This window comes from Ornithinimicrobium jinqii (assembly GCF_045032595.1).
GTDB lineage: Bacteria > Actinomycetota > Actinomycetes > Actinomycetales > Dermatophilaceae > Ornithinicoccus.
This window is the reverse complement of the sequence record NZ_JBJFZS010000007.1, coordinates 1-113,594: the sequence shown is the minus strand read 5'-3', so window position 1 is coordinate 113,594 and position 113,594 is coordinate 1. Positions and strand designations below refer to the sequence as shown.

General features: G+C 72.5%; 101 protein-coding genes, 4 tRNA genes and 1 pseudogene (1 of these 106 running past the window's edge). 35 read left to right on the top strand and 71 right to left on the bottom strand.

Annotation, left to right across the window (positions count from 1 at the left end):
* Positions 1-908 carry the 5' portion of a ferritin family protein gene (locus ACI3ET_RS02910; protein WP_405031452.1) on the bottom strand. It extends 1 nt beyond the left edge of the window, so 908 of the gene's 909 nt are visible here — the first part of the coding sequence; its start codon is at positions 906-908; only part of the stop codon is in view: it crosses the left edge, with 2 bases visible at positions 1-2.
* A gap of 252 nt (positions 909-1,160) precedes the next feature.
* Here ACI3ET_RS02910 and ACI3ET_RS02905 point away from each other — a divergent pair, with 252 nt between their 5' ends.
* The 7 genes from ACI3ET_RS02905 to ACI3ET_RS02875 all read left to right on the top strand — a co-directional run bounded on the left by ACI3ET_RS02905 (position 1,161) and on the right by ACI3ET_RS02875 (position 10,501).
* The gene (locus ACI3ET_RS02905; RefSeq protein ID WP_405031451.1) at positions 1,161-2,594 is read left to right on the top strand and encodes an aldehyde dehydrogenase family protein; all 1,434 of its coding nucleotides are present in this window, start codon (positions 1,161-1,163) and stop codon (positions 2,592-2,594) included.
* Positions 2,595-2,694: 100 nt separating this feature from the next.
* Positions 2,695-3,657 (top strand): ABC transporter ATP-binding protein, encoded by a 963-nt coding sequence (locus ACI3ET_RS02900; protein ID WP_405031450.1) that lies wholly within the window; start codon positions 2,695-2,697, stop codon positions 3,655-3,657.
* Positions 3,654-4,481, top strand: coding sequence for an ABC transporter permease (locus ACI3ET_RS02895; protein WP_405031449.1), 828 nt, complete (start codon positions 3,654-3,656; stop codon positions 4,479-4,481). Before ACI3ET_RS02900 ends, ACI3ET_RS02895 begins: the two co-directional genes overlap by 4 nt.
* Positions 4,482-4,591: 110 nt before the next feature.
* Positions 4,592-8,485 carry a multifunctional oxoglutarate decarboxylase/oxoglutarate dehydrogenase thiamine pyrophosphate-binding subunit/dihydrolipoyllysine-residue succinyltransferase subunit gene (locus ACI3ET_RS02890; RefSeq protein WP_405031448.1) on the top strand — a complete coding sequence of 1,298 codons (3,894 nt, stop codon included), beginning with the start codon at positions 4,592-4,594 and terminating at the stop codon, positions 8,483-8,485.
* Between the two features lie 92 nt (positions 8,486-8,577).
* A complete protein-coding gene (locus ACI3ET_RS02885; RefSeq protein ID WP_405031447.1) occupies positions 8,578-9,633 on the top strand; it encodes a GNAT family N-acetyltransferase in 1,056 nt (351 codons plus the stop codon).
* 9 nt (positions 9,634-9,642) lie between these two features.
* Entirely contained in the window at positions 9,643-9,819 is a 177-nt protein-coding gene (locus tag ACI3ET_RS02880; RefSeq protein ID WP_405031446.1) for a DUF6104 family protein, read from the top strand.
* Positions 9,806-10,501 (top strand): GDSL-type esterase/lipase family protein, encoded by a 696-nt coding sequence (locus tag ACI3ET_RS02875; RefSeq protein WP_405031445.1) that lies wholly within the window; start codon positions 9,806-9,808, stop codon positions 10,499-10,501. Before ACI3ET_RS02880 ends, ACI3ET_RS02875 begins: the two co-directional genes overlap by 14 nt.
* On the opposite strand, the gene pheA is transcribed toward ACI3ET_RS02875, so the two are convergent.
* From pheA to ACI3ET_RS02845, 6 genes are all read right to left on the bottom strand, one after another.
* Positions 10,461-11,408, bottom strand: a complete 948-nt coding sequence (gene pheA, locus ACI3ET_RS02870) for a prephenate dehydratase (protein WP_405031444.1) — start codon at positions 11,406-11,408, stop codon at positions 10,461-10,463. The genes ACI3ET_RS02875 and pheA overlap by 41 nt on opposite strands.
* Positions 11,409-11,477: 69 nt before the next feature.
* Entirely contained in the window at positions 11,478-12,998 is a 1,521-nt protein-coding gene (locus ACI3ET_RS02865) for a sugar transferase (protein ID WP_405031443.1), read from the bottom strand.
* Positions 12,999-13,152: 154 nt separating this feature from the next.
* The gene (locus ACI3ET_RS02860; protein WP_405031442.1) at positions 13,153-13,746 is read right to left on the bottom strand and encodes an arsenate reductase/protein-tyrosine-phosphatase family protein; all 594 of its coding nucleotides are present in this window, start codon (positions 13,744-13,746) and stop codon (positions 13,153-13,155) included.
* 4 nt (positions 13,747-13,750) lie between these two features.
* Complete coding sequence (tsaE, locus tag ACI3ET_RS02855) at positions 13,751-14,242, bottom strand: tRNA (adenosine(37)-N6)-threonylcarbamoyltransferase complex ATPase subunit type 1 TsaE (protein ID WP_405031441.1); 492 nt, start codon at positions 14,240-14,242, stop codon at positions 13,751-13,753.
* Positions 14,239-15,384: an alanine racemase gene (alr, locus tag ACI3ET_RS02850; RefSeq protein WP_405031509.1), complete on the bottom strand. Its 1,146-nt coding sequence runs from the start codon at positions 15,382-15,384 to the stop codon at positions 14,239-14,241. Before alr ends, tsaE begins: the two co-directional genes overlap by 4 nt.
* A gap of 77 nt (positions 15,385-15,461) precedes the next feature.
* Positions 15,462-16,595 carry a 3-isopropylmalate dehydrogenase gene (locus tag ACI3ET_RS02845; protein WP_405031440.1) on the bottom strand — a complete coding sequence of 378 codons (1,134 nt, stop codon included), beginning with the start codon at positions 16,593-16,595 and terminating at the stop codon, positions 15,462-15,464.
* A 92-nt stretch (positions 16,596-16,687) separates the two neighbouring features.
* On the opposite strand from ACI3ET_RS02845, the gene leuC reads away from it, so the two are divergent.
* Together leuC and leuD are read left to right on the top strand one after the other, a co-directional pair.
* Entirely contained in the window at positions 16,688-18,112 is a 1,425-nt protein-coding gene (gene leuC / locus ACI3ET_RS02840; RefSeq protein ID WP_405031439.1) for a 3-isopropylmalate dehydratase large subunit, read from the top strand.
* Positions 18,112-18,711 (top strand): 3-isopropylmalate dehydratase small subunit, encoded by a 600-nt coding sequence (leuD, locus tag ACI3ET_RS02835; protein ID WP_405031438.1) that lies wholly within the window; start codon positions 18,112-18,114, stop codon positions 18,709-18,711. Before leuC ends, leuD begins: the two co-directional genes overlap by 1 nt.
* Before the next feature lie 103 nt (positions 18,712-18,814).
* On the opposite strand, the gene ACI3ET_RS02830 is transcribed toward leuD, so the two are convergent.
* Positions 18,815-19,759 (bottom strand): hypothetical protein, encoded by a 945-nt coding sequence (locus tag ACI3ET_RS02830; protein WP_405031437.1) that lies wholly within the window; start codon positions 19,757-19,759, stop codon positions 18,815-18,817.
* Between the two features lie 338 nt (positions 19,760-20,097).
* On the opposite strand from ACI3ET_RS02830, the gene leuA reads away from it, so the two are divergent.
* Positions 20,098-21,849 (top strand): 2-isopropylmalate synthase, encoded by a 1,752-nt coding sequence (gene leuA, locus ACI3ET_RS02825; protein WP_405031436.1) that lies wholly within the window; start codon positions 20,098-20,100, stop codon positions 21,847-21,849.
* A gap of 88 nt (positions 21,850-21,937) precedes the next feature.
* On the opposite strand, the gene ACI3ET_RS02820 is transcribed toward leuA, so the two are convergent.
* From ACI3ET_RS02820 to glmS, 4 genes are read right to left on the bottom strand one after another with little or no spacing between them, the layout of a single operon-like run.
* The gene (locus ACI3ET_RS02820; protein ID WP_405031435.1) at positions 21,938-22,396 is read right to left on the bottom strand and encodes a VOC family protein; all 459 of its coding nucleotides are present in this window, start codon (positions 22,394-22,396) and stop codon (positions 21,938-21,940) included.
* 9 nt (positions 22,397-22,405) lie between these two features.
* Positions 22,406-23,917, bottom strand: coding sequence for an NAD(P)H-hydrate epimerase (locus ACI3ET_RS02815; RefSeq protein WP_405031434.1), 1,512 nt, complete (start codon positions 23,915-23,917; stop codon positions 22,406-22,408).
* Positions 23,914-24,267: a holo-ACP synthase gene (locus ACI3ET_RS02810; RefSeq protein WP_405031508.1), complete on the bottom strand. Its 354-nt coding sequence runs from the start codon at positions 24,265-24,267 to the stop codon at positions 23,914-23,916. Before ACI3ET_RS02810 ends, ACI3ET_RS02815 begins: the two co-directional genes overlap by 4 nt.
* Positions 24,268-24,306: 39 nt before the next feature.
* Complete coding sequence (glmS, locus tag ACI3ET_RS02805; protein ID WP_405031433.1) at positions 24,307-26,166, bottom strand: glutamine--fructose-6-phosphate transaminase (isomerizing); 1,860 nt, start codon at positions 26,164-26,166, stop codon at positions 24,307-24,309.
* 85 nt (positions 26,167-26,251) lie between these two features.
* Here glmS and coaA point away from each other — a divergent pair, with 85 nt between their 5' ends.
* A complete protein-coding gene (gene coaA, locus ACI3ET_RS02800) occupies positions 26,252-27,214 on the top strand; it encodes a type I pantothenate kinase (protein WP_405031432.1) in 963 nt (320 codons plus the stop codon).
* 68 nt (positions 27,215-27,282) lie between these two features.
* On the opposite strand, the gene ACI3ET_RS02795 is transcribed toward coaA, so the two are convergent.
* From ACI3ET_RS02795 to ACI3ET_RS02765, 7 genes are all read right to left on the bottom strand, one after another.
* Positions 27,283-28,101, bottom strand: a complete 819-nt coding sequence (locus tag ACI3ET_RS02795; protein ID WP_405031431.1) for a DUF1206 domain-containing protein — start codon at positions 28,099-28,101, stop codon at positions 27,283-27,285.
* Positions 28,102-28,146: 45 nt separating this feature from the next.
* Entirely contained in the window at positions 28,147-29,100 is a 954-nt protein-coding gene (locus ACI3ET_RS02790; RefSeq protein ID WP_405031430.1) for an aggregation-promoting factor C-terminal-like domain-containing protein, read from the bottom strand.
* 252 nt (positions 29,101-29,352) lie between these two features.
* Positions 29,353-30,741 carry a PhoH family protein gene (locus ACI3ET_RS02785; protein ID WP_405031429.1) on the bottom strand — a complete coding sequence of 463 codons (1,389 nt, stop codon included), beginning with the start codon at positions 30,739-30,741 and terminating at the stop codon, positions 29,353-29,355.
* Positions 30,742-31,059: 318 nt separating this feature from the next.
* Positions 31,060-31,833, bottom strand: coding sequence for an amino acid ABC transporter ATP-binding protein (locus tag ACI3ET_RS02780; protein WP_405031428.1), 774 nt, complete (start codon positions 31,831-31,833; stop codon positions 31,060-31,062).
* On the bottom strand, positions 31,833-32,627 hold the full coding sequence (locus ACI3ET_RS02775) for an amino acid ABC transporter permease (RefSeq protein WP_405031427.1): 795 nt from the start codon (positions 32,625-32,627) through the stop codon (positions 31,833-31,835). Before ACI3ET_RS02775 ends, ACI3ET_RS02780 begins: the two co-directional genes overlap by 1 nt.
* Positions 32,628-32,655: 28 nt before the next feature.
* Complete coding sequence (locus tag ACI3ET_RS02770; RefSeq protein WP_405031426.1) at positions 32,656-33,447, bottom strand: transporter substrate-binding domain-containing protein; 792 nt, start codon at positions 33,445-33,447, stop codon at positions 32,656-32,658.
* A gap of 59 nt (positions 33,448-33,506) precedes the next feature.
* Positions 33,507-34,271: an isoprenyl transferase gene (locus ACI3ET_RS02765; protein ID WP_405031425.1), complete on the bottom strand. Its 765-nt coding sequence runs from the start codon at positions 34,269-34,271 to the stop codon at positions 33,507-33,509.
* Positions 34,272-34,376: 105 nt separating this feature from the next.
* Here ACI3ET_RS02765 and trhA point away from each other — a divergent pair, with 105 nt between their 5' ends.
* The gene (gene trhA, locus ACI3ET_RS02760; RefSeq protein WP_405031424.1) at positions 34,377-35,108 is read left to right on the top strand and encodes a PAQR family membrane homeostasis protein TrhA; all 732 of its coding nucleotides are present in this window, start codon (positions 34,377-34,379) and stop codon (positions 35,106-35,108) included.
* Between the two features lie 21 nt (positions 35,109-35,129).
* Here trhA and ACI3ET_RS02755 read toward each other — a convergent pair whose 3' ends face one another.
* Both ACI3ET_RS02755 and mca read right to left on the bottom strand, forming a co-directional pair.
* Complete coding sequence (locus tag ACI3ET_RS02755; RefSeq protein ID WP_405031423.1) at positions 35,130-35,327, bottom strand: hypothetical protein; 198 nt, start codon at positions 35,325-35,327, stop codon at positions 35,130-35,132.
* On the bottom strand, positions 35,324-36,367 hold the full coding sequence (gene mca / locus ACI3ET_RS02750; RefSeq protein WP_405031422.1) for a mycothiol conjugate amidase Mca: 1,044 nt from the start codon (positions 36,365-36,367) through the stop codon (positions 35,324-35,326). Before mca ends, ACI3ET_RS02755 begins: the two co-directional genes overlap by 4 nt.
* 148 nt (positions 36,368-36,515) lie before the next feature.
* Between mca and ACI3ET_RS02745 the strand changes: the two genes are divergently transcribed.
* The gene (locus ACI3ET_RS02745; protein ID WP_405031421.1) at positions 36,516-37,025 is read left to right on the top strand and encodes a DUF4307 domain-containing protein; all 510 of its coding nucleotides are present in this window, start codon (positions 36,516-36,518) and stop codon (positions 37,023-37,025) included.
* 72 nt (positions 37,026-37,097) lie between these two features.
* On the opposite strand, the gene greA is transcribed toward ACI3ET_RS02745, so the two are convergent.
* The 4 genes from greA to ACI3ET_RS02725 all read right to left on the bottom strand — a co-directional run bounded on the left by greA (position 37,098) and on the right by ACI3ET_RS02725 (position 40,723).
* Complete coding sequence (greA, locus tag ACI3ET_RS02740; RefSeq protein ID WP_405031420.1) at positions 37,098-37,592, bottom strand: transcription elongation factor GreA; 495 nt, start codon at positions 37,590-37,592, stop codon at positions 37,098-37,100.
* Between the two features lie 156 nt (positions 37,593-37,748).
* The gene (gene ilvA, locus ACI3ET_RS02735) at positions 37,749-38,975 is read right to left on the bottom strand and encodes a threonine ammonia-lyase (protein ID WP_405031419.1); all 1,227 of its coding nucleotides are present in this window, start codon (positions 38,973-38,975) and stop codon (positions 37,749-37,751) included.
* Between the two features lie 9 nt (positions 38,976-38,984).
* Positions 38,985-40,352: a glutamate mutase L gene (locus tag ACI3ET_RS02730; protein ID WP_405031418.1), complete on the bottom strand. Its 1,368-nt coding sequence runs from the start codon at positions 40,350-40,352 to the stop codon at positions 38,985-38,987.
* On the bottom strand, positions 40,349-40,723 hold the full coding sequence (locus ACI3ET_RS02725) for a hypothetical protein (RefSeq protein ID WP_405031417.1): 375 nt from the start codon (positions 40,721-40,723) through the stop codon (positions 40,349-40,351). Before ACI3ET_RS02725 ends, ACI3ET_RS02730 begins: the two co-directional genes overlap by 4 nt.
* 74 nt (positions 40,724-40,797) lie before the next feature.
* Between ACI3ET_RS02725 and msrA the strand changes: the two genes are divergently transcribed.
* A complete protein-coding gene (msrA, locus tag ACI3ET_RS02720; RefSeq protein ID WP_405031416.1) occupies positions 40,798-41,472 on the top strand; it encodes a peptide-methionine (S)-S-oxide reductase MsrA in 675 nt (224 codons plus the stop codon).
* A 13-nt stretch (positions 41,473-41,485) separates the two neighbouring features.
* Here msrA and ACI3ET_RS02715 read toward each other — a convergent pair whose 3' ends face one another.
* Entirely contained in the window at positions 41,486-42,370 is an 885-nt protein-coding gene (locus ACI3ET_RS02715; RefSeq protein WP_405031415.1) for a hypothetical protein, read from the bottom strand.
* Between the two features lie 210 nt (positions 42,371-42,580).
* Here ACI3ET_RS02715 and ACI3ET_RS02710 point away from each other — a divergent pair, with 210 nt between their 5' ends.
* From ACI3ET_RS02710 to ACI3ET_RS02690, 5 genes are all read left to right on the top strand, one after another.
* Positions 42,581-43,648, top strand: a complete 1,068-nt coding sequence (locus ACI3ET_RS02710) for a 3-oxoacyl-ACP synthase III (RefSeq protein WP_405031414.1) — start codon at positions 42,581-42,583, stop codon at positions 43,646-43,648.
* Between the two features lie 13 nt (positions 43,649-43,661).
* A complete protein-coding gene (locus tag ACI3ET_RS02705) occupies positions 43,662-46,421 on the top strand; it encodes an alpha/beta fold hydrolase (RefSeq protein ID WP_405031413.1) in 2,760 nt (919 codons plus the stop codon).
* Entirely contained in the window at positions 46,421-47,413 is a 993-nt protein-coding gene (locus tag ACI3ET_RS02700; protein WP_405031412.1) for an NAD-dependent epimerase/dehydratase family protein, read from the top strand. Before ACI3ET_RS02705 ends, ACI3ET_RS02700 begins: the two co-directional genes overlap by 1 nt.
* An 80-nt stretch (positions 47,414-47,493) precedes the next feature.
* Positions 47,494-48,717, top strand: coding sequence for an acetyl-CoA C-acetyltransferase (locus tag ACI3ET_RS02695; protein ID WP_405031411.1), 1,224 nt, complete (start codon positions 47,494-47,496; stop codon positions 48,715-48,717).
* Positions 48,718-48,805: 88 nt separating this feature from the next.
* Positions 48,806-49,786: a DUF808 domain-containing protein gene (locus tag ACI3ET_RS02690; RefSeq protein WP_405031410.1), complete on the top strand. Its 981-nt coding sequence runs from the start codon at positions 48,806-48,808 to the stop codon at positions 49,784-49,786.
* A 41-nt stretch (positions 49,787-49,827) separates the two neighbouring features.
* Here ACI3ET_RS02690 and ACI3ET_RS02685 read toward each other — a convergent pair whose 3' ends face one another.
* Both ACI3ET_RS02685 and ACI3ET_RS02680 read right to left on the bottom strand, forming a co-directional pair.
* The gene (locus ACI3ET_RS02685) at positions 49,828-50,151 is read right to left on the bottom strand and encodes a hypothetical protein (protein WP_405031409.1); all 324 of its coding nucleotides are present in this window, start codon (positions 50,149-50,151) and stop codon (positions 49,828-49,830) included.
* Positions 50,151-51,032: a Bax inhibitor-1/YccA family protein gene (locus ACI3ET_RS02680; RefSeq protein WP_405031408.1), complete on the bottom strand. Its 882-nt coding sequence runs from the start codon at positions 51,030-51,032 to the stop codon at positions 50,151-50,153. Before ACI3ET_RS02680 ends, ACI3ET_RS02685 begins: the two co-directional genes overlap by 1 nt.
* 181 nt (positions 51,033-51,213) lie before the next feature.
* Here ACI3ET_RS02680 and ACI3ET_RS02675 point away from each other — a divergent pair, with 181 nt between their 5' ends.
* The 3 genes from ACI3ET_RS02675 to ACI3ET_RS02665 all read left to right on the top strand — a co-directional run bounded on the left by ACI3ET_RS02675 (position 51,214) and on the right by ACI3ET_RS02665 (position 55,339).
* Positions 51,214-53,715, top strand: coding sequence for a M14 family zinc carboxypeptidase (locus ACI3ET_RS02675; protein WP_405031407.1), 2,502 nt, complete (start codon positions 51,214-51,216; stop codon positions 53,713-53,715).
* A gap of 167 nt (positions 53,716-53,882) precedes the next feature.
* The gene (locus ACI3ET_RS02670) at positions 53,883-54,491 is read left to right on the top strand and encodes a DUF6318 family protein (RefSeq protein WP_405031406.1); all 609 of its coding nucleotides are present in this window, start codon (positions 53,883-53,885) and stop codon (positions 54,489-54,491) included.
* Between the two features lie 68 nt (positions 54,492-54,559).
* On the top strand, positions 54,560-55,339 hold the full coding sequence (locus tag ACI3ET_RS02665) for a hypothetical protein (protein WP_405031405.1): 780 nt from the start codon (positions 54,560-54,562) through the stop codon (positions 55,337-55,339).
* A gap of 74 nt (positions 55,340-55,413) precedes the next feature.
* On the opposite strand, the gene ACI3ET_RS02660 is transcribed toward ACI3ET_RS02665, so the two are convergent.
* The 9 genes from ACI3ET_RS02660 to ACI3ET_RS02620 all read right to left on the bottom strand — a co-directional run bounded on the left by ACI3ET_RS02660 (position 55,414) and on the right by ACI3ET_RS02620 (position 62,171).
* A tRNA-Leu gene (locus tag ACI3ET_RS02660) sits at positions 55,414-55,490 on the bottom strand.
* Positions 55,491-55,555: 65 nt separating this feature from the next.
* Entirely contained in the window at positions 55,556-56,332 is a 777-nt protein-coding gene (locus tag ACI3ET_RS02655) for a uracil-DNA glycosylase (protein WP_405031404.1), read from the bottom strand.
* 85 nt (positions 56,333-56,417) lie between these two features.
* Entirely contained in the window at positions 56,418-57,377 is a 960-nt protein-coding gene (locus ACI3ET_RS02650; RefSeq protein WP_405031403.1) for a Ppx/GppA phosphatase family protein, read from the bottom strand.
* Positions 57,374-57,991, bottom strand: a complete 618-nt coding sequence (locus tag ACI3ET_RS02645; protein ID WP_405031402.1) for a DUF501 domain-containing protein — start codon at positions 57,989-57,991, stop codon at positions 57,374-57,376. Before ACI3ET_RS02645 ends, ACI3ET_RS02650 begins: the two co-directional genes overlap by 4 nt.
* Complete coding sequence (locus ACI3ET_RS02640) at positions 57,988-58,590, bottom strand: FtsB family cell division protein (RefSeq protein ID WP_405031401.1); 603 nt, start codon at positions 58,588-58,590, stop codon at positions 57,988-57,990. Before ACI3ET_RS02640 ends, ACI3ET_RS02645 begins: the two co-directional genes overlap by 4 nt.
* Positions 58,591-58,804: 214 nt before the next feature.
* Complete coding sequence (gene eno, locus ACI3ET_RS02635; RefSeq protein WP_405031400.1) at positions 58,805-60,091, bottom strand: phosphopyruvate hydratase; 1,287 nt, start codon at positions 60,089-60,091, stop codon at positions 58,805-58,807.
* Between the two features lie 51 nt (positions 60,092-60,142).
* Positions 60,143-61,177, bottom strand: a complete 1,035-nt coding sequence (locus ACI3ET_RS02630; protein WP_405031399.1) for a nucleoside triphosphate pyrophosphohydrolase — start codon at positions 61,175-61,177, stop codon at positions 60,143-60,145.
* Positions 61,150-61,704: a hypothetical protein gene (locus ACI3ET_RS02625; RefSeq protein WP_405031398.1), complete on the bottom strand. Its 555-nt coding sequence runs from the start codon at positions 61,702-61,704 to the stop codon at positions 61,150-61,152. Before ACI3ET_RS02625 ends, ACI3ET_RS02630 begins: the two co-directional genes overlap by 28 nt.
* 26 nt (positions 61,705-61,730) lie before the next feature.
* Positions 61,731-62,171: a DUF6918 family protein gene (locus ACI3ET_RS02620; RefSeq protein ID WP_405031397.1), complete on the bottom strand. Its 441-nt coding sequence runs from the start codon at positions 62,169-62,171 to the stop codon at positions 61,731-61,733.
* 103 nt (positions 62,172-62,274) lie between these two features.
* On the opposite strand from ACI3ET_RS02620, the gene ACI3ET_RS02615 reads away from it, so the two are divergent.
* Together ACI3ET_RS02615 and ACI3ET_RS02610 are read left to right on the top strand one after the other, a co-directional pair.
* The gene (locus ACI3ET_RS02615) at positions 62,275-62,937 is read left to right on the top strand and encodes an SDR family oxidoreductase (RefSeq protein ID WP_405031396.1); all 663 of its coding nucleotides are present in this window, start codon (positions 62,275-62,277) and stop codon (positions 62,935-62,937) included.
* 8 nt (positions 62,938-62,945) lie between these two features.
* On the top strand, positions 62,946-63,329 hold the full coding sequence (locus ACI3ET_RS02610) for a TraR/DksA family transcriptional regulator (protein ID WP_405031395.1): 384 nt from the start codon (positions 62,946-62,948) through the stop codon (positions 63,327-63,329).
* A 33-nt stretch (positions 63,330-63,362) separates the two neighbouring features.
* Here ACI3ET_RS02610 and mfd read toward each other — a convergent pair whose 3' ends face one another.
* Positions 63,363-66,983: a transcription-repair coupling factor gene (mfd, locus tag ACI3ET_RS02605; protein ID WP_405031394.1), complete on the bottom strand. Its 3,621-nt coding sequence runs from the start codon at positions 66,981-66,983 to the stop codon at positions 63,363-63,365.
* A gap of 200 nt (positions 66,984-67,183) precedes the next feature.
* On the opposite strand from mfd, the gene ACI3ET_RS02600 reads away from it, so the two are divergent.
* Together ACI3ET_RS02600 and ACI3ET_RS02595 are read left to right on the top strand one after the other, a co-directional pair.
* A complete protein-coding gene (locus ACI3ET_RS02600) occupies positions 67,184-69,277 on the top strand; it encodes a TPM domain-containing protein (RefSeq protein WP_405031393.1) in 2,094 nt (697 codons plus the stop codon).
* Positions 69,278-69,385: 108 nt separating this feature from the next.
* On the top strand, positions 69,386-70,102 hold the full coding sequence (locus ACI3ET_RS02595) for a PspA/IM30 family protein (RefSeq protein ID WP_405031392.1): 717 nt from the start codon (positions 69,386-69,388) through the stop codon (positions 70,100-70,102).
* A gap of 71 nt (positions 70,103-70,173) precedes the next feature.
* Here ACI3ET_RS02595 and pth read toward each other — a convergent pair whose 3' ends face one another.
* From pth to glmU, 4 genes are all read right to left on the bottom strand, one after another.
* Positions 70,174-70,803: an aminoacyl-tRNA hydrolase gene (gene pth, locus ACI3ET_RS02590; RefSeq protein WP_405031391.1), complete on the bottom strand. Its 630-nt coding sequence runs from the start codon at positions 70,801-70,803 to the stop codon at positions 70,174-70,176.
* Between the two features lie 68 nt (positions 70,804-70,871).
* Positions 70,872-71,546 carry a 50S ribosomal protein L25/general stress protein Ctc gene (locus ACI3ET_RS02585; RefSeq protein WP_405031390.1) on the bottom strand — a complete coding sequence of 225 codons (675 nt, stop codon included), beginning with the start codon at positions 71,544-71,546 and terminating at the stop codon, positions 70,872-70,874.
* 237 nt (positions 71,547-71,783) lie between these two features.
* Positions 71,784-72,767, bottom strand: a complete 984-nt coding sequence (locus ACI3ET_RS02580; protein ID WP_405031389.1) for a ribose-phosphate diphosphokinase — start codon at positions 72,765-72,767, stop codon at positions 71,784-71,786.
* Entirely contained in the window at positions 72,768-74,291 is a 1,524-nt protein-coding gene (gene glmU, locus ACI3ET_RS02575) for a bifunctional UDP-N-acetylglucosamine diphosphorylase/glucosamine-1-phosphate N-acetyltransferase GlmU (RefSeq protein WP_405031388.1), read from the bottom strand.
* Between the two features lie 100 nt (positions 74,292-74,391).
* On the opposite strand from glmU, the gene ACI3ET_RS02570 reads away from it, so the two are divergent.
* Both ACI3ET_RS02570 and ACI3ET_RS02565 read left to right on the top strand, forming a co-directional pair.
* Positions 74,392-74,997, top strand: a complete 606-nt coding sequence (locus ACI3ET_RS02570; protein ID WP_405031507.1) for a TetR family transcriptional regulator — start codon at positions 74,392-74,394, stop codon at positions 74,995-74,997.
* 52 nt (positions 74,998-75,049) lie between these two features.
* A tRNA-Gln gene (locus ACI3ET_RS02565) sits at positions 75,050-75,128 on the top strand.
* Between the two features lie 125 nt (positions 75,129-75,253).
* Here the strand turns inward: ACI3ET_RS02565 and ACI3ET_RS02560 are convergent.
* Genes ACI3ET_RS02560 through metG form a run of 7 tightly spaced genes read right to left on the bottom strand, consistent with a single transcriptional unit; the run spans position 75,254 to position 83,677 of the window.
* The gene (locus ACI3ET_RS02560) at positions 75,254-75,760 is read right to left on the bottom strand and encodes a MarR family winged helix-turn-helix transcriptional regulator (protein ID WP_405031387.1); all 507 of its coding nucleotides are present in this window, start codon (positions 75,758-75,760) and stop codon (positions 75,254-75,256) included.
* Positions 75,761-75,815: 55 nt separating this feature from the next.
* Positions 75,816-77,732, bottom strand: coding sequence for an ABC-F family ATP-binding cassette domain-containing protein (locus tag ACI3ET_RS02555; RefSeq protein WP_405031386.1), 1,917 nt, complete (start codon positions 77,730-77,732; stop codon positions 75,816-75,818).
* Positions 77,732-78,736 (bottom strand): 4-(cytidine 5'-diphospho)-2-C-methyl-D-erythritol kinase, encoded by a 1,005-nt coding sequence (locus ACI3ET_RS02550; RefSeq protein WP_405031385.1) that lies wholly within the window; start codon positions 78,734-78,736, stop codon positions 77,732-77,734. The genes ACI3ET_RS02555 and ACI3ET_RS02550 overlap by 1 nt, the downstream gene beginning before the upstream one ends.
* 9 nt (positions 78,737-78,745) lie before the next feature.
* Positions 78,746-79,648 (bottom strand): 16S rRNA (adenine(1518)-N(6)/adenine(1519)-N(6))-dimethyltransferase RsmA, encoded by a 903-nt coding sequence (gene rsmA, locus ACI3ET_RS02545; RefSeq protein WP_405031384.1) that lies wholly within the window; start codon positions 79,646-79,648, stop codon positions 78,746-78,748.
* A gap of 25 nt (positions 79,649-79,673) precedes the next feature.
* On the bottom strand, positions 79,674-80,951 hold the full coding sequence (locus tag ACI3ET_RS02540) for a GNAT family N-acetyltransferase (RefSeq protein WP_405031383.1): 1,278 nt from the start codon (positions 80,949-80,951) through the stop codon (positions 79,674-79,676).
* Positions 80,952-81,008: 57 nt separating this feature from the next.
* Positions 81,009-81,854 (bottom strand): TatD family hydrolase, encoded by an 846-nt coding sequence (locus tag ACI3ET_RS02535; RefSeq protein WP_405031382.1) that lies wholly within the window; start codon positions 81,852-81,854, stop codon positions 81,009-81,011.
* Positions 81,851-83,677, bottom strand: coding sequence for a methionine--tRNA ligase (gene metG / locus ACI3ET_RS02530; protein ID WP_405031381.1), 1,827 nt, complete (start codon positions 83,675-83,677; stop codon positions 81,851-81,853). The genes ACI3ET_RS02535 and metG overlap by 4 nt, the downstream gene beginning before the upstream one ends.
* A 194-nt stretch (positions 83,678-83,871) precedes the next feature.
* Between metG and ACI3ET_RS02525 the strand changes: the two genes are divergently transcribed.
* Positions 83,872-84,483, top strand: coding sequence for a DUF4126 domain-containing protein (locus ACI3ET_RS02525; protein ID WP_405031380.1), 612 nt, complete (start codon positions 83,872-83,874; stop codon positions 84,481-84,483).
* 88 nt (positions 84,484-84,571) lie between these two features.
* On the opposite strand, the gene ACI3ET_RS02520 is transcribed toward ACI3ET_RS02525, so the two are convergent.
* The 5 genes from ACI3ET_RS02520 to ACI3ET_RS02500 form a co-directional block, all read right to left on the bottom strand.
* The gene (locus ACI3ET_RS02520; RefSeq protein WP_405031379.1) at positions 84,572-86,647 is read right to left on the bottom strand and encodes a cell wall-binding repeat-containing protein; all 2,076 of its coding nucleotides are present in this window, start codon (positions 86,645-86,647) and stop codon (positions 84,572-84,574) included.
* Positions 86,648-86,878: 231 nt separating this feature from the next.
* The gene (rsmI, locus tag ACI3ET_RS02515; RefSeq protein ID WP_405031378.1) at positions 86,879-87,718 is read right to left on the bottom strand and encodes a 16S rRNA (cytidine(1402)-2'-O)-methyltransferase; all 840 of its coding nucleotides are present in this window, start codon (positions 87,716-87,718) and stop codon (positions 86,879-86,881) included.
* A 108-nt stretch (positions 87,719-87,826) separates the two neighbouring features.
* Positions 87,827-88,567: a succinate dehydrogenase/fumarate reductase iron-sulfur subunit gene (locus ACI3ET_RS02510; RefSeq protein WP_405031377.1), complete on the bottom strand. Its 741-nt coding sequence runs from the start codon at positions 88,565-88,567 to the stop codon at positions 87,827-87,829.
* Positions 88,564-90,534, bottom strand: a complete 1,971-nt coding sequence (locus tag ACI3ET_RS02505; RefSeq protein WP_405031376.1) for a fumarate reductase/succinate dehydrogenase flavoprotein subunit — start codon at positions 90,532-90,534, stop codon at positions 88,564-88,566. The genes ACI3ET_RS02510 and ACI3ET_RS02505 overlap by 4 nt, the downstream gene beginning before the upstream one ends.
* A gap of 12 nt (positions 90,535-90,546) precedes the next feature.
* The gene (locus ACI3ET_RS02500) at positions 90,547-91,245 is read right to left on the bottom strand and encodes a succinate dehydrogenase cytochrome b subunit (protein WP_405031375.1); all 699 of its coding nucleotides are present in this window, start codon (positions 91,243-91,245) and stop codon (positions 90,547-90,549) included.
* A gap of 65 nt (positions 91,246-91,310) precedes the next feature.
* On the opposite strand from ACI3ET_RS02500, the gene ACI3ET_RS02495 reads away from it, so the two are divergent.
* On the top strand, positions 91,311-92,864 hold the full coding sequence (locus ACI3ET_RS02495; RefSeq protein WP_405031374.1) for a dolichyl-phosphate-mannose--protein mannosyltransferase: 1,554 nt from the start codon (positions 91,311-91,313) through the stop codon (positions 92,862-92,864).
* A gap of 25 nt (positions 92,865-92,889) precedes the next feature.
* On the opposite strand, the gene ACI3ET_RS02490 is transcribed toward ACI3ET_RS02495, so the two are convergent.
* The 9 genes from ACI3ET_RS02490 to ACI3ET_RS02450 all read right to left on the bottom strand — a co-directional run bounded on the left by ACI3ET_RS02490 (position 92,890) and on the right by ACI3ET_RS02450 (position 100,271).
* The gene (locus tag ACI3ET_RS02490; protein ID WP_405031373.1) at positions 92,890-93,291 is read right to left on the bottom strand and encodes a tetratricopeptide repeat protein; all 402 of its coding nucleotides are present in this window, start codon (positions 93,289-93,291) and stop codon (positions 92,890-92,892) included.
* 8 nt (positions 93,292-93,299) lie between these two features.
* A complete protein-coding gene (locus ACI3ET_RS02485) occupies positions 93,300-94,910 on the bottom strand; it encodes a PH domain-containing protein (RefSeq protein WP_405031372.1) in 1,611 nt (536 codons plus the stop codon).
* Entirely contained in the window at positions 94,907-95,425 is a 519-nt protein-coding gene (locus ACI3ET_RS02480) for a PH domain-containing protein (protein WP_405031371.1), read from the bottom strand. The genes ACI3ET_RS02485 and ACI3ET_RS02480 overlap by 4 nt, the downstream gene beginning before the upstream one ends.
* Positions 95,422-96,426 carry an ornithine carbamoyltransferase gene (gene argF, locus ACI3ET_RS02475; RefSeq protein ID WP_405031370.1) on the bottom strand — a complete coding sequence of 335 codons (1,005 nt, stop codon included), beginning with the start codon at positions 96,424-96,426 and terminating at the stop codon, positions 95,422-95,424. The genes ACI3ET_RS02480 and argF overlap by 4 nt, the downstream gene beginning before the upstream one ends.
* A 142-nt stretch (positions 96,427-96,568) precedes the next feature.
* Positions 96,569-96,644, bottom strand: a tRNA-Ala gene (locus tag ACI3ET_RS02470).
* 69 nt (positions 96,645-96,713) lie between these two features.
* Positions 96,714-97,763, bottom strand: coding sequence for a hypothetical protein (locus ACI3ET_RS02465; protein ID WP_405031369.1), 1,050 nt, complete (start codon positions 97,761-97,763; stop codon positions 96,714-96,716).
* Between the two features lie 95 nt (positions 97,764-97,858).
* Positions 97,859-98,497 (bottom strand): GNAT family N-acetyltransferase, encoded by a 639-nt coding sequence (locus tag ACI3ET_RS02460; RefSeq protein WP_405031368.1) that lies wholly within the window; start codon positions 98,495-98,497, stop codon positions 97,859-97,861.
* The gene (moaC, locus tag ACI3ET_RS02455; protein WP_405031367.1) at positions 98,494-98,973 is read right to left on the bottom strand and encodes a cyclic pyranopterin monophosphate synthase MoaC; all 480 of its coding nucleotides are present in this window, start codon (positions 98,971-98,973) and stop codon (positions 98,494-98,496) included. The genes ACI3ET_RS02460 and moaC overlap by 4 nt, the downstream gene beginning before the upstream one ends.
* Positions 98,970-100,271, bottom strand: coding sequence for a molybdopterin molybdotransferase MoeA (locus tag ACI3ET_RS02450; RefSeq protein WP_405031366.1), 1,302 nt, complete (start codon positions 100,269-100,271; stop codon positions 98,970-98,972). Before ACI3ET_RS02450 ends, moaC begins: the two co-directional genes overlap by 4 nt.
* Before the next feature lie 58 nt (positions 100,272-100,329).
* Here ACI3ET_RS02450 and ACI3ET_RS02445 point away from each other — a divergent pair, with 58 nt between their 5' ends.
* Complete coding sequence (locus tag ACI3ET_RS02445) at positions 100,330-100,962, top strand: 5-formyltetrahydrofolate cyclo-ligase (protein ID WP_405031365.1); 633 nt, start codon at positions 100,330-100,332, stop codon at positions 100,960-100,962.
* A gap of 6 nt (positions 100,963-100,968) precedes the next feature.
* Here ACI3ET_RS02445 and ACI3ET_RS02440 read toward each other — a convergent pair whose 3' ends face one another.
* Complete coding sequence (locus ACI3ET_RS02440; protein WP_405031364.1) at positions 100,969-103,656, bottom strand: penicillin acylase family protein; 2,688 nt, start codon at positions 103,654-103,656, stop codon at positions 100,969-100,971.
* Between the two features lie 19 nt (positions 103,657-103,675).
* Here ACI3ET_RS02440 and ACI3ET_RS02435 point away from each other — a divergent pair.
* Positions 103,676-103,855: pseudogene (locus ACI3ET_RS02435) on the top strand (FmdB family zinc ribbon protein); the annotation flags it as partial.
* A gap of 14 nt (positions 103,856-103,869) precedes the next feature.
* Here the strand turns inward: ACI3ET_RS02435 and ACI3ET_RS02430 are convergent.
* Positions 103,870-104,109 (bottom strand): hypothetical protein, encoded by a 240-nt coding sequence (locus tag ACI3ET_RS02430; protein ID WP_405031512.1) that lies wholly within the window; start codon positions 104,107-104,109, stop codon positions 103,870-103,872.
* Positions 104,110-104,162: 53 nt separating this feature from the next.
* On the opposite strand from ACI3ET_RS02430, the gene ACI3ET_RS02425 reads away from it, so the two are divergent.
* Positions 104,163-104,843 (top strand): CpaB family protein, encoded by a 681-nt coding sequence (locus ACI3ET_RS02425; RefSeq protein ID WP_405031363.1) that lies wholly within the window; start codon positions 104,163-104,165, stop codon positions 104,841-104,843.
* Positions 104,844-104,986: 143 nt separating this feature from the next.
* Positions 104,987-105,388 (top strand): large conductance mechanosensitive channel protein MscL, encoded by a 402-nt coding sequence (gene mscL, locus ACI3ET_RS02420; protein ID WP_405031362.1) that lies wholly within the window; start codon positions 104,987-104,989, stop codon positions 105,386-105,388.
* Between the two features lie 89 nt (positions 105,389-105,477).
* On the opposite strand, the gene ACI3ET_RS02415 is transcribed toward mscL, so the two are convergent.
* The 3 genes from ACI3ET_RS02415 to ACI3ET_RS02405 are packed head-to-tail and all read right to left on the bottom strand — an operon-like array spanning position 105,478 to position 110,590.
* On the bottom strand, positions 105,478-105,693 hold the full coding sequence (locus ACI3ET_RS02415; protein WP_405031361.1) for a hypothetical protein: 216 nt from the start codon (positions 105,691-105,693) through the stop codon (positions 105,478-105,480).
* Complete coding sequence (locus ACI3ET_RS02410) at positions 105,690-109,298, bottom strand: hypothetical protein (protein WP_405031360.1); 3,609 nt, start codon at positions 109,296-109,298, stop codon at positions 105,690-105,692. Before ACI3ET_RS02410 ends, ACI3ET_RS02415 begins: the two co-directional genes overlap by 4 nt.
* The gene (locus ACI3ET_RS02405) at positions 109,295-110,590 is read right to left on the bottom strand and encodes an MFS transporter (RefSeq protein ID WP_405031359.1); all 1,296 of its coding nucleotides are present in this window, start codon (positions 110,588-110,590) and stop codon (positions 109,295-109,297) included. The genes ACI3ET_RS02410 and ACI3ET_RS02405 overlap by 4 nt, the downstream gene beginning before the upstream one ends.
* A gap of 95 nt (positions 110,591-110,685) precedes the next feature.
* Between ACI3ET_RS02405 and ACI3ET_RS02400 the strand changes: the two genes are divergently transcribed.
* Positions 110,686-110,758: transfer RNA gene (locus ACI3ET_RS02400), tRNA-Arg, on the top strand.
* 17 nt (positions 110,759-110,775) lie between these two features.
* Here the strand turns inward: ACI3ET_RS02400 and ACI3ET_RS02395 are convergent.
* Genes ACI3ET_RS02395 through ACI3ET_RS02385 form a run of 3 tightly spaced genes read right to left on the bottom strand, consistent with a single transcriptional unit; the run spans position 110,776 to position 113,320 of the window.
* Positions 110,776-111,918: a tyrosine-type recombinase/integrase gene (locus ACI3ET_RS02395; RefSeq protein WP_405031358.1), complete on the bottom strand. Its 1,143-nt coding sequence runs from the start codon at positions 111,916-111,918 to the stop codon at positions 110,776-110,778.
* On the bottom strand, positions 111,915-112,121 hold the full coding sequence (locus ACI3ET_RS02390) for a helix-turn-helix domain-containing protein (protein WP_405031357.1): 207 nt from the start codon (positions 112,119-112,121) through the stop codon (positions 111,915-111,917). Before ACI3ET_RS02390 ends, ACI3ET_RS02395 begins: the two co-directional genes overlap by 4 nt.
* On the bottom strand, positions 112,118-113,320 hold the full coding sequence (locus ACI3ET_RS02385; RefSeq protein ID WP_405031356.1) for an IS110 family RNA-guided transposase: 1,203 nt from the start codon (positions 113,318-113,320) through the stop codon (positions 112,118-112,120). Before ACI3ET_RS02385 ends, ACI3ET_RS02390 begins: the two co-directional genes overlap by 4 nt.
* Between the last annotated feature and the right edge of the window lie 274 nt (positions 113,321-113,594).

Here is a 113,594-nt window from a genome sequence, read left to right as displayed (position 1 = left end):
CAGCGCTCGGCGAGGAGGAGGAAGGCGTCGCGCTGAAGTCCCTCGGCGACCGCCAGCTCCTCGAAGAGCGAGGCCACGTCGAAGTCCTCCGCCTCGGTGGCCTGCTGGGCGAAGGCGGGGTAGGTCACCGTGGCCTCGACGTCCTCGGACGCGGCAGCGTCCGTGAGGTTCGTCTCGGTGTCCCACATCAGACCCGAGAGGTTCGCCTCGTCCGAGAAGTGCTCGCGGAACTCCACCGTCGCGGTACCCGCGAACAGGTCGGCGAGTGCGGCGTTGCCGGAGTTGAGCGCGACCTCCGCGAACAGCTGGTACTTGACCGTGGCGAGGGCCTCGCCGTGCATGGCGGTGACGAGGTTCGTCTGGGTCTGTCCGCCGCACGCGGGGAGCTGGGGGGTGACGGTGATGTACTGCAACCCGGTGGCTCGAGGGATCGAGCCCCTGCCCCTCGTGATCGCCGAGAGCGCCACGGTGTACTTCTTGGCGTGCATCTTCTCCTCGGCGGCGATGGACCTGAACATGCTCGCGGCCTGGGTGCAGCCCTCGGCGCGGGCGGTCGCGGCGAACTCGGGGTACATGACCGTCGCCTCGTAGACCTCGCCGTCGATGGCGGCTTGGAGGTTCTGGGCGTTGCCACCCACGAGGCCGGCGGGAATGGCCAGCGCGGCCAAGTGGTCGTAGCGGTCCTCGGCGGCCGTGTCCGTGAACAGGGCGGACGCTGATCCGTCATCCTCACGGTCGGCCTGCTCGGCGTAGACGGTGTAACGAGCCCAGTCGAAGGCCTCGATCGTCAGCGCGGTGTGCAGGTTCTCCTCGGTGGTCGAGGACGGCGTCTCGGCCAGGGCTGCGGTCGGTGCGAGCAGGACTCCGACCATGGCGGCGGCGGCCAGGGTGCGAGTGGTGGGAAACATGGAGGACTCCTCTCGGCAGTGCGCGAGAAATTCGCGTACATCCATAGTGTACAATGCGCCCGCCCAACTCTCGGTGGGGCGGGAGTGCGGAACATGTCACATGGGCGACGCTCCGACCGCGCAGAGGGGCCTCCGCGGAGCACGGCGACCTCAGCCTCTTCCACGAGATCGGTCACCTGCTGGCGACCGGCGACTCGTCGGCCGCGATCGTCGACAACGGCTCCTGGCGGCAACGGCATACCGTGGGGCCCCATGGACGCGACCACGACCCTGCCCTTCGTCGCCGGCGAGACCCTCGCGACCCCGGACGTCTACGACAACATCGACCCGGCCACCGGCACACCCGTCGGCACCATCGGTCGCGGAGGCGCCCACGAGGTCGACCTGGCGGTCGCCGCCGCCACTCAGGCCCAGCCCGCCTGGGCGGCCACCACCCCGGAGCACCGCAGCCGCGTGCTCACCCGGCTGGCCGATCTGGTCGAGCGCGACCACGAGCAGCTGGCCCGGCTCGAGTCCGAGGACACCGGCAAGCCCCTGGGGCAGGCCCGCACCGACGCGACGATCTGTGCGCGCTACTTCCGGTTCTACGGGCACGCCGTCGACTCCTACTACGGCGTGACGATCCCGCTCGGTGAGGGGATGCACGTCTACACGCGCCGCGAGCCGTTCGGCGTGGTCGGCAGCGTGATCGCCTGGAACTACCCGATGCAGCTGCTCGCCCGCGCGGTCGCCGCCGCCACCGCGACCGGCAACGCGATCGTGGTCAAGCCCGCCGACGAGACCCCTCGCACCGCGGTCGCGGTCGCCAGGCTGGCGGTCGAGGCGGGGATGCCGCCGGGGGTGTTCAACGTCGTGACCGGCCTGGGGGTCGAGGCCGGCGCCGCGCTGACCGCGCACCCCGGCGTCGCGCACCTCGGTTTCGTCGGCTCCACCGCCACGGGGTCCCTGGTGGCCCACGCCGCGGCGGACCGCGTCGTGCCGACCCTGCTGGAGCTGGGCGGCAAGTCGGCGCACGTCGTCTACGGCGACGCCGACCTCGACCGGGCCGCCGAGGCGATCACCCGCGCCATCCTGCAGAACGCGGGGCAGACCTGCTCCGCAGGCTCGAGGCTGGTCGTCCACGAGAGCGTCCGCGCCGAACTCGTCGACAAGGTCGCCGCCCGGTTCCGGGCCACCACCCTCGGGCCCGGGCTGGAGGACCCCGAGCTGGGTCCGCTCGTGTCCGTGCGGCAGCAGGACCGGGTCCGCCGGTATGTCGAGGGCACGGGCTCGGGAGAGCTCGTCACCGGCGGCCGCGCACCCCAGGACGACCGGCTCGCGCAGGGAGCCTTCTGGCTGCCCACCCTCATCGACGGTGTCGACCCGACGGCGCCGATCGCGCAGGAGGAGGTCTTCGGCCCGGTGCTGGTGACCATGCCGTTCGCCGACGACGAGGAGGGCGTCGCCCTGGCGAACGCCACCGACTACGGCCTGCTCGCCGCCGTCTGGACGCGCGACCTGGGTCGTGCGCACCGCGCCGCCGCCGCGCTCCAGGCGGGGCAGGTCTACGTCAACACCTACGGCGCCGGGGGTGGCGTCGAGCTCCCGTTCGGCGGGGTCAAGCGCTCTGGCTACGGCCGGGAGAAGGGGGTGGAGGCGCTCGACGCCTTCACCCAGACCAAGACCGTCGTCGTCCGGCTCGACTGAGGCCTCCGCCTCCGACACCGGCGCCTCCCCCGCAGGACGGAGCGGGGCGTCCCACCTGCGGCCGATGTGCGGGCCGAGGGGACCTGCTTGACTTGGCGCCATGACCACCGCTGCCCTGCCCGAGGGCATGGGGATCTCCGTCCGGGGGCTGAGCAAGACCTTCGGGGACCTCCATGCCGTCGACGACCTGTCCTTCACCGTCCAGCCCGGCCGGGTGACCGGCTTCCTCGGCCCCAACGGGGCCGGCAAGACGACCACCCTGCGCATGCTGCTGGGGCTGGTCCGGCCGACATCCGGCGAGGCGCTGATCGGGGGGAGGCGGTATGTCGACATCCCGCACCCGATGATGACCGTCGGCGCGGCCCTGGAGGCCAACGGCTTCCACCCCGGCCGGTCCGGTCGCGACCACCTCCGCGTGCTGGCAGCCACCCACGGCCTGCCCGACGCGCGGGCCGACGAGCTGCTCGAGCTGGTCGGCATCCCCGCTGCGGCCCGCAAGAAGGCCGGCGGCTACTCGCTGGGCATGCGTCAGCGGCTGCAGCTCGCCGCCGCCCTCCTGGGCAACCCCCCCGTGCTGCTCCTCGACGAGCCGGCCAACGGCCTGGACCCCGAGGGCATCCGCTGGATGCGCGACTTCACCCGCCACATGGCGCGGGGCGAGGGGCGCACCGTCCTGGTCAGCTCGCACCTGCTCGGCGAGGTCGAGCAGACCGTCGAGGACGTCGTGATCATCGCCAACGGCAGGCTCGTCCGCGAGGGCGCGATGGAGGAGCTGCACGGTGCCCCCGCCGCTCTCCTGCGCACCACCGACCCGGGCACGCTCGCCGGGGTGCTCGAGCGAGCCGGCCTGACGGTCGAGGTCGCCCCGGAGCACGGCCCAGGAGCACTGCGGGTGCAGAGCGGAGACCTGGTGCGCATCGGCGACGTCGCGCTCGCCGCAGGGCAGCCGGTGCACGAGCTGCGCGCGCTGCGCACCGACCTGGAGCGGCTGTTCCTGCAGCTGACCGAGTCGCCCGAGCACCGCAACCGCAACCTCGCTCCCGACCAGGAGGCCGGCCGATGATCAACCTCGTACGTGCCGAGCTGCGCAAGGCCACCACCACCCGCCTGGTCTGGACGATGCCGCTGGCCATGTTCCTGCTGGGCGTCGCCTTCACCGCGATCAGCGGCTACTTCCTGGTCTTTGCCGAGCTGCCGGGCATGGACGTCCGGATGTCCGAGGGGATGAGCGAGCTCACCCTCGCCCGCTCGGTCTACACCGGCGCGATCCAGATGGCCTACCTGCTCGCCCTCGTCCTGGGGATCCTCACCGTCACCGGCGAGTACCGGCACCAGACGCTGACCTCCACCTTCCTGGCCGAGCCGCGGCGTGGGCGGGTGATCGTGGCCAAGCTCGTCGCTCTCGTCGTGGTGGTGCTCGTCAACGGCCTTGCCCACGTGGCGGGCTCGTTCGTCGGGGGCGCGTCGGTGCTGGCTGCCGGCGACGTGGCGGTCTTCCCCGAGCCCGCGGACCTGACGTGGACCCTGCTCCGCATGCTGCTGGTGCTGGTGCTGTGGGGGCTGATGGGCCTGGGGCTGGGTGTGCTCATCCCCAACCAGGTGGCCGCCCTGTTCGTCGGTGTCTCGGTCGCCTTCCTCGTCGAGCCGCTCCTCGGCTTCGGCGTCGCCTCCTTCGACCGGGTGGCCGAGGCCGCGCGCTACTTCCCGAGCCAGGCGACCCTGTCCGCGCTGAGCGTCTACGAGGGCATGGACGCGGGCACGGCCCAGGACCTGGGGGGCGCCCCCGACCCGCTGTCGTGGTGGGGCGGCTCGCTGGTGCTGCTGGCCTACGCGGGCGTGATGACGGCGATCGGGTGGGTCATCACCCGACGCCGCGACGTCAGCTGAGCCCGGCGCCCCGGGGGCGCCGGGCCAGGGACGACGGGCTAGGCTGTCCTCGACGTGCACCGCGCGCACCGGCGTGGCAGCTCCCGGATGTGAGAAGAGGCGCAATCCCCGTGGCCAACCCCCCGAACAGCGACAGCACCCTCGCGGACTTCGGAGCCAACGAGTGGCTCGCCGAAGAGATGAAGGAGCGGTTCGACGAGGATCCCGGATCGGTCGAGCCGGCCTGGCGGACGTACTTCGAGGGGGGAACCCCGGAGACCAACGGGGCCCAGGCCCGGTCGTCGGCGCAGGCTCCCGCGCGACCGGACGCGACCGCGGAGGCGGCGCCGGCCGCGGCTGCAGCACCCGCGCCGTCCGGCAGCGGTCCGCGCGTCGCACCCCCCCGCCAGACGAAGCAGGCTCCGGTGGCGAGGGCAACCCCCGCGCCCACGAAGGAGGCAGCACCCGCGACGTCGGCTGGCCCGAAGAAGGAGTCCGCCCCCGTGAAGCAGGCCGCCCCCACCAAGGACGCCGCACCGGCGGCGAAGCCGGATGCCGCGACCACGGACGCCGCGAAGCCTGCCGGCCGCGACTCCCTGGTGTCCCGCGAGGCCCCCGGTCTGAAGACCGTCGGCCCCCAGAGCGATGTGACCATGACGCCGATGCGCGGAGCTGTGGCCAGGGTCGTCACCAACATGGAGGCGAGCCTCGAGGTCCCCACGGCGACCAGCGCGCGCAACCTGCCGGCCAAGCTCCTCATCGACAACCGCACGGTGATCAACAACCACCTCGCCCGCTCCCGTGGCGGCAAGGTGTCGTTCACCCACATCATCGGCTACGCCATGGTGCAGGCGGTCAAGGCCATGCCGGAGATGAACAACGGTTTCACCACCACCGACGGCAAGCCGACCCTGGTGCAGCCGGCCCACATCAACCTCGGCCTGGCCATCGACGTGCCCAAGCCCGACGGCACCCGTCAGCTCCTCGTGCCCTGCATCAAGAGCACCGAGAACATGACGTTCTACGAGTTCTGGTCCGCCTACGAGGCGCTGGTCCGCAAGGCCCGTGACGGCAAGCTGACGGTGGAGGACTTCCAGGGCACCACGATCTCGCTGACCAACCCCGGCGGCATCGGCACCCTGCACTCCGTGCCCCGGCTGATGAAGGGGCAGGGCGCGATCGTCGGCGTCGGGTCCCTGGACTACCCGGCCGAGTGGCAGGGCGCCTCGCCCGAGCGCATCGGCAACAACGGCGTGAGCAAGATCCTGACCCTCACCTCGACCTACGACCACCGCATCATCCAGGGCGCGCAGTCGGGCGAGTTCCTCAAGGTCATGCACCTGATGCTCCTCGGCAAGGACGGCTTCTACGAGAAGATCTTCACCTCGCTGCGCATCCCCTACGAGCCGATCCGCTGGGCTCCGGACATCGCGGCGACCCACGACGACGACATCTCCAAGGCGAGCCGCATCCAGGAACTCATCCACGCCTACCGCGTGCGCGGCCACCTGATGGCCGACACCGACCCCCTGGAGTACGTCCAGCGCACCCACCCGGACCTGACCATCGAGAACCACGGGCTGACGCTGTGGGACCTCGACCGCGAGGTGCCGACCGGCGGGTTCGGCGGCAAGCCTCGCCTGACCCTGCGCAAGATCCTGGGCATCCTCCGCGACTCCTACTGCCGCACGATCGGCATCGAGTACATGCACATCCAGGACCCGGACGAGCGGCTGTGGTTCCAGGAGAAGCTCGAGGTGCCGTTCGAGAAGCCGGCGCCCGCCGAGCAGCTGCGGATCCTGCGCCGCCTCAACGCGGCGGAGGCGTTCGAGACCTTCCTGCAGACCAAGTTCGTCGGGCAGAAGCGCTTCAGCCTCGAGGGCGGCGAGGCCGTGATCGCCCTGCTCGACAAGGTGCTCAACCGCGCCGCCGAGGACGGGCTGGCCGAGGTGACGATGGGTATGCCGCACCGCGGCCGCCTCAACGTCCTCGCCAACCTCGCCGGGAAGTCCTACGGGCAGATCTTCCGCGAGTTCGAGGGCAAGTCCACGCCCGGCTCGGTCCAGGGCTCCGGCGACGTGAAGTACCACCTCGGCACCGAGGGCGAGTTCACCACCGAGCAGGGACGCAGCACCCGCGTCTACCTGGCCGCCAACCCCTCCCACCTCGAGGCCGTCAACCCGGTGCTGGAGGGGATCACCCGGGCGAAGCAGGAGACGCTCGTGCTCGAGCAGGGAGCCGACCCCTTCACGGTCCTGCCCGTTCTCCTGCACGGCGACGCCGCCTTCGCGGGTCAGGGCGTCGTGCTGGAGACCCTGCAGATGTCGCAGCTGCCCGGCTACCGCACCGGTGGGACGATCCACGTGGTCATCAACAACCAGGTCGGCTTCACCACCGCCCCGTTCCACTCCCGGTCGGCCGTCTACTGCACCGACGTCGCGCGCACCGTGCAGGCCCCCGTCCTCCACGTGAACGGCGACGACCCCGAGGCCGTCGTCCGCGTCGCCGAGCTGGCCTACGAGTACCGCCAGAAGTTCAACAAGGACGTCGCGATCGACATGGTCTGCTACCGGCGACGCGGTCACAACGAGGGCGACGACCCCTCGATGACGCAACCGCTCATGTACGACCTCATCGAGTCCAAGCGCTCGGTCCGCAAGCTCTACACCGAGTCGCTCGTCGGTCGAGGCGACATCACGGTGGAGGAGGCGGAGGTCGCGCTGCGCGACTACCAGAAGCAGCTCGAGCAGGTCTTCACCGAGACCCGCGCAGCCCTGCGCGGCGAGGGTGACGGCACCCACGGGCTGGAACGCCCGCAGGCCCAGGACCAGGGCGACCTCGCCACCAAGCAGCGTCCGACCGCGATCAGCGAGGAGATGCTGCAGCGGATCGGCGACGCCTTCGCGGACGTGCCCGAGGGCTTCACCGTCCACCCCAAGCTGGCCAAGCTGCTCACCAGCCGTCAGCAGATGACCCGCGAGGGCGGCATCGACTGGGGCATGGGCGAGCTCATCGCGTTCGGCTCGCTGGTCATGGAGGGCACTCCGGTCCGGCTCTCGGGCCAGGACTCCCGCCGCGGCACCTTCGTCCAGCGTCACGCGGTCCTCACCGACCACGACACCGCGGCAAACTGGACGCCCCTGCACCACCTCTCCGAGGACCAGGCGTTCTTCGAGGTCCACGACTCGCTCCTGTCGGAGTTCGCCGTGATGGGCTTCGAGTACGGCTACTCGGTCGAGCGGACCGACGCCCTCGTGCTCTGGGAGGCTCAGTTCGGCGACTTCGCCAACGGCGCCCAGACGATCGTGGACGAGTTCATCTCCTCCTCGGAGCAGAAGTGGGACCAGCGCTCGAGCATCGTGCTGCTGCTGCCCCACGGCTACGAGGGTCAGGGTCCGGACCACTCCTCGGCACGCATCGAGCGCTACCTGCAGCTGTGCGCCGAGGACAACATGGTCGTGGCCTACCCGTCGACGCCGGCGTCCTACTTCCACCTCCTGCGTCGCCACGCGATGGCCCGCCCGCGCAAGCCGCTGGTGGTCTTCACGCCCAAGGCGATGCTGCGCCTCAAGGCCGCGGCCAGCCAGCCGCAGGACTTCACGCAGGGCACCTTCGAGCCGGTCCTGCCCGACACCGCCAAGCTCGAGAAGGGCAGCGTCACCCGGGTCCTGATGGCCAGCAGCAAGCTCGTCCACGACCTCGTGGAGGAGCGAGACAAGCGGGGCGATACCACGACGGCCATCCTTCGGGTCGAGCAGCTCTACCCCCTGCCCGGGGCGCAGCTCGCGAGCCTGATGGAGCAGTACCCGAACGCCGACCTGGTCTGGGTCCAGAACGAGCCGAAGAACCAGGGCGCCTGGCCGTTCATGGCGCTCAACCTGCCCGAGGCGCTGGCCTTCCACGGCGAGGAGCGGCCGCTGCGCGTGGCCTCCCGCCCCGCTTCCGCCTCGCCGTCCACCGGCTCCACCAAGGTGCACGCCGTCGAGCAGGACGCCCTGATGGAAGAGGCGTTCGGCCGCCGCTGACGGGCTCGGCCGACGCAGGAGAAGGGGTCCCCACCGCGCCGGTGGGGGCCCCTTCTCGGACCCGCGCCACGGCATACGGAAGAATGGCCGGCATGACCGTCAGCGCAGCCGGACCGCCCCTCCTGCCCGGGTTCACCGCAGCCGCCCCCGGCGTGGACGAGGTCGAAGACCTCGTCCGGCTGCTCAGGCGGCACGAGAACGAGGCCCGGGGCTGGCCCGGTGCCGACAGCGAGGCGGTGGCCGCCGAGGTCACCGGCCGGGGTGCGAACACCCACCTGCACGAGACCGTCCGGGACGCCGACGGGGTCCTGCGGGCGTGGATCAACTGCCACGACCGCGCCGCCGGGCGGATCCTCGTCGGGGTGACCGTCGACCCGCAGCTGCCGGACGCGGTGGCCGACCCGCTGGCCGCCTACGCGTTCTCCCGGGTCGAGGACCTGGGGCAGGAGGTGCTTGGCCGGCGGGAGATGGGAAGCACCCAGCTGGACTCGGGAGCCTTCGCCGACGACGAGCGTCAGCAGCGGTGGCTGCGGGAGGCGGGCTACACCCACGTGCGCTCGTGGTGGCAGATGACGCGCCCGGTCGTCCCCGCGGCCGACCTCGACCAACCCCGTCCCCGCGAGGGCGTGGAGGTCCGACGCGTCCGTCGCGACGAGGGCGTCGGCATGCCGGAGGAGGGCGACCTGCGCGCGGTCCACGACGTGCTCGAGGCCTCGTTCGCAGACCACTTCAACTCCTACCGGGAGACCTTCGACGAGTTCGTGAGCCGGCTCCGCGAGGACCCCGGGCACCGGTGGGACCACTGGTGGCTGGCGACGGTGGACGGCCGACCGGCCGGCGCGCTGGTCGCCACCACCACCGCCGGGCGCGTGGGCGAGGACGGCAGGGCCCGACCCGACTCCTCCTACGTCGACTACATCGGTGTCCACCGCGACGCCAGGGGTCGCGGGGTCGCGAAGTCGTTGCTGCGCACCGTGATCGCGGACGCCGCCGCCCGAGGCAGGGCCTCGGTCGGACTCGAGGTCGACGCCGACTCGCCCACCGGGGCCGACGGCCTCTACCTCTCCCTCGGCTGGCGCACCGCCTACACGACGCAGTCCTGGCACCGCGCCCTGTCGGTCACCGGCTCCGGGGCGGCGGCGGGATAGCCTGCGGGGGTGTACTTCACCGACCGCGGGATCGAGGAGCTGGCGACGCGGCGCGGCGAGGAGGACGTGAGCCTGCAGTGGGTCGCGGAGCAGCTGCGGACGTTCGTGGACCTGCACCCGGAGTTCGAGGTACCCATCGACCGGCTGGCCACCTGGCTGGCGCGGGACGACGATGACGACGAGTGAGAGAGGCAGCAGCCACGTGAGCAGCGAGGGACGACCCGGCCCCGCCGAGATCGAGTACACGCCCAGCCCGGACTTCCAGGTCCAGGAGGGGCCCCGCGACATCGGGCTGTGCTTCCTCGGCGACGGGTTCGTGGCCGGCTACGGCGACCCGAAGGCGCTCGGCTGGGTGAGCAGGGTGGTGGGGCGCACCGCGGCCGAGGACGCGACCCTGACCGCCTACAACCTGGGCGTCCGCGGCAGCAGCTCGGCCGACGCGATGACCCGGTGGCGCGTGGAGTGCCCGCCGCGCTGGGTGGGCCGCTCCGAGCGCCGCCTCGTGATCGGCGTCGGGGCCGAGGACGTGGCGCAGGGCATCACCACGGCCCGCTCCCGGCTCAACCTGGCCAACATCCTCGACGAGGCGAGCTCCACCGGCATCGCCAGCTTCGTGGTCGGCCCCACGCCGACGCTGGACGCCGAGGTCAACGAGCGCCTGCGGGTGCTCGCGGACGCACAGGCCGACGTGTGCCAGCGCCGCGGCGTCCCCCACGTCGACTGCTTCGCGCCGCTGCAGGGCCACGACCAGTGGCAGTCCGACCTCGCCGCGGGCGACACGGTCCACCCCGGTCAGGCGGGGTACGGTTTGATCGCCTGGCTGGTCCTCAACGGTGGCTGGCAGCCGTGGCTGCGCCTGGACGGCTGAGCCCGTCCACCCAGGCCTGAGCGGCGGCATACGCCTCGTCACCGGCGTGGTCGGGCACCTGGACAGCGCGCCCGTCCGCACGCGGGTAGGACCCGAGGAAGCGCACGTCCCGGCAGGTGCGCCGGAGCCCCAGCAGCGCCTCCCGCAGCCGCGGCTCGGCCAGATGGGCGTTCGCGTCGATCCAGAAGCAGTACTCCCCCAACCCCTCGCCGGTCGGGCGTGACTCCAGCCGGCTGAGGTCGATCCCGCGCGCCGCGAACTGCTCGAGCAGCTCGAGGAGGGCCCCGGGGCGGTTCTGCCAGATCAGGGCGACCAGCGTCGTGCAGTCGCTGCCGGTCGGCTCGGGCACCGGGGCCCCGCTGCGCAGCACCACGAACCGGGTGACCGCGCCGTCACGGTCGGCGATGTGCTCGGCTGCCGGGACCAGCCCGTAGGAGGCGGCGGCGCCCGGGGCTGCGACGGCCGCGTCGTACCGCCCCTCGGCCACGGCCTGGGCGGCCCGCGCGGTGGAGCTCTCCGGGACCAGCTGCGCCCGGGGCAGGTGGTCGGCCACCCACTCTCTCGTCTGGGCCGCCGCGTGCGGGTGGGTCGCCAGGGTCCGCACCGTCTCGAGCGTGGTCCCGGGGCGCACCAGCAGCGAGAACTGCACCTCCACGTGGACCTCCGCGGTGATCCGCACGCCCTCCTCCGCAGCCTCCAGCAGAGCCTGCTGGGTCGCGGGGACCGACCCCTCGACGGAGTTCTCGAACGGCACGACAGCCGCGTCCACCCGATCCTCGCGCAGCGCGTCGATCGCGGCGGGGACGCTGGGGGCCGGCCAGGCCGACGGCGCGGACGCAGGGTCCCACTGCTGGGCGGCCTGCTCGGTGAAGGTGCCGGCGGGTCCCAGGTAGGCGATGCGGATCATGGGGGCACGATATCGGTGCGCCCACGCCCTCGGGCCTCCCCACCCTGCTCTGCGCGACCGGACCGGCCGTCAGTAGGCGCCGGTGTCGTCCGGGTGCAGGACCACGTGGAGGGTCCGCCACAGGATCATCAGGTCGAGCACCGGGGTCCAGTTCTCGACGTAGTAGAGGTCCAGGCGGACAGCTTCGTCCCAGGACAGGTCGCTGCGTCCGCTGATCTGCCACAGTCCGGTCATCCCGGGATTGACGAGGAGACGACGACGGGTGTCCACCTCGTACTCCGCCACCTCGCGCGGCAGCGGGGGCCGCGGGCCCACCAGGCTCATGTCCCCGTGCAGCACGTTGAACAGCTGCGGCAGCTCGTCGAGGGAATAGCGGCGGATCCACTCGCCGGTCCGGGTGACGCGCGGGTCGCGCTGGAGCTTGAACAGCGGACCGGCGCCCTCGTTGGCGTCGAGCAGCTCGGGAAGCCTGGTCTCCGCGTCGGGCACCATGCTGCGGAACTTGAGCATCGAGAAGGTGCGTCCCTCGCGGCCCACCCTCTCCTGTCGGAAGATGACCGGGCCGCGGTCCTCGAGACGGATCGCCAGCACGACAGCCAGGAGCACGGGCGCGAGGAGCAGGATCGCCAGCAACGCCCCCATCCGGTCCATCACGCCCTTCACCACGAGGTGGGGCCCGGCGAACGTCGGCGCCTCGACGTGGATGAGCGGCAGGCCCTGCACCGGGCGGGTCAGCACCCGGGGGCCGGCCACGTCCATGATGCCGGGAGCGACCACGAGGTCGATGTGGGTGCCCTCCAGAGCCCATCCGAGCTTGCGGAGACCGGTCTGCCCGAGGCCGGCGGAGGAGGAGACGGCCACGACGTCGACGTCCAGCTCGAGGGCCCTGACCAGCACGTCGGACTCCGGGCCCAGCACCGGGACCCCGGCGACACGCCCCTCCCTCGTGTGGTCGACGCACGCGCCGAGGACGTTGTAGCCCGCGTCCGGTGTACGACGGAGGGCGACCACCAAGGAGGCGACGTGCTCGCGGTCCCCGACGAGCAGCACCCGGTCCGACAGCCTGCCACTTCGGCGCTGCGTGACCAGCCACCGGCGGGCCGCCCACCGGCCGGTGAGCAGCATGACGGTCCCGAGCGGGAAGGCGAGCAGGACGTAGCCGCGGGCGAAGTCCAGCTTGAAGGCCAGCGAGGCGATCGCGAGGATCGCGAAGAGCATCGTGGAGGCGCGGAAGACCTGGCGGTACTCCTGCACGCCGTGCCCCACCAGCCGCCCGTCGTAGGCGTTCTGGAGGCGCAGGGCCGTCATCCAGCCCAGGACGAGGACGAGCGAGACGACGGTGTAGTTGATCGTGCCGTAGAGCGTCTGCAGCTCGCGGAGGTCCATCCCGAAGCGGAAGAGCTGCGCCCCCAGCACCGCCAGTGAGACGACCGCGAGGTCGACCAGCAGGACGGTCCGCAGGTAGCCCTCCAGGTAGCGCCGCGCGCGGGTGGCGCCCTGCCGCGTGTCCGGGGCGTGGTCGTCGACCCAGGTGTCCGGGACGACGAACAACGGGGCAGCACGCATCGCCTGCGCAACACCTGGGTCCACGCGGCCACCCCTTGGCACGCGTGGGACCTCGATCGAAGCCGTCACGGGTATCCCATCTGCAGGAGGACCGGCCCCACGTCACGGGCAGAGAGCCTCGGTCCTTTACCTTCCCTTTACCTTGTATGCAGAGTAAACCAGTCAGTAGCCCCTGCGTCTACCGCTGGCGAAAATCAGGTCCGACGAGTCCTCTGAGCACTGCGGGGAGCGCGGACTCCACCTGCTCGCGCATGGTCGCGTAGACGGCGTCGTCGCGACGGTAGGGGTCGACGATGTCGAAGTCGGTCCAGGTCCGCGGCTGCCGCACCCCGCGCCGCGCGGCGGCCACCCGCGCGAGCGCGGCGACCCTCGCCTGCGGGTCCGCGTCCTGCGGCAGCTCCTCGGGCGGCAGCCGGTCGAGGATGTCTGCCAGCTCGCGGAAGGTGAAGGTGCGCTTGAGCGCGCGTGGGTGCATCCGGGCCACGTCCGCCCGGTGCTCGCGCGTCGCGGTCAGCACCAGCTCCGCCTGCTGGACCATCGGCTCGCTCAGTCGGCGACCGACGAACCCGGCGGGGCTGCCGCCCAGGGCGCCGAGCACACCGGCCGCCCGCTCGTCCATCGGGGAGCCGATCAGCGCACGGGTCCCGGCCGAGCGCACGGGGACCGCGCCGGCGCCGTAGCGCTCGTCCAACGCCGCCTGCAGCAGCCGCTCGAGCAGCGGTGACCGGCACACGTTGCCGGTGCACACGGTCAGGATCAGCCCCTCGTCCACGACGTCAGCCTATTTCAGGCGCGAGGTCCGGCAGGTCCCGCCATCGACCACCCACCCCGCGCAGCGTCACGAGCCGGGCCTGCTGGTCGCCCTCCTCGCTGCCGGAGCGCTCGAGGACGACCTCCAGCAGGTCCTCGGCGAGGTGCTCGGCCAGACCGTGACCCCACTCCACCACCGTCACGGACTCCTCGAGCAGGGCGTCGAGGTCGAGGTCGTCCAGCTCGGCCTCGCCACCGAGCCGGTAGGCGTCCACGTGGACGAGGGCGGGCCCCCCCACCAGCGAGGGGTGGATGCGGGCGATGACGAAGGTCGGGGAGGTGATCGGCCCGCGGACCCCCAGCCCCTCCGCCAGTCCCTGGGTCAGGGTGGTCTTGCCCGCCCCCAGGTCACCGGTGAGGACGACGAGGTCGCCGGCGCGCAGCGACCGACCCAGGGTCCGGCCCAGCGCGCGCGTGTCGTCGTCGGTGGGCAGCACCAGCGAGCCGGCCGCGGTCACGTGGCTCCCCCGACGTGCACGCGCGGGACCCGCGGGCCGAACCGGGTGACGATCTCGTAGGAGATGGTCCCCGCCGCGTCCGCCCAGTCCTGCGCGGTCGGCTCGCCCGCGTCGCCCGCCCCGAAGAGCACGACCTCGTCACCCGCCGCCACCGGCAGGTCGCCGACGTCGACGACGAACTGGTCCATGCACACCCGGCCGGACACCGAGAACCGACGCCCGTGCACCTGGACGGGGCCGGTACCGGACGCGTGCCGGGGCACGCCGTCGGCATACCCGAGGGGTATGTCCAGCAGCGTGGACTCGCGGGACGTCACGTAGGTGTGCCCGTAGGACACGCCCTGCCCCGCCGGCACCCGCTTGGTGACGGCGACCCGGGCCGTCACCCGCATCGCCGGGCGCAGGCCGAGCTCGGCGGCGGTGGCCAGGTGCGGGACGGGGGAGAGCCCGTAGACCGCCAGTCCGGGCCGCACCATGTCCCAGGCGGCCGAGGGGGTGGTCAGCGTCGCGGCAGAGTTGGACATGTGGCGCAGCTCGAGGTCGAGCCCGGCCCGCTCGGCCAGCGCCACCGCGTCGGCGAACGCCTCCTGCTGCGCCCGAACGGTGGGATGGTCCGGCGCGTCGGCGTAGGCGAAGTGGGTGAACACCCCGCGCACCCGCACCGCACCCCCGGCCTGCAGCCGTGCCGCGTGCTCGACGAGGTCGGACCAGTCGGTACGGGGGTCGCCGTCACGCGCGGGGCGCGCGAAGGCGCCGTTCCGCGCCAGGCCCGTGTCGACCTTGAGCTGGACGGTCGCGGGGGTGCCGGTGGCCCTGGCCGCGGCCGCGAGGGCGTCCAGCACCCACGGGGCCGAGGCAGCCACCTCCACCCCCGCCTCGACCAGCGGCCGCACGTCGGCGCCCGGGGCGACGAGCCACGTCAGGACCGGAGCCTGGATCCCCGCCGCCCGCAGGGCGAGGGCCTCGGTCGGCTGGGCCACTCCCAGCGCCGCCGCTCCGCCCCTCAGCGCGGCGCGGGCCGAGGCCACCAGCCCGTGGCCGTAGCCGTCCGCCTTGACGACGGCCATCAGCGCGGCGGTGCCCGCCCGCTGCCGGAGCACGCGGACGTTGTCCGCGATCGCGTCCAGGTCGACGGTGGCCACGGCGGGCCAGAGGCCGCCTTCCCCCGCCGGCCCGTCGGCGGCATCGTCGCCCCCGAGGTCGCCGGTCACCCACGTGGCTACCACGCGACGTCGTCCCCGCCCATCACCCGGGCGAGCTGGCTCATGAGGCTGCCGGTGATCGTGGGCGCCGAGCCCTCCGTCAGGGTGGCGGCGATCCGCTCGCCCAGCTCCTGGGTGCTCGCCCCCATGCCCTCCCCGGCGAGCGCCGGGAGGTCGGCGAGCACTGCTGCGGTCGCGGACTCCACGGCGGCGGCGGCCTCGCCCTCGCCCAGGTGACCGAGCATCATCCCCAGCGACAGGCAGGCGCCCGCCGGGTTGGCCCAGCCCCGACCCGCGATGTCCGGGGCAGAGCCGTGGATCGGTTCGAACATGCTGGGGTGGGAGCCGTCGAGGTTGAGGTTGCCGCTGGCCGCGACCCCGAGCCCACCCTGGAGCACCGCGCCCAGGTCGGTGACGATGTCGCCGAAGAGGTTGTCCGTGACGACGACGTCGAAGCGCTCGGGGCTGACCGGCAGGTGCATGCACATGGCGTCGACGTGGACGTAGTCGGTCTCCACGTCCGGGTAGCGCTCGCCCACCGCGCTCATCACGTCGGTCCACAGCGCACCGGCCTCGACCAGCACGTTGGTCTTGTGGCACAGGGTCAGCCGCTTGCGCCGCACGGAGGCCAGGCGATAGGCGAAGTCGACGGCGCGCTCCACGGCATACCAGGTGTTGACCGACTCCTGGACCGCCACCCGGGCGGTGGTGCCGCGGTGCACCGTGCTGCCCTGCGCGACGTAGGCGCCCTCGGTGTTCTCACGGACGATGACGAGGTCGCAGCGCGCCGGGGTCAGGCCGGCGATCGGGGTGGGTACCCCCTCGTAGAGCCGGACCGGGCGCAGGTTGATGGCCTGCTGCATCCGGCGGCGCAGCTCCAGGATGATGCCGCGCTCGAGGATGCCGGGAGTGACCCTCGGGCTGCCGATCGCACCGAAGAGGATGGCGTCGGCCGTGCCGAGGCTGGCGGTCACCTCGTCGGTGAGCAGCTCGCCGGTCTGCAGGTAGTGGTCCGCACCGAGCGGCACCTCGGTGCGCGCGGTGCTGAAGCCGAAGCGCTCCTGGGCGGCGTCCAGCACGGTCAGGGCCGCGCGCGTGACCTCGGGCCCGACCCCGTCTCCGGGCAGGACGGCAAGGGTGTGACGGCGCATGGGGACCTCCGTTGACGTCGCGTCAGTGCAGCGGCTTACAGTGGTCTGCATTCTTGCCTATCTCAGGCGTCGTCGACGAAGGAGGGTTGTCCGTGGGTGGCCAGACCCTGGCGGAGAAGCTGTGGCAGCAGCACGTGGTCCGGTCGGCGGAGGGTGAGCCCGACCTCCTCTACATCGACCTGCACCTCATCCACGAGGTGACGAGCCCGCAGGCCTTCGACGGCCTGCGGCAGGCTGGCCGGCCGGTACGCCGCCCCGATCTGACGGTCGCGACCGAGGACCACAACGTGCCGACGACCCCGGGGCCGGTGACGGACCTGGTGTCGCGGACGCAGCTGGACGCCTTGAAGACGAACTGTGCCGAGTTCGGCATCGTGCACCACGCCCGCGGCGAGCGCGGGCAGGGCATCGTGCACGTGATCGGCCCCGAGCTGGGGCTGACGCAGCCGGGGATGACGATCGTGTGCGGCGACTCGCACACCTCCACCCACGGCGCCTTCGGGGCGCTCGCGCTGGGGATCGGGACCTCCGAGGTCGAGCACGTGCTGGCCACCCAGACGCTGCCGCTCAAGCCGTTCCGCACGATGGCGATCACCGTCGAGGGCGAGCTCCCGTCGGGGGTGGGTGCCAAGGACATCATCCTGGCCGTGATCAACCGGATCGGCACCGGCGGCGGGCAGGGCTACGTCCTGGAGTACCGCGGGTCGGCGATCACCTCGCTGTCGATGGAGGGCCGGATGACGATCTGCAACATGTCGATCGAGGCCGGTGCGCGGGCGGGGATGGTGGCCCCGGACGAGACGACGTTCGCCTACGTGCAGGGCCGGCCCCACGCACCGCAGGGTGCGGACTGGGACGCCGCCGTGGAGGCCTGGCGCGAGCTGCGTACGGACGACGACGCCGTCTTCGACGCCGAGGTGTACATCGACGCAGCCACGCTGTCGCCCTACGTCACCTGGGGGACCAACCCGGCGCAGTCGGTCCAGCTCGGCGGGGCCGTGCCGGACCCGGAGTCGTTCGGCGAGGACGACGCCAAGGACACTGCGCGTCGGGCGCTGGACTACATGGGCCTGCAGGCGGGCACGCCGATGCGTGCGGTCGCCGTCGACGCGGTGTTCCTCGGCTCTTGCACCAACGGACGGATCGAGGACCTGCGGGTCGCAGCGGAGGTCCTGCGTGGACGCACGGTCGCCGAGGGCGTGCGGATGCTGGTCGTCCCGGGCTCTCACGACGTGCGCCTGCAGGCGCAGGCCGAGGGGCTCGACACGGTGTTCCTGGCCGCCGGGGCCGAGTGGCGGCTGGCGGGGTGCTCGATGTGCCTGGGCATGAACCCCGACCAGCTGGCTCCCGAGGAGCGCTGCGCCTCGACGTCCAACCGCAACTTCGAGGGCCGGCAGGGTGCCCGTGGCAGGACACACCTCGTGTCCCCCTCGGTGGCCGCCGCGACGGCCGTGCGCGGCACCCTGTCCTCGCCGGCGGACCTGTCCCCCGTCCCGTCCCAGGAGGCGCTGGTCTGATGGAGAAGTTCACCACGCACACCGGGGTCGGCGTCCCGCTGCGCCGGTCCAACGTCGACACCGACCAGATCATCCCCGCCCACTACCTGAAGCGGGTGTCGCGGCTCGGCTTCGAGGACGGGCTCTTCGCCCGCTGGCGCGACGACCCGGGCTTCGTGCTCAACGACCCGGTGTACGGCACCGGGTCGGTCCTGGTCGCCGGGCCCGACTTCGGCACGGGCTCCAGTCGCGAGCACGCCGTGTGGGCGCTGCAGCAGTACGGCTTCCGGGCCGTGCTCTCCAGCAAGTTCGCCGACATCTTCCGCGGCAACTCCGGCAAGGGCGGGCTCCTGACCGCCCAGCTCGACCAGGGCGACGTCGAGCAGATCTGGAAGCAGCTCGAGGCCGAGCCGGGCACCACCGTCACCGTGGACCTGCCCGCCCGACGGGTCACCTGCGGCGACGTCGTCGCACCCTTCCAGGTCGACGACTACGTCGCCTGGCGCCTGGAGAACGGTCTCGACGACATCTCGCTGACCCTTCAGCACGAGTCCGAGATCACCGCCTACGAGGCGACGCGGCCGCGCTGGAAGCCGGTCGTCACCGCGGCGGTCGGGTAACCGGCTGCGGTCGGGCACCCGTGTCTGGCACCAGTGTCTGGCACCGCCGGGGCTGGGGCGCCCAGATCGCCAGACACAGGCGTCGGACGGTCGTTGGTCGTCGTCATGCCGCCCGGCCGCGCCAGCCCCGCTGACGCAGCGCTCGCTCCACCTGCGCGAGGAATCCCTCCTCGTCGACCAGCAGTCCCAGGACCGGGATCTCCAGGGTGAGCTCCTTCTCGAGGGTGCGGTCGTCGCGTCGACGAGCGTCGTCGACCGGCGCCAGCTTCGAGTAGTGATGGGCACCGTTGAGCTCGACGTGGACGCCGTAGTCCTCGAACAGGACATCCAGGTAGACCTTGCCCTGCGACGTGTGCCGGACCTCCTGACGAGAAGGCTCAGGAAGCTGGCGGCGACGGCACGCGCGGGCGAAGTCCAGCTCGCCCAAGGCCTGAGCACCGTCGCACACGAGCGGAACGGCGTCGAGCAACAACCTGCGGCGGCGGTGCCGCTCCGTCGCCTCCCAGGCGTCGAGCAGGCGGGCGGGAAGCACCAGTCGCTGCTGCACCGTCATCGCCAGCAGGGTCAGCGCCTGCCGGTCCGAGACGGCCCACTGCGCCGCACGCAGCACGGCCACCTCCGGGGCCGTCCGTGGCGGGGAGGACGGCAGGGTCCGCCCACGGTCGCGCTGGTGGTGGATGCGGACCCCCGTCCGGGTCCTGGTGCGCGTGCCCTTGCAGACGCTGACATGGATGACCTTTTCCTCCCACGACGAGAGCCCGGCCGCGAGCAGGGACGAGACACCGTCGAGCACGGCACCCGCTCCCACCTCCCACACGGCGGCGAACCACTCAGCCTCCTGGGAGAGCGTGGGACCGGCCAGGCTGATGGTGCGGCGCCCCACACGGTGCCATCGTCCGGCCGTGACCTCGGCCCTGACCTGGTCGTAGGTCAGCCCGAGGCCGTAGAGATCCTCGCGCCTCACGACCCCCTCGTGAAGGTGGCCGAGCTCGCGCTGGACCACAGCGCGCCTCTGCGCCGGTGACATCGTCCGGAGGTCCTCCACCATGACGACCATCGTCGCTCAAGCGGCAGCAGCACGTCAGCGGCCTGTGGACAACCGTCAGGGGCGTGGCGGGCGTGGCGGGCGGCGCCCCTCCCCTCGACGGTGTCCGGCAGCTGTGTCCGGCGCCGGCGGTGCTGGAGCCCCGGAACCGCCAGACACCGCTGGAGACCCGGGGGCACCCCTTGACGCTACGTCACGGTCCTGGGCTAGAGTGCTCCCCAATGACTTCCCTGCTCCTCCTTCGTCGCCGCAGCGAGACCTTCTAGGTCCGGGCCCTCGCTGCGGAGATCTGCTGTCGCCTCGGACCCACGACAGCCCCCAGCGAAGAGAGTCAGACCAGAATGAGCATCCAGAGCCCCGTCTCCCCCGCCGTCGCCGCACGCGTCGAGCGCAACCCTCAGCAGCCCAGCGGGATGCCCGTGGCGCGCTACACCGCCTACCCCGCCGTCGACCTTCCCGACCGCACGTGGCCCGGACGGACCATCACCCAGGCCCCGCGCTGGTGCGCGGTGGACCTGCGCGACGGCAACCAGGCCCTGATCGACCCGATGACCCCGGACCGCAAGCGGCGGATGTTCGAGCTGCTGGTGCGGATGGGCTACAAGGAGATCGAGGTCGGCTTTCCCGCGGCGAGCCAGACCGACTTCGACTTCGTGCGGATGCTCATCGAGGAGGACCTGATCCCCGACGACGTCGTCATCCAGGTCCTCACCCAGGCGCGCGAGCACCTCATCGAGCGCACCTACGAGTCGATCGTGGGCGCGAAGCAGGCCATCGTCCACCTCTACAACTCCACCTCGACGCTGCAGCGCCGGGTCGTCTTCGGCGCGACCGAGGACGAGATCGTCGACATCGCCACCCAGGGCGCGCGCATCTGCAAGAAGTACGAGGAGCAGATGCCGCCCGGCACCGAGATCTCCTACGAGTACTCCCCCGAGTCCTACACCGGCACCGAGCTGGAGTATGCCGTGCGCGTGTGCAACGCGGTCATGGAGGTCTTCGTGCCGACGCCCGAGCGGCCGGTCATCATCAACCTGCCGGCGACGGTGGAGATGGCCACCCCGAACGTCTACGCCGACTCGATCGAGTGGATGAGCCGGCACCTGAACCACCGCGAGAACGTCGTCCTGTCGCTGCACCCGCACAACGACCGCGGGACCGGCGTGGCCGCCGCCGAGCTGGGCTACCTGGCCGGCGCCGACCGGATCGAGGGCTGCCTGTTCGGCAACGGCGAGCGCACCGGCAACGTGTGCCTGGTGACCCTGGGGATGAACATGTTCAGCCAGGGCGTCGACCCCCAGATCGACTTCTCGGACATCGACGAGGTCCGGCGCACGGTCGAGCACTGCAACCAGCTGCCGGTCCCCGAGCGCCACCCCTACGGCGGCGACCTCGTGTTCACCGCCTTCTCCGGCAGCCACCAGGACGCGATCAAGAAGGGGCTCGAGGCGCTGGAGCGGGAAGCGGCCGAGGCCGGGGTCGCGGTGGAGCAGCACCGCTGGGAGGTTCCCTACCTGCCGGTGGACCCCAAGGACATCGGTCGCACCTACGAGGCGGTCATCCGGGTCAACAGCCAGTCCGGCAAGGGCGGGGTCGCCTACGTGATGAAGTCGGAGCACAAGCTCGACCTGCCGAGGCGTCTGCAGATCGAGTTCAGCGGCGCCGTCCAGCGGCACACCGACAGCGAGGGCGGGGAGATGAGCCCGGCCCAGATCTGGGCCGCCTTCGAGCACGAGTACCTCGAGCAGGACGGCCCCCTGACCGGCACGGACCACACCGTCACGCACGACGAGGACGCGGGTCACGACCGGCTCGACGCCTCGATCACCCTCGACGGCACTCCGTTGCAGGTGAGCGGGACCGGCAACGGCCCCATCGCCGCGTTCACCGACGCCCTGAGCACCGTCGGTATCGACGTCCGGGTCCTGGACTACCACGAGCACGCGCTGAGCTCCGGAGCCGACGCGTATGCGGCCGCCTACGTCGAGTGCGCGATCGACGGGGAGGTGCGCTGGGGCGTGGGCATCCACCCGAGCACGGTCACCGCGGCCCTGAGGGCGGTCACGAGCGCCGTCAACCGGCCACGGCACTGACGCCCGACCGGGCGCTCGGCGCGGCGACCCCCGGGGCGACCCTTGGGGCGACCCCCGGGGCGACCCTTGGGGCGACCCGCCGGGGCGGTCAGCCCCGGCCGTCGCCCAGCCGCGTCTGCCCGTCCTCGGTGATGCTCCAGTAGGGGTTGTGGGCGATCTCCCAGATGTGGCCGTCCGGGTCGGAGAAGACGCCTGAGTAGCCACCCCAGAAGCGGGTGCACGGACGGCGCAGCACCTCGGCGCCCGCGGCGGCCGCCGCGGCGAACTGCTCGTCGACCTCGGCGGCGCTGGGGACGTTGATCCCCAGGACCTTGCCGCCCCACCCGTCACCGCTGCCGGGGGTGTCCTCGGTGTCCTCCTCGACGTCGATCCCCGAGTCGACCGCGAGCGCCATCCGCTCCCACAGGGCCACGACCATGCCACCGGTCTGGAAGAAGACGATGTTCTCCGGCGACGGCCCGGGGACCCAGCCGAGGGAGGTGTAGAAGTCGCGGGCCCGATCCATGTCGGACACGCCGAGGGTCACGAGGGACAGACGCTGATCCATGCGGCCAACCTACACAGCGAGGAGGCGGGCCACCGCGAGGGGGAGCGCGCGCGCCACCGCGAGCGCCCGCACCGGCCCCCCGGGGTTGGCGAGGTGTGCGGCCGTGCCGTGCACGAGCGCGGCCACCGACCCGGCGTCCAGGGGCGTGAGCCCGGCCGTGAGCAGGGCTCCTGCCAGACCAGCCAGCACGTCACCGGCGCCCGCGGTCGCCAACCAGGCCGGGGCGTCCGCCTGCGACCGGAGCGGGACCTCCGGGTCGGGGTCGACCACGAGGGTCGTCCACCCCTTGAGCAGGACCGTGCACCCCGTGAGCGCCGCGGCCCGCCGGGCGTGCTGCACGGGCGCGGCGTCGACCTCCTCGCGCGTGACCTCGCCCCCGTCCAGGGTGCCGAGCAGCCGTGCCAGCTCGCCGGTGTGCGGTGTCAGCAGGGTCGGCGCGGTCCGACGGTGGCCCTGCACCAACCACCCCGCCAGCACCTCCAGGGCCCCGGCGTCGACGACGAGCGGCGCCTCGTCGGTGAGCGCCTGGCGCACGGCGTCGAGCTGGTGGTCCTTCCCGTCGCGGTGCTCGGACGCCGGCGGCGAGACCCCCGGTCCCACGACCGCGGCCTGCACCCGCCCCGGTCCCGGCACGACCTCCGGGCAGGCGGCCAGCACCAGGCCGCTCGCCCGCGGGGGCCCGACGTAGCGCACCATCCCCGCCCCCGCCTCCACCGCCGCGGTCACGCACAGCACCGCCGCCCCCGGGTAGGCATCGCTGCCCGCGACCACGGCGAGCACGCCCCGCGTGTACTTGTGGTCCCCCGGTCCTGGCACCGGCCACATCCTGGCCACGTCGCCGGCCTCGACCCGCTCCACGACCGGCCGTGCGCCCGGCTCCACGCCGATGTCCAGCACCGTCAGCCGGCCCACGGCCGCGCTCGTCGCCGGCAGGAGGTGCACGGGCTTGGCCGGGCCGAAGGTGACGGTCTCGTCCGCGTAGACCGCCACCCCGAGCGGCTCCAGGCCCTCCGGGTCGGCCCCGCTGGGCAGGTCGACCGCCACGAGGTATGCCGTGTCCGGCACCGTGTCGACGACGCTCGCCATCGCGCCGCGCAGCCCCGGCCGACCCCCGATCCCGAGGAGCCCGTCGACCACCAGGTCGGCGGAGGCGACCACCCGGACCACCTCGTCGGGCAGCCGGTCCGCGCCCGGGTCGACGGTCAGCACGCTCACCCCGGAGGCACGTGCCGCGGCCGCGCCCCCGGCGTGGAGTGCGGTCGCCACGCCGACGGCGGCGACCCGCACCCCCTCACCGGCGAGGTCGGCCATGAGCATGGCGGCGGCGTGCAGCGCGTCGCCCCCGTTGTCACCCGGCCCGGCCAGCACGACGACCCGGGTGGCTCCCCGCCGACGGGCACGGCGGGCGACGACGTCGGCGAGCCCGCCCGCGGCCCGCAGCATGAGGGCACCCTCCGGCAGCCCGGCGCGCACGAGGTCCTCGGCGGCCCGGACGTCCGGAACGGCATACCCGCGGATCATCCCGACTCCGCGATGACGGTGGCCGAGGCGATCCCGGCGTCGTGGGACAGCGAGACGTGCAGGTGGGCGACGCCCAGCTCGTCGGCCCGGGCCCGGACGGTGCCCTGGGTGCGCAGGTGAGGTCGACCGGTGCTGTCGCGGACGACCCACGCGTCGGTCCACCGCAGGCCGACGGGTGCCCCGAGCGCCTTGGCCAGCGCCTCCTTGGCGGCGAACCGCGCGGCCATCGACTCCGGCCGCAGCCCCAGCTCGTCCGCGGTGAAGAGCCGTTCGGCGAGGCGGGGGTTGGCCTCCATCCGCTGCGTGAAGCGGTCGATGTCGACCACGTCGATGCCGACGCCGACGATCACCGAGCCGCTCCCCACCCGGACAGGCTCACGCGCGGAGGCTCACTCGACGGTGACCGACTTGGCCAGGTTGCGCGGCTGGTCGACGTCGAGCCCCTTGGCGGTGGACAGGTGCAGGGCGAAGACCTGCAGCGGCACCACGGTGAGCAGCGGCGCCAGCAGCGCGGACGTGCGGGGCACCCGGATCACCTCGTCGGCGAACGGCACGACGTCCTCGTCGCCCTCCTCGGCGATGACGAGCGTGCGGGCGCCGCGGGCGCGGATCTCCTGGATGTTGGACACCACCTTGCCGTGCAGCCCGTGCTCGGCGTCCGGTGACGGGACGATGACGAAGACCGGCTGGCCCGGCTCGATCAGGGCGATCGGGCCGTGCTTGAGCTCGCCGGCCGCGAAGCCCTCGGCGTGGATGTAGGCGAGCTCCTTGAGCTTGAGCGCGCCCTCCATCGCCACCGGGTAGCCGACGTGACGGCCGAGGAAGAGCACCGAGCGCGAGTCGGCCATGAAGTAGGCGATCTCCTTGACCCGGTCCATGGTCGTGAGCAGCTGCTCGATCTTGCCCGGGATCTCGTGCAGCTCGGCCATCACCTCGGCGGCGCTGCGGCCGTAGGACTCACCGCGCAGCGTGGCGAGGTAGAGGCCAAGGATGTAGCTGGCCGTGATCTGGGCGAGGAACGCCTTGGTCGAGGCGACGGCGATCTCCGGGCCCGCGTGGGTGTAGAGGATCGCGTCGGACTCGCGCGGGATGGTCGATCCGTGGGTGTTGCAGATCGACACGGTCCGGGCGCCGAGGTGCTTGGCGTGACGCACCGCCATCAGGGTGTCCATCGTCTCCCCCGACTGGGAGATCGAGACGACCAGCGTGTGCTCGTCGATGACCGGGTCGCGGTAGCGGAACTCGTGGGCGAGCTCGACCTCGACCGGGATCCGGGTCCAGCGCTCGATGGCGTACTTGGCGACCATCCCGGCGTAGGCCGCGGTCCCGCAGGCCACGATGACGATCTTGGTGACGGCACGCAGATCGTCCTCGGAGATGTGCAGCTCGTCCAGACGGAGGTTGCCGTCGGCATCGGTGCGCCCGAGCAGGGTGTCGGCGACAGCGTGCGGCTGGTCGTTGATCTCCTTCTCCATGAACGTGGCGTAGCCGCCCTTCTCCGCCTCCGCCGCGTCCCAGGTCACCTCGTAGGCCTTGCCGTCCGACGGCGTCCCGTCGAAGTTCATCACCTCGTAGGTGTCCGGGGTGATCGTGACGATCTGGTCCTGCCCGAGCTCGAGGGCGTGGCGGGTGTGGCCGATGAAGGCGGCCACGTCGGAGCCGAGGAAGTTCTCACCCTCGCCGAGCCCGACGACGAGCGGGGAGTTGCGGCGCGCGCCCACGACCGTGTGGGGCTGGTCGGCGTGCACGGCCAGGAGGGTGAAGGCGCCGTCCAGCATCGCGACGGTCTCGCGCATCGCCGTGGTCAGGTCGCCGCTGCGGTCGAACGCCTCGCTGAGCAGGTGGGCCACGACCTCGGTGTCGGTCTCGGAGCTGAACTCCACGCCCTGCTCCAGCAGCGTCTTCTTCAGCGAGTGGAAGTTCTCGATGATGCCGTTGTGCACCAGGGCCAGCTTGCCGTCACGACCGCCGCGGTGGGGGTGGGCGTTGTCGTGGGTCGGTCCTCCGTGGGTGGCCCAGCGGGTGTGCCCGATCGCGGTGGCCGTCTCGCCCACCGGCGCGTCGACGAGGGCCTCCCGCAGGTTCGCGAGCTTGCCCGCGCGCTTGCGTGTCTCGACCGCGTCCGCGCCCACGACCGCCACCCCCGCGGAGTCGTAGCCCCGGTACTCCAGCCGACCCAGTCCTTCCATGACCACGTCCAGCGCCTTCGTGCCCGTCTCGGGCCCCACGTATCCGACGATTCCACACATGGGCCCCAGCGTAAGTCCTCGGGTGGGTGATCCCGGCGCCGGCGCTGGTGTCGACGCTGGCGCCGGGAGTGCGACAATGCCGCGCATGGCATCCCAGGGCAACGGCGCCGGCTTTCCCTCCCCCTACGTCGAGCTGGACCGTTCGGACTGGGCGCGGCTGCGGGAGAACCACCCCATGCACCTGGACGCCGACGACGTCGAACGCCTGCGCGGTCTGGGCGAGCGGCTGGACCTGGCCGAGGTGGAGCAGGTCTACCTGCCGATCAGCCGTCTGCTGTCGTTCTACGAGCAGGCCACGGCGCGACTGCACCAGGTCACCACCGACTTCCTCGACGAGCGCGCCGAGCGCACCCCGTTCGTCATCGGGGTGGCCGGCTCGGTGGCCGTCGGCAAGTCCACGACCGCCCGCATCCTGGCCGAGCTGATCTCCCGGTGGGACTCCCGGCCCCGGGTGGACCTCATCACCACCGACGGCTTCCTGCACCCGAACCGGGTGCTGGAGGAGCGGGGGATCATGGACCGCAAGGGCTTTCCGGAGTCCTACGACCGACGGGCCCTGCTGCGCTTCGTGGCCGAGGTGAAGTCCGGCCGGGCCGAGGTCGTCGCCCCGGTCTACAGCCACCTGCGCTACGACATCGTCGCGGGCGAGCACGTCGTGGTGCGCCGCCCGGACGTGCTGATCGTCGAGGGCCTCAACGTGCTCGAGCCGCCCCACCCCCACCCCAACGGGCGGAGCGCGGGGCTGGCGATCAGCGACTTCTTCGACTTCTCGGTCTACGTTGACGCGCACGTGAGCGACATCCGGCGCTGGTACACCGAGCGTTTCCTCTCGCTGCGCGAGACGGCCTTCGCCGACCCGCACTCGCACTTCCACCGGTTCGCGACGCTGACCGACGCCGAGGCGGTTCAGACGGCCGAGGGGATCTGGGACGGCATCAACGCCCCCAACCTGGTCGAGAACATCCTGCCCACCCGCAGCCGCGCGACACTGGTGCTGCTCAAGGGCGCGGACCACACGGTCGACCGGGTACGCCTGCGCCGCCTCTGACCCGCTGCGGCCGTCTCCCCGACCGCCACGGGGTATGGCGTGGGCGTCCGCCTCTCGGCCGCCCTCGCTCACATGTCCGCGTAGCGCGCGCGGGCGATGTTGAACACCCCGTAGAGCGCCAGTCCGACGGCGACCGTGAGGAGCAGGGCCTGTCCGAACGGTCGGCCCTCGAGCGCCTTGAGCGCTCCGTCCATGCCGGAGGCCTCCTCCGGGTCGGACTGCCAGGCGGCCAGCAGGAACAACCCACCGACGACCACGAGCGCCACCCCCTTGGCCGCGTAGCCGAGGGTGCCAGCCAGGCGGATCCCGCGGCCCACCGATCCACCCGCCTGCCGCTCGAAATCCTCGAGGAACTTCCGGGTGACGCCCTTGTACACGTGGTAGAGGCCGGCGGCCACGACCCCGAGACCGACGCCGACGACGAGCACCCGGCCCAGGGGCGCGGACAGCAGGGTCGCCGTGAGGTCGGTGCTGCTCTCCCCGCTGTCGGACTGCGCCCCGCGCGCCACCGTGGTGGTCGTGCCGCCGAGCACGGCATAGAGGGCGCTGCGGCCTACCGCCTTGAGCCGGTCCGTGATCTCGGGCCCGCCGAAGACGGCGTCGAGCACCTGCCAGAGCGCCAGGGCGAAGAACCCCACGGCGCAGGCCCACAGCAGCAGGACGCCCAGCGGCGCCCCGCGGAGGGCCTGGAGCGCCCCGCTCGGGTCGGCCTCCCCGCCACCACCGGTGGCGAGGCGGACGGCGATACCGCCGATCATGACGTGGATCAGCCCGCTGGCGACGAAACCGCCCCGGGCGAGGCGCTCCAGCCACGGGTGGTCGCTCAGCCGGCGGGCCGCTTCCTTGGCGTCGTCGGAGACCTCGTCCACCCGGTCAGCAGCGCTCACCGGCCCAGACTAGGCCCTGGGCCGGCAGATCAACGTGCTCGGTGCTCAGTACCAGCCGACGGACTCGGAGTGCGCCCAGGCGCTGCACGGGCTGCCGTAGCGGCCCGAGATGTAGCCCAGGCCCCAACTGATCTGGGTCGCCGGGTTGGTCTGCCAGTCGGCGCCGGCGGTGGCCATCTTGCTCGCGGGCAGCGACTGCGGGATGCCGTAGGCGCCCGACGAGGGGTTCATCGCCGAGGGGTTCCAGTTGGACTCGCGCTCCCAGAGGGCGTCGAGGCAGCCGAACTGGTCATCGCCCCAGCCGTAGCTGGACAGCATCGAGCGGGCGATCGAGCGCGGGTCCCCGGAGGAGACGGGCTGAGGCGCGGGCTGCGGCTCGACCGGCGCGGGCTGCGGCTGGGCCGGCGCCGGCTGGGCCGGGGCGGGCTCGCGAGCAGCGGAACGGGAGGCGGACTCCTCCTCGGAGCGGACGGCCGTCGCGGCCTGCTCGGCGGCAGACTCCGCCTCGGCAGCGGCCTGCGCGGCGGCCTCGTCGGCGGCAGTCTGCGCGGCGGCGGCCTGCGCGGCAGCCTCGTCGGCGACAGCCTGCTCCGCAGCGGCCCGTTCGGCAGCAGCCTGACGCTCGGCCTCGGCCTCGGCGGCGGCCTTGGCCGCACGCTCCTCGCCGACGGTCTTGGAGGCGCCACGCAGGACGTCGACGCCGTCGCCGGCGAGATCGGTGGACAGGCTCAGGGAGGCGCGCTCGGCGCGGACCTCGGCGAGCGAACGGGCCGACTCCTGACCCAGGGCGGAGACGACGCCGGTGGGCAGCTGGGCCTCCGTCCGGCCGACGGAGGCCTCCGGGGCCGCCTGCTCGACGGTCTTGCCCTGGGTGCCGGCGTAGGCGGCGAGCCCGAGGGAGCAGGCGAGGATCCCGGCGGTCACGGCGGAGGCGGGGCCGCCGAGGCGGCGGGGACGGTGCCGTCCGTCGACGGGCGCAGGGGTATGGACATCGGTCATGGCAGCGGAACCTTTCGAGGGAGGAACGCCGTCATCAGGTACGGGAGAGAACTCCCGATCACGAACCTGAGGGGGGACATGTCGGCGTTACCAAATCGTGATCTGCCATCAACCGTGCCCGGAAGGGTCGCCTCACGTCAAACCACGGGCCTGCCAGGTGACCAAGGTCACAGGTTTCCAGCCCCCCTGGGCGCTCCTGCCACACACGTCACTTCCGTGACGACTGAGTGGTCAGGAGGGGACTGCCACCCCTCAGTGCCAGCCGGGGCCGGTCTCCAGGAGCTCGGTGACCAGGGCGGCGATCGGGCTGCGCTCGCTGCGCGTGAGGGTGATGTGCGCGAAGAGGGGGTGCCCCTTGAGCGCCTCGATGACGGCCGCGACACCGTCGTGCCGGCCGACCCGCAGGTTGTCCCGCTGGGCCACGTCGTGGGTCAGCACGACCCGCGAGCTCTGGCCGATGCGGGAGAGCACCGTGAGGAGCACGTTGCGCTCCAGCGACTGCGCCTCGTCCACGATGACGAAGGCGTCGTGCAGGGACCGGCCGCGGATGTGGGTCAGCGGCAGCACCTCGAGCATGTCGCGGTCGAGGATCTCCTCGACCACCTCCTTGGAGACGACCGCCCCGAGGGTGTCGAAGACGGCCTGGGCCCAGGGGCCCATCTTGTCGTTCTCCGACCCGGGCAGGTAGCCGAGCTCCTGGCCGCCCACGGCATACAGGGGCCGGAAGACGATCACCTTGCGGTGCTGCCGGCGCTCCATCACCGCCTCCAGGCCGGCGCACAGGGCCAGCGCGCTCTTGCCGGTGCCGGCGCGCCCGCCCAGGCTGAGGATCCCCACGTCGGGGTCGAGGAGCAGGTCAAGGGCGATCCGCTGCTCGGCCGACCGCCCGTGCAGGCCGAAGGCGTCGCGGTCGCCGCGCACGAGCCGGACGCTGTGGTCCGGCGCCACCCTCCCGAGGGCGCTGCCCGAGGGGCCGAGCACCGTCAGGCCGGTGTGCACGAGCAGCTCGCCCGCACCCTCGTGCTCGAGTCGGCCGTGCTCGTAGAGGGTCTGCATCTGGTCGTCGTCGACCTCGAGCTCGGTCATGCCGGTCCAGCCGCTGTCGACGGCGAGCTCGGCCCGGTACTCCTGGGCGTCCAGGCCGACCGCCGAGGCCTTGACCCGCATGGGGAGGTCCTTGCTCACCACCGTGACGTCACGGCCCTCGGCGGCGAGGTTCTTGGCGACCGCGAGGATCCGGGAGTCGTTGTCCCCCAGCCGGAACCCGGCAGGGAGCGCGGTGGGGTCGGTGTGGTTGAGCTCGACGTGCAGGGTGCCGCCGGCCGGCCCGACCGGCACCGGCTCGCTCAGCGTGCCGTGGGTGATGCGCAGGTCGTCCAGCATCCTCAGCGCCTCACGCGCGAAGTAGCCGAGCTCGGGGTGGTGCCGCTTGGCCTCCAGCTCGGTGATGACCACGACCGGCAGCACCAGCTCGTGCTCGGCGAACCGCAGCAGGGCCCGCGGGTCGGACAGCAGGACGGAGGTGTCGAGCACGTAGGTCTTGCGGTCGGTCTCCGGCAGGACGTCGACGGGCGGCACGGCGTCCAGAGGAACGGCGTCGAGCGTGCGCGTCGCGGAGGCGGGGCGTGGGCTGCTGGTCATGGGCGGCTCCCTGGCGGACGCGCGCGGGGCGGCCACGCGTCTCGTCGGTCGGTGGACCGGGACCGGGCCTCGCCACCTCGGCGGGGAGCCGGTGCCGACCCTCCGCCGCAGAGCCTGAGCTCCATGTGGTGGGCCTCCCGAGAGGCAGGACGGGTGTCCCGCGTCTGACCCGACCGTATGGCGTCTCGTCCGGAAGTGGCCTGCGTCACCCCGGCGTGTCGGTGGCTGGGAGGTGAACAGCGGGCCAACCGTGTGACAGGGGAGGTCGGTGTTCCGGGAGTGACCCAAGTGGTCGAACTGCCCGAGGGGGTCGGGGGTCTACAGGACCTTGGAGAGGAACGACTGGGTGCGCTGGTGCTGGGGGTTGGCGAGGACCTCGACCGGGTCGCCCTCCTCGACGATCACGCCGCCGTCCATGAAGACGAGCTTGTCACCCACCTCGCGCGCGAACCCCATCTCGTGCGTGACCACCATCATCGTCATGCCGCTGCCCGCCAGCGCCTTCATGACGTCGAGCACGTCGCCGACGAGCTCGGGGTCGAGCGCCGAGGTCGGCTCGTCGAAGAGCATCATGTCGGGGTTCATCGACAGTGCCCGGGCGATCGCCACGCGCTGCTGCTGCCCGCCGGACAGGTGCGCGGGGAAGGCGTCCTCCCGGTCGGCCATCCCGACCTTCTCCAGGTTCTCCCGGGCGATCGCCTCCGCCTCCGCCCGGTCGCGCTTCTTGGCGCGCTGCTGGGCGATGGTGAGGTTGCGCAGCACCGTCATGTGCGGGAAGAGGTTGAACTGCTGGAAGACCATGCCGATGCGCGTCCGCACCTTGTCCAGGTCGGTCTCCTCGTCGGTGATGTCGATGCCCTCGACGATGATCTTTCCCGAGGTCGGCTCCTCGAGCCGGTTGACGCACCGCAGCAGGGTCGACTTGCCCGAGCCCGAGGGGCCGATGACGCAGACGACCTCCGCGTGGTCGACGTGGAAGTTGATGCCCTTGAGCACCTCGTTCTCGCCGAAGCTCTTGTGCAGGTCCAGGACCTGGATGGCCGGGGCACCGGCCTCGGGCTGGACCTCGGGTGCGGGGGGCGTCGTCGTCATCAGCGGGACCTGTTCTGCTTGGACTCCATCCACGCCACGAGGCGGGTGAGCGGGAGGGTGATGGCCAGGTAGAGGATCGCCGCCAGGGTCAGGCTCGTGGCGGTCCCGGCCGTCGGGCCGCTGGTCAGCAGGTCACGGGCCATGGTGGTCAGCTCGCGCTGGCTGGCGGCGAGGCCGATCACGAAGAGCAGCGCGGTGTCCTTGATGAGCAGGACGAACTCGTTGGTCAGCGGGGGCACCACGATCCGCAGCGCCTGCGGCATGACGATGGAGGCCATCGTCCAGCCGGGCGACATCCCGAGCGACCTGGCTGCCTCGGCCTGACCCTTCGGCACGGCCTGGATGCCGGCGCGGAGGGTCTCGGCCATGTAGGCGCCGGCGACGAGCACCAGCCCGAGCAGGCCCGCGCCGACCTGACCGCCCGGCGGCGTCCAGCCGAAGGCGATCGGGACGCCGAAGGCCATGGCGAGAATGACGATGAGCGAGGGAAGCCCACGGAAGAACTCGATGTAGGCCGTGGCGAGCCACCGGTAGACGGCGATGGGCGAGAGCCTCATCAGGGCGAGGACGAAGGCCAGGGCCAGACCACCGACGAACGCGATGAAGGTGTAGAAGAGGGTGTTGCGCACGCCCGTCACGACCAGCATCGTGAGGTTGGGGCCCAGACCCTCGAGCGAGAAGAAGTTGGCCTGCATCCGCCCCCAGTCCACGAGGGACCCCACGACCACCGCGACGGCGAGGAGCACGGCATACAGCGTCAGACGGGTCAGTCGCTGCCTCGTGGACCTCTTCACGGGGGCACCCTCCTCCTCGTCCGCCGACTCAGTCCTCGCTGAAGTACGTGTCGTAGAGGGTGTCGTACTCGCCGCCGTCGCGGAGGGCGGTCAGCTGCTCGTTGACGGCCTCGACGAGGGCGGTGTTCCCCTTCTTGACGGCGAAGCCGTACTGCTCGTCGGTCTCGTACTCCTCCACGATGGTGTAGCCACCGTCACGGGTGTGCTCGAGGTTGACGGGGAGGTCCTGCAGGAGGGCGTCCACCTGCGCCGCCTGCATGGCCTGGTACATCTCGGCGTCGCTGGGGAAGGTGATGAGCTCTGCCCCGGTGGCATTCTCCTCGGCGTAGGCCTTGCCGGTCGTGCCCTGCTGGACGCCGACCTTCTTGCCGTCGAGGTCGTCGATGGAGGCGATGTCGGAGCCCTCGGCCACGAGCAACGACTGCTTGGAGTCGTAGTAGCCGTCGCTGAAGTCCAGGTTCTGCTTGCGGTCCTCGTTGATCGTCATGGCGCTGGCAACGAGGTCGCACTGGTCGGCGTTGAGCGCGAGCCCGGACTGGAGCGCGTCGAAGGACGAGTCCTTGACCTCGAGCTCGAGCTCGAGGCCCTCGGCCACCGCGGAGACGATGTCGATGTCGAAACCCGTGTAGCCCGACTCGGTGGAGTCGTCGAAGTCCTCGAACGGGGGGTACGGCACGTCGGAGCAGACCGTGAGGGTGCCGTCGCTGACCAGGCCCAGGTCACCGGCGACGGCAGGGTCCGCGTCGTCGGTGCCGCAGGCGGTCAGGGCCAGGGTCAGGGCGGTGGCCGACGAGAAGGCAAGGACGGTGCGCATGTTCATGCCGGAACTGTAGTCCTCCCACGGTGCCCGCGTGGCGCGCCGCCCGCCCCACCTGCAGCTCAGGAGCCGAAGCGGCGCTCCCGCTCGGCGTAGGCGCGCAGCGCCCGGAGGAAGTCCACCTGGCGGAAGTCCGGCCAGTAGGCCTCGCAGAAGTAGAACTCGCTGTGAGCGCTCTGCCAGAGCAGGAAGCCCCCGAGCCGCTGCTCCCCCGAGGTGCGGATGACCAGGTCGGGGTCCGGCTGCCCCTTGGTGTAGAGGTGCTCGGCGATGTCCTCGACCGTGAGCGAGTCGGCCAGCTCCTCCAGCGTCCGGCCCTGCTGAGCGGCGTCCCTCAGCATGGAGCGGACCGCGTCGGCGATCTCCCGCCGCCCGCCGTAGCCGATGGCCACGTTGACGAGCATCCCGTCCACCCCGTCGGTCCGGGCCGCCGCCTCCGTCAGTCCCGTCGCCGTGCCCCCCGGCAGCAGGTCCAGGGCCCCCACGACCCTGATGCACCACCGCTGGGCGGACGCCAGGTCGGAGACCACGCCCTCGATGATCTCCAGCAGCGGCTCGAGCTCGGCAGCGGGGCGGTTGAGGTTGTCCGTGGAGAGCAGCCACAGCGTCACCACCTCGACGCCCGCCTCCTCGCACCACCCGAGGAACGGCGCGATGTTGTCCGCCCCCGCCCGATGACCCTCGGCCGAGCCCGCCCCTCGCTCCCGGGCCCAGCGGCGGTTGCCGTCGAGCATGACGCCGATGTGGCGGGGCAGCTGTCCCGCCGGCAGGTGACGCAGCAGCGACGACGTGTAGGCCCGGTAGACCAGGTCGCGCGGCGTCTGCATGGGCCAAACCTACTCGCCCGGAGGGGCCGGCCAGCGAGGCGGCGTCGTCGGCACCCACCAACCTACGACTTCGTAACCTACCGGACCGTAGGTTACCGTTGGGGGATGAACAGAGCCAGGGACGCTGCCCGAGGAGCGATGGGACCGGCCGGGGAGGCCGTGGACTCCCTGGTCGAGCACGTCGTCGACCACGTCAAGCCCCACCTGCGCGGGTGGCTGCACCTCGGGATGGTCCCGCTGAGCGTGGTGGCCGCGGTCGTCCTCGTCGCGCTGGCGCCGGACGGGCGCGCGCGCGCGGCGGCCGTCGTCTTCGGCATCACCGCCGTCCTGCTGTTCTCCACCTCCGCGCTCTACCACCGCGGTCGCTGGTCCCCACGGGTCGCCACCGCGCTCAAGCGGTGGGACCACGCCAACATCTTCCTCATCATCGCGGGCACCTACACGCCCTTCGCAGTGCTGCTGCTGCCCCCTGGCCAGGCGCGCACCCTGCTCCTCGTGGTCTGGACCGGTGCCATCGCCGGCGTCGTGTTCCGGGTGTTCTGGACCACGGCACCGCGCCTGCTCTACACCTTCGTCTACGTGGCCCTCGGCTGGGTGGCCGTCTTCTACCTGGTGCCGTTCTGGCGCAACGGCGGCCCGGTCATCGTGGCGCTCATCGCCGGTGGCGGACTGCTCTACACGCTCGGGGCCGTCGTCTACGGTCTCAAACGCCCGAACCCCTCACCGCGGTGGTTCGGCTTCCACGAGGTCTTCCACGCGTTCACGGTCGCGGGCTTCACCTCCCACTGGACCGCAGCACTGCTGGCCGCCCTGGGGGTCGGCGCCCTCTCCGCCTGACGCCGTCAGGCTCTGACCCCGTCAGGCCAGCGGGTCACGCTTCTCCGCCGGCGCCCCCGTGCCCGGCCCCTCCGCATCCAGCCGGGCCTCCTCGGCCAGCCGCATCCGCCGCAGCCGTCGCGTGAGGTCGCGGCCGAGCACCCAGACCGCGAGCGCCAGGCCGAAGAGGACGAGGAAGCCGCCCAGGCCGGCGGTGATCTCCACGCTCGTGCTGTTCATGTCGTATGCCCTTCCTCGCTGCGCATGTCGTCCCGGCCGTCGCCGTCCCCGTCCTGCGGCGTGGTCGACAGCGCCAGTCCCTCGTCGAGGGGCGGCTCGCCGACGAAGGCGAGCACCAGCTCTCCGTCGGGGGTGCGGGCGGGGGTGCGACGGCACACCTCGTCGGGGTCCTCCAGCTCGCGGACCCCGGCGAACAGGTCTTCCTCCGGAACGGAGACCGGCACGAGGGAGCGGGCCAGCTCGAAGTCCTCGGTGGGCCACGCCTGCCGCTGCAGCTCCAGGGGCACCTCGAACCAGTGACCGTCCGGGTCCACCTGCGTCGCGTGCGCGCGCAGTGCGTCGTCGCGCGCCGCGAAGTGGTCGGCGCAGGGCACCCGGGTCGTCAGGGCCCGCGGTGGGCGACGACGCAGGTTGACCAGCCAGTCGCGGTAGGGGGGCTCGTGCCCCGCCTCGACCATCGCGGCGTCGAGCCGCTCCATGCGCTCGACCGACCAGCCGTTGTAGTAGAGCTTGAGCGGCTGCCACGGGGCACCGGCGTGCGGGAACGCGTCGGGGTCCCCCGCCGCCCGGAAGGCGGCCACCGTCACGACGTGGGTCTGGACGTGGTCGGGGTGCGGGTAGCCGCCGTTCTCGTCGTAGGTGGTGACCACGTGCGGACGGAACTCGCGGATGACGCGGACCAGGGCCTCGGCCGCCACGTCCACGGGCTCGAGGGCGAAGCAGCCCTCGGGAAGCGGCGGGAGGGGGTCGCCCTCCGGCAGGCCCGAGTCGACGAACCCGAGCCAGGTGTGGCTCACCCCGAGCACCGCGGCGGCCCGGGCCATCTCGTCGCGACGCACCTGGGCGATGTCCTGCAGGGTGTGCGCGTCGTTCTTGAGCGCCTCGTTGAGGATGTCCCCGCGCTCTCCCCCCGTGCAGGAGACGACGCGCACCTCGACGCCCTCCGAGGCGTACTTCGCCGAGGTGGCCGCCCCCTTGGAGGACTCGTCGTCGGGGTGGGCGTGCACGGCCATCAGGCGCAGGGCCCGGGTCGGGGTCATCGCTGCACTCCTTCTCGTTCTCGCGTTCTGGAACTCGTGCGACCCTGCGCGGGGCGCCCGCTGTGGTGTCGGACAATGGGGGTGCACCGCGCCGCCGGGCGCAGGCACCGGACCATCTTCTCACCGACCACAGCCAGGACGGACCACCGTGACCGCGACGCCCCCCGCCTCCCAGCCCGACCCACCGGCGCCCCCCGACGGGGTGAGGGAGGGGGCGTCCGCTGCGGTGGACTGGGACGCGGAGGAGGAGTCGGCGGAGGCGCGGCGGGGTCCGCGCCGCCTGGGTCCCACGCAGCGACGGACCTGGTGGGTGGTCGGCACGCTGGCGGTCGTCGCCATGGTCGCGACGTCGGTGTGGTTCGGGCTGGCGGCGACGCAGGGCCGGGTGCACTGGGTCGACACGGGGCACGAGATCGTCTCCGACAGCACGGTGGACGTGCGGTTCGACCTGCGCCGCGACCCGAGCCGGGCCGCGGTCTGCCAGCTCGAGGCGCAGGACTTCGGCCATGCGGTGGTGGGGCGGACCGAGGTCACCGTGCCGCCGGCCGCCGAGTCTCCCAGCCGGCACGTCGAGCAGGTGCGCACCGCCTCACCGGCGATCACGGGGTATGTCGTGCGGTGCTGGTACGCGGACGAGGCGCCGCCCGAGGACCGGTGAGCGGTCCGGGGGCAGCGCCTCGGTGGTGCTGTCCTGCGGTGGTGCTGTCCTGCGGTGGTGCCTCGAGCGTCGTCAGGGCTGGTAGGGCTTGGCCTCGACGACCTTCACCTCGACCGAGGACCCGTTGGGAGCCTGGTAGGTGACGGTGTCGCCCGGCAGCGCACCCATGAGCGCGGCGCCGAGCGGCGACTGCTCGCTGTAGACGCCGAGGCCGTCGCCCTCGTGGATGATCTCGCGGGAGCCGAGGAGGAAGGTCTCGGTGTCGCCGAACATCTCGACGGTCACCACCATCCCGGGCTCCACGACGCCGTCGTCGGCGGGCGCGGCACCCACGACCGCGGTCTGCAGGATCTGCTCGAGCTGACGGATGCGGAGCTCCATCTTGCCCTGCTCCTCCTTGGCCGCGTGGTAGCCGCCGTTCTCCTTCAGGTCGCCCTCGTCGCGGGCGGCCTCGATCCGCTTGGAGATCTCCGAGCGGCCCTCGCCGGTGAGGGTGGTCAACTCGGCGCGGAGGCGGTCGTGGGCCTCCTGCGTGAGGTAGCTGGCGCCTCTGGTCTCGGTCGTCACGTCGTCCACTCCTGTCCTGGTGCGGCGGGGGTCGAAGGTCGATCCCCCGCCCAAACACAAGGTCCGGGCACCCTCTGCCCGGACCGTGGTTGAACGCCCCAGTCTACGTGGTGTCGGCCCGGGAGTCGAGGCGGACGGGCACCGGGGGCCCCGCCCTCAGCTCTGGTCGACCCTGTAGCCCTGGCCCAGCAGGGCCTGCCGCACCTCGGCGGCGTGCTCGTGACCCATCGTCTCCAGGGTCAGCGAGATGGCGACCTCGTCCACGGTGAGGTCGGGCACGCGGCGGTGGTGCTGCACCTCCAGGACGTTGCAGCGCATCTCCGCCAGCAGCGCCAGGACGCCGGAGAGCGAGCCGGGCCGGTCGGGCACGCGCACCCGCAGCTGCAGGTAGCGGCCCGCCACCGTCAGCCCCTGCCGCAGGATGCGCAGCAGCAGCACCGGGTCGATGTTGCCGCCGGACAGGACGGCGACGACCGGCCCCTCGTAACGGTTCTCCGCCTCCCGCCCCAGCTCCATGAGGTGGGCCGTGGCCGCGGCGCCCGCGGGCTCCACGACGAGCTTCGCGCGCTCGACGAGGAACAGCACGCTCCTGGCCAGGGCGGCCTCGCTCACCGTCTCCATGCCGTCGACGAGCTCGGCGACCAGTCCGAACGGCACGTCGCCGGGACGACCGACCGCGATGCCGTCGGCCATCGTGCTCATCGAGGCCAGTGCCACCGGGTGCCCGGCCTCGAGCGAGGCGGGCCACGCGGCCGCCTGCTCTGCCTGCACGGCGACCACGCGCACGTCGGGGCGCAGTCCCTTGACCGCGGCGGCGATGCCCGCGACGAGACCACCGCCACCGGTGCACACGACGATCGTGCGGACGTCCGGCACCTGGTCGAGGATCTCCAGGCCGCAGGTCCCCTGCCCGGCGACGATGTCGGGGTGGTCGAACGGCGGGATGAACACGGCGCCGGTGTCCTGCGCGTGCTGCTGCGCGGCCCGGATGCAGTCGTCGATCGTCGTCCCGACCTGGATGACGGTCGCGCCGTAGCCCTTGGTGGCGGCGAGCTTGGGCATCGAGGCACCGAACGGCATGTAGACGGCCGCGTCGATCCCCAGCAGCCGGGCGGCCAGCGCGACCCCCTGGGCGTGGTTCCCGGCGCTGGCCGCGACGACCCCGCGGGACTTCTCGTCCTCGGTGAGGCGCGACATGCGCGTGTAGGCGCCACGCATCTTGAACGAGCCGGCCCGCTGGAGGTTCTCGCACTTCAGGTGCACGGGCATCCCGATGCGGTCGGTCAGCGCCTGGCTGAACTCCATGGGCGTGGGCGTCAGCACGTCGGCGAGGACCTCGCGCGCGGCGAGGACGTCGGCGAGGGTCACGGTGGTCTGCTGCACCCGCTCACCCTACCGAGAGACATCCTGCAGCAGCTGGGTGACGACGGCCCGCGCGGCACGCGGGTGCTGATCGGCGAGCAGGCCGGCCGCGAACAGGAGGTATGCCGTGTCGACCAGGGCGCGCGCTCGCGCCGGTGGGCGCCACCCGCCGCCGTGGTCCTCGAGCACGGCGTGCAGGACGGCGGCGGAGGCGGCGGGGTCGCTGTGCCGGAGCACGCCGCCCGAGCCGACGAGCAGACGCACGTCGGCGAGCGGGCGGGGCGCCTCACCGGGCGAACCTGGGCGTCCGTGCCTGCGGGCCGCGACGGTGGCGGCGAGCCTCGCCAGCCGGAGGTCGAGGGCCTCCTGCGCCGGTCCCCCGGGCAGCAGACCCGGCTCGGCGTGCGCCCGCCGCACCCAGGCGGACAGCACCGGGTCGGTGCCCTCGTCCAGCAGGCCCTCCACCCCGGCCGCCCCGAGGACGCCCGGGGCCCCCCAGCGCATCCCCAGGTCGCCCTCCACGGTCCGCGCGTGCCACAGCGTCTCGACGACGTGCTTGCGCAGCGACGCGTCCTCGCCCTGCGGCGTCAGCACCGAGTAGACGTCCGTGGTCGCCCCGCCTACGTCCACGACCATGACGTCCTCACCCAGGACGTCGGCGAGCACCTCGACGCCGGCGAGCACCGCGTCCGGCGTCGCGGCCCGCACCAGCTGCGGGAACCGCGGCCCGGGCGACAGCCCCTTGCCACCGATGACGTGGCGCAGGAAGACCTCGCGGATGGCCCTGCGGGCCGGTCCGGGGTGCACGACCCCGATGCGGGGCAGGACGTTGTCGGTCAGGGTGACCCTCCGACCGGTCGTGGCCAGCTCGGCCGCCACCTCGTCGCGGGCCTCGACGTTGCCGGCAACGACGACGGGCGCGCCGACCCTCGACCGGGCCAGACGGCGGGCGTTGTGCACCAGCACCTCGGCGTTGCCGCCGTCGGTGCCGCCGACGAGGAGCACGACGTCCGGCCGCGCCGCCCGCAGGCGCGCCACGTCCGCGGCGGTGAGCGGCCCGGCGGCGACGTGGACGACCCTGGCCCCGGCCGACAGCCCGACCCGGTGACCGGCCTCGGCGGTGACCGCCCGCTCGTAGCCCACCACGGCCAGCCGCAGCCCCCCACCCGCGCTGGAGCACGCCAGCACCCGCTCGCGCTGCGCCAGGTCAAGGGGGTCCGGGACCGGCGCGTGCGTCGCGGACGCGAGCGCACGGCATACCCCGACCACGCCCTCGAGCACGTCGCGGCCGGGGCCGGCCGTGGTGGGCACCGCGGACCGCGCGAGGAGACCGCCCCCGTCGTCGACGAGGGCGGCCTTGGTGAACGTCGAGCCGACGTCGAGGAGGAGCAGCGTCACAGGAGGCTGACCAGCAGCGCGACACCCAGCCACAGCAGCCCCACCGCGAGCAGGACCAGCCCCCACAGCCGGGTGCGCATCGCGGACAGGCGGGCGGCCGAGCCGTCCTCGACGCCGAACCCCAGCTCGGTGCCGACGTCCAGCGAGCCGGGCGGACCGCCGAAGCCACTCGTGATCCGGGTCGCCTCGCGGTGGGCGGCGCGTCCCCGCAGGTAGAGCGCGGCACCGACCACCGCGAGGACCAGGGGCAGGACGACGCGCATCACCCAGTCGGCGGTGGACCAGGACTCGGTCGCCGAGCTGGTGACCGTCGCGGTCGCCGCGGTGGACATCGGGGCGGTCAGCAGGAGCAGCGGCGTGGGCATGGGCATGTGAGGCAAGGTGCCACAGCGGCGGGGGTCCGCGCCACCGGACCGACCGTGCGACGCGTGCGAGACTGGACCGTATGCAGATCTTCGGCACCCCGTCCGGTCGGGCCACCCCGCTGCCCGGCATCCCGACCACGCACGTCGTCCTCGGCACCTCCATGCGCGGGCCGTGGCCGGCGGGCACCGAGGTCCTCTACGTGGCGATGGGCTGCTTCTGGGGAGCCGAGCGGATCTTCTGGACGATGCCCGGCGTGGTGACCACCGCGGCGGGCTACATGGGTGGGACGACCCCGAACCCCACCTACGAGCAGACGTGCACGGGCCGGACGGGGCACGCGGAGGCCGTCCTCGTGGCCTACGACCGTGGGCGGACGTCGCCCGAGGCGCTGCTGCGCGCGTTCTGGGAGAACCACGACCCGACCACCCGCGACCGGCAGGGCAACGACGTCGGCAGCCAGTACCGCTCGGCGGTCTACTGGACCACGCCCGAGCAGGAGCAGGCCGCGCGCCTGACCCGCGACGCCTTCGAGCAGGTGCTCACCGCGGCCGGGCACGGCAGGATCGTCACCGAGCTCCGGTCGGCGCAGGAGGCCGACCCGTTCTACTACGCGGAGGAGCACCACCAGCAGTACCTCCACAAGAACCCCGGCGGCTACTGCAACCACGGGCCCACCGGCTACACCTGCCCCGTGGGCCTCGTGCGTCAGGACCAGCTGCCGGCGCAGCAGGACGTGCTGGCGCCCGGCGAGTGACCGACGTCCTGCGTCACTCGTCGGTGGGAAGCCCCGGCTCCTGGATCTGGTCCGCGTCGGGAGCCTGGATGTCCATCTCCTGGCCCCAGTTCGAGACGAGCAGCTCGGTGGTGGCGCCCTCCATGGCGAAGGTGACCCTGCGCATGAGGTCGTCGTCGTCCACCCACACGTCGTAGACGATCTCGTCACCGATGGCCGCCGAAGCGGCTGCGGCGTCGTCGCCGGTCTGCCCGGCGGCGTCCAGCGCGACCTCGGCGTCGACGGTCACCTCGTAGCGGCGCATCTGCGTGCCGTCCACGTCCTCCTCGCCGAGGAAGAGGATCTGCTGCGCACCCTCGTCCCAGGAGTCCCAGGTGGCGGTGATGTCGACCTCGTCCAGCGTGGCGCCAGCGTCGCCGAGCTGCTCGGGCGGCACCTCCATGAACATGCCCTCGTCGGTGAGCCCGGGCATCGAGATGAACACGACGTCGTCGACGACGACCATCGTGATCGCGCCCATCCCCGGCATCGTCATGTCCATGTCGATCGCCGGCTCGTTCCCGGACAGGTCGACGTCGCCGCTCATGTCCAGCCCCTGCGCGCCCATGTTCACCGTCATGTCCACGGTGTAGCTGCTCAGCATCTCCTCGCCCGGAGACTTCAGCATCGCCATGAACTCGTCGACGGGGACCTCCTCGCCCGCGCCGGCGTCCGCCGTGTCCTCGGCGGGCCCGGAGTCGGCGGCGGTGTCGGTCGTGGCTTCGCTCGTGGCCTCGGTGGTGGCCTCGGCCCCGTCGGTGGCGACCGCCGCGGTGGTCGGGCCGTCCCCCTCCTCGTCGTCGCCGCCGCAGGCGGTGAGGGAGAGGGTGAGAGCGCCGGCGGTCAGCAGACCGCCCCAGCGCAGGTGCGTCGTCCTCATGTCGTCGGGTCCTTTCCCCTCGGTGGTGCGCACGCGCCGAGAGGCGCACGGCTGCAAGCTGAGTTCATGGTGGCACAGGAGTCTGGCACGGCACTGCGTCACGGCGACCGCTGGTTCGGTGCGGGTGGCCCCCCTGTGGTCGAATGGCGTGTCGACCCACGTCTTCGGCGTGCGCAGACCCTCCTACGACGAAACGCGAGGATCCCTCGAGTGAACGACTCCGGAAACGGCCACGGCCCGCAGGCCTCGGGCACGACCAACGGCAACGCCGTCTTCCGCCACCACGACACGGCACTGCTGTCGGTCACGGCCGTCGACGCGCCCGTGGTCAAGACCTCCGCGGAGTTCGACGAGATCATCGGGGACTCCTACGGCCGCAACGGTCTGCGGCCGGGGATGCTCTCGCACCTCGCGGGCATCGACGAACGACGCTGGTGGGGCGAGGACCAGCACTTCGTGGACGGCGCGATCGAGGCCGGACGCCTGGCCCTGGAGGAGGCCGGGGTCGACCCCTCCCGGATCGGGCTGCTCGTCAACACCTCCGTCAGCCGCAGCCACCTCGAGCCCTCGATCGCGGTGCGGGTGCACGCCGAGCTGGGGCTGGCCACGAGCTGCCTCAACTTCGACCTGACGAACGCCTGCCTGGGTTTCGTCAACGGGATCCAGCTCGCCGCGACGATGATCGACGGCGGCCAGATCGACTACGCCCTGATCGTCAACGGCGAGGGGTCGCAGACCCCGCAGGAGCACACCCTGGCGCGCCTGTCCTCCCCGGACGCCACGGCGCGGGACATCCTGGCCCAGTTCGCGACGCTGACCCTGGGCTCGGGCGCCGCCGCGATGGTCCTGGGCCGGGCCTCCGCGCACCCCGAGGGGCACCGCGTCGTCGGCGGCGTCACCCGCACCGCGACCCAGCACCACGAGCTGTGCGTCGGGGACTTCACCGAGATGCGCACCGACACCCAGGGGCTGCTCGTCGCGGGCATGCAGCTGGCCACCGACCTGTGGCGCGACGCCCGGTCGGAGTTCGACTGGTCGGACATGGACCGGTACGTCGTGCACCAGGTCTCCCGCGTCCACACCTCCCGCACCGCGGAGGCGCTCGGCATCGACGAGTCCCGCATCCCGCTGATCTTCCCGACCCACGGCAACGTGGGCCCGGCCGCGGTGGCCATCACCCTGGCCAAGGAGGCCCCCAGCCTCCACAGCGGGGACAGGGTGCTGATGATGGGGATCGGCTCGGGCCTGAACATGACCTGCCTCGAGCTCACCTGGTGAGGCGACCCCGGTGGTGACGTCGCAGCGCGTGCACGGTCCTGCCGGTCGGGCGCCCGACGACCCGGCCGGGCTGCCGCCGCACGAGCTGCCCGGGCTGGACCGGTCCTGGTCGCGGGTCGTCGTCGCGCCGGACGCGGAGGGCACGGGTCGGCACTGGCACGTCCTGGACACCCACGCCCCGCGCGAGGCCGCCGACCAGTCCGCCCCGGAGACGGACGCACGCGCAGGCCCCGAGCCGGTCGGGACGCTGCTCTGCGTCCACGGCAACCCCACGTGGTCCTACCTGTGGCGCCGCGTGCTCGACCAGGCTCCCGCAGGCTGGCGCGTGGTCGCCGTCGACCAGCTCGGCATGGGCTTCTCCGAGCGCCCCGGACACCCGCGCAGCCTCGCCCAGCGCATCCACGACCTCGATGGTCTCACCGACACCCTGGGTCTGACCGGGTCGGGCACCCCGGTGGCCGTCCTCGCCCACGACTGGGGCGGCCCGGTCGCCCTCGGGTGGGCGCTGCGCCATACTGCGGACCTGGCTGCGGTCGTCCTCACCAACACGGCCGTCCACCAGCCCTCCGACCAACCCTCCCCCGCCGCCATCCGGCTCGCGCGCTCCCCCGGCGTCCTGGACCGGGTGTGCCGCGACACCCCCACCTTCGTGCGGGCCACCACCGCCCTCTCGCTGCCGCCGCTGCCCCGCGCCGTGCGGCGGGCGTTCGCCGCTCCGTACCTCACCCCCGGCCGGCGAGCTGCGGTCGCCGACTTCGTGCGCGACATCCCCTTCGAGGACGACCACCCGAGCCGCCCGACGCTCGACGCCGTGGCCTCGGGACTGACCGCGCTGCGCGACACGCCGGCCCTGCTGGTGTGGGGCCCGCGCGACCCGGTGTTCGGTCAGCGCTACCTGGAGGACCTGCTCGACCGGCTGCCGCACGCGGACGTGCAGCGCTACACGGGGGCTTCCCACCTGGTGCTGGAGGACCGCCCCGAGGGCGTCGAGGTGGTGTGGCGCTGGCTGCAGCAGCACGTCGCCCCGGACCTCGACGCGGGGCGCGCCGGGGGGCCGGCCCGGGACGCCGGGAGCGTCGTGGGCCGGGTCCCGATCGCGGTCGACCGCTCCGCCCCGTCCGACCTCGCGGTGGTCGAGCTCGGCGGAGCCGGCCGCTCCGTCACCTTCGGGGAGCTCGCGGAGTCCGTCGAGGCGGTCGCGCGTGGCCTGGCCGTGCGTGGCGTGCGACCCGGTGACCGCGTCGCGGTGCTGGTGCCGCCCGGGATCGAGCTCACCACGCTGGCCTACGCGCTGTGGCGCCTCGGCGCCGTGGTCGTCGTCGCGGACGCCGGTCTCGGTCTCGGTCGGCTGGGTGCCGCCCTGCGCTCGGCCGCGCCCCGCCACGTGGTCGGGATCGGCAGGGCGCTCGCCCTCACCGCCCTCACCCGCGTCCCCGGACAGCGCCTGCGGGTCGAGCTGGGTGGTCCGCAGCTGGGGCTGCTGGCGGCGGCCGGCGACGCAGCGGTCGGCGACACGACCGTGGCCCCGCGCGATCTGCCCGCCGCGGCCGACCTCGACCCCTCCGCCGACGCCGCCGTCCTCTTCACCTCCGGTGCGACCGGTCCACCCAAGGGCGTGGTCTACACGCGCCACCAGCTCGGTGCGCAGGTCGCCCTGCTGCGGCACACCTTCGGGCTGGCGCCGGGCGGGCGGCTCGTCGCGGCCTTCGCCCCCTTCGCCCTCTACGGTCCCGCCCTCGGTCTGACCAGCGCCGTCCCGGACATGGACGTCACCGCGCCGCACACGCTGACGGCGGCGGCGCTCGCCGACGCCGTGGCCGCGGTCGACGCGTCGGCGGTGTTCGCGGCCCCCGCCGCGCTGCGCAACATCGTCGCCACCGCCGAGGCGCTCACCCCGGCCCAGCGTCGTGCCCTCGCCGGTCCGCGGCTGGTCCTCTCCGCGGGGGCGCCCGTCCCCGTGCGGCTGCTCCTGCAGGTCAAGGAGCTGCTGCCCTCCGCGGTGACGCACACGCCGTACGGGATGACCGAGGCGCTCCCGGTCGCCACCCTGGACCCCACGCGCCTCCTCCCGCACGACGCCGCCGGTCAGCGTGGGGTGTGCGTCGGCTCGCCGGTCCACGGTGTCGACGTGTCGGTCGCACCGCTGGACGCGGGAGGCGTGCCGTCCGACGCCGTGGTGACCACACCCGGGACGGTCGGCGAGATCGTCGTCAGGGGTCCGCACGTCAAGGACCGCTACGACAAGCAGTGGGCGCGCCAGGACGCCAGCGACCGACCCCACGGCTGGCACCGCACCGGCGACGTCGGACACCTCGACAGGGCCGGACGGCTGTGGGTGGAGGGGCGCCTCGCGCACCTCCTGGTCACCGCGGAGGGTCCCGTGACCCCGTATGCCGTGGAGGAGCGCGTCCGTGCCGTCCCCGGCGTCGCGGACGTGGCGCTCGTCGGCGTGGGACCGCGCGGCACCGAGCAAGCCGTGGTGGTCGTCGTCCCGGAGCGCCGGCTCGGACCGGTCGCGCGCGGCACAGGCGCACCGCTCGGGCACCGTCGGCTCGCGTCGGAGGACCTGACGCGGGAGGTGCGCTCCGTGGCCGGGGTACCGGTCGCCGCCGTCCTGCTGCGCGACTGGCTGCCGGTCGACGTCCGGCACGCCAGCAAGATCGACCGGACGGCGCTGGCTCGGTGGGCGGACACCGTGCTGCACGGGCGAGGACTGCTGGACCGCGCCCGTGACTGGGCGGCGCCGGGTGCCCCGCGTCGTCGGAGCCGTTGATGAGCACGTCGGAACGGGTGCTGGTCACCGGGGCCAGCGGCATGCTGGGCGGTGCCGTCGCCGATCTGCTCGCCGAACGCGGCTGGGACGTGACCGTGATGCAGCGCCGCACCGCGGGCGGACGCCACCGCGAGGTCCTGGGCGACGTCCGGGACGTCGACGCGGTCGAGCGCGCGGTGCACGGCCAGGACGCCGTCGTGCACCTCGCCGCCAAGGTCGACGTCGTCGGACCGTGGCTCGACTACGTGCGGGTCAACGCGACCGGCACCCGGCACGTGATCGAGGCCCTCCGCCGCAACGGGGGCGGCCGCCTTGTGCAGGTCTCCTCGCCGTCGGTCGCCCACACCGGTCGTTCGCTGGCGGGAGCGGGCGCCGGACCGGCCAGCCCGATGCGGGCGCGGGGCCACTACGCCCGGTCCAAGGCTGCGGCCGAGCTCTTCGCGCTGGGGGCCGACGGCCCAGATCTCGCCGTCACGGCCGTCCGCCCGCACATCGTCTGGGGTCCTGGAGACACCCAGCTCGTCGGGCGGATCGTGGACCGTGCGCGTCAGGGCCGCCTGGCGCTCGTCGGGTCGGGCACGGTGCTGGTCGACACCACCTACGTCGACAACGCGGTCGAGGCCGTCGTCGCCGCGCTCGAGCACGTCGAGGACGCGCGGGGGCAGGCCTTCGTCGTCACCAACGGCGAGCCCCGGCCCATCGGCGAGCTCGTGACGTCCATCTGCCACGCGTGCGGCGTCCCGGGTCCGCGCCTCCACGTGCCGAGACCGCTGGCCTGGGCGCTGGGCGCCACCGTCGAGGGCGCGGTCGCGGTGTCCGAGCGCGCACCGGGTCTGACGGCGATCACCCAGCCGCCGCTGACCCGGTTTCTTGCCGAGCAGCTGAGCACGGCCCACTGGTTCGACCAGCGACGCACGCGCGAGGTCCTGCAGTGGGCGCCGAGGGTGGGTCTCGACGAGGGGTTGGAGCGGTTGGCCGCGGCCTGCCGCTAGGCACGGCACTGGTCGCGGCAGCACCCCGGACGTCTCCTAGACTCGCCACGTACGTCGACCCGCTCGTCAAGGAGGACATCATGGCCGAGGCCGTCATCGTCGCCGCCGCCCGCACCCCCATCGGCCGCGCGTTCAAGGGATCGTTGACCACCGTCCGACCGGACGACCTGGCGGCCGGGGTGATCCGGGCTGCGCTGGACCAGGTGCCCGGCCTCGACCCCACGACGATCGAAGACCTCTACCTCGGGTGCGCCGAGCCGTCGGCCGAGCACGGGTTCAACATGGCCCGGGTGGTGAGCGTCCTGCTCGGGCTGGACGGGCTGCCGGGGGCCACGATCAACCGCTTCTGCGCCTCGTCCGTGCAGACGACCCGTCAGGCCTTTCACGCGATCAAGGCCGGCGAGGGTGACGTCTTCCTCAGCGCCGGGGTCGAGTCCGTGTCGCGCTACCAGAACTTCGCCGGCGCCGGCGGCGGCGACCAGAGCGTGAAGAACCCGCTGTTCGCCGAGGCCATGGCGCGCACCGAGGAGACGGCGCGCACGAACGCCACCTGGACCGACCCGCGCGAGCACGGCCTGCTGCCGGACGTCTACATCTCGATGGGCCAGACCGCCGAGAACGTGGCCGCCTCGCTGGGGATCTCGCGTGCGCGGCAGGACGAGTGGGGCGTGACCTCCCAGAACCGCGCCGAGGCCGCGATCCGGGCCGGTGTGTTCGAGCGGGAGATCGCCCCGGTGACGCTGGCCGACAGCACGGTGGTGAGCACCGACGACGGCCCGCGCGCAGGTGTGACCCTGGAGAAGGTCTCGCAGCTGCAGCCGGTCTTCCGCGCCGACGGCACGGTCACCGCCGCCAACTGCTGCCCCCTCAACGACGGGGCCGCTGCGCTCGTCGTCATGAGCGACACCCGCGCCAAGGACCTCGGCCTGACGCCGCTGGCGCGCATCGTCTCCACCGGCGTCTCGGCGCTCTCCCCCGAGATCATGGGGCTGGGTCCCGTCGAAGCATCCAAGCAGGCTCTTGCACGGGCCCGGATGTCCATGGACGACATGGACCTCTACGAGATCAACGAGGCGTTCGCGGTGCAGGTGCTCGGCTCCGCCGACGCGCTGGGCATGGACTACGACCGGCTCAACGTGCACGGCGGGGCGATCGCCCTGGGCCACCCGTTCGGCTCCACCGGCGCCCGCATCTCCACCACCCTGATCAACGCGATGCAGACGCGCGACGTGCAGTTCGGGCTGGAGACGATGTGCGTCGGCGGCGGACAGGGTATGGCGATCGTCCTCGAGCGTCTGAGCTGAGCCGCTCACCCGCTCGCCGATGCGGCGCGACCGGACGTCCAGGGGTAGCCTGACGCCCGATCTGTTCCCATCCCGGTGAGGTGCCTCCATGGCTGCTGGTCTGGCCGCCCTGCTCGACGACATCGCGGCGATCGCCCGCATCGCTGCGGCGTCGGTCGACGACATCAGCGCCGCTGCCGGGCGCGCCGGTGTGAAGGCCGCGGGCGTCGTCGTCGACGACGCGGCTGTCACCCCTCGGTACGTCACGGGGTTCGACCCCACCCGCGAGCTGCCGATCATCAAGAAGATCGGGCTGGGGTCGCTGCGCAACAAGCTCCTCTTCATCGTGCCGGCGGCGCTGCTGCTCAGCCAGTTCGCGCCGTGGTTGCTCACGCCGATCCTCATGGCGGGGGGGACGTACCTGTCCTTCGAGGGGGCGCACAAGGTCCTGGAGTGGCTGGGGGTGGGCCACCACGACGCAGCGCACGACGAGCCGGTGGTCGAGCAGGGCCCGGAGCAGGAGAAGAAGATGGTGGCGGGCGCGATCCGCACCGACTTCATCCTCTCCGCCGAGATCATGGTCATCGCGCTCAACGAGGTGGCCGACGAGCCCCTCTTCAACCGCGCCATCATCCTGCTCGTCGTCGCCATCGGCATCACGCTGCTCATCTACGGCGTGGTGGCGCTCATCGTGAAGATGGACGACGTCGGGCTGCACCTCGCCGCCCGGGAGCAGGAGGGCCTGCAGCGGTTCGGGCGGTTCCTGGTCAAGGCGATGCCCGTGATCCTCCGCATGCTCTCGATCGTGGGCGTCGTCGCCATGCTCTGGGTCGGTGGGCACATCCTGCTGGTCGGCATGGACGAGCTCGGCTTCCATCCCGTCTACGACTTCGTCCACCACGCCGAGGGGGTCGTCTCCGGCTGGGTGCCGTCGATGGCCGGAGGTCTCACGTGGCTGACGAACACCTTCTTCTCGGCCATCCTGGGCCTGACCGTCGGCCTCGTGGTCGTCGGCATCCTCAAGCTCGTGCCCCGCCGCTCCAAGGACGAGCACGCGGACACCACGGGTCACGCCGACGCCGCCCACTGAACCCCCGGGTCAACCACCCTGACCGGAGCACTCCGACCAGCTCACGGCAGGCTGCGCCGCAACGTCGCCAGCCGGTCGGCGAGCTCGTCCGTCGGCAGCCCGGCCACCCGCCAGTCGTAGGCCATCACCCGCAGCTGGTCCATGAGCACGGCCGGACCCAGGTCGGGCACGGTCCCGCTCTCCCGGGGCGCGGACGCCATACCCCCGTCCCCGGCCCCCACTGCTGCGTCGACCGCGTCGGCCAGCCCCTGCACCACCGCACGCACCCCCGGGACAGCAGGAAGCGCGCGGTCCAGCGGCAGCTGCTGCCACCGCCGGACCACGCGCTCCAGCTCTGTCCCGACGTCTCCGTCGGGCTCGCGCATCAGTCGCGCTGCAGGATCGAGAACAGGCGCAGGAACTCGATGTAGAGCCACACCAGGGTGGCGATCAGGCCGTGGGCGAGCAGCCAGGAGTACTTCTGGGGGGCGCCGCCGCTCACCGCGCGGTCGATCGAGTCGAAGTCCACGGCGAGGGAGTAGGACGCCATGCCGACACCGAAGAGCGAGATGATGATGCCCAGCGGGCCGCCGTAGATGCCCCAGCCGTCACCGAAGCCCAGGAAGCTGGCGCCGACGTTGACGAGCAGGAAGACCAGGTAGCCCATCGCCATCATGCCGAAGATCCGGCGCGACTTGTCGGTGACCTTGATGAAGCCGGCCTTCCAGGCGATGAACATGCCCGCGAAGGTGGCCATCGTGGCGACGACCGCGGTCGTCACGACCCCGGGGTACATCGCGTTGAACGTGGGGCTGATGGCACCCAGGAACAGGCCCTGGAGCACGGCATGCACCATGATCAGCGGGACGTTGACCTTCTTGCTGAAGGCGATGGCGAAGGACAGGCCCAGCGAGCCGAACATGCCGAGCAGCCACAGCGGCATGGTGAGGCCGGGCTGGTCGCCGACGAGGAACCAGGTGGCACCCGTCACGGCGAGCACCACCCCGAAGAGGACGAGCGACTTCACCACCACGTCGTCGAGGGTCACGCGGCCGGTCTGGACCGGGCCGGCGGACGCCTGCGCGTACATCTGCTGGAGCTGCTCGCTGCTGAGCGACTCGCTCGGCCCGGGCTGGAAGTTGGGACCGGGGACGGTCGGGGAGCCCTGCGGGGCCGCGGGGTAGCCGGACGGCTGGGAGCCGACGCCTGCGTAGCCGCCCCGCGACGCTTCCTTGTCGATGCGGCTGAAGACCGGGTTGACGGCCATCGAGATACCTCCGTTGTCGTGCGGCACACCGGGAAAGTCCCCCGGGGTGTCAGGTTCACACTTTAGAACGAGCGAGGTGGCTGCACCATTCCGCCTCCGGTGCCTCGACCTGCAGCAGGGATTCCCCCCTGCGACGAGGACGGTTAGTGTTGGACGAGGTCCCCGTCGAGAAGAGGTGGGTATGACGTCGCGCCCCTCGCGCGGTGCACTCCCCCGTCGTCGGCTGCTGGCTCTCGCCGTGGCAGCAGGCGTCGCCCTCAGCCCTGCCCTCGTGGCCGCCACCTCCCTCACCGGGCAGGCGCTGCCGGACCTGTCCGCGCCCGCCACCCGGGGAGGCGGACCCGTCGCCTACCCCTCCACCACGTGGCTCACCGAACCGACCCCGGACCCCACGGACGCGGCCCTGCGGCTCGGGCTCGCTCCTTACCACGACCTGTCCCGCCGGATCAACGCCCTGCAGGCGACCTCCGACCGGGTCTCGGCCGAGGTCCTCGCCACCACGGCTGGCGGTCGCGAGGTCGTCATGGTGACGCTCACGGCGCCGGAGAGCCCGGCCCAGACCCGTCTGCAGCAGGTGATGCGCGACCGGATCGTCGACCAGCCGGCGCAGGCGGCGGGCGACCGGGAGCTCGCCCGGTCCTACAAGGTCCCGGTCTTCGTCAACGCCAACATCCACGGCAACGAGTGGGAGGGGACGGACGCGGCCCTGCGGTTCGTCGAGGAGTGGGCCACGTCGCAGGACCCCTCGGTCCAGGGCGCGCTCGCGTCGATGCGGATCCACCTCGTCATCTCGATGAACCCCGACGGCCGCGTCACCAACAACCGCCAGAACACCGCAGGGTTCGACCTCAACCGCGATCTCGTCACCGCCTCGCAGCCGGAGGTGGTCGGGGTGCGCGACGCCCTCATCCGCACCCAGCCGACGCTGATGATCGACCTCCACGGCTACGTCAACGGCACGCTCGTCGAGCCGACGACACCGCCGCACGGGGAGAACTACGAGTACGACCTCTTCGTCAAGCACGCCCTCCCCAACGCGCTCGGCGTCGAGGAGGCCATCCTCGAGCTGGGCCTGGGCGAGTCGGACGGGGTGCGGCCGCCGCAGGTCCCGCTGCGCGACTGGGCGGAAGGCTGGGACGACTGGCCCCCGATCTTCACGCCGCAGTACGCCGCCCTGCACGGTGCCGTGTCGCACACCATCGAGGTGCCGCTGCGCGTCAACAACAGGTCCTACAACCTGCCCGAGGGAAAGCTGCGTCGTCTGGCCGCGACCAACACCGACATCGCGCACGCCGCGATCACGGCCACGGTCGGGTATGCCGTGGAGCACCGGTCAGAGCTCGTCGCCGACCAGATCGAGATCTTCCGTCGCGGCCGGTCCGGGGAGCGGCAGACCCCGGTCGAGCAGGGGCTGTTCGGCGTCATCGGACCCGAGGACGTCTACCTCACCGACTACCCGCGCGCCTTCGTGATCCCGGTCGGCAGCAGTCAACGGTCCGCACCGGCGGCCGCGCGGCTCGTCGACCACCTGGTGGCCAACGACGTCGAGGTCTCGCGGCTGACCCGCCCCGCGATCCTCGGTGGCACTCCATACCCCCTCGGGACGTATGTCGTCGACCTGCACCAGGCCAAGCGCGGCATGGCGAACACCATCCTGGGGGTGGGCACCGACATCTCCTCGCGCGTCGACGCGACGTACGACATCTCCGGGTGGAGCCACGCGCTGCTGTGGGGCGCCGACGTCGTGAGCGTTCCGGAGGGGCAACGGGTCAGGTTCTTCGGGGAGTCCGTTGCTGCGGCTGCTGCGAGCGGCACGATGCCGCCCTCGTCCACCGGCTGGACACTCCGGATGGACGACCCCGCCGACGTGCGCGCGACCGGCCACCTGCTGGCTGCGGGCGTGGCTCTGGAGTGGCTGGACGACGGCAGCGTTCTCGTGCCGGCCGAGGCCCGGCCGGCCGCGGCTGCGGTGGTGGCGGACGAGGGCGTCGTCCTCGCTGCCGCTCCTCCTGGAGCCGGAGGGACGTCGCTGACGGCTCCCGTGGTGGTCGGCGTGTCCGCCGGCCCGGAGGAACGCTGGGCGCTCCAGGAGCTGGGGTTGACGGTCGAGGCGTTGAGCACGTCCGCGCTCAACGACGGGCTGGAGCTGTCGGACCTCGACGCGCTGTACGTCTCGAGCGGGCTGGTGTGGCGGGACCTCGACGAGGACGCGCAGGCCGAGCTGCAGGCGTTCGTCGCCGACGGTGGAGGGATCGTGGCCCACGGTGCCGCCGGCGTGGCGCTCAACGAGGCACTCGGTCTCCTGGACGTCTCGACGGTCAGGGGTCGGGGCGACGCGAACGGTGTGGTGGCGGTCGAGAACTCCGACGGTCCCCTCACCGCCGGCGCGCCCGCGCACACGTTCGTCTACTCCCCCCTGTGGTTCACCGAGCTCGGGCCGGAGGTCCTCGTGGACCAGCGGTACGCCGCGGACCCGCTGGTGAGCGGGCACTGGCGGCCGTCGCCCCAGGGCGGGGACGGGCCGGAGTCGGCGGCGGGCCAGGCACTGGTGATCAGCGGGACGTCCGCCGAGACGGGCTCGCGGGCGGTCCTGATGGGGTCGGAACCACTGTTCCGCGCCCACCCGAAGGGGCAGTACGCCACCGTCGCCCGCGCTCTGGTCTGGTCGTCGCTGAGCGACTGAGACCGTCCGGCACCCGGTGTGCGTGAGCAGGTGTCCACAGGGTGAGGCGCGGGGCGTCCTGACGAACTTTTTACCTGTGGACAACGGATTCTTGACCGGCGGTCAGGCACACTTGCGGGGTACCGAGCTCGTGGGGACCGCGGGCGTCCGCCTGGAGGGGTGACGAGTTGAGACCTGCTGCGTATGTCGCTGCCGCGCTGGCGGCGCTGGTGCTGACCGGGTGCGGCGGAGGGGCCGAACCCAGCGCACCCCCGACGAGTGAGCCCGCACTGACCACCGCGACCGCCACCCCTGACGAGGTCGTCGAGACCAGCGAGGCCGCTGCGACGACGGCGGAGCCGACCGAGGCCGCCGGACCTCCCAAGATGCCCGAGGAGGCGAAGGAGCAGACGGAGGCAGGCGCTGAGGCGTTTGTCCTGCACTACATCGACCTCATCAACTACACGGGCATGCATCCCGAAGTTGGCCTGCTCGAACAGAATTCAACAAACAACTGCGGAACCTGCCTGCAGTTCTCGGAGTCCGTCGCGAAGGCTGAGGCGGAGGACACACGGCAAACAGGCCCTATTGCTGAGATGGGCTCCCCCACTTCTGTTGTCGCCGGCACTTCCGCCGTTGTCACCGTGAAGGGCGCACAACAGCAGGTTGATGTGCTTAACGCGGAGGATGAGGTGGTAGAGACTTACCCCCGTCAGGATGACGTCGTCATGGAGTTCAACCTCCTCTATGACGGGAGTTGGCGTGTCGACAGACTGTTCCTCGTGGAGGAGCAGTGATTCTGCAGGCTGCGTTCCTCCTTTGCGGTTTGACCGGGTGCTTCGACGGCCCAGGTGATGGGATCAAGGTGACCGGACTAACGGAGGCACAAGTCCGGGCTCTCGCCGACTCCTATCCTGACGGCGCCTCAGCTGAGACCCCCACGTCCTGGTACGACTACGTCGCCGTCATCAACTGCCACCAGAACAGTCCCGAGCAGCCGCGGCTCGAGCTCTGTGGCTCCGCGATCGTCTACTGCGAAATCTACGCACCATCGTCACCCGGCCCCTACGCCATCATCTTCCGACGCGTCGCCGACGCCAGCGGGCCCTTGGGCGGCTGGGAGAGCGTGGCGCCCACGTGCTTCACGCCCTTCGTGCCGACCCGCAGCGGTGAGCCGGCCGAGGAGCTGACCGAGGCCATGATCGTCGAGCAGTTCCACAAGACCCAGTTCGCCCTGCCGGAGGCGGTGATCCAGCCCCCGGACGGCTCCACGCTGGTCAACCTGCCCGTCTACTTCGAGCTCGCGTGGCCCGACGCCGGGTTCGAGCCGAGCGAGGTGGACACGACCACACTCGTGGGACGCCAGGTCAGGATCCGTCCCACGCTGGCAGGCGTCAGCTACGTCACCGGAGACGGGCGCACGATCGGCCCGACGACCAGCCTCGGCGGTCCCTACCCCCACGGTGACATCACGCACGAGTACACCGCCGCCGCCGAGCTCGCTCCCTACATCTCGGTCGAGTACGGCGGGGAGGTCAGTGTCGACGGTGGCTCCTGGACGACGATCCCGAGCACCGCCACCGTCGACGGGCCGGCGGTGCCGCTGCAGGTGCTGACGTCGCGGAACCGGCTCTACAACAACTGAGCGATGGCACACTGCGGGATGGCGGTGGGCCGAGCGCCGGTGCCCTGCAGCGCACCGACATCGACGGCGGTGAGTGGTGCCCCCGACGGGACTTGAACCCGCACTCGACCCATTTTAAGTGGGCTGCCTCTGCCGGTTGGGCTACGGGGGCGCCGTCAGGATAGCCCCGAGGCACGAGGCGGTCCCCCGCAGGACGGGCCGTCGCGGCACCGCAGATCACAGCCGCGCGATGACCGCGTCCAGCATCTCCTCGGTCAGCCTGCCGGTGAAGGTGTTCTGCTGGCTCACGTGGTAGCTCCCGAGGAGCCGCACCTCGCGTCCGGAGGAGGTGTGCAGCACGGCCTCCGCCCCGTGCCCGAACCTCGGCCTGGGCCGCGGCACCGACCAGCCGACCGCGCGCGCGGAGCGCAGGAACGCGTCCCAGCCGATGGCGCCGAGGGCCAGCACCGACCGCAACCCGGGCTCGGCGAGCTGCAGGTCGTGCTCGAGCCACGGCGCGCAGGCGGCCTTCTCCTCGGTCGTCGGCTTGTTGTCGGGCGGGGCGCAGCGCACGGCGGCCACGATGCGGATGCCTCGCAGCTCGAGACCGTCGCCACCGTGGTGGCTCGCGGCCTGGGTGGCGTACCCGGCCCGGTGCAGGGCTGCGTAGATCCAGTCGCCCGAGCGGTCCCCGGTGAACATCCGCCCCGTGCGGTTGGCGCCGTTGGCAGCGGGCGCGAGCCCGACGACGAGGACGGGCGCACCGGGCGGTCCGAACCCGGGCCCCGGGCGGCCCCAGTAGGGCTGGTCCGCGAACGAGGCCCGACGGCCGGTGGTCGCCACCGCCTCGCGCCAGGCCACCAGGCGCGGGCAGGCACGGCACACCGAGACCCGCGCGTCGAGCTCCGCCACGTCCGCCGCCCCCGAAGCCAGCCGGCGCACGCCCGCCGATGTCCGGGCCACCCGCGTGAGGGGGGTCGCGGGGTCGCCCGGCCACCCCGTGCCCGGCGGCACCGGTGAGGTGAAGGCCTGGCCGGTGACCGGGTGCCGCGACGGCGACAGCGGCGACGGCGTCGACGACCCCCTGCCGGATCCCACCTCAGGCGCGCGAGAGCGCGATGCCGTCCAGGATGTCGGTCTCGGACGCGCGCACCGTGGCGAGACCGGAGTCGTGGGCCACGCGCTGCACGACCGTGCGCCACACGAGGGCACCGGCGCCGATCACGTCGACGCGCCCCTCGTGCATGAACGGCAGCTCGCGCCTCCGGGAGCGCGGCATCAGCAACAGGTCGGTGCACGCGTCGATGACGTCCGCCACCGGCAGGTCCGCCCCGTGGATGCGCGCGGCGTCGTAGGCCGGCAGTCCCAGCGCGTGCGCCGTCACCGTCGTCACCGACCCGGCGAGCCCCACCAGCGTGCCCACACCACTGAGGTCCACGTCCTGCGCCACGTCGTCGACCGCCCGCACGATGTCGGACAGCGCGGCCCACACCTGGTCCTCGGTCGGCGGGTTGTCGTGCAGGTGGCGCTCGGTCATCCGCACGCAGCCGATGTCCACCGACCGCGCCGACTCGACCTGAGCGTCCCCGAGCACGAACTCGGTCGAGCCTCCGCCGATGTCGACCACCAGGTAGGGTCCCGGGGCGCCCGCGGCACGCAGTCCCCCGGTCGCGCCGAGGAAGGACAGGTGGGCCTCCTCCTGCCCGGACACCACCTCCGGCATGACGTCGAGGTCCCCGAAGGCCTCCCGGACCCCGGCGACGAAGTCCTCGGAGTTGGAGGCGTCGCGGGAGGCCGACGTGGCCACGAAGCGCACCGTCGAGCACCCCGCCTGCCGGCACTCCACGGCATACCCCTCCGCCGCTGCCAGGGTCCGGCGCATGGCCTCGTCGGAGATCCGGCCGGTCGCGTCGAGCCCCTCACCGAGGCGCACGATCTGCATCTGCCGGGTGACCTCCCGCAGGGTCGGCCCGGCGTCACCGTCCGCACCCTCGACCACGTCCGCGATCAGCAGCCGGATCGAGTTGGTGCCGCAGTCCACGGCCCCGACCCGGCTCACGTGGTGACCTCGGGCCGTTCCTCCGACGCCTGATCCAGCGGGTGGTGCGCGCGACAGGTGCGCTGCACCGTGGCGACCTGCCCGGTGTCCTCGCCCTCGAGCGCGCCGCAGCACCCGTCGCTCCACCACTCCGGCAGCGCGGCGATCGCCTCGTCACCCAGGGGGTTCACCCCGGGCCCGGCCGCCAGAGCGTGGGCGACGAGCACGTGCAGGCACTTGACGCGGTTGGGCATGCCGCCTGCGCTGATCCCTGCGATCTCCGGGACCGCCGCCAGCTCGTCGCGCCGGCGCAGGTAGTCGTCGTGCGCCTGGGCGTAGTGCCAACGCAACGACTCGTCCTCCTGCAGACGGTGCGACATCTCGCGCATCAGGCCCGAGCTCTCCAGCGTCGAGATGGCGCCGGTGAGCCGGGGGCAGGTGGCGTAGAAGCTGGTCGGGAACGGCGTGCCGTCGGGCAGCCGCGGCTCGGTGCGGACCACCGTCGGGCAGCCGCACGGGCAGCGGTGGGCGATGGACACGACGCCGCGGGCCTCGCGGCCCAGCTGACGTCCGATGACGCGGAGGTCCTCCTCGGTCGGAGTCTCGTCCAGCGTGGTGCGGTCGGGGTTGCTCATGGCTCCTTGGTCTCCGGAAGACCCTCGTTGGCGATCTTCACCGACTCCCAGACCTGGCCGTACCAGGGGCTGGCGGTCAGGACCTCGTCGCTGACCGGTGCCATCCCGGGCAGCGCCTCGGTGTAGTCCGTGCCGGTGTCGTCGATGACGGTGAAGGCGGTCTCGCCCTCCTTGACGAACCGCAGGCGCTCGCGGGCCTGCTGCTCGACGTAGTCCTTGTCGTCCCACTTGGCCAGCTCCTGCTCGAGCTGGTCGATCTCCTGCTGCTCCTGGACGATCTGCTGCCGCGCGGCGGTGATCTCGGCGCGTTGGCGCAGGTAGCCCGACAGCACGGGCGCCACCACCAGGCTCATCACGACCACCAGGACCAGCAGCCCGAGCATCCTCCGCACGTGCGCGGGCGCCCGCCGCACCGACGTCGCGGCCGAGGCGCCGGCGCCGGCGACGCCGCGCACACCCGGGCGCGCGCCCGGTCGTCGCGACGGCGCTGGCCTGCTCGACCCCCGTCTCGGCGCGCGACCGGCCGGTGCGCCCGGACCGCCCGACGAGCCACGGGGCGCGGGGGTCCGCGGCGTGCGCGGTCCGCGGGTGGCGCTCATCTGGCTCGCTCCTTGCGTCGGGTGGGCGGGGTGGTGCAGCACCTGGTCGGCGTGGGCCGACGTGGGATCAGGGTATGCCGTGCGCCTGGGCTGGTGGGTCAGGCAGGCCGGGAGGTCGCCCAGACACGAGGACCCGGCCCCGGGTGCACCGACATGGTGCCTGCGCACCGTCGTGGTGCGACGACCCGGGCCGGGTCCTCGTGCTCGGTCGTGCTCAGCCCTGCTGGCGGAAGCGCGGGAAGGCGCCGGCACCGGCATACACGCCGGCGTCGTCGAGCTCCTCCTCGATGCGCAGCAGCTGGTTGTACTTCGCGACGCGCTCGGAGCGGGCCGGGGCACCGGTCTTGATCTGGCCGCAGTTGGTGGCCACCGCCAGGTCGGCGATCGTCACGTCCTCGGTCTCGCCGGAGCGGTGGCTCATCATGCAGCGGTAGCCGTTGGCGTGCGCCAGGGCGACCGCGTCGAGGGTCTCGGTGAGCGTGCCGATCTGGTTGACCTTGACGAGCAGCGCGTTGCCGGCGCCGTCGGTGATGCCCCGCTGGAGACGCACGGGGTTGGTGACGAACAGGTCGTCCCCGACCAGCTGCACGCGGTCGCCGAGGCGCTCGGTGATGCGCACCCAGCCCTCCCAGTCGTCCTCGTCCAGCGGGTCCTCGATCGAGACGAGGGGGTAGGCGTCGACGAGCTCGGCGTAGTAGTCGATCAGCTCGTCGGCGGAGCGCGTCCCGCCCTCGAAGGCGTAGGACCCGCCGTCGTGGAACTCCGAGGCAGCCACGTCGAGCGCGAGCGCGATGTCGGATCCCGCGGTGTAGCCGGCCTTGGCGATGGCCTCCAGGATGAGGTCGAGGGCGGCACGGTTGGACTCCAGGTCGGGCGCGAAGCCACCCTCGTCACCGAGGCCGGTCGCCAGTCCGCGTTCCTTGAGCACCGACTTCAGGGCGTGGTAGACCTCCGCGCCCCAGCGCAGGGCCTCCCGGAACGAACCGGCGCCGATCGGCGCGATCATGAACTCCTGGATGTCGACGTTGGAGTCCGCGTGCGACCCACCGTTGAGGATGTTCATCATCGGCACGGGCAGCACGTGCGCGTTGGGCCCTCCGACGTAGCGGAAGAGGGGCAGTCCGGCGGAGTCGGCGGCGGCCTTGGCCACGGCGAGCGAGACGCCCAGGATCGCGTTGGCGCCGATCTCGGCCTTGTTGTCGGTGCCGTCGAGGGCGAGCATCTCGCCGTCGACCAGCCGCTGCTCGGAGGCGTCGAAGCCCAGCAGGCGCGGCTCGAGGTCGTCCATGACGGCGGTGACTGCCTGCTCGACACCCTTGCCGAGGTAGCGGCTGTCGTCGCCGTCACGGCGCTCGACCGCCTCGAAGGCGCCGGTCGAGGCGCCCGAGGGGACCGCGGCGCGGGCGACCGTGCCGTCGTCCAGTCCGACCTCCACCTCGACGGTGGGGTTGCCGCGGGAGTCGAGGATCTCGCGGGCGATGATGGCGTCGATGACGGCCATGGGCTCTCCTTGTCGGTGGGCGGGCGTGGGTGGTCTGTGTCCGTCCCGAGCCTAGCCCCGGTCAGGAACCGAGCGTGCGTCGGCCACCAGGGCGCGGAGGGTATGCCGGAGTGCGGCCGCTGCGTCGACGTCGCGCTCGTGCAGGTCCAGGACGACGCGGAGCACCTCGACCCCCGGGTCCCCCTGGGAACCGCGGTCCGACACCCATCCCGCGAGCCAGTCCGACCGCCCGCCCCGACCCAGCCGGGAGGCCACCTTGACCGCCCGCGCGAGCTCCGGCATACCCTCCGGGATCCCGTCGAGGGCGTGCTGACGGCCTGGCTTGCCGAGGTTCTCCCGGGCCTTGATCTGCTCCCAGTTGTCCTCCACCTCAGCCGGATCGGCCGCCTCGACGTCGGCGAAGACGTGCGGGTGACGCCGGACCAGCTTGTCGACGAGCCCGGCCGCGACGTCGTCGACGTCGAACGGGTCGTCCTCGTGCTCGGCGGCCACCCGCGCGTGGAAGAGGACCTGGAGGAGGACGTCACCGAGCTCCTCGAGAGCGTGCGACCGGTCGGCCGCCGGGTCGTCCAGCACCTCCAGCGCCTCGACCGCCTCGTGCACCTCCTCGAGCAGGTAGGGCGTGAGGCTGGCGTGCGTCTGCGCCGCGTCCCACGGGCACCCGCCCGGTGCCCGCAGCCGGTCCATGACCGCGACCGCGTCGAGGAGGCGGGCGCCCGTCGTGTCCCACGAGCCGACCAGGAGCTCCAGGGCGGGCGGGTCCTCGTCGGGCAGCGCCACCGCGAGCGCCTCGGACAGGCCGGGGTCCCCGTCCGGGGAGCCGAGCCAGACGACGTGGCCGTGCTCGGCCACGAGCTGCAGGAGGTGCTCGGCGAGGGTCCCGGGGGTGTGAGCGTCGGCCGGCGAGGGGGCTGCCACGTGGATCCCGGCGGCGGCGACCGCCGCCGGGTGCGGGGCGGCGGGGTCCGCCGCGAGGACGGCGCCGGCGGCGCGGAGGGACTCCCAGGCGGTCGCCGACAGCAGCCCCGGCGCGACCCGGGGGCTGCTCAGCAGCAGCGTCAGCTGTCGGTGCTGCTCTGGATCCACGCGGGGACCTCGGGCACCACGCCGCCGTTGTTGACGTCCCACGCGCCGTAGCGGGGGTTGACCTCGACGTCGACCTGCGCGAGGTCCTCGGTGGTGACGGACTGGGCGCGGGCCAGCACCTCCGCCATGGCCGGGTCCTCGAAGGTGGCGGGGTCGCCGAGCGCGACCTGGTACTGCCGCGAGCGCGCCGCCGCGATGGTGGCGACCCCCGGGTCGGGAACGCCGTTCGCGGTCAGGAAGCTGCGGACCTGTGCGTCGCTCACCTCGGCGGGCGAGCCGGCGAAGATCCCCTCCAGGACCGGCAGGAGCGCGAGGTCGGCCACGACCTGCTGCGGTCCGCCGACCTGCTGCGGTGCGCCGACCTGGGCCGACGCCGCGTTGAGCTGGGAGGTGGCCTCCTGGAGCTCGGCGACCGAGAACTCGCGGTCGTCGACGGCGACCCCGAGATCGGAGCCGACACCGGAGCAGCCGGACAGGACGAGGGCGGCGGTGACCGCGAGGGCGGGGATCAGACGCGAGCGCAACACGTGGGCCATCATCGCACGACGCCGCGTCAGCGGGCGAAGCGCTCCAGGGTCGTGCCCAGCCCGGGCAGGGCGGCCACGACGTGGTCCTTGGCCCTGCCCCGGACGGAGGAGTACACCCTGCCCAGGGGGTTGCCCTCGACCGCCGCGGCCTTCGCGTCGGCCACGGCGAGGAGCTGGTCGGCGACCTGGGAGCTGCGGGCAGGGTCGGCCAGGTAGGCACCGAACGGAGTCGCACCGGCCGCGTCGTGGTAGGGGTCCAGCGTGGAGGCCACACCGGGCAGGACCGCGTCGACGGCCCGGCGCACCCGGCCCTCGCCGAGCCTCTTCGCCGCACCGTAGGCGGTCCGCAGGACCGCACCCGAGAGCCCCGTCTTGGCGGCCATCTCGGTGTCGGCCAGCTGCACGAGGGCGTCCACCACCTGCGGCCGGGTGGCGGGCTCGAGGAGTCGGGTGCTGAGGCTGGTCATGGGCGTCAGGATGCCACGGTCGGGGACCGGCGCCGGTCCCCGACCGAGCGCTGGAACGGGCAGCCCCGGGAATGACACGGGGGTGCGCGGTGCTGACCCTGGTATGCGCATCGCCATCATCGGAGGACACGGCAAGGTCGCCCTCGAGCTCGGGCCGCTGCTGCGGCAGGCCGGGCACGACGTCGACGGGATCATCCGCAACCCCGACCACGCCGAGGAGGTCGGCGCGACGGGGGCCCTGCCGGTCGTGGCCGACGTGGAGGCGCTCGACGCCGACGCGCTGACGGACCTGCTGGCCGGGCACGACCTGGTCGTCTGGTCGGCGGGCGCGGGCGGGGGGAGCGCCGAGCGCACCTGGGCCGTCGACCGCGACGCCGCGATCCGGTCGATGGACGCCGCCGTGCGGGCCGGGGTCGGCCGCTACGTGATGGTGTCCTACTTCGGGGCGGGACCCGACCACGGCGTCCCTGAGGGCCACGCGTTCTACCCCTACGCGCAGGCCAAGACCGAGGCCGACGAGCACCTGCGGTCGAGCACGCTCGACTGGGTGGTCGTGGCCCCGAGCACGCTCACCCTGGACGCCGCGACCGGGCACATCGAGGTCGCCGGTCCGGGCAGCGACGTGACTGCGGGTGAGGTGAGCCGCGCGGACGTGGCCCGCGTCGTCGCCGCGGTCGTGGAGCGTCAGGACCTCGCGGGCGTGACGGTGGCCTTCAACAACGGTCCGGTGCCGATCGTCGAGGCGCTGGACACCCTGCGCGGCTGACGCTGGCCGTGGCGCCGCCCGGCTCGTCACCCGACCGTGACCCCGCGCCGGACGCGGCTGCCCGCCTGGCGGAGATGCGCGCCTCCGCCCAGGGACGGATCGCGCAGATGGATGACGACATGGTCGGCCTCGTCGACGCCTCCCGGGGCTCGAACGCCGACGACGAGCACGACCCGGAGGGGCAGACCATCGCCTACGAGCGGGCGCAGCTGGCGTCGCTCACCGGCCAGGCCCACGCCGCCCTGGCCGAGATCGACGCGGCGACCGCCCGGCTGGCAGCCGGGACCTATGGCCGCTGCGAGGTCTGTCAGGAGCCCATCGGCGACGGGAGGCTGGGAGCCCGGCCGACCGCACGGGCCTGCATCCGCCACGCCGGGCGTCGACGGTCCTGATGGCCCCTGACGGCGCCGTGACGACCCTCTGACCTAGCCGCCCTGCTTCGCCGCGGCCGCGATGTCGTCGAGCAGCACCGCGCGGAGCAGCTGGGAGGCCCAGTCCAGGACCTCGCTGTCGCGCAGCGGCTTGCCGCCGACACGTGCCGTCATCGGTGCCGGCACCAGGACCTGGCGCAGCGCGGGCTTGATGATCGTCCCGGGGTAGAGCCGGTTCAGTCTCAGCTGCTGGCTGTCGCGCAGGCCCTCGACCGGCGCGAAGCGCACCATCTTGCCCTGCACCCCGATGTCGGCGACGCCGGCCGCGCGGGCGACGGTGCGCAGCCGGGCGACCTCCAGGAGCGCCTGCACGGGGGCGGGCGGTTCTCCGTACCGGTCGACCAGCTCGGCCCTGATCTCGTCGAGCTCGGTCTCGTCCTTGACCTGCGCCAGCTTGCGGTAGGCCTCCAGCCGCAGCCGCTCCCCCGGCACGTAGTCGTGCGGGAGGTGGGCGTCGACGGGCAGCTCGATCTTGACCTCGGCCGGCGATTCGTCGGCCTCGCCCTTGTAGGTCGCGACCGCCTCGCCGACCATCCGGACGTAGAGGTCGAAGCCCACGCCCTCGATATGGCCCGACTGCTCACCGCCGAGCAGGTTGCCGGCGCCGCGGATCTCGAGGTCCTTCATCGCCACGGCGATGCCGGACCCGAGGTCGGTGTTCGCGGCGATCGTCTGCAGCCGGTCCACCGCCGTCTCGGTCAGCGGCTTCTCCGGCGGGTAGAGGAAGTAGGCGTAGGCGCGCTCGCGCCCCCGCCCGACGCGCCCGCGCAGCTGGTGCAGCTGGGACAGGCCGAGCATGTCCGCACGTTCCACGATGAGGGTGTTGGCGTTGGAGATGTCCAGGCCCGTCTCGACGATCGTCGTGCAGACGAGCACGTCGAACTTGCGGTCCCAGAAGTCGACGACGACCTGCTCCAGCTTGTGCTCACCCATCTGGCCGTGGGCGGTCTCGATCCGGGCCTCGGGCACGAGCTCGCGCAGCCGCGACGCGGCCTTCTCGATGGACCCGACCTTGTTGTGGATGTAGAAGACCTGGCCCTCGCGCAGCAGCTCGCGCCGCACGGCCGCCCCGATCTGCTTCTCGTCGTAGCCGCCGACGAAGGTGAGCACGGGGTGGCGCTCCTCCGGCGGGGTGGCCAGCGTCGACATCTCGCGGATCCCCGTCACCGCCATCTCCAGGGTGCGCGGGATCGGGGTGGCCGACATCGCCAGCACGTCGACGTTCGTGCGCAGTGCCTTGAGCTGCTCCTTGTGCTCGACCCCGAAGCGCTGCTCCTCGTCGATGATGACCAGCCCGAGGTCCTTGAAGCGCACCGACGAGCCGAGCAGCCGGTGCGTGCCGATGACGAGGTCGACGGACCCCTCGGCCAGCCCGGCGATGGTCTGCTTCGCCTCCTTCTCCGCCTGGAAGCGGGACAGCGCGCGCACCGTCACCGGGAACTGGGCGTAGCGCTCGGAGAAGGTCTGGAAGTGCTGCTGCACGAGCAGCGTCGTGGGAACGAGCACCGCGACCTGCTTGCCGTCCTGGATGGCCTTGAAGGCCGCGCGCACGGCGATCTCGGTCTTGCCGTAGCCGACGTCGCCGCTGATCAGCCGGTCCATCGGGACCGACTTCTCCATGTCGGCCTTCACCTCCTCGATCGAGGAGAGCTGGTCCGGGGTCTCGGTGAACGCGAAGGCGTCCTCGAGCTCGCGCTGCCACGGGGTGTCGGGGGCGAAGGCGTGGCCCTCGCTGGCCATCCGCGCGGAGTAGAGGCGGATGAGCTCGGCGGCGATCTGCTTGACGTGCTTGCGCGCCCTGCTCTTGGTCTTCTGCCAGTCCGAGCCGCCGAGCCGATTGAGGGTGGGCGCCTCGCCCCCGGAGTAGCGCGTGAGCTGGTCGAGCTGGTCGGTGGGCAGGAAGAGCCGGTCCGGCTGGTTGTGGCCGCGCGGCTTGGACGAGGCGTACTCCAGGACGATGTACTCGCGCGTCGCGTTCTGGACGGTGCGCTGGACCATCTGGACGAACCGGCCGACGCCGTGCTGCTCGTGCACGACGTAGTCACCCGGGCGCAGCGAGAGCGGGTCGACCTGGGACCGGCGGCGCGAGGGCATCCTGCGCATGTCGCGGGTGGAGCCCCCCGTCGTCGACGGCTGACCGGTCAGGTCGGTCTCCCCCACGAGCACGAACCCGCTGCCGGTGAGCGCGAACCCGCGTCCTGCGGCGCCCGTCGTCACCGTCACCAGGGCCGCGTCGACCGGCGCGTCCGGGTCGAGCGGGCTCACCAACCGGTGGGGTATGTCGTGCTCGCCCAGGACCTCGGCGACGCGCCGCGCCATACCTGCCCCGTCCAGGCTCACCAGGACCTGCCGGCCCGCGGCCAGCCAGGCCCGAACGTCGCGGGCGATCGCCTCCCGGTCGCCGCGGTAGGCGTCGACGTGGGTGCTGGGGACGACCAGGGTGGTGACGTCGTCGTCACCGGGCTCCATGAGCTCGGCCAGCTCGGCGTCGGCGACGAAGGCGGTGAGCGACCACCAGGGATGGCCGGAGTCGAGGGTGTGGCTGCGCATGTGCGCCAACGACCACGACGAGGCGGTGCCGAGGGCCTTCTCCAGGTCGATCGGGGCGGCGCCGTCTGCGGTTGCCGCGGCGGCCCAGCTGGCCTGCAGGAACTCCTCGCTCGTGGCGACCAGGTCGTGCGCGCGGGTGCGCACCCGCTCCGGTTCCAGCACGACCACCCGCGCACCCGGGGGCAGCACGTCGACGAGCGTCTCCATCCCGTCCACGAGCACCGGCGCGAGCGACTCCATGCCCTCCACCGCGATGCCCTCGGCGATCTTGGCGAGCATGTCGGTGGCCCCCGGCAGGGTGTCCTGCAGGGCGACGGCGCGGGCGCGCACGTCGTCGGTGAGCAGCACCTCGCGGCACGGCGGCGCGAAGAGGCCGTCGTCGGCGATCTCGAGCGAGCGCTGGTCCGCGACCTTGAACCAGCGGACCTCCTCGACCGTGTCCCCCCAGAACTCGATGCGGACGGGGTGCTCCTCGGTGGGTGGGAAGACGTCGAGGATGCCGCCGCGCACGGCGAACTCACCCCGCCGCTCCACCATGTCGGTGCGGGTGTAGGCCGCGGCGGCGAGGGCCTCCACGACCTCGGTGAGGGACCGGTCCTCGCCGGCGCGCAGCCGGACCGGCTCGAGCTCGCCGAGCCCCCGGACGATCGGCTGCAGGAGCGCCCGCACCGAGGCGACGACCACCTGCACCGGACCGGCCTGCGGGTCGTCGTGGTCCGGGTGGGCGAGGCGGCGCAGGGTCGCCAGCCGGCGCCCCACCGTGTCCGAGCGGGGGCTGAGCCGCTCGTGCGGGAGCGTCTCCCAGCTCGGGAACGCGGCCACCCCCGTGCCGCCGTCCGGCAGCAGCTCGCGCAGCGCGGCCACGAGGTCGTCGGCCTCGCGGCCGGTCGCCGTGACGGCCAGGACAGGCGTCTCGTCGGTGCGGGTGAGGGCTGCGACGAGGGCCGGATGGGCCCCGGCCGCCAGCGACACGTCGACCGTCGGGTCCCCGGCGCGCGCCGCCTCGAGCACACGGTCCGTGCCGGGGTCGGCGCAGAGCAGGTCGACGACGGGGGCCAGGTGCATGGTGATCCTTCGCGGAGCAACGCCGGCGGGGCCGGGGAGCGGTGGCGGTGGCGGTGGGAGGGGCCGCAGGGCGGCGCGGTCCCCCAGTCTACGGGCGCGCCCCGACAACACTCCGGGCCGGCGGCCCGTGCGATGCTTCGAGGAAGCAACCGCCGGTGCGGTGGACGGGCCGGAGCAGGTCAGGGAGGATCGCAGACGTGATGAGACAGCTCGTGGGCAGGGGCGCCGACCGCGGACCGTGGTGGTCTGCCGTGCTGGTGGCGGTGGCGCTGCTGGTGGCCATGGTCGTGGTCACCGTCGTGGCGGTGCCTCCCGCGTCGGCCGAGGACCCCCTCAACCTGCCCGGGCCGGTGCACGACCCCGTCGACGCCCTGTCCCCCGCCGATGAGGAGCAGGCGATCGAGGACATCGACGCGCTGCGCGAGGAGACCGGGCTGCAGCTCTTCGTCGTCTTCGTCGACCGGTTCACCGACGGAGGCGAGGAGGTGGACGGCCCGACGTGGGCCGAGCTGACCTCCGACGCCTCCGGGATGGGCACGGGCGACCTCGTGCTCGCCGTGGCCGTGGACCAGCGCCAGTACGCCGTCGGTGACGTCGGGAGCACCCTGAGCGAGTCGGCGCTGCAGTCGGTGCAGCTGCAGGACATCGAGCCCTTCCTGGCCAACGACGACTGGGCCGGTGCCGTCAGCGGCGCGGCGCAGGGCTTCGCCCGCGTGTACGGCGACGACTCCGGCGGCGGGGGTGGCGTGGTCGTCCCCGACGACGGCGGCCCCGTCTACCCGCAGTCCTCCGACGGCCTCGGCAGCGGCTTCGGCGCCCTCTTCTTCGGGGCTCCCCTGCTGATCTTCGCCGGGGCGGGGGTCATCAGCCGGCTGGGCAGGAAGAAGGGTCGCCGGCCCAGCAGCGGCATCCCCGTGCCGCCGAACGTCCGCACGGTCCCCCTGCAGGACCTGCAGCGCGAGGCCTCCGAGGCCCTGGTGACGATGGACAACGCCGTCCGCTCCGCCGACGAGGAGCTGGCCTTCGCCGAGGCGCAGTTCGGCACCCAGCGCACCGACCAGTTCCGCGAGGCCCTGCAGCGGGCCAAGGCGGCCGCCAAGGAGGCGTTCTCGCTGCGGCAGCAGCTGGACGACGACCAGAAGGAGCCCGAGGACGTCGAGCGCAGCATGCTCGCGCGCATCGTCGAACTGACCAGCACCTCCCGGAAGGCCCTCGACGAGCACACCCAGGAGTTCGCCACGCTGCGCTCCCTGCAGGACCGGGCGCCCGAGTTCCTCGCCGAGCTCGGCACCCGGCTGCGCGAGACGCGCGCCCGGCTGCCGGTCGCGGACCAGGAGATCAGCGGGCTGCAGGCCCGTCACCCCGCCGAGGCCCTGGCCACGGTCCGGGACCACCGCGCACAGGCCGGCAACCTGCTCGACTCTGCAGACGGCTTCGTCACCGCCGGACAGCAGTCCCTCGAGCGCGACGACCGGCCCTCGGCCGTCGCCGCCGCACGTGCCGCGGAGGAGGCCATCGGTCAGGCCGCGACGCTGCTCGACCAGATCTCGCGCGCGGACGCCGACCTCGCCCGGTCCGGCGACGAGCTGACCCGACGGATCACCTCCATCACCGCCGACCTTCAGGACGCCACCCGCCTGGCGCCCCAGGAGCCCACCGTCGCCCAGGCCACCCAGCGCGCCCGCGCGGCCGTGGACCAGGCGCGGCTTGCCCGGACCTCCGGCGACCCCCTGCGGGCGCTGGCCGAGCTGGACGCTGCCGAGCACGACCTCGACACCCTCCTGGAGCCGATGCGGGACTCCGCGGCGCACACCGCGAAGATGCGCGACAACTTCACCGACCGGGTCGCCCGCGTAGGCGCCCGCCTGCGCAGCATCGACGAGACGATCCGCACCCGCCGCGGTGCGGTGAGCAGCGGCGCCCGCACCCGCATCTCCGAGGCGCTGCGAGTCTTCGACGAGGCGCAGCAGGTCGCGAGCACCGACCCGACGACGGCCATGGGCCTGCTGACGCGGGCGGAGCAGCTCGGGGAGCAGGCGCTGACCGAGGCGCAGAACGACCTCAGCTCGTGGGACGGATCGGGCGGCTTCGGCGGGGGCAACCGCTCCGGCGGCATCGATCCCTGGTCCGTCATCCTCGGCGGCATCCTCCTCGGCGGCCGCGGCGGCGGCCACCACCACTCCGGCGGCTGGGGCGGCGGCGGCAGAGGCGGCTTCGGCGGCGGCGGCAGCTTCGGTGGCGGAAGCTTCGGTGGCGGAGGTGGTGGAGGTTCCTTCTCCGGCGGGCGCTTCTGACCCGCACCCGGGGCCGTTGCCCGAGCCGCTGCCCGTCCGCCCACCCCCGACTCTCCCTCTTACCCACGAACCACCGCCGACCACGGCGGTCAAGGAAAGGAACCGAGCATGACCCAGAAGCAGACGATCCTCGGCCGCATCAGCCAGCTCACGCGCGCCAACATCAACTCCCTCCTGGACCGCGCGGAGGATCCCGAGAAGATGCTGGACCAGCTCATCCGCGACTACACCAACAGCATCGCCGAGGCCGAGGAGGCGGTCGCCCAGACGATCGCGAACGTGCGCATGGCCGAGGCTGACCTGCAGACCGACCGCGAGGCCTCCAGCGAGTGGGGCCGCAAGGCGGCCGCTGCCTCGGCCAAGGCCGAGCAGATGCGGGGCGGGGGCGACCCGGACGGGGCCTACAAGTTCGACAACCTGGCGCGCGTCGCGCTGGGCCGCCAGATCCAGCACGAGAACGACATCACGGCCAGCGAGCCGGCGATCCAGCAGCAGAACGCGACGGTCGAGCAGCTCAAGGAGGGGCTCGTCCAGATGAAGGTCAAGCTGGAGGACCTGAGGTCGCGCCGCGGGACCCTCGTCGCCCGCGCCCGCAGCGTCGAGGCCCAGGAGAAGGTCCACGACGCGATGTCCTCGATCGACGTGATGGACCCGTCCAGCGACCTCGCCCGCTGGGAGGACAACATCCGCCGGCAGGAGGCGATGGTGCAGGGGCGCGCCGAGGCGCAGGCCACGCGGCTGGAGGACCAGTTCGCCGAGCTGGAGGACAACGACACCAACGCCGAGGTCGAGGCGCGGCTGCAGGCGCTGAAGAACCAGGCCTGACCCTCCCCGACGAGGGCACCGGGGCCGTCGGGCCGGCGTTCTGCCGGGTCTGGCGGCCCCTCGGTCGTCTCCTACCGGGAGTGGAACCGCTGCTGGGTGGCCTCCAGACCCAGCGAGACGAGGTCGAGCACGGCGTCGGCGCCCTCGCCCACCAGCAGCTCCACCTCGACCCTGTCCCTGGCCGGGAAGTCCGAGAGCACGTAGTCGGCCGGGTCCTGACGGCCCGGGGGGCGACCGATGCCCAGCCGCACCCGCAGGTAGTCCTTGGTGCCCAGCGACTGGCTGACGGAGCGCAGCCCGTTGTGGCCGCCCTCGCCGCCGCCGCGCTTGAGCCGGACGGAGCCGAAGTCGATGTCGAGCTCGTCGTGGACGACGACGACCTGCTCCGGGGGGACCTTGAAGAAGGAGACCAGCCCGGCGACGGGGCCGCCCGAGACGTTCATGTAGGTCATCGGCACGGCGATGACCGCGCGCGGGCCGGGCAGTCCGCCTTGCAGGGTGCCCAGACGCACCTCTGCCGCACGGGCCTGCGCGGACCGGTGCTGCTTCAGGGTCGCCGACGTCTGCCGGCCCAGCTCCTCGACCACCATCGCGCCCACGTTGTGGCGGTGTGCGGCATACCGGGGACCGGGGTTGCCCATCCCAAGGACCAGCCAGGCTTCGTCCGTGGGTGTTCTCCTTCTCGGGACGGACGTGGCCACGTCACCGCGCGGAAGGTCCCGCGGGTGACGTGGCCACGTCGAGCGTCAGTGCGCGAACCGCCGGCGGCTCACTCCTCGGTCTTGTCCTCGGAGGTCTCCTCGGAGGCGGCGTCCTCGGCGGGCTCGGCCTCGTCGCCAGCCTCCTCGTGCTCGATGCCGGCCTCGGCCTCGGCCTCGGCAAGCTCGGCCTCCAGTGCCTCCTCGGTGATGGACTGCGTCACGTTGACGACGAGCACCTCGGGGTCGGTGATCAGGGTGGTGCCCGCAGGCAGCTCCACCGCGTCCGCGTGGATCTGGGTGCCGGCCTTGAGGCCCTCGACCGAGACGACGATGAACTCGGGGATGTGCGTGGCCTCGGCCTCGACGGTCAGGGTGTTGTTCTCGAGGGTGACCACGGTCTCCACGGCGGCCTGGCCCTCGAGGTGGATGCCCACGTCGACGGTGACCTTCTCGCCCTTGCGCACGACGACGAGGTCGACGTGCTCGATGGTGCGCCGGATCGGGTCGCGCTGCACGTCCTTGGCCAGGGCCAGCTGCTCGGCACCCTCCACGTCGAGCGTGAGGACGGCGTTGCTGACCTTGAGCGCCATCATCGTCTCGTGGCCCGGCAGGGTGAGGTGCACCGGCTCGGTGCCGTGGCCGTAGAGGACCGCGGGGATCTTGTCGGCGCGGCGGATGCGGCGGGCGGCGCCCTTGCCGAACTCGGTGCGCTTCTCGGCGGAGATGGTGATGGAGTCAGACATGTGTCAGGGCCTTCTGTCGTGAGATCGGGTCAGGGGTTCGGGCCTCGACGCGGGACACGGCACGTGCGTGCTGATCGCGGAGGCGTCCGGACGGCACCGACAGGAGGAGTCGGTTGGCTCAGACACGCTTCGTCGAATCACGGCCCGCTGCGTCGTGCAGCGTCCCTCGCCGAGGCAACCCGAAGAGTCTAGCGTCCCGACGGCTCCCGAGGAAAACCGCTTCTCGGACCTCGCCGCTCAGGCCTGGCCGTCGAACATCGAGGTGACCGAGCCGTCCTCGAACACCTCGCGGATCGCCCGGCTGATCAGCGGTGCGATCGAGAGCTCGGTGATCTTGTCGAGGGCCCGCGCCTCGTCCGACAGCGGCAGCGTGTTGGTGACGATCACCTCGGTGGCTACGGAGTCGCGCAGCCGCTGGACCGCCGGGTCGGAGAAGATCGCGTGGGTGGCGGCCACGACGACGCCCTTGGCGCCCTCCGCCATCAGCGCGTCGGCCGCCTGGCAGATGGTGCCGCCGGAGTCGATCATGTCGTCCACGAGCACGCACATCCGGCCGGAGACCTCACCGACCACGCGCTTGGCGACCGACTGGTTCGGGCGGGTGGTGTCACGCGTCTTGTGGATGAAGGCCAGCGGGACACCACCGAGGCGGTTGGACCAGTACTCCGCGACCTTGATCCGGCCGGCGTCCGGCGAGACGACCGCGAGGTCCTCCCCGGCGTACTTCTTCTTGACGTAGTCGGCCAGGATCGGCAGGGCCATGAGGTGGTCGACGGGCCCGTCGAAGAAGCCCTGGATCTGCGCGGTGTGCAGGTCGACGGCCATCAGCCGGTCGGCCCCTGCAGTCTTGAACAGGTCGGCCATCAGTCGTGCGGAGATCGGCTCACGGCCGCGGTGCTTCTTGTCCTGCCGGGCGTACCCGTAGAACGGGAGCACGACCGTGATCCGCTTGGCCGAGGCGCGCTTGAGCGCGTCGACCATGATCAGGTGCTCCATGATCGCCTCGTTGACCGGCGCCGTGTGGCTCTGGATCACGAAGGCGTCGCACCCGCGGACCGACTCGTCGAAGCGCACGTAGATCTCGCTGTTGGCGAAGGCGTAGGAGGTCGTGGGGACCAGCGAGATCTCGAGGTTCTCGGCGATCTCCTCGGCCAGCGCCGTGTGCGCCCGCCCGGAGAACACCATGAGGGTCTTGTCCGAGCTGCGGTGGATGCCGGTCATTCAGCTCTCCTGGGTGGGGGTCGGGCGGGAGGTGGGGGACGGAGAGGTAGGGGGTGCGCCGTCCCCCTGCCCGGCGAGCGCCGCCTCGGCGGCCCCGGCGGTCGCGGTCCCGGCGCGCCGCCGTGCGACCCAGCCGTCCACGTTGCGCTGGCGCCCGCGGGCCACCGCGATCTGCCCCGGGCCGACCCGGCCCTCGATCGCCGAGCCGGCTGCGACATACGCCCCGTCGGCGATGTCGACCGGTGCGACCAGCACCGAGTTCGACCCGACGAAGCTGTGCCGCCCGATGCTCGTGTGGTGCTTGGCGACCCCGTCGTAGTTGGCGAAGATCGTCCCGGCCCCGATGTTGGCGCCCTCGCCGACCGTCGCGTCGCCGCAGTAGGTCAGGTGCGGCACCTTGGCCCCCTCGCCGATCGTGGCGTTCTTGGTCTCCACGAAGCCCCCGATCTTGCCGCGGGCGCCCAGCACCGTGCCGGGGCGGAGGAACGAGAAGGGCCCCACGGTGGCACCCGGCCCGATCTGCGCGAGCTCGGCCTGGGTGCGCACCACGCTGGCCCCGTCGCCGACCTCGACGTCGGTGAGAGTGGTGTCCGGGCCGACGACCACCTCGGCCCCGACGGTGGTGGCGCCGAGGAGCTGGGTCCCGGGCCGGACGGTCGTGTCGCGGCCGATGGTGACGTCGGCGTCGATCCACGTGGTGTCCGGGTCGACGACGGTCACCCCCTCGCGCATCCAGTGCTCGACGGTGCGGCGGTTGAGCTCCTTGCCCAGGGCCGCCAGCTGGACCCGGTCGTTGACGCCCTCGGTCTGCCACAGGTCGTCCACGAGGTGGGCGGCGACCCTGCGGCCCTCCCGCCGTGCGATGCCGATGACGTCGGTGAGGTACTTCTCGCCCTGCGCGTTGTCCGTGCCCACCTCGGTGAGCGCCGCGCGGAGCACCGCGGCGTCGAAGGCGTAGATGCCGGAGTTGATCTCGCGGATGTCGACGACGTGCGCGAGCTCGTCGCCGGCCTCGCGGTGGCGCAGCGCGTCCTTGAACTCCATGATCGCGACGACGTCACCGTCGACGTCGCGCACGACCCGACCGTAGGACCCGGCGTCGGGCAGCTCGGCGGTGATGACGGTGACCGCCGCACCGCTGGCCTCGTGCCGCTCGGTGAGCTCGGTCAGCGTCCGACCGGTGAGCAGCGGGACGTCGCCCATCGTCACGAGGACCGTGCCCTCGAGGCCCGCGGGGAGCGCGTCGAGGCCGCACTCACAGGCGCGACCGGTGCCCTTGACCTCGTCCTGGTCGGCGACGACGGCCGTGCCGTCGAGCTCCCCTACGTGGGCGGCGACCCGCTCCCGCTCGTGGCGCACCACGACAGCGAGGTGCTCGGGGGCGGCCTCACGGGCCGCGTGCAGCGCGTGCCCCAGCAGCGTGCGCCCACCGATGCGGTGGAGCACCTTGGGAGTCGTCGACTTCATCCGCGTTCCTTCGCCGGCGGCCAGGATGATGACCGCGGCGGGGTGGTATGACGTCACGGACCAGACTCTACCCGTGCCGCGTACCGGGGGATCCGTGCCCTGTTGGCATGATGGGCGGGTGACGACTCCCCCACCGAAGGCCACCCAGCGCAATCGGATGACGGGGCCGCAGCGACGGCAGCAGCTCATCGAGGTCGGTCGTGCGCTCTTCGCCGAGCGGGGGTTCGAGGGGACGACCGTGGAGGAGATCGCGGCGAGCGCCGGGGTCTCCAAGCCGGTCCTCTACGAGCACTTCGGGGGCAAGGAGGGGCTGTATGCCGTCGTCGTCGACCGGGAGATCCAGGCGCTGCTGGGCCACATCACCGAGGCGCTGGCCAAGCCCGGGCACGCCCGCGCGCTGCTGGAGGCGGCGGCGCTGGCGCTGCTCGACTACATCGAGACCTCCACCGACGGCTTCCGGATCCTGGTGCGCGACAGCCCACCTGGCCAGGCCACGGGCACCTTCGCCAGTCTCATCAGCGACATCGCCAGCCAGGTCGAGCACATCCTGGCCGCGGAGTTCAAGCGGCAGAAGCTCGACCCGAAGACCGCGCCGCTCTACGCCCAGATGCTCGTCGGCATGGTCGCCATCCCCGGTGGCTGGTGGCTGGACTCGCGGCGGATGAAGAAGGAGGACGTCGCCGCCCACCTGGTCAACCTCGCCTGGAACGGGCTGTCGGGCATGGAGGCCAAGCCCGTGCTGCGGACCGTGCCCAAGCCCTGACCCGGAGGTGGGCTGCGACCGTGACCTACCCTTGTCGGGTCCGCCCGGACGTTCCCCGGTTGCTCTGCTGGTAGGGGCCGCCTGACTTTGAATCAGGATTAGCGACGTTGGTTCGATTCCAACCCGGGGAGCCGTGCCACTGCCACCCACCACCGCCACTACCGGGCAGACATCGTTCTACCCGGTGGATGTATCCGGCGGGAAGCACGTCTTCTGCCGGGTAGTCATGTCTCCCAGCCGGGCCGGACCCGGACGATCAGCCCTCGAAGCCGACGAGCAGCCGCTTGAGGGAGGCCGCGAGCGCGCCCTGCTCCTCGGCGTCCAGCCCCGTCAGGAGGGTGCGCTCCCCCTCGAGCAGCTCGGCCATCGCGTCGTCGACGAGGCGCCGCCCATCGTCGGTGAGCGTGACGTTGACCGCGCGGCGGTCGCTCGGCGCGGCCTGGCGGGAGACCAGCCCGCGCCGCACCAGACCGTCGATGCGGTTGGTCATGGTGCCGCTGGTCACCAGCGTCTGCCGCACGAGGTCACCGGGCGTGAGCTGGTAGGGCGGTCCGGACCGCCGCAGCGCCGAGAGCACGTCGAACTCCCAGGGCTCGAGCCCACCCTCGGCGAAGGCCCGCCGGCGCGCGATGTCGAGGTGTCGGGCTAGGCGGGAGACCCGGGAGAGCACCTCCAGCGGCGCGACGTCCAGGTCGGGACGCTCCCGCCGCCATGCTGCGACGACGCCGTCGACGTCGTCCGGTCCAGCGGTGTCGCGGGGCATGGCCTCAGGGTAGACCCGTCAAGATTCTCGACGCCGAGAGACGCCGGAGGTTCCGTCAGCCCTCGGCGGCCTCCGACGCCTCGAGCCACTCCAGCTCGAGCGCCTCCTCCTGGTCGTGCAGCGCTGCCAGCTCGGCGGTGAGCCGGGACAGCTGCGCAGGATCGGTGGCGGCCCCCGCCATCTGGTCGTGCAGCCGGGCCTCCTGGGCGTGCACCCGGTCCAGCCCCTTCTCCACCCGGGCCAGGGTCTTGCGGGCCTCCCGCACCTGGGCCGGGGTGAACGACGACCCCTGCCCGGCCTCGCGCGGGGCGCCCGACCTACCAGACGACGGCGAGCCCGACGACGAACCGCCCGACGGCGAGGCGCCCGACGACGGGGCGCTGGACGACGGGGCCGTGGCTGCGGCACCGCCCTTCGAGCGCCGGGCCGACGCTCGTTCCCTGCGCAGGCGCAGGTACTCGTCGACGCCGCCCGGCAGGTCCCGCAGGCTCCCGTCCCCCAGCAGCGCGACCTGCCGGTCGGTCATCCGCTCGAGCAGGTAGCGGTCGTGCGAGACCACGAGGAGCGTGCCCGCCCAGCCGTCCAGGACGTCCTCCATCGAGGTCAGCGTGTCGATGTCGAGGTCGTTGGTGGGCTCGTCGAGCATCAGCACGTTGGGCTCGTCCATGAGCAGCCGGACGAACTGCAGCCGGCGCCGCTCACCGCCGGAGAGGTCGCCCACCCGCGACTGCTGCCGCCCGCCCGTGAAGCCGAGCCGCGTGGCGAGCTGCGAGGCGGACGTCTCCTTGCCCCCGATCGTGGTGAACGAGCGCACCTCGGTGATGGAGTCGATGACGGACCAGGAGTCGACCCGGTCCAGCTCGCGCAGCTCCTGGGTGAGACACGCCATCCGCACGGTCTTGCCGGTCTTCAGCGACCCGGCCGTCAGCGGGTGCAGCCGCTGCAGCACCCGCAGCAGGGTGGACTTGCCGGACCCGTTGACCCCGACCACGCCATACCTGTCCCCGGGCCCGATGCGCCACGTGACGTCCTCGAGCAGGGTGCGCTCCCCCACCGTGATGGTCGCGTCGACGAGGTCGAGCACGTCTTTGCCCAGCCGCGTGGTGGCGAAGCGCACCAGCTCGACCGTGTCGCGGGGCGGCGGCTCGCCCTCGATCAGCTGGGTGGCCGCGTCGATCCGGAACTTGGGCTTGCTGGTGCGGGCGGGCGCGCCGCGCCGCAGCCAGGCCAGCTCCTTGCGGGCCAGGTTGGCGCGCCGCTCCTCGGTGACCTGGGAGACGCGCTGCCGCTCGACCTTGGCCAGGACGTAGGCGGCGTAGCCACCGTCGTAGGTGTGCACCCGGCCGTCCTCGACCTCCCAGGTGCGGGTGCTGACGGCGTCGAGGAACCACCGGTCGTGGGTCACGACGACGAGGGCGTTGCCGGCACGGGGACGGCGGGTGGACAGGTATGTCGCGAGCCAGGCGACCCCCTCGACGTCGAGGTGGTTGGTGGGCTCGTCGAGCACGAGCAGGTCGGGGTCCTCCACGAGCAGCGCGGCCAGTGCCAGTCGGCGCCGCTCGCCGCCGGACATCGGGCCGACTGTCGCGTCCCAGCCGCCCATTCCTGCCGCGTCGGTGCCCCCGAGCAGACCGCCGAGGACCTCGCGGACCTGGGCCTGCCCGGCCCACTCGTGCTCGGCGAGCGCGCCGAGCACGACCTCGCGCACGGTCGCGGCCGGGGAGAGTGCGTCGACCTGGCCGAGCATGCCGACGGTGACGTGGCCGGTGCGGATCACCCGGCCGGAGTCCACCTGCCGGGTGTCGACGAGGACGGACAGGAGGGTGGACTTGCCGCCGCCGTTGCGGCCGACGACCCCGATCCGGTCGCCGTCCGAGACGCCGACGGAGACGTTGTCGAGCAGCACCGACGTGCCGAGGACCAGCGAGGCGCGGTCGAGGGCGACGAGGCTGGCGGGCGGGGGCGCCGCCATCAGCCGGTGACCGGACCCAGCGGCCCGGGGCGGGTGGGGGGCGGCGGGGGCTGGGTCGGGCGCACGTGCTGGACGAGCTGGGCGCCGGGAACCGGCCCGACCGCACGGACGATGTCCCCCATCGGGCCGTTGGCCGCCAGCCCGACAGACAGGTCGATAGCCTCGGCCTGCGAGCCGACGAGGAAGGCCACGGTGGGCCCGGAGCCCGACACCACGCCAGCCCGGGCGCCCAGGTCGAGCCCGGCGTCGAGGACCTCGGCGAGCACCGGCCGGAGGGAGACCGCCGCGTCCTGCAGGTCGTTGCGCAGCACGGCGCCCACGGCGTCCGCGTCCATCCGTCGCAGCGCGGTCAGCAGCTCCCCGGAGGGCGCAGGGTCGGGCACGGGCGTGCGCGCTACCTCGCGGAGACGGTCGCACTCGGCATACACCTCGGGGGTGGACAGACCCAGCCCCTCCCCCGCCCACAGCACCCAGTGCAGCTCGCCGCGGGCCAGGATCGGGGTGATCCGCTCACCGCGGCCCGAGCCGATCGCCGTGCCGCCGTGCAGCATGAACGGGACGTCCGAGCCGAGACCGGCGGCGATCTCCTCCAGGAGTCCGTTCTCGACGTGGTCGAGCGCCCAGAGCTCGCGGCAGGCCACCAGGGTGGCGGCGGCGTCGGCCGAACCTCCGGCCATCCCACCGGCGACCGGGATGCGCTTGTCGATGTCGATGCGGACGGGGTCCACCTTGGTGCCCCGTGGTCGTCGCCGGGCGAGGGTGCGGGCGGCGACGACGGCCAGGTTGGAGTCGTCGGTGGGGACGCGGTGGGCGTAGGGGCCCGTGACGTGCACGGACCAGCGCTCCGCCGGCTGCACGGTCACGCGGTCGTAGACGCTCACGGCGTGGAAGACGGTGGAGAGCTCGTGGTAGCCGTCGTCGCGCTCCGGCCCGACGGCGAGCTGGAGGTTGATCTTGCCGGGCACGCGGACGCTCACGGCCTCGGTGCTCCCGGCTGGACTCATGCCCACACCCTATGGTGTGGCACCCGCGCCGACCGGGTCACCCGTGGCGCCCCGGGCGGCCGCCGCGATGCGGGCGAAGTCGTCGACGGTGAGCACCTCGCCACGGGCCCGATGGTCCACGCCGGCCGCGCGGCAGAGCTGCTCCGCCCTGGCCGGGCTGCCCGCCCAGCCTGCGAGCGCCGCCCTCAGCGTCTTGCGCCGCTGGGCGAACGCCGCGTCGACGACGGCGAAGACCTCGGTGCGCGAGGCCGTCGTCGTGGGCGGGTCGCGGCGCACCATCCGGACCAGGCCCGAGTCGACGTTGGGCGCCGGCCAGAAGACGTTGCGACCGACCCGCCCCGCCCCGGTGACCTGGGCGTACCAGGCCGCCTTGACGCTCGGCACGCCGTAGACCTTGCTCCCGGGTGGGGAGGCCAGCCGCTCGGCGACCTCGAGCTGGACCATGACCAGGACCCGCGCGAGCGTCGGCACGATGGCGAGCAGGTGCAGCACCACCGGGACGGCGACGTTGTAGGGAAGGTTGGCGACCAGCGCCGTGGGTTGCGGGTCGGGCAGGTCCGTGACGCGCAGGGCGTCGGCGTGCAGCACCGTGAGCCGGTCGGTGAGGTGGGGGGCGAGCGTGGCGACCGTGCGCGGGAGCTGCTCGGCCAGCGCGGGGTCGATCTCCAGGGCGGTCACGTGCGCGACCTGCGGCAGCAGCCCGAGGGTCAGCGACCCCAGGCCGGGGCCGACCTCCAGGACGACGTCGTGGGGGCCCACCCCGGCGGTCCGCACGATGCGTCGCACGGTGCCCTTGTCGATCACGAAGTTCTGACCCCAGTGCTTGGTCGGGCGGAGGCCGAGCTGGGCGGCCAGGTCCCGGATCTCGGCCGGGCCGAGCAGGCTCTCGTCATGGTGGTCCACGCCGTGCATGGTCCCACGGGCCGGCGCACGGGGGTCAGGGCAGGTAGTAGGTGAGCAGGTCTGCCGTGACGGGCGGGAAGAGCGCGGCCATCAGGGCCTCGTGCGGTCCCGGGTAGACGTCGGGGTGGCGTTGCGAGAGCCCGACGATGCCGTGCGGACCGAAGAGGAGCGGACCGAGCTGGTCCGGAGCGACGCCGGCGCCGCCGCTGGCACCTGGGCTCTGCAGGGTGCCGCCCGGCCGCGGGGCACCGAGACGGCCGTCGACGACCGGCATCCGCACGTGCCGCCGGAAGGTGGAGAGCACGACCTCGTCCGGCGGACCGAGGTCCGCGGCAGCCAGCCGGGCGTCGAGCACCGGGCGGAGACGGTCGAGGAGCACGACCTCGTCGGGGACGCGCACGTAGTACTGCTCGGCCTGGCGCGCGGCCGGACCGCACAGCTCGTCGACGACCTCACCGGCCACGGTGCCCCGCCGGTCCCAGACCACGAGCGGCGACGCGTCGACGACCGAGGTGGCCAGCCGGTGCGCGCGGGCAACCATCGCGAGCGCCGCCGGACGGTCTGTGGCGGCCAGCTCGGCGAGCACCACGTCGTCCTCGGGCGGCGTCGTGCGACCCGTGGCGACGACCTCCGCCGTCCCGCCCGGTCCCGTCCGCTCGACGACCCAGGTGGTGCTGCCGTGCCGGTCCAGCAGCCACTGCCACCGCGGGGGCGAGTGCGGCATGCGGAGATCGGCGGCCTGCTGGGCGTGCTCCTGCAGTCGCCGCACGTCGGGGAGGTCGGCGGTGGTCGCGGGGCGGACCGCGTGGCCGGCCAGGGCCTCCTCGCCCGGCGGCTCGACCAGAGGGCGGTGGGCGGGGATGTCGACGGCGTAGGAGTAGCCGAAGAGCCGGTAGAAGTAGGGGATGCCGATCATCACCTGCAGCAGGTGGCCGCGTGCAGCGCTCAGGTCGTGCGCCCAGCCCATCAGCTCCCGGACCAGCCCCCGACCCTCGAAGCCGGGGTCCGTCGCCACCAGCTCGACCTGGCCGGCGGGGAGCCGCACCGGACCGGGCAGGCCGTCGGTGCTGAGCCCGAGCTCCTCGTCGAGGAGGGTGGCGGTCGAGACGACCCGGTCCCCGTCGACGACCACCGCGCAGGTCTCCCACCCGGCCGCCGGGTCCTCGACGACGAGGCGGTGGTCCTCCGCGTCGTGCGCGTCACCGCGTGCGGTGAGCAGCTCCCCGATCTGGTCGAGGTCGGCCGGCGTGGCCGTGCGCAGCACGAGCCCGTCGGGCAGGGGACGCGGGTCCGTCGGCTGGTCTGCGGGCATGACCACGAGCATGCCCGTGCCGGGGCCGCGACGCGACCCGTTTCCGGCGGGCCCGGGCTACCAGGGGCCGTAGACAGCCTCGCTGTTGTCGGAGAGCGCCCGGCAGAGACGGGGGACGTCGGTGTTGAGGGTGGCAGCCATCACCCGCACCGTGAGCGGGACGAGGTAGGGCGCGTTGGCCCGGCCGCGGTGCGGGGTCGGGGTCAGGTAGGGCGCGTCCGTCTCGACGAGCAGGTGCTCCGTCGGGGTGACCGCGAGCGCGTTGCGCAGGTCCTTGGCCGAGCGGAAGGTGACCGTGCCGGCGAAGGAGAGGTAGTAGCCCCGTCGCACGCACTCGCGGGCCATCGTCATGTCGCCGGAGTAGCAGTGCAGCACCGTCTTGTCCGGTGCGCCCTCCTCGGCGAGGATCCGCATCACGTCGTCGTGGGCGTCCCGGTCGTGGATCTGCAGGGCCAGACCCAGCTCCTTGGCCAGGGCGATGTGCCGTCGGAACCACTCCTGCTGCACCGCAACGCCGTCGGGCCCCGTGCGGTAGTAGTCCAGGCCCGTCTCACCGACCACCCGGACCCGCGGGTGGCGCGCCAGCCCGGCGATCTCGGCGAACGTGGCGTCGAGGTCACCGGCCGCCTCGTGCCGGGGCACCTCGTTGGGGTGGATCGCCACACCACCGAGCAGCGCCGGGTGCCGGTCGACGGCCTCCACGGTCCAGCGGGCGGAGCCGAGGTCGCAGCCGATCTGCACCAGCCGGTCGACCCCGACCGCCGCAGCCTCGGCGATCACCTGCTCCAGGGACACGTCGGGCGAGTCGTCCCGCCGGACGTCGAGGTGGCAGTGGTTGTCGACGACCGGCATTGGGAGCCGGTCGGGGGCCGGCGGGCGCTCCGCCAGCCGGCCGTCCCTCATACCGCGGCCTCTGCCTGCACCAGACCCAGCCGTGCCCGCTCCTCGTCCACGACCGAGGGGTCGAGCTTGACGAAGATCGGGGTCGGCCTGGCCACCGGGGCACCGACGACGACCGGACGGTGCGCCCATCGCGGGGCGCCGGAGTAGTCCCCGGTGATGACGGGGTAGGGCGGTCGGGACGGGTCGTCGAGGTCGGGGACGGAATCGACCCGCGGCATGGGCTGGAAGACGCCGTCCCCTCCCATCGCCCGGTGCACCGCGGTCGAGCTGTGCGGGAGGTAGGGCGAGAGGATCGTGTTGAGGTCGACGACCGCCTGCGCGAGCACGTGCAGCACGGTGCCGAGCCGCTCGCGCTGGTCGTCGCCCTTGAGCTTGAACGGTTCCGTCGTGGACACGTAGGCGTTGGCCTCGCCCACCAGGCGCATGGCCTCGCCGAGCGCGGCCTTCTGCTTGTGGGTGGCGATGAGCCCGCCGACGGTGTCGAAGCCCTCGGAGACCTGCTGCAGGAGAGCACGGTCGACGTCCTCGAGCGGGCCGGCGGCAGGGACCTCCCCGAAGCTCTTGGCGATCATCGTGGCCGTCCGGTTGACGAGGTTGCCCCAGCCGGCGACGAGCTCGGTGTTGGTGCGCTTGACGAACTCCGGCCAGTTGAAGTCGGAGTCGGCGGTCTCCGGCGCCCCCGCCGACAGGAAGTAGCGCAGGGCGTCCGGCTGGTAGCGCTCGAGGACGTCGCGGACGTAGATGACGACGGAGCGGGAGGTGGAGAACTGCCGGCCCTCCATGGTGAGGAACTCGCTGGAGACCACCTCGGTCGGCAGGTTGAGCTCGCCGTAGGGTCCCTGCTCCCCACCCTTGGCCCCGTGCCCGTTGTGCGCGATCATCTCGGCCGGCCAGATCTGGGAGTGGAAGGTGATGTTGTCCTTGCCCATGAAGTAGTAGGACAGGGTCTGCGGGTCGTTCCACCAGTCGCGCCAGCGGTCGTCCTGGTCCCCCGGCAGGCGGCGCGCCCACTCCACCGACGCCGAGAGGTAGCCGATGACCGCGTCGAACCAGACGTAGAGCTTCTTGGTCGGGTTCTCCGCCCACCCGGGCAGCGGCACCGTGATGCCCCAGTCGATGTCGCGCGTCATCGCGCGGGGGCGGATCTCCTCGAGGATGTTCTGGGAGAACTTGATGACGTTGGGGCGCCACAGCCCGCTCGCCTCGCGGCCGTCGAGCCACTCCCCGAGCGCCCCGGCGAGCGCGGGCAGGTCGAGGAAGAAGTGCTGGGTGTCGGTGAACTCGGGCGTCTCGCCGTTGATCTTGGAGCGGGGGTCGAGCAGGTCGGCCGGGTCGAGCTGGTTGCCGCAGCTGTCGCACTGGTCGCCCCGCGCCTCGGTATACCCGCAGATCGGGCAGGTCCCCTCGATGTAGCGGTCGGGCAGGGTGCGCCCGGTCGAGGGGCTGATCGCCACCCGCTGCGTCTGCTCGACCATGTATCCGTTGGCGTGGCAGGCCAGGAACATCTGCTGCACGACGTGGTGGTGGTTGGCGGTCGTCGTGCGGGTGTAGAGGTCGTAGGACACCCCGAGCGCCGTGAGGTCCTCGGCGATGACCCGGTGGTTCTCGTCGATGAACTCCTGCGGGCTCAGGCCCGCCTTGTCCGCCTGCACGAGGATCGGCGTGCCGTGCTCGTCGGAGCCGGAAACCATGAGCACGTCGTGCCCGGCCATCCGCATGTACCTGCTGAAGACGTCGGAGGGGACGCCGAACCCGGCGACGTGGCCGAGGTGGCGCGGCCCGTTGGCGTAGGGCCAGGCGACGGCGGACAGGACATGGCTCATGGGTCACCAGTCTAGGTGGGGTCCCCCACCCCCACCGGACGCGTCGGGTCGGGTCGGGCTGGCTCAGGGGGTGGGGTCCGTCGGTGCGAGCACGACGGCGCTGCCGACGGGAAGAGGAACGGCATACCCCGTGGTTGACTGTGGCGTCGGTCCCCGCCGGGGGGACTGCCGACCCGAAGGGAGCGAGGCTCGCCATGCTCGCTGCACTCACCGGAGCCGGTCTGTCGGCGGCGGCCGGGCTCAACGCCTACATCCCGTTCCTCCTCGTAGCACTGATCGCACGGTTCACCGAGGTCATCAACCTGCCGCACCAGTACGCCTGGATCGAGTCCGACTGGGCCATCGGCATCGCCGCGGTCCTCCTGCTGAGCGAGGTCATTCTCGACAAGATCGCCGTGGTCGACAGCATCAACGACGCGGTGGGGACGTTCGTCCGACCCGCCACGGGCGGCCTGATCTTCGCCGCGACGACCGCGGCCGAGGACTACGAGCAGGGTTCGAGCTTCATGGCCGACAACCCGTGGATCGGCGTCCTGCTGGGCATCGTCACCGCTGGCATCGTGCACACCGGCAAGGCGGTGAGCAGGCCCGTCGTCAACGTCGGCACCGCCGGCCTGGGCGCACCGGTGGTCTCGGCCGCCGAGGACGGGGCCGCCGTGACGCTCTCGCTCGTCGCGATCTTCCTCCCCGTGCTCGTGATCTTCCTGCTGCTGCTCATGCTCTGGGCCGGGTTCGCGCTCTGGCGCGGTCGCTGGCGTCGACGCAAGGAGCGGGACGCGCTCATGGCGGACGCCGGCTACAGCTGAGCTGGTCCACAGCAGCTGCGACCGCGCTGGGGGGTGGCGGCACGACGACGCCCCCGACCGGAGGCCGGGGGCGTCGTCTGTGGAGCGCTCAGCGGGCGAGCGCGTCCCAGATGGAGACGATGACGTCGTTGGAGATGACGCCTGGGCCGCCGTACACGTCGACCCGGATCACCGAGGGGTGGGTCTCGATGAAAGCACGCGTCTGGAGAGGCAGGCTGTCGAACTTCGTCAGCAGCAGCGGCCAGTCCTGCGCCGCCGCGTCGGCCCCGCCGGACAGGGCGTCCGGGAAGTACAGGCCGTTGGAGATGCCCACGCCCATCGGGAACTCGAAGAACTCCTCAGCCACGAGGCGTGCCGTCTCGTAGCGGTCCAGCCCCACGATCGGGGTGAGGGCCGGAGCAGCCGCTGCGGCCTGGCCGCCGACGGCGTACTTGAACGCCTCCGGCTGGGTTGCCAGGTAGGAGGCCGTGACGTTCGGCATCCGGTCGTCCGCGGTGAGCACGACGACGCCGTGGCCCCACGCAGCCGCCGGGCCGCTCGAGAGCGCGTCCGGGAAGTTCAGGCCCGACGCGACCAGGATGTTCTGCGGGGCGCCGATCTTCTCGGCCACCGCGATGGCCGTCTCGTACCGGTCCGTCCCGGCGAGACGCTCGACGATGTATCCCTTGCCGACCAGCGCGGCCTCCACCGAGGGGGCGAGCGAGAGCTCACCGCCGACGAGGAAGACGGTCCCGCCGACGGGCAGCACGCGGTCGATCTCGTCCGCGACCCGCGGGTCGAGCAGCACCTTGGTCAGCAGCAAGGGAGCGTCGACGCCCTTGGTCAGGGGCACGGCCGCCAGGGCGTCCGCGAAGTCGTCAGACCGGGCCAGCACGACCGCGCCGGCCATGTCGTCCGCGAACCGCTCCTGGGAGAGCAGGATCGCGGTGTCGATGCGGTCCACACCGCCGACCTGCGTCACTGCGGAGGGCTCCAGGAGGTCGAGCTCCTGCTGCGCGGTGGTGTCCTCACCGATGACGTCGAAGTAGAAGCCCTCGATGACCTCGTTCTCGTGGAAGTACGCGATGGTGCTACGCACGTCGTCGACCCACTGGGCGTAGCCCAGCACACCGGTCAGCTCGGTGGTGTCGACCGCCTCGTCCGGCAGCGCCGTGAGGTTGGTGTAGTCGACGACGTCGAGGATCCGGTCCACGTGCCAGGTCAAGGACGGCACGTGCAGCCAGGTGGCGCTTCCCTTGAAGTACTCGGACCGGGTGTAGCGGAAGGTCGAGTAGTCGACGAACTTCTCGTCGGGGACCGCGACCCCGTCGTCCGGGTCCGGGTCGGCCGACTGGTTGAAGTTCACGGTCCAGCCTTCCGGAGCCTCCCACCCCACTGCGGGGAAGGGGATGATCCGGTTGTAGTAGAGCACGGCGTCGATGCTCAGCGGCACGTACTTGCCCGCTGCGGCACCGGTCGAGGCGCCGGCCAGCATCCACGCGTCCAGCGGCTCGATGTAGGCCGGCGGACCGGCGGTGACCTCGTCGTGCACCTCGAGCCCCGGCAGCGTGCCGGTCTCCAGCAGCGTCTTGTACATCGCCGCGTGCTCCGGAGAGGCGTCGATGGGGACGCCGTCGGTGGTGATGCGTCCGGCGCCGTCCAGCGTGATGTCCGTGGCGGCGAGCAGCCGCGCCTCGACCGCGTCGATCTTCTTCTGGATGACGGCGTCGCTGGTGCGGATGAAGTTCAGGCGCTCCAGCTCGACCTCGCTGGCGTAGGCGGCGAAGTCAGGCTGCACGTCGCAGGCTCCGACCTCTTCCTCCTCGGCCGTCGGCTCGGGGATGTCCTCCCCGACCAGCGGCACCAGCCAGACCGTGCGCCCGTCGACCTCGTTGACCGTGACCTCGGGCACCGTGCCCCCGACCTCGGGGATCTCGGTGTAGGAGATCGGCTGGACGCAGTACTCGATCGTCGTCACGTCCTCGACGGTGACCGTGTAGTCCTTCAGGACCGGGGTACCGTCCTCCGCCCGGAGGACGACGAGCAGGTCGGCGTACAGGTCCCCCGTGCCACCGCCTCCGCCGCCGCCGCCCGGGGGCGTCATGCCGAGGGCCGCCTGCGGGGCGACCAGCGCCCCCAGGAGGAGGGCCGAGACAAATGCTCCTCGTCGTGCTCGAATATTCATGGTGCTGCTCCGATCCCGCGTCCGAGGACGCCCTACCAGGAGCGGGGGCTGGGCGGTCTCTCTGATGAGATCTTGCCCGGGATGCACGCCCCCGACCACTACCCACCATCCGCCTGAGAAAAGCCTGTGAACAGACCTGCGGGCTATGATCTGGGCCACATCACGGGACACAGCGCGTGAGTCGTGTCACACCGCCCGCCGCGGGTGCCGGCTCGGCCCCGGCCGAGCTGCTCACCGCGCCGCGACGGCCCCGTCGTAGAGCACCTTGGCCGACAGTCCCGTGCGCGCCGCCACGTCCCGGCACACGTCCTTGAGCCGCTCGCCGGCGACGGTCCGCTCCAGGATCTCCGGCAGGACGTCACCAGGCTGTGCCTGCGTGCTGGCGTCGCTGCCGGCACCGTCGACGACGACGGTGATCTCCCCCTTGACCCCGTCCCCCGCCCAGTCCGCGAGCTCCGCCAGCCCCCCGCGGCGGACCTCCTCGTAGGTCTTGGTGAGCTCACGGCATACCGCGGCCCGCCTGTCCTCGCCGAGCACGCGGGCCATCGAGCCGAGCGTCGCGGCGAGCCGGTGCGGCGCCTCGAAGAAGACCATCGTGCGCTGCTCGTCCACGAGCAGGTGCAGCGCACGCTCGCGCTCCCCCTGCTTGCGCGGCAGGAACCCCTCGAAGCAGAAGCGGTCGACGGGCAGGCCGCTGACGGCCAGGGACATCAGGACCGCCGACGGTCCGGGGACGCAGGTGACGGGCAGACCAGCCTCGACGCAGGCCACCACCAGGCGATAGCCAGGGTCGGAGATCGAGGGCATGCCCGCATCGGTGACGAGCAGCAGGCGCGCGCCGGCGGCGATGCGCCCGACGAGGTCCGGGGTCCGGACCGCCTCGTTGTGCTCGTGGTAGCTGATGATCTCCCCGCCGACCGTCACGCCGAGGCGGTCGGTGAGCCGACGGAGTCGCCGCGTGTCCTCGGCCGCCACGACGTCGGCCGTCCTCAGCTCCTCCAGCAGCCGCGGGCTGGCGTCGCGGGAGTCGCCGATCGGGGTGGCGGCCAGGACGAGCGCGGCGGAGGTCATGCCAGGAGGGTATGCCGTGCGCCTGCGCCCGGGCACGCCGCCGCACGACGCGTTCAGTCCGGCAGCGTCCGGTCGGGCACCCCGACGCGTCCGGTCGGGGGTGAGGGGTCAGCGGCCGTAGCCGGCGCGGCGCAGGTCCCCGTTCATCTGGGAGATGACGTTGAGCGGGATGCCCTTGGGGCAGGCGCGGGTGCACTCGCCGAGGTTGGTGCAGCCGCCGAAGCCCTCGTGGTCGTGCTGCTCGGTCATCGCGACGACACGCGCGGCGCGCTCGGGCTGGCCCTGGGGCAGCTCGCCGAGGTGGGTGATCTTGGCACCCATGAACAGCATGCCCGAGGCGTTGGGGCAGGCCGCGACGCAGGCGCCGCAGCCGATGCACTCGGCCGCCATGAAGGCACGGTCCGCGTCCTCCTTGGGCACCAGGATCGAGGCGGCGTCGGGCGCCGCCCCGGTGTTGGCGGAGATGAAGCCGCCCGCCTGGATGATCCGGTCGAAGGCCGTGCGGTCGACCACGAGGTCCTTGATGACCGGGAAGGGGTCCGCGCGCCAGGGCTCGATGACGATCTCGTCGCCGTCGTTGAACGAGCGCATGTGCAGCTGGCACGTGGTGGTGCGCTCCGGGCCGTGCGCCTCGCCGTTGATCACGACGCCGCACGTGCCGCAGATGCCCTCGCGGCAGTCGGAGTCGAAGGCCACCGGCTCCTCGCCCTTGGCCGTGAGCTCCTCGTTCAGCAGGTCGAGCATCTCCAGGAACGAGCTGTCCTCGGACACCCCGTCGATGTCGTAGCGCACCATCTGCCCCGCCGAGGCGGGATTGTCCTGGCGCCAGATCTTCAGGGCGAGCTTCACTTGTAGCTCCTCTGCTTCAGCTCGATGAATTCGTAGACGAGGTCCTCCTTGTGCAGGACGGGGGCCCCGCCCTCGCCGCCCCACTCCCAGGCCGCCACGTAGGCGTACTCGTCGTCGTGGCGCAGCGCCTCGCCGTCCTCGGTCTGCGACTCGGCACGGAAGTGCCCGCCGCACGACTCGTTGCGGTGCAGCGCGTCGATGCACATCAGCTCGCCGAGCTCGAGGAAGTCGGCCACCCGCCCGGCCCGCTCCAGCGCCTGGTTCAGACCCTCGGCGGAGCCGAGCACGCGGACGTTGCTCCAGAAGTCGGCCCGCAGCGCCCGGATCTCCTCGATCGCCTCGCGCAGCCCGGAGTCGGTGCGCTCCATGCCGCACTTCTCCCACATGATCTTGCCGAGCTCCTTGTGGTAGGAGTCGACCGACCGGGTGCCGCCCGTGGTGAGGAACTTGTGGATCCGGTCCTCGACCGAGCGTCGGGCCGCGACCACCTCGGGGTGGTCGTCGGAGAGCTTCTCGAAGGGGCCCTTGGCCAGGTAGTCACGGATGGTGTTGGGCAGCACGAAGTAGCCGTCGGCCAGGCCCTGCATCAGCGCCGAGGCACCGAGCCGGTTGGCCCCGTGGTCGGAGAAGTTGGCCTCGCCCGCGACGAACAGGCCGGGGATCGTGGACTGCAGGTCGTAGTCGACCCACAGTCCGCCCATCGTGTAGTGGACGGCCGGGTAGATCCGCATCGGGACCTCGTAGGGGTTCTCCCCGGCGATCCGCTCGTACATGTCGAAGAGGTTGCCGTACTTGGCGCGGACCGCGTCCTCGCCGAGCCGGCCGATGGCGTCGGCGAAGTCGAGGTAGACGCCGCGCCGCACGCCGTCGACGGCCGGGCCGACGCCGCGGCCCTCGTCGCACATGTTCTTGGCCTGCCGGGAGGCGATGTCGCGCGGGACCAGGTTGCCGAAGCCGGGGTAGATCCGCTCCAGGTAGTAGTCGCGGTCCTCCTCGGGGATCTCGCGCGGGTCCTTCTCGCAGTCCTCCGCCCTCTTGGGGACCCAGATGCGGCCGTCGTTGCGCAGGGACTCGCTCATCAGCGTGAGCTTGGACTGGTGCTCCCCGGCCTGGGGGATGCAGGTGGGGTGGATCTGCGTGTAGCTGGGGTTGGCGAAGTAGGCGCCCTGACGGTGCGCGCGCCAGGCTGCGGTGACGTTGCTGCCCATCGCGTTGGTGGACAGGAAGAAGACGTTGCCGTAGCCGCCGGTCGCGAGCACGACCACGTCGGCGAGGTGGGTCTCGATCTCCCCGGTGACCATGTTGCGGGCGATGATGCCGCGGGCCACGCCCTCGACCATCACCACCTCGAGCATCTCGTGGCGGGCGAACATCTCGACGGTCCCGGCCGCCACCTGACGCTCCAGCGCCTGGTAGGCGCCGATGAGCAGCTGCTGGCCGGTCTGGCCGCGGGCGTAGAAGGTGCGGGACACCTGGACACCGCCGAACGAGCGGTTGTCGAGCAGTCCGCCGTACTCGCGCGCGAAGGGCACGCCTTGGGCGACGCACTGGTCGATGATGTCGGCGCTGACCTCCGCCAGCCGGTAGACGTTGGTCTCGCGGGAGCGGTAGTCGCCCCCCTTGACCGTGTCGTAGAACAGCCGGAAGACGGAGTCACCGTCGCCCTTGTAGTTCTTCGCGGCGTTGATCCCGCCCTGCGCGGCGATGGAGTGCGCGCGCCGGGGGCTGTCCTGGTAGCAGAAGGACTTGACCTGGTAGCCGGCCTCGCCCATCGTGGCGCCCGCCGCGGCGCCGGCCAGACCGGTGCCCACGATGATCACCGAGAGCTTGCGGCGGTTGGCCGGGTTGACCAGGGCGGCCTCGAACTGCCGCCGCGTCCACATCTGCGCGATGTCACCGGCCGGGGCCTTGGTGTCGGCGATCGGCTCACCCTCGCGGTAGACACCGTCGATCAGCATGTCAGTCATGTCGTCCTCAGGTCAGTCGATCAGGCCGAGCAGGATGGCGAAGGGCGGGATGAGGAAGCCGACCACGATCAGCGTGGTGACCAGGATCGAGGTGAGGCGGATCTTCTCGGCCCGCTCCAGGGAGGTGTTCAGTCCCAGCGTCATCGCCGCGCCCCAGATCCCGTGCAGCACGTGCATGCCCAGGAAGACCATCGCGACGGCGTAGATCAGCACGCCCCACCAGATGCCGAAGGTCTCCGTCACCCTAGCGGCGGGGCTGGCGTGGGCACCCCCGATGGTGACCGTCTGGGTGGTGAAGTGCAGGAGGTGGAAGACCACGAAGGCCAGCAGGGCCAGGCCGCCCCAGCGCATCGCCTTGGCGTAGAAGTTGCCGTAGCCCTGGCGCTTCATCGCGTAGCGGCTGCTGCGCGCCTTGCCCGCCCGCCCCCACAGCGACATCGAGGCCCAGATGTGGAGGGCGACGGAGGCGAGCAGCGCGATGCGCAGCACCCACAGCAGGCCCTTCTCGGGCAGCATCGGCTCGCCGAAGGTCCGGATGTGGTGGGCGTACGCGTCGAAGGCCTCACGGCCCGAGAGGATCATCAGGTTGCCGTACATGTGCAGCAGCAGGTAACCGATGAAGAACAGGCCGGTGAGGGCGACGATCGTCTTCAGCAGAATGCTCGGCGGGCCCGTGCGGGTCGCCGGCGCTGGAACGGTAGAAGTGGCCACGGGGGCAGGGTACTACCCCTGTATGGAGGGCCGGAGATGCCCCTGGCACCACCTACGATGCCGGTATGGAGTCTCTGCGGGCGCGTCTTCTGGGCCCCGCAGCCCACTCGTGGCGACGCCCGGACCGGATCGCCTGGGTGGGGATCCTCGTCGTCACCGTCCTCGGGGGCGCCCTGCGGATGTGGCGCCTGGGCCACCCTCACCGCCTCGTCTTCGACGAGACCTACTACGTCAAGCAGGCCTGGTCGCTGCGTCTCTACGGCCACGAACGCGAGGTCAAGGAGGGTCTGGAGGACCCCAACGCGCTCTTCACCGCGGGCACCGCGGACATCTGGGGAGACCAGCCCGACCTGGTCGTCCACCCGCCGGTCGGCAAGTGGATGATCGCCCTCGGCGAGATGCTCTTCGGCATCGACTCCTCCTTCGGCTGGCGCTTCTCCTCCGCCGTCGTCGGCACCCTGTCGATCCTCCTGGTGGGCCGGATCGCCTGGCACCTGTGGCACAACTCACTCCTGGCGGTCGCCGCGTCGACCCTCCTGGCGGTCGACGGCCACCACTTCGTGCAGTCCCGGATCGGGCTGCTCGACATCTTCGTCATGTGGTGGGCCCTCCTCGCCTTCTTCTTCCTGCTGCTGGACAGGGAGCAGGGGCGGACCAGGCTGGCCGCGAGGTGGACGGGACGCAGCCAGCCATGGGGCCCACGGCTGGGGATGCGCTGGTGGCGTCTCGCGGCGGGCGTCAGCCTCGGCCTGTGCATCGGCACCAAGTGGTCGGGTCTCTACTTCCTGGCCGTCTTCGGCCTGATGACCGTGTGGTGGGACATGGGCGCCCGCCGCGCCTGCGGAGCACGCAGCTGGTTCACCGGCACCGTGGTGCGCGACGGCATACCCGCGTTCCTCACCATGGTGCCGGTCGCCCTGGTGACCTACGTCGCCACCTGGGCGGGGTGGTTCGCCACCCGGGACGGGTGGAAGCGGCAGTGGGCCGCGGACAACCCCGCGGCGCCGGGCAGCCTCGTCTCCTGGGTGCCGGACCCGTTGCGCTCGCTGTGGGCCTACCACGCCGAGCAGCTGTCCTTCCACGTCGGCCTGCAGAACGAGCACGCCTGGCGGTCCAACCCGTGGAGCTGGGTCGTGCAGTGGCGCCCGACGCTGTTCTACGCCCAGTGGCCCGAGCGCGGCGAGAAGGGCTGCGAGTCCGCGAGCTGCGTGGAGTACATCGCCTCCCTCGGCAACGTCTTCCTCTGGTGGGGCGCGGCGTTCGGGATGCTCGTGGTCGTCGTGCTGTGGCTGTTCGGGCGGGACTGGCGGGCGGGAGCGGTCCTGTCCGGGATCGTGGCCGGCTGGCTGCCGTGGTTCCTCTACCAGACCCGCACCGTCTACAGCTTCTACGCCGTGGCGTTCGTGCCCTGGCTTGTGCTCGTCGTCGTCTGCTGCCTCGGGCTCGTGCTCGGGCCGGCCGGGGCGTCGCCACGACGGCGCCGGTGGGGCGCCGTCGTGGTCGTGGTCTACCTCGCGCTCGCGGTGGCCTGGATGGCGTGGTTCTACCCGGTGCACACGGCGGTCGTCATCCCGCGCGCGGACTGGCGGCTGCGGATGTGGTTCGACTTCTGGAACTAGGGGCGCCGGCCGCGAGAGCCCGCCCTCAGACCTCCAGGCCCATGGCCTCGGCGAGCTTGAGGTGCCGGGCGCCCTCCTCGGCGCGGTTGGACCGCTGGAGCGTGCGCGCCAGCGCCAGGTGGGCGTAGGCGTCGGAGGGCCAGCGCTCGACCATCGCTCGCAGCAGCTCCTCCGCACGGGTCAGCCGCGCGGAGTGGTAGTAGGACCGGGCCAGCAGGAGCGTCACCTCGGCGTTGCCCGGGTTGCCCTCCACGAGCGGCTCGAGCAGGCCGGCGGCGTAGACGTACTTCCTCGTCTCGAAGGCGAAGGTGGCCCGGTCGTAGCGCGCATGGTCGTCGAGGTCCTCGTCCGCCGGCAGCCCGACCAGCGGCTCACCGGAGGCGCCCGAGGACGACGTCCCGTGCAGCATGCTCTCGAAGTCGCTCATACCCAGCACTACGCCAGGACGTCCTCGAGCATTCCCGGCGTGGCACGCCGGGCCAGTGCCACCGCGACCTCGACGGGGATGTTGGGGGCGACGACCGACTCGCTGCCGGCGGCCGTGGTCGCGGTGAGGTCTCCCAGACCCAACCGCCGCTGGAAGAAGCTCTGGTGCAGCACCCAGCCGATGATGCCCGCGGTCTCCAGGGCCGCGCGGGTGCGCACGACCGCCCCGGTCTGCACGACGAGATGGCGGTCGCTCAGGCCGTGGCCGAGGTTGCGCCAGGCGCTCTCGGCCACCAGCGCGTTGAGCGGCACCAGCACCCCCAGCACCGCGAGCGGCACCCACCAGGGCCAGGGGACGAACCACCACCGGTCGGGCAGGACCGCGGGGACCGCGGCCAGACCGGCGACGACCAGGGTGCCCCACTGGTGGCTGACGTGGATGCGGCGCCGGGCCCGCGGGCCGTGGCCGGTCAGCGGCATCGTCAGGGGACCGTCCTCCTCGAGCAGCTCGTGCCCGATGGCGGTGACGACCGCGCGCGGCGCCGGCGGCAGCACCTTGGTCGTGCCGGCCGCGCCGATGCCGGTCGCCATGGCGGTGAGCTCCGCGCCCCGGACGAAGCGCAGCAGGAACGGCTCGCCCATGCTCACCCCCCGCACCTTGGCCCGCTCCAGGGTCTGGCTGTGGGTGGTGAGCAGCCCGCGCGAGACCTGCAGGTTGCCGTTGGGCTCGCGGACGACGCGCAGGTTCCACCAGGTGATCACGTAGGAGGCGGTCGACACGACGACCCACGCGAGGACCACCGTGACGACCGCTGCGGCCACCGTGACGAGCACCGCCTGCGCGGCCACCCACGCCCACGCGTCCTGCGCGACGTCGAGCCGCTCCACCGGCAGGTCGTCTCCGAACTGCGCGAGCACGCCGAAGGCGCCCGCGACCACGACCAGGCTCGACAGGCTGAACGGCGCGTAGCGCAGCCAGCCCCAGTCGATCCGCGCCAGCTCCTCCCGGTCCGCGGGCGCCGGGTCCGGCACGGCAGCGGGGAGCGGCGCCTGCCCGGGGTAGGGCGGGCCGCTGGGTTCGGGGAGCGGCGCGCCGGCGGCGTCGGTGGCTGGGGCCGCGGCAGCGGTCGGCGGCCCACCGTGCCCCGGGCCGCCGGAGCGCACCAGCAGGTAGGTGCGCAGCTGGGCGGCCTGCTCGCGGGTCAGCCCGTCGAGCTCGATGCGGCTGCTGTCGACGCCGGTGCCGACCTTGACGGTCGCCAGGCCGAGCACCCGGTGGACCGGGGAGGACTCGATGTCGACGCTGCGGATGCGGTCCAGCGGCGCGGTCGTGACCTTGCGGGACAGCAGCCCGGTGCGCAGCTGGAGCTGCCGGTCGGTGAAGCGGTAGCGGGTGATGAACCACGAGACCACCCCCGCGACCACCGCCAGGACCGCGCCCGCCAGCGCGAACCAGACCCACCCCATACCCTCGGTCCCGCGGCTGATCCCGAAGGTGGCGAGCAGGATCGGGAAGGCCATCGACCACGCGATCCGCACCGGGTGGACGAGCAGCATGCGGGGGCTGAGCCGCTGCCACACCTCGTCGGGGGCGACGGGCACGGCGGGCGCGGGTGTCACGTCGCGTCACCCCTGGTCCGCCCGGTGACCCGGGCCAGCTCGGCCGTGACGCGGTCGGCGACGTCGGTGTCCAGGCAGCTCAGGGTGATCGGGCCGGCCGCCGAGGCGGTGGTGACCGTGACGTCGGCCAGGCGGAACATCCGCTGGAGCGGGCCGCGGTGGGTGTCGACCGTCTGCACCCGCGACAACGGCGCGATGCGCTGGTCTCGGGAGAGCCAGCCGGTCTGCGCGAAGACCTTCTCGCCGGTGACCTCCCACCGCGTGCGCCGGAAGCGGATGAGCGGCTCGAGCGTCACGTCCACGAGGCTGCCCAGCATGAACAGGACGAAGAACGGTCCGAGCCACCGGCCCCAGGACTCGGGCACGAACCAGTAGATCGCGAAGAGCACGACCCAGGTGGTGATGCCGGTGATCAGGCCCTGGACGATCCAGTAGCGCACCGCGCGCGGGTCGACCTGGTGGGCCGGCTCGCGCAGCACCGGGCCCGTGGGCAGCTCCCCCCGTGCCGTGCTCATGCGAGGGTGGCGACCAGCAGCGCCTTGATCGTGTGCAGCCGGTTCTCGGCCTGGTCGAAGACGATGCTCGCGGGCGACTCGAACACCTCGTCGGTCACCTCGACGCCGTCGCTCAGCTCGGGGCGTTGCTCGAGCAGGCGGGCACCGACCGTGGTGTGCGCGTCGTGGTAGGCGGGCAGGCAGTGCATGAAGCGGGCGCGCGGGTTGCCGGTCGCGGCCATGAGGGCGGCGTTGACCTGGTAGGGCAGCAGGAGGTCGAGCCGCTCGTCCCAGACCTCGGCCGGCTCCCCCATCGACACCCAGATGTCGGTGTGCACGAAGTCGACCCCGGCGACGGCCTCCTGCGCGTCCTCGGTGACGGTCACGCGGGCGCCGGTGTCCTCGGCGACCCGCCGGCACAGGGCGACGACCTCGGCGGAGGGCTGCAGGGCGGCCGGAGCCCCGATGCGCACGTCCATGCCCAGCTTGGCGCCGAGCAGCAGCAGCGAGTGGCCGGTGTTGTTGCGGGCGTCGCCGAGGTAGGCGAACGCGGTCTCGTGCCGGTGCTTGTGGGTGTGCTCGGACATCGTCAGCGCGTCGGCGAGCATCTGCGTGGGGTGCCACTCGTCGGTCAGGCCGTTGTAGACCGGGACGCCGGAGTATTGCGCCAGCTGCTCGACCGTGGCCTGGCTCGCCCCGCGGTACTGGATCGCGTCGAACATGCGCCCCAGGACCCGGGCGGTGTCCTTGATCGACTCCTTGTGGCCGATCTGGGTGCTCGAGGGCTCCAGGAAGGTGGTGTGCGCGCCCTGGTCGGCGGCCGCCACCTCGAAGGCCGAGCGCGTCCGTGTCGAGGTCTTCTCGAAGATCAGCGCCACGGACTTCCCCCCGAGGAGCGGACGCTCCTGGCGCGAGGCCTTGGCACGCTTGAGGTCGTGACCGAGGTCCACCAGGTGACGGATCTCGGCCGGGGTCTCCTCGACCAGGGACAGCAGGCTGCGTCCCCTCAGGTTGACGGCCATCGGCGGGCTCTCCTCCTCGTGTCGACGGGGCGCGCGGGTGCGCGGGTGGGTGCTGGTCCGCCGTCGTCCAGAGCAGACTAACGGTCTACGACGACAAGGACCCCGTCCGGCACCCGGCGGAACGGGGCGGACGGGGTCCTGCTGGTGGAGCTGAGGGGATTCGAACCCCTGGCCTTCTCATTGCGAACGAGACGCGCTACCAACTGCGCCACAGCCCCGTGATGCGGCTACCGACTATAGCACCGGGCAGAGGCCCGAAAGACCTCGTCAGGGCCGCGTGTCGGTCCTCAGCCGACGCGGTCGACCGACGGCAGGTCCTCGAACTCCTCGTCGAGCGCCATCACCGTGCCGTCGACCGGCAGCGAGCTGGAGCCGGCCAGTCCGCTCCGGTAGGCCTTGGCCTTGAGGGTGTAGGTCGGGGGCGGCACGGGCGTCGGGCTCCACGTCCCCTCTGCGGCCGCCGGCACCTCGGCACCCTCGGAGGGCCGGGGGGGTGCCAGGGATGCCTCGACCTCGACCAGGTCGTAGAGCTGCGGCTCGCGCTGCTGCTCGACCAGAGCCGCCACCACGTGGACCGGCTCCACGGGGGAAGGCGTGTCCGGCGCGGGCTCGAGGTGCTCGAGGTGCGTCGGGGCGGGTGCGCTGCGCTGGAGGACCGCTCGCCGGGCCGACCCCTGGCGCGCGGCCGGCGGACGGGCGCTGACGGCGGCGGCCTGGGCAGCGAGCGTGCGACCGGAGGGGTATGCCGTGCCGTCGGCGGCGAGCTCCACGCCGGCTGGCGCGAGCCGTCCGTCGCGGCCGGCAGGGCGGCCGGCGGGACGACGCGCCGGGCGGCGAGCCACGGTCCGGCGGACGACGGAGGCGCTGCGGGCGCCGGCGACCGAGACCCGGACCAGGACGAGCGCGCCGGCCAGCACGGCGATCCCCACGAAGGCGGTCCAGCTGGGCAGCCCGCCGGTCGCGCCGAGCGCCACGAGCGTGACCATCGTGAGCCCGGCGAGGGCGAGGGCGCCGGCGCGGAGACGGGCGACCAGCCGCCCGCGACGGTAGGAGCGGGTGGGTGCCACCGCGGTGGCACCGTGGGCGGTCCCCCTCTTCACGACGACCTCGGGGCGTGCGGGCCGCAGGGGCGAGGCCCCGTAGGACGGCGCGGGGGCCGGGGCGATCTGCGGACGCTGGAGGGTGCGGCGTCGTTCGAGCACACGCATCGACTCGGAGAACCGGTCGACCGAGCGGGCGGTCGCCAGGTGCTCCCGGCGGCGGATCCAGTGCTGGACCAGGTAGACAGCCCACACCGCCAGGATGACGACGAAGATCAGACTGCTGACGGGCGGCACGGGAGTCACGCTAGGGGCAGCCGCAGCACAATGCGGTGAGGAGGGCGGAGTGTCGCGCAAGTTTCTGCTGTGACGGAGGTGATCCGTGGGGCCGGCTACGCCGACCCGGTCGCCGGGGCCGACCGGAGCAGCCGGACCAGCCCGCCCGCGGCATACCCCGAGGGCGAGAGGTCCTCGGCGACGACCGCGAAGCAGCGGTGGTCCCGCCACGCCCCGTCGACGTGGAAGGCCCCCCGCCTCACGCCCTCCTCGGGCAGGCGCAGGCGCTGCACGACCGCCAGGCTCGCGGTGTTCTCGGGACGGACCGCCACCTCGACGCGGTGCAGCCCGGACGTCAGCAGGGCGTGGTCCAGGGCCAGTGCGAGGGACCACGACGCGTAGCCGTGGCCGGTGGCGGCCTCGTCCAGCCAGTAGCCGGCGGAAGCCGTGGCTCGCGCCCCCCACAGGACGTCGAAGAGCTGGACCTGGCCCACGAGACGGTCGTCGACGTCGATCGCGAGCGGCAGCATCGTCGCCTGCCGACCAGCCTGGTCGAACCCGCGGCGCAGCCGACCGAACGGCACCTGGCCCCGCACCTCCCCCGGCACGGTCGACTCCCACGGCCCGAGCCAGCCGTCGTTGCGCTGTCGCACCGACTCCCACGCCCCACGGTCCGCGCGGCGCAGCGGCCGCAGGGTGAGCCGGGCACCGCCCGGCAGCTGCGTTCGCAGGGTGACCGGCCAGCGCCAGGTCACGCCGGGCGGACCCAGTCGCCGGAGCGGCCACCGGACTTGGCCGTCACCCGCACCTCGGTGATCGTGGCCAGCCGGTCCACGGCCTTGACCATGTCGACGAGCGCGAGGGCCGCCACGCTCACGCAGGTCAGCGCCTCCATCTCCACCCCGGTGCGGTCGGCCGTGCGGACCGTCGCGACGATCCGCACCCCGCGGTCCTGGACCTCGAGGTCGACCTCCACCGCGTGCACCGCCACGGGATGGCACAGCGGCACGAGGTCGGGGGTCCGCTTGGCCGCCTGGATCCCCGCGACCCGGGCCACGCCGAGCGCGTCGCCCTTGGGCACCGTGCCCCCGCGCAGGGCCTCGACCGCCGCCGGCGAGAGCAGCACGACCCCCTCGGCGCTGGCGCTGCGCGCGGTCACCTCCTTGCCGCTGACGTCGACCATGTGCGCCGTGCCGTCGCCGCGCAGGTGGGTAAGGCCGTCGGCGGTCACGCGCCCGCCCGCGGTGTGCTGGTGCCCGCTGCGGCGCCGACCGCGTGCGCCTCGTCGGCGGCCAGCCGACCGTCGATCTCCCGGCGTGGCCGCAGCAGGATGAGGTCCACCTCGGTGCCCGCCTCCACCCCGGTGCTGTCCGCGGGCGAGACCGCCAGCGCGTCGGCGAGGGCCAGCCCCGCGACGAGGTGCGAGCCGCTCCCCCCGGCCGGCTCCACGGCATACCCTCCGGTGGGGTCGCGCTCGACGCGGACCCGCGTGTAGGTCTCGCGCTCCGAGGCGGTGCGCCAGGAGGTCACGGCGAAGCCGGTGGCGCGGTGCTCGCTGATCCGCCGTCCCGCGCGGTCCTCGAGCGCGGGACGCACGAAGACCTCGAAGCTGACCAGCGCGCTCACCGGGTTGCCCGGCAGCATGAACACCGGGACCCTGCGCCTCCCCAGGACCCCGAAGCCCTGCGGCTTGCCCGGCTGCATCGCGACCTCGACGAACCTGGTGCTGCCCTCGCCGGTGAGCACCGCCTTGACGATGTCGTAGGCCCCCTTGCTCACCCCGCCCGTGGTGATGATCGCGTCGGCGTGGTGGAGGTGCCGGTGGATCTCCTTGCGGGTGGCCGACTCGTCGTCGGGCAGGTGCCCCACGTGGACCGGGAAGAAACCGGCCTCGCGGACCAGTGCCTCGAGCATCGGGCCGTTGGAGTCCACGATCTGCCCCGGCCCGACCCGCTCGCCGAACGGCACCAGCTCGTCCCCCGTCGACAGGACCACCACGCGCACCGGGCCGACGACCTCGACCTGCTCCACCCCCGCCGAGACGAGGGCGGCCAGCTGCGGCGCACCGATCCGGGTGCCCGCGGGGACGACCACGTCCCCGGTGCGGACGTCCTCGCCCGCACGGCGGATGTTGGCGCCCAGGTCGGGACGGACGCGGAACTTGGCCTCCCGCACGTGCCCGTCCGTGTCCTCCAGCCGCACCACCGCGTCCGCCCCCAGCGGCAGTGGTGCCCCCGTCATGATCCGCCAGGCCTTTCCCGGCACGTGCTCGCGGGGCAGCGGGTCCCCGGCGGCGACGTCGCCGACCACGGGCAGCAGGACAGGGCTCTCCGAGGAGGCGCCGGCCAGGTCCTCCCGGCGCACGGCATAGCCGTCCATCGATGAGTTGTCGAAGCGCGGCAGGTCGGCGCGGCTGCGGACCTCGGAGGTGGTGACCAGCCCGTGGGCCCGCGGGACGGGGAGCACGACGCGCTCGACCGGCTCGATCTGGCGCAGGATGGTGTGCAGGTGCTCCTCGACGGTGATCATCGAAAGGCCTTTCTTCTCGGGACGTGCCCAGCCTAACGAGGCGCGGCAGAATGGCCCGGTGAGCCCGCCACCGGTCCTGCCGCCCTACCGTCCCACCGGCGACGTGGTCGCCGACAAGGTCACCTGGCGGGCTCTCGTGCGGGCCGCGCGGCGCGGCCTGGTGGGGTCGTGGACGGAGCAGGACCGGGCGGCGGCCTCGGACGCGCTCGCGGCGGCGGGCGCCGCATACCTGCGCGCGTATGCCGTCGCGCGCGGGCTCGACGACGTGGCCGGGACGACCGTGACAGCGTTCGAGCCGCTGCGCACCGAGCCTCCGGTGGAGGGGCTGACCAGCGCGCTGACCGCGGCCGGGGTGCGCGTGCTGGTTCCGGTCACGCTCGAGCGGCCGCGGCTGGAGTGGGCCGACCTGGCCGACCCCCACCGTCGCCCGCTCGGGGAGGGGGTGCTCGCCGAGGTCGACGTGGCCTTCGTGCCGGCGCTGGCGGTGTCGCGGCGCGGGGTGCGCCTGGGCCAGGGCGGGGGCTACTTCGACACGACGCTGCCGCGGCTGCGGGAGCTGGGCGCGGGAGCACCCGTCGTCGTGGTGCTGCACGACCACGAGGTGGTGCCGGTCGTGCCGGCCGACGCCCACGACGCGGTCATGGACGCCGTGCTGAGGCCGGCGTCGGGGGTGGTGGGGCTGGGCGGCTGAGCCCGCTCAGCGGCCCGTCGGCCCGGGCACGAGCGTCATCCTGTGCTGCGCCGCCGCGTCGACCGCCTCGGCGGAGAACGGCCACGGGTAGGTCTCGCCCTCCACCCATGCCTGCGTCTGGTCGTCCCAGTGCGGGTGGAAGGGGTGACCGGAGGTGCCCGTCTGGTTGACCCAGCGTGAGGCGTCGAGGTCGGCCAGGTCGACGACCATCCGCATCGTCGGGGAGGAGGTGACGTCGAAGCTGTCGGTCGACGCGTCCCAGTTCATCGCGTTGACCACCGAGCTGCTGCCGCCGACCGCCTGCCGCTCCTGGTTGAAGATGCCGCGCACCAGGGCCGGGACGGCGTCGCCGCCGAGCGCCTCGTGCCGCAGGTGGACGCGGTGCAGCTCCCCCCACGACCAGTCCTCGGGGTCCTTGGACAGCCGCCGGGTGAGGTCGTGGCGGGCCTCGACCATCGCCGTGCGGACGGCCTCGTCGCGGGACTCGATGACCCCGGGGGTCTGCCGGTCGTCCCACCAGGCGTCGTCCGGCGACGCGAGCAGCTCCTCGACCACCAGCATCGAGCGGGAGTTGCCCGTCGCCCGCAGGTCGGGGGGCAGCTCGTCGTCGAAGACGGTCCCGAGGAGCTGGGCGAAGACGGCGTAGAAGTAGGCGGCCGCCGCGGACTGCTCACCCTCCGCGGGGGCCGTGCCGTCCCAACCGCGCAGCAGCTCCTGCGGCTCCTGGTAGAAGGCCCCGTCGAGCTCGGCATCCAGCAGGTAGGGCAGCAGCACGCTGGCGAAGGCGTTGCGGTCGTCGAGCTGGAGCTGCGTCATCGTCTCGACGGTGAGCGGTCCGCGCGCGATCTCGTCGGTGAGCAGCGACACGATCCGGGCGGCGCGGTAGCCCTTGTCGGACTCGCTGGTGAGGAAGGGCGTGGCCCCGCGGGCCACCGCCTGGTTGGCGGCCACGATGATGCCGTCGTCGGGGTTGAGCGTGTACGGCAGGTCGGCGAAGTCGACGAAGCCCTGCCAGTCGAAGGCCGCGTCCCAGCCGGGGGCCGGGTAGAAGCCGGGCGGCGTGCCGAACGTGGCGGAGCGCCGGACCGGGACCAGCCCCGGCGCCTGGTAGCCGATGTTGCCCTGGACGTCGGCGTAGACCAGGTTCTGCGAGGGAACCTCGAAGAGGCGGGCGGCGTCGCGGAACTCCTCCCACCCGGTCGCGGCGTTGAGCGCGAAGACGGCCTCGGCGGTGCGCCCGGGGCGCAGCGCGGTCCACGCCAGCGACACCTCGTAGTCGTTCGACGTCTGCACCGCCCCCAGGGGGGCGTTCGTCCCCAGGTCCCGGGCCGCCTCGACCACGTCCGAGACGATCGGGCCGTGCACCGTCTCGCGGACGGTGAGCCGGACGTCGTCCCCGCCGGCCACCTCGATGGTCTCGGTGCGCACGGCGAGCGGGACGTACTCCTCGCCCCGCAGGACGCGGTCGTCCCGGACGTCCTCGAGGTAGAAGTCGGTGACGTCCGGGTCCAGGTTGGTGAAGCCCCAGGCGATCGCCTGGTTGTGACCGATGATCACGCCGGGGAAGCCGGCGAAGGTGAACCCGGTGACGTCGAAGGGACAGGACTCCGAGACCGTCCGGCAGTGCAGCCCGGCCTGCACGAAGGTGCCGGGCTGGGAGGACGTGACGTGCGGGTCGTTGGCCAGCAGCGGCTGCCCGGTCGCTGTGTGCTCGCCGGAGACGACCCAGGAGTTGGACCCGATGCCCTCACCGGTGCCCAGGAGCTCGGGGATCGCGCCGAGCGCCAGGACGGTGGCGTCGAGCGCCTGCCCCGCCCCCGGGTCGGCGAGCCAGGAACGGGTGAGCGCCCCGGTCGGGGTGCTACCGGGCGCCTCCTCCCCCAGCCCGAGCCGGTCGGCGGGGTCGCTGCCGGGCTCCGGCGCCGAGGACGGTCCGCTCGTCCCGCCGCGGGAGTCCGCCGACGGCAGACTCGCCTCCGGCGGCGTCCACTCCCCGGGCGAGAGGATCGTGGGGTGCCTCTCCTGGGGAAAGTCGGGGTAGAGGGTGCCGAGCTGCTCCAGGGAGATCTGTCCGACGAGGCGTCCCCGGGCCAGCTCCTCGGTGTAGTTGCCCCGCAGGTCCCAGGCCATCGCCTTGAGCCAGGCCAGCGAGTCGACGGCGTCCCACGGCTCGACGGTGTAGCCCGGCGCGGACCGGGCGAGCACGACATACTCCAGCCCCATGCGCGACGGCGACGACTGGCGCTCGATGTAGGCGTTGACCCCGCGGGTGTAGGCCTGCAGGTAGGCGCGTGCCGTCGGGTCGAGCAGCGGCAGCTCCTGCTCGGCCACCCGCCGCCAGCCCAGGGTGCGGATGACCTTGTCGGTCTCGAGTCCGCCCTCCCCCACGAGCTCGGACAGCCGGCCGGACACGACGTGCCGTCGCAGGTCCATCTGGAAGAACCGCTCCTGGGCCGCGGTGTAGCCCTGCGCCATGAAGAGGTCCTCGGGGGTGTCTGCGTAGATGTGGGGCACCCCGCGCTCGTCCCTCACCACCTCGACCGCGGCGGTCAGACCGCTGATCTCCAGCTCGCCCTCGGTCTGCGGGAACGCGCGCCGCGTGAGACCGACGCCCAGGACCGCGGCCGCCACGGCGAGGACCACGAGGCTCGCCAGCAGCGGGACCGTCAGGCGTTGCCAGAGGGGTCGTGACACGGTGCCAGCGTAGGTCACGATGCACGGGCACCGTGGGAGGGCACGTAGAATCCGGCTCGTGCCCACCTACTCGTACGCCTGCAAGGACTGCGGTCACGCCTTCGACATCCAGCAGGCCTTCACCGACGACGCCCTGACGTCCTGCCCCGAGTGCGGCGGCTCCCTGCGCAAGGTCTTCAGCGCGGTCGGCGTGGTCTTCAAGGGTTCCGGGTTCTACCGGACGGACTCGCGAAAGTCCGGCTCGAGCTCCGCCCTCGCGCCGTCCTCGTCCTCCTCGTCCTCGGGGGAGTCCGGCGGCAACTCCTCATCGGGCGGCTCGTCCTCGAGCAGTTCCTCCTCGGGCAGCTCGTCCTCAGACAGCCCCTCCTCGGGCAGCTCGCGCTCGTCGTCGTCCGGCACCAGCCCGAACAAGGCCGCCTCCACATCCTCCGGTCGCGGCTCGTCGTCGTCCACAGGCGCCGCCTGAGCCCTGGCAGGTATGTCGTGGCGTACCTAGCGTCGACGTCGTGCCCCGCCCCGCCGTCCGCGCCCCCCGCGCCCCTCGCCGTGCCCACCCCCGGGCCCGCTGGCGGCGCGTCGCCGCTGCGCTGCTGGCTGCGGTCGTCGTCGCGGGCCTGACCCGCCTCACGGTCGCCCGGCCCGCGCCCGGCACCACCCCGGTGGTCGTCGCCACCGGCGAGGTCGGCGTCGGGTCCGAGCTGACAGCCGGCGTGCTCGGGGTCCTGCACCTCCCGGTAGATGCCGTGCCGCTCCACGCCCTGACCCGGGTCGAGGAGGCCGTCGGCCACCGGGCGTCGACGGTGCTGAGCACCGGCGAGGTCCTGACGCGCCACGACCTGGGCACCGCCTCCTTGCTCTCCGGCCAGCCGCCCGACCTGGTGGCGGTCTGGCTGCCGCTGCCCGACGGCGCACTGGTGGTGGCGCTGACGGCCGGCGACCGGGTCGACCTGCACTCGCCCGTCGACGGACGACCCGTCGTCGAGGACGCGCTGGTCCTGCGCGTGGACACCGGACGGGGGCCGCCTCCGGGGGCGGGCGGGGTGGGGGGCCTCGTGGGTGGTGGTGCAGATGGTCCGGCAGGGGTGTGGCTGGCCCTCGACAGCGGAGACGCGGTCGCCCTCGCCGCGGCCCGGGGCGCCGACCCGTCCGGCGCCGCGCTGCTCGTCGCGCTCCGGGGACGGACCTAGCCCACCACCCCACCCTGACGGGGGAGCTGGGCCCCCGGCCCTTGTTATGCTCCGTCGGTCCTGTCCGCACGAGCGCAGGTCCATCCCCCACCACGTACACCGGTCGCTGGGTCATGCCCGGCCACCGGCCGAGAGGAGAAGCCATGCTCAAGGGCTTCAAAGAGTTCATCATGCGCGGCAACGTCATCGACCTCGCGGTGGCCTTCGTCATCGGCGCAGCCTTCGCCGCCGTCGTCACCACCGTCGTCTCCAGCATCGTCACCCCGCTGCTGAACGCCCTGGGCGGGGCCCAGGCCAGCGGTCTCGGCTTCGAGATCATCGACGGCAACCCGGCCACCTACATGGACATCGCGGCGATCATCAACGCCCTGATCGTCTTCCTGCTCACCGCCCTCGTCGTGTACGTCGCGCTCGTGCTGCCGATGAACAAGTTCAACGAGATGCGCAACCGTGGCGTCGAGGCGCCCGAGGAGGTCTCCGAGGAGATCGCCACCCTGCGAGAGATCCGCGACCTGCTCGCCACGCGTCGCGACGGGACCCTCTGACACAGGGTCGGAGGGGCCCCGCAGCCTCACCCCGATGGACAGGACACCCCCGGCACGAGGTCTCGTGCCGGGGGTGTCCTGCGTCGTGCTCAGTCCCAGTGCGGGGGGCGCTGGGACCGGAACCAGGCGTCGCGGACGTCCTCCTCCGCCGGTGCACGCCCCGCACCCGCCCCGGCCCCGGTGTCCGTGCCGGCGCTGTCCGAGGCGTCGAGGTGGGTGCCGTCGTCGTCGGTGCCGTCGGCGTCGGGGTTGGTCGGGGGTGCATCGACCCGCCGGTGCCGGCGGCGCCCCCGCGCGTCGCTCACCCCCGCCGGGCCGCGGCGTCGCGCTGCGCCTGCAGCACACGCGCGACCTCACGGGCCGGGTCGGTGAAGACGTCCGTGCTGCGCACGCGCAGCGGCACCCAGCCCATGCGGGTCAGCTGCTCGTGCCGCAGCCGCACGTCGTCGCGCCCGGGGAGCGCCGCGACGTCCCCGGGATGCACGTCGCTGTCGACGGCCACCGCCAACCGGGTGTCGTCGTCCTGCGACGCGACGGCCACGTCGACCGCGTGCGGCCCGTGACCCAGACCCTCGAGCACGGTCAGCCCTTCCGCCCGCAAGCGTCGGGTGAGCTCGGCAAGCACGGCTGAGCGCCCCCCACGCTCCGGCTGGTCGCGGAAGCTGACGGCCTGCCGGACCACGTCCCCGCCCCGGCCGGTGGGCCACCGCGTGATGGGCACGGTCGTGACCACGTCGACACTCCGTCGGGCCGCGGCCACGACGGCCGCAGCGGCCTGCGCGGAGCGCGCGTCCTGGGGGCCGGCCAGCCACACCACCCGGTCCCGGACCTCGCCGCCGACCCGGTCCAGAGGGAGCACAAGACAGGGCTCGAGCATGTCGTCGTGGTCGTTGAGCACCGACTCCAGCGCGGGGTCGGGGTCCCGGCCCTCCGCCGGGACGAGGGCTGCTCGCAGCGCGACGGACAGGTCCTCCGTCGTGGCGTCGTCGGGCGCGACGAGCAGCACGCTCTCGCCCGGGTGGGCCCGGGCGTGCTCGACCGCCAGGCGGACGGCGGCCGCGACCTGCTCGGCCACCCGCCCCTCCACCACGTGCTCACGGGCCGCCGGCGCACGGCATACCCCCGGGAAGCTGTGCACGGGCGTGGGCATGACGGGTGCGAGCGGCGCCACCAGCCCCTGGTCCAGCGCCCGGTAGTGGGTCTGCAGGTGGCGCACCGGCAGGACCGAGGAGGCGTCCTGGAGCAGCGAGGTCAGTCCCGCGTCCGTCGCCTGCTCCTGCTCGACCCGCGGGTCGGCCACGACGGTGAACGGGCGGGGGCCCGGACCGCCGCTGTCACCGACGACGAGGACCTGCCGCCCGCGGGCCAGGACGGGTATGCAGCGCGCGCTGGTCGTCCGGGAGGCGCGGTCGACGACGACGAGGTCGAAGGTCGTGTCCGGAGGCAGCACGGCCGGCACCGCCAGCGGGGAGGCCAGGACGACGGGCTGGGCGGCGAGGACGACGTCCGGGGCCCGGCTGACGACGTCGCGCAGGTCCACGGCCCCGGTGGCGGTGGCCTCGACAGCACGCTCCCAGGCGCTCACCTGGGAGGAGTGCGCGACGGTGACCCGTTCCAGCCGGCGGAGCACCGCGCGACGGGCCCGCAGCGCGTTGCGCTGCAGGTGGGCCCGATCGGCCCGGCGGAAGGTGCGCTCCGCCTCGCGGACGGCGTCGCCCGGCAGCTGCTGGGCGACGGCGTCGGAGCGCAGGTAGGCCAGCACCGAGGACCTGTGCACGAAGCGCACCTCGGCCGCGACACGTTCGGCGGGAACCCCGCGCCGGGCCAGGTCGTCGACGAGGTCGCGCAGACCCTGGCGACGCAGCGGCTCGAGAAGGGGGTGGGCCACGGCGGCGACCGCCGCCCTGTCGGTGCGCGCGTCGAGGGTCACGAGCCGTTCGAGGACGGTGTCCAGGTGCACCGTGGACAGCTCGGAGCCGACCGGTGTGCCCCGGAGCACGACACCCAGCCAGGCGAGGTCCTCCCCGATCGGGGTGAGGGCGGCCAGGGCCTCCTCCCACCCTTCGGGCGCCGCCGGCCGCGCGGCCCGCCCGGCGACCTCCTCCCACTCCGACCGCTCGTCGCGAGCGAGCTTCACCTTCCGCGCGAGGTCGGAGGGGGGCGTGCCGGGCCGCAGGAGGGAGCGGACCTGGCGACGGAGCCGGGCCCGGGTGACCGCGCCAGGACGCTCGCTGACCTCGTCGCGTGCGGCGGTGGCGGCGACCATCTCCTCCAGCGGCGCGTCGTAGACCTGGGGGGAGAAGACGTCGAGGGTCTCGCTGGCCCGCGCGATCAGGTTGAGGCGGTGCTCCCACTGCTCCAGGTTGACGGGGACGGGCATCCCGGCCGCACGGCAGATCCGCTCGGCGTGCTGCCGGGCCTCGGTCAGCTCCCCGGTCACCAGTCGCGCCACGACCTCCTGGGCACGGGCCGCCTCGTCCGGGGAGGTGAGGCGGGCGGCGTACCAGGGGTCCTCCGCCCTGCTCCCCGACCAGGCGCCGCCGCCGGCCGCCTCGATGAGAGCGTCGGTGACCGTCGAGAGCTCGGCGTCCCCGAGGGTGCGGAGCACGTCGAGCGGGAGCCGGACGCGCGAGGCCGGCGCGTGCTCGAGGGCGGCCAGTGCGGCCAGATCGTCCTGGACCTGGGCCAGGGTGAGGTCCCACGGGTCGTGGCGGTGCGAGATCACCTCGTGCTCACGCCTGAGGACGGTCAGCGCGTCCGCCCGGGCCGGCAGGGGGTCGGGGCCGAGGTCCGGCTCCATCTCGCGGCCGAGGTGGTCCAGTGCACGCCGCACGGTCGCGAGCGCCTCGCGCATCGACGCCGGGTCCTCCCCCACGTGCAGGCACAGGTCGCCCAGGCCCACGTGGGCAAGCCGTCGCTGCAGCCCCTCGAGCGCGGGACGCTCCTCCGAGCAGACGAGGACGGTGCGACCCTCCGACAGGGCCGCGGCCACGATGTTGGCCACCGTCTGGGTGGCGCCCGTGCCGGCCGGGGTGTCGAGGACCAGGCTCGCCCCCCGGGCGGCCTCCTCGACGACGAGACGCTGGGCGCGGTCGGCGTCGAGCACCGAGAGCTCCTGGGCGGGGTCGTCGGCACGGTCGGGGTCAGGTCCGGGCGAGGTCAGCGAGACGTCGGCTCCAGCCAGCGCCGCGACGACGTCGTGCCCGGCGAGCTGGTAGGCGTCCCGGGCGTAGGAGGTGACCAGGGCCAGCTTGGACCACGGGAAGGTGCCGATGACCATCTGCGGGCCGATCGCGAAGCCGGCCATCTCCTGGCAGATGTCCTCGAGCGCCTGGTAGGTCATCCGCGGGTCGAAGCCTTGGTGCTGCGCCGAGAGACCTGCGAGCAGGGTCGGGTCGAGGTCGAGGTGGGCCTCGCTGCGGAGGTAGTGCTCGAGGACGGGGTTGAACACGACGTCCTCGTGGAGCTCGATCGTGTAGTCGCTGTGGGCCGCGTCGGTGGGCGTGATCCGGCAGGAGCGCAGGAGCACGGGGGCGCGCGGCGGCACCGGGACCCGGTGCAGCGTCCAGGTCGCCAGGCCGATGGCCAGGAAACCGGCCTCGATGCCGTGCTCACGGCGCAGCTCGCCGACCTTGTCGCGGATGGCGCCCATCCTGCGTGCGGCGTCGAGGAAGGCCACGTGCTCGCGGACCAGCTCGGACAGGAGGGTGGGACGGCCGGAGAGGAGCTTGGCCACCCCGCCGGGGTGCGCGAGGTTGAGGTCGAAGGTGCCGGTCAGCGAGGTGCGGTGCCACAGCAGCGTGTTGGGTCCACCCACGTCGGCCGCCTCGTGCCGCCACCGCGCCCGGGCACGCTGGACGGCCTCCACCCGGGCAGGGTCGAGGGCGTGGGCGGAGTGGGAGGGGGTCACCCCTTCAGGCTAACCACTGGACGTCGCGCCACCGTGAAGGCGCCGAGAGCGAGTGCGGCGACACCGGCCAGTGCGCACAGGACCCCGTACCCCCACAGGGCCATGACCACCCCGGCCAGGGCACCGCCGGCGGCGGCCGACAACCCCATCACGAGATCGGCGGCACCCTGCACGGCAGCCCGTTCGGCGACCGGCACCGACCCCGCGATCGTCCCCGACCCGGCGACCATCGTGCAGGACCAGCCGAGACCGAGCAGGACCAGGCCGGCCGTCAGCCCCGCGGAGAAGCCGTCGCCGGACAGGCCTGCCAGCGCGACGGCGAGGACGAGGATGCCGACGCCGATCAGCACCACCCTGGGTGCGCCGATCCGGTCGGTCAGCAGCCCGGCAACCGGCGAGAGGCCGTACATCCCCAAGATGTGCAGCGAGATGACCAGCCCGATGACCTCGATCTCGGCGGCGCCGTGCTTCATGTGCAGAGGTGTCATCACCATCACGGCAACCATGACGACGTGGCCGATCGTGAGCGCGACCGTTCCCCAGAGCGCCGCGGGCGTGGCGAGGATCAGCCGCAGACCCTGGTCGACATGGCCGCGGCGGGCGGCCACGGGCATCGTCAGCTCCTGCGCAGGGGCCGCGCGGCGGGCGATCTCGCGGGACAGCAGGAGCGGGTCGGGCCGCAGCGCCACCTGGAGCAGCACCGCGGCCACGAGGAAGCCGGCGAGCGAGAAGACCCAGGCCCCGGAGAGCGGGTGCACCCCGAGCTGCTCGGCCACCCACTTGCCCGGACCGACCATGTTGGGCCCCAGGACCGAGCCGATCGTGGTGGCCCACACCACCCAGCTGAGCTGGCGCCCACGCCGTTCGGGCACGGCCAGGTCCGTGGCCGCATACCTCGCCTGGCTGTTGGCCGTCGTCGACGCGCCGAAGAGGGTCGTGCCGAGCAGCAGCAGCCAGAAGCTGCCGATCGTGGCGGCGGTGATGGCCAGGACGGCACCGACTGAACCGATCAGATAGGCGGTGACCAGCCCGCGCCGACGCCCGTGGGTCGCCATCAGGGTGGCGACCGGGATCGTGATGAGCGCCCCGCCGAGGACCTGGGTGGTGTTCGCGAGTCCCGACAGGGCGTCGCTGCCGCTCACCTCGGCCGCCACGATGGCGGCCACCGCGATGCCGCTCGCCACCCCGATGCCGCCCAAGGTCTGGCTGCCCATCAGCGTCAGCACCGTGCGGCCCTGCACCCGGTGGGCGTCGAGGGTCAGGGCGTCGGTGGGCGGAGGGGCTGCGGTCACGCGGGCACTATCGCACGCCACACTGGCACTGCTGCTCCTCCGGCACTCCGGCGGCATGAGAAGATCGTCGGCAGCGCTCCGGCCGTCCGGAGCCTGCCCTCGTAGCTCAGGGGATAGAGCACCGCTCTCCTAAAGCGGGTGTCGCAGGTTCGAATCCTGCCGGGGGCACTGTGTGTCTATGCAGGTCAGAGGCTCTCCTTCGGCTCCAGCGTCAGCGGCTGGCGTGAGGTCCGGCCCGGACTGGTGCCTGATTGGTGCCCGAAGGCACGGTTGATCCGATCGATGGCAGCCCGCTCGGCGTCGGTCCCCATGAGGTGCCCGTAGGTGTCCAGCGTCAGCTTCGTGGAGCTGTGACCGAGCCAGACCGCGATCGTCTTGATGTCCACGCCGGCGGCGATCCACAAGCTCGCGGCCGTGTGCCGCAGGTCGTGGGGCCGGCGACCGTCGGTCGTCTCGTTCCACCGCACCGCGCGCCGCCAGTTCTGGGCGTGCAGGTACCCACCGTGGCTGGCCGGGAAGAGCAGCTGTTCGGGGTCCAGTCCCTCGAGACGTGCCTCGACCAACGGCAGGGCCAGCGACAGCAGCGGAACGATCCGGCTCCGTCCGCTCTTGGTCGTGGTGCGCTCGATCACCTTGCCGGTGCGCCCGGACTGAGGCAGCGACCTGGCGACGACGACCGCCGGGTAGGGGACGTTGGTGACGTCCCGGGCACGCAACCCGCGCAGCTCGCCGAAGCGCAGCCCCGTCAGCCCGAGGAACAGCGTGACGTCCGCCTGGGCACCCGCGTGCTGCCGCTGCTCCTCCACCACGGCCAGCAGCTCTTGCATCATGAAGGGCCTGAACTCCCCGCGGCGGCGGCTGGAGTCCGGGCGCGGAAGCCGGACCACCGCCGCCGGGGAGTCGCGGATGACCCGCGACCGAACGGCGTAGTCGAACAGTCCCCGCAGGGTCGTCCGCACGCGTGCTGCCGTCCCCACCGATCGCGTGCTCGCGACCGTGCCCAGGAAGCGCTCGATGTGGACGCGGTTGACCGACCCGATGGGGCGATGGCCCAATGCCGGCACGATGTGGACACGAAGGGCGCTCTCGTCGGACTCCCAGGCGCGGACCGAGACCTGGTCGCGTCTGGCCTCGAGGTAGGTCTTGGCCAGCTTGGCGACGGTGGTCCTGCCGGCCGACGGGGGCACGAAGTCGCCCATGAGGATGAGCTGTTTCTGCTCGCGCTCCCAGACGGCGGCGTCGGTGCGGCGTTCGAACGACCGGTCCGCGACCACGATGCCGCGGTGCTTGACCTGCACCCGGTAGCGCCGGCCTCGCTTCTGGATCACTCGGGCTCCTCGCGCTGGGCATCCAGCCACTCGTTGAGGTCAGAGGGCGTGAAGAAGACCCGACCCCCGATCCGGATGGCGGGGGCGAACCGGCGCTGGACACGCAGGTAGTTCAGGGTGTTCGGGGAGATGTGGCACCAGCGGGCCGCCTCCTCGACGGTGAGGAGCTCGATGGGGCTGACGGTCTGAGCTCTCTGGGTCAAGTTGTGAGGGCAAGCCTTTGCTCGCCGCTGTGGCGGAGGGGGTCGTAGACGGTATCGGTGGTCCAGCAGGCCCAGATGACGCGTACCCAGCCTCTGGCCAGGATGCGGACCGCATGCGGATGCCGAGCCCCACGTGCCCGCGCGCGTCGGTAGCAGTCACCGGCCCAGGCCGAGGAGTGGCGAGAGTTGTCGGCGAAGCTGGTGATGGCCACGCGTGCCTGCTTGTTTGCGGTGTAGCGGAACCCGACCGTGCGGGACTTTCCCGAGGCCTTTGTGACCGGTGCAGCCCCGCACAGGGCGGCGACCTGCTCGGGGTTGTCACAGCGTTCGAGCAGAGGCCCGATCTCGGCAATGAGACAGGCCAGGCTCACCGTGGCCGTCCGCGGCAACGACTGCAACAGCGGGGTCTTGGGGTGCGCCGCCAGCGCGGTGGTGATCTGCCGCTCCAGAACGGCGATCTGGGCGTTCAGGATCCCGATGTGGGCAGTGGCCGCGCCGACGATCACCGTGAGCACGCTCGGTGCGATGGCAGACGCGCTGACCGGCGCCGCCCGCAGTCGTCGGACCAGCTCGGCCGGGGACCGGCCACCGCGATAGCTGTGACGGTGGCAGAACTGACGCATGCGCCCCTCGCCGAGGTGCCGCGCCGACTGCGGTGTCGGATAGTCGGCCAGGAACGCCAGCGCGATCGGTGAGGTGAGCTTCTGGAAGATGAGCGCGGCTCCGGGCCAGTGCTCGGCCAGGACGGCCCACAGCTGGTTGGAGGCCGCCGTGCGCGCCTGCACCAGCGCGGTCCGGGCCCGCACCAGCGCAGCCAGTTCACGCGTGGGCCGCGCAACCGGCTCCACCCGGCGCAGCCGGTGGCTGTCGGTGCGGGCGTAGTCGGCCAGCATGAAGGCGTCAGCGCTGTCGGACTTGGCACCGGCCGACCCCCATCGGGGACGGGCGGCCTTGAACGCGGCCGGCTCGACCATCATCACCGGGTGTCCGGCGCCGGCGATCAGGCCCACCACCAGTCCCTCACCGCGTTCGATCGCCACCGGCAGCGACGCCGGTTCTCCCAGCTCGGCGAGCTGAGCGAACAGCATGGCCAGCTCGTGCTCGGTGTGCCCGACCATCCAGGTGTCGATCAGTGCGCCGTCATCGTCGATGACACAGACCGCGTGCGCCGTCGAGCCCCAGTCCCATCCGCAGAACATGTCCTTGACCTCCAGTTCGACCCAATCGCCGAGACTGGCACCGGGTCGACTGTCGGTTCCTCATTGTTCGGCCCTCGACGGGGCAGCTCTCTTGCGCCGATCACGCGCCCCGGCAACGACGAGGGCGACCAGCTCAAACGGGCCATCAGCCCGGATCATTCACGGGGTGGCGGTGTGATCGGCGTGTAGAAGCACCGAAGTGCTCCCTGAACAGGGAAGACTTGGACTTGTCTAAGGTCCCAGGTCGCCCGTCAGGAAGCACTCGGTAAGTGAA

Coding starts and splice junctions, on each gene's coding strand:
- glmS (WP_405031433.1), bottom strand. CDS start 26,166: ATGTGTGGAATCGTCGGATACGTGGGGCCCGAGACGGGCACGAAGGCG.
- rsmI (WP_405031378.1), bottom strand. CDS start 87,718: ATGACCTCCGCCGCGCTCGTCCTGGCCGCCACCCCGATCGGCGACTCC.
- eno (WP_405031400.1), bottom strand. CDS start 60,091: ATGGCCGTCATCGACGCCATCATCGCCCGCGAGATCCTCGACTCCCGC.
- pheA (WP_405031444.1), bottom strand. CDS start 11,408: ATGATCCGCATCGCCTACCTGGGACCCGCCGGCACCTTCACCGAGCAG.
- ACI3ET_RS02535 (WP_405031382.1), bottom strand. CDS start 81,854: ATGAGGGACGGCCGGCTGGCGGAGCGCCCGCCGGCCCCCGACCGGCTC.
- ACI3ET_RS02790 (WP_405031430.1), bottom strand. CDS start 29,100: ATGACCGATGTCCATACCCCTGCGCCCGTCGACGGACGGCACCGTCCC.
- rsmA (WP_405031384.1), bottom strand. CDS start 79,648: ATGCACGGCGTGGACCACCATGACGAGAGCCTGCTCGGCCCGGCCGAG.
- mfd (WP_405031394.1), bottom strand. CDS start 66,983: ATGCACCTGGCCCCCGTCGTCGACCTGCTCTGCGCCGACCCCGGCACG.
- ACI3ET_RS02490 (WP_405031373.1), bottom strand. CDS start 93,291: ATGAGCGACTTCGAGAGCATGCTGCACGGGACGTCGTCCTCGGGCGCC.
- metG (WP_405031381.1), bottom strand. CDS start 83,677: ATGAGCCATGTCCTGTCCGCCGTCGCCTGGCCCTACGCCAACGGGCCG.
- ACI3ET_RS02615 (WP_405031396.1), top strand. CDS start 62,275: ATGCGCATCGCCATCATCGGAGGACACGGCAAGGTCGCCCTCGAGCTC.
- ACI3ET_RS02620 (WP_405031397.1), bottom strand. CDS start 62,171: ATGACCAGCCTCAGCACCCGACTCCTCGAGCCCGCCACCCGGCCGCAG.
- ACI3ET_RS02765 (WP_405031425.1), bottom strand. CDS start 34,271: ATGCAGACGCCGCGCGACCTGGTCTACCGGGCCTACACGTCGTCGCTG.
- argF (WP_405031370.1), bottom strand. CDS start 96,426: ATGGCCGTCAACCTGAGGGGACGCAGCCTGCTGTCCCTGGTCGAGGAG.
- ACI3ET_RS02895 (WP_405031449.1), top strand. CDS start 3,654: ATGATCAACCTCGTACGTGCCGAGCTGCGCAAGGCCACCACCACCCGC.
- ACI3ET_RS02680 (WP_405031408.1), bottom strand. CDS start 51,032: ATGGCCGTCAACCCGGTCTTCAGCCGCATCGACAAGGAAGCGTCGCGG.
- leuA (WP_405031436.1), top strand. CDS start 20,098: ATGAGCATCCAGAGCCCCGTCTCCCCCGCCGTCGCCGCACGCGTCGAG.
- ACI3ET_RS02505 (WP_405031376.1), bottom strand. CDS start 90,534: ATGACTGACATGCTGATCGACGGTGTCTACCGCGAGGGTGAGCCGATC.
- ACI3ET_RS02690 (WP_405031410.1), top strand. CDS start 48,806: ATGGCTGCTGGTCTGGCCGCCCTGCTCGACGACATCGCGGCGATCGCC.
- ACI3ET_RS02905 (WP_405031451.1), top strand. CDS start 1,161: ATGGACGCGACCACGACCCTGCCCTTCGTCGCCGGCGAGACCCTCGCG.
- ACI3ET_RS02550 (WP_405031385.1), bottom strand. CDS start 78,736: ATGAGTCCAGCCGGGAGCACCGAGGCCGTGAGCGTCCGCGTGCCCGGC.
- leuD (WP_405031438.1), top strand. CDS start 18,112: ATGGAGAAGTTCACCACGCACACCGGGGTCGGCGTCCCGCTGCGCCGG.
- coaA (WP_405031432.1), top strand. CDS start 26,252: ATGGCATCCCAGGGCAACGGCGCCGGCTTTCCCTCCCCCTACGTCGAG.
- ACI3ET_RS02695 (WP_405031411.1), top strand. CDS start 47,494: ATGGCCGAGGCCGTCATCGTCGCCGCCGCCCGCACCCCCATCGGCCGC.
- ACI3ET_RS02570 (WP_405031507.1), top strand. CDS start 74,392: ATGACGGGGCCGCAGCGACGGCAGCAGCTCATCGAGGTCGGTCGTGCG.
- ACI3ET_RS02560 (WP_405031387.1), bottom strand. CDS start 75,760: ATGCCCCGCGACACCGCTGGACCGGACGACGTCGACGGCGTCGTCGCA.
- ACI3ET_RS02540 (WP_405031383.1), bottom strand. CDS start 80,951: ATGCCCGCAGACCAGCCGACGGACCCGCGTCCCCTGCCCGACGGGCTC.
- ACI3ET_RS02700 (WP_405031412.1), top strand. CDS start 46,421: ATGAGCACGTCGGAACGGGTGCTGGTCACCGGGGCCAGCGGCATGCTG.
- mscL (WP_405031362.1), top strand. CDS start 104,987: ATGCTCAAGGGCTTCAAAGAGTTCATCATGCGCGGCAACGTCATCGAC.
- ACI3ET_RS02755 (WP_405031423.1), bottom strand. CDS start 35,327: ATGAACAGCACGAGCGTGGAGATCACCGCCGGCCTGGGCGGCTTCCTC.
- ACI3ET_RS02525 (WP_405031380.1), top strand. CDS start 83,872: ATGCTCGCTGCACTCACCGGAGCCGGTCTGTCGGCGGCGGCCGGGCTC.
- ACI3ET_RS02480 (WP_405031371.1), bottom strand. CDS start 95,425: ATGAGCACGGCACGGGGGGAGCTGCCCACGGGCCCGGTGCTGCGCGAG.
- ACI3ET_RS02675 (WP_405031407.1), top strand. CDS start 51,214: ATGACGTCGCGCCCCTCGCGCGGTGCACTCCCCCGTCGTCGGCTGCTG.
- mca (WP_405031422.1), bottom strand. CDS start 36,367: ATGACCCCGACCCGGGCCCTGCGCCTGATGGCCGTGCACGCCCACCCC.
- ACI3ET_RS02385 (WP_405031356.1), bottom strand. CDS start 113,320: ATGTTCTGCGGATGGGACTGGGGCTCGACGGCGCACGCGGTCTGTGTC.
- msrA (WP_405031416.1), top strand. CDS start 40,798: ATGCAGATCTTCGGCACCCCGTCCGGTCGGGCCACCCCGCTGCCCGGC.
- ACI3ET_RS02875 (WP_405031445.1), top strand. CDS start 9,806: ATGACGACGAGTGAGAGAGGCAGCAGCCACGTGAGCAGCGAGGGACGA.
- trhA (WP_405031424.1), top strand. CDS start 34,377: ATGAACAGAGCCAGGGACGCTGCCCGAGGAGCGATGGGACCGGCCGGG.
- ACI3ET_RS02580 (WP_405031389.1), bottom strand. CDS start 72,767: ATGACCGGCATCCACCGCAGCTCGGACAAGACCCTCATGGTGTTCTCC.
- ACI3ET_RS02495 (WP_405031374.1), top strand. CDS start 91,311: ATGGAGTCTCTGCGGGCGCGTCTTCTGGGCCCCGCAGCCCACTCGTGG.
- ACI3ET_RS02585 (WP_405031390.1), bottom strand. CDS start 71,546: ATGTCTGACTCCATCACCATCTCCGCCGAGAAGCGCACCGAGTTCGGC.
- ACI3ET_RS02770 (WP_405031426.1), bottom strand. CDS start 33,447: ATGAACATGCGCACCGTCCTTGCCTTCTCGTCGGCCACCGCCCTGACC.
- ACI3ET_RS02845 (WP_405031440.1), bottom strand. CDS start 16,595: ATGCGCCGTCACACCCTTGCCGTCCTGCCCGGAGACGGGGTCGGGCCC.
- ACI3ET_RS02725 (WP_405031417.1), bottom strand. CDS start 40,723: ATGCCCATGCCCACGCCGCTGCTCCTGCTGACCGCCCCGATGTCCACC.
- ACI3ET_RS02450 (WP_405031366.1), bottom strand. CDS start 100,271: ATGATCACCGTCGAGGAGCACCTGCACACCATCCTGCGCCAGATCGAG.
- ACI3ET_RS02900 (WP_405031450.1), top strand. CDS start 2,695: ATGACCACCGCTGCCCTGCCCGAGGGCATGGGGATCTCCGTCCGGGGG.
- ACI3ET_RS02780 (WP_405031428.1), bottom strand. CDS start 31,833: ATGACGACGACGCCCCCCGCACCCGAGGTCCAGCCCGAGGCCGGTGCC.
- ACI3ET_RS02595 (WP_405031392.1), top strand. CDS start 69,386: ATGACCCAGAAGCAGACGATCCTCGGCCGCATCAGCCAGCTCACGCGC.
- ACI3ET_RS02600 (WP_405031393.1), top strand. CDS start 67,184: ATGAGACAGCTCGTGGGCAGGGGCGCCGACCGCGGACCGTGGTGGTCT.
- ACI3ET_RS02820 (WP_405031435.1), bottom strand. CDS start 22,396: ATGGATCAGCGTCTGTCCCTCGTGACCCTCGGCGTGTCCGACATGGAT.
- ACI3ET_RS02640 (WP_405031401.1), bottom strand. CDS start 58,590: ATGAGCGCCACCCGCGGACCGCGCACGCCGCGGACCCCCGCGCCCCGT.
- ACI3ET_RS02555 (WP_405031386.1), bottom strand. CDS start 77,732: ATGGCGGCGCCCCCGCCCGCCAGCCTCGTCGCCCTCGACCGCGCCTCG.
- ACI3ET_RS02645 (WP_405031402.1), bottom strand. CDS start 57,991: ATGAGCAACCCCGACCGCACCACGCTGGACGAGACTCCGACCGAGGAG.
- ACI3ET_RS02520 (WP_405031379.1), bottom strand. CDS start 86,647: ATGAATATTCGAGCACGACGAGGAGCATTTGTCTCGGCCCTCCTCCTG.
- ACI3ET_RS02830 (WP_405031437.1), bottom strand. CDS start 19,759: ATGGTGGAGGACCTCCGGACGATGTCACCGGCGCAGAGGCGCGCTGTG.
- ACI3ET_RS02685 (WP_405031409.1), bottom strand. CDS start 50,151: ATGCGCGAGCCCGACGGAGACGTCGGGACAGAGCTGGAGCGCGTGGTC.
- ACI3ET_RS02785 (WP_405031429.1), bottom strand. CDS start 30,741: ATGACCAGCAGCCCACGCCCCGCCTCCGCGACGCGCACGCTCGACGCC.
- ACI3ET_RS02815 (WP_405031434.1), bottom strand. CDS start 23,917: ATGATCCGCGGGTATGCCGTTCCGGACGTCCGGGCCGCCGAGGACCTC.
- ACI3ET_RS02715 (WP_405031415.1), bottom strand. CDS start 42,370: ATGAGGACGACGCACCTGCGCTGGGGCGGTCTGCTGACCGCCGGCGCT.
- ACI3ET_RS02885 (WP_405031447.1), top strand. CDS start 8,578: ATGACCGTCAGCGCAGCCGGACCGCCCCTCCTGCCCGGGTTCACCGCA.